The 114,936-nt window shown below is 41.7% G+C and carries 121 protein-coding genes and 1 riboswitch (2 of these 122 only partly in view); of the genes, 34 read left to right on the forward strand and 87 right to left on the reverse strand.

Features of this window, described 5'->3' with window-relative positions; all coding sequences use genetic code 11:
• The 18 genes from fliP to flgB form a co-directional block, all read right to left on the reverse strand.
• A protein-coding gene (gene fliP, locus AC0VYH_RS21215; protein WP_226615792.1) for a flagellar type III secretion system pore protein FliP crosses the window boundary here: on the reverse strand, positions 1-681 show its 5' portion. The gene continues 3 nt to the left of window position 1, outside the view; 681 of the gene's 684 nt are visible here — the first part of the coding sequence; it begins with the start codon at positions 679-681; its stop codon lies off the left edge, out of view.
• A complete protein-coding gene (locus AC0VYH_RS21220; RefSeq protein WP_475373093.1) occupies positions 681-1,259 on the reverse strand; it encodes a flagellar biosynthetic protein FliO in 579 nt (192 codons plus the stop codon). Before AC0VYH_RS21220 ends, fliP begins: the two co-directional genes overlap by 1 nt.
• Before the next feature lie 15 nt (positions 1,260-1,274).
• Positions 1,275-2,405 (reverse strand): flagellar motor switch phosphatase FliY, encoded by a 1,131-nt coding sequence (gene fliY / locus AC0VYH_RS21225; protein WP_475373094.1) that lies wholly within the window; start codon positions 2,403-2,405, stop codon positions 1,275-1,277.
• Positions 2,395-3,378 (reverse strand): flagellar motor switch protein FliM, encoded by a 984-nt coding sequence (gene fliM, locus AC0VYH_RS21230; protein ID WP_475373095.1) that lies wholly within the window; start codon positions 3,376-3,378, stop codon positions 2,395-2,397. The genes fliY and fliM overlap by 11 nt, the downstream gene beginning before the upstream one ends.
• Before the next feature lie 22 nt (positions 3,379-3,400).
• Entirely contained in the window at positions 3,401-3,592 is a 192-nt protein-coding gene (locus tag AC0VYH_RS21235; RefSeq protein ID WP_303532536.1) for a flagellar FlbD family protein, read from the reverse strand.
• A 41-nt stretch (positions 3,593-3,633) separates the two neighbouring features.
• Positions 3,634-4,386, reverse strand: coding sequence for a flagellar hook-basal body complex protein (locus AC0VYH_RS21240; protein WP_226615797.1), 753 nt, complete (start codon positions 4,384-4,386; stop codon positions 3,634-3,636).
• 73 nt (positions 4,387-4,459) lie between these two features.
• Positions 4,460-4,822: a TIGR02530 family flagellar biosynthesis protein gene (locus AC0VYH_RS21245; RefSeq protein ID WP_303532542.1), complete on the reverse strand. Its 363-nt coding sequence runs from the start codon at positions 4,820-4,822 to the stop codon at positions 4,460-4,462.
• Position 4,823: 1 nt separating this feature from the next.
• On the reverse strand, positions 4,824-5,240 hold the full coding sequence (flgD, locus tag AC0VYH_RS21250) for a flagellar hook assembly protein FlgD (protein ID WP_475373096.1): 417 nt from the start codon (positions 5,238-5,240) through the stop codon (positions 4,824-4,826).
• Positions 5,241-5,250: 10 nt separating this feature from the next.
• Positions 5,251-6,525 carry a flagellar hook-length control protein FliK gene (locus AC0VYH_RS21255; RefSeq protein WP_475373097.1) on the reverse strand — a complete coding sequence of 425 codons (1,275 nt, stop codon included), beginning with the start codon at positions 6,523-6,525 and terminating at the stop codon, positions 5,251-5,253.
• A gap of 14 nt (positions 6,526-6,539) precedes the next feature.
• Complete coding sequence (locus tag AC0VYH_RS21260; protein ID WP_475373098.1) at positions 6,540-7,385, reverse strand: MotE family protein; 846 nt, start codon at positions 7,383-7,385, stop codon at positions 6,540-6,542.
• 12 nt (positions 7,386-7,397) lie between these two features.
• A complete protein-coding gene (fliJ, locus tag AC0VYH_RS21265) occupies positions 7,398-7,850 on the reverse strand; it encodes a flagellar export protein FliJ (protein WP_475373810.1) in 453 nt (150 codons plus the stop codon).
• Positions 7,851-7,852: 2 nt separating this feature from the next.
• Positions 7,853-9,172 carry a flagellar protein export ATPase FliI gene (fliI, locus tag AC0VYH_RS21270; RefSeq protein WP_303532550.1) on the reverse strand — a complete coding sequence of 440 codons (1,320 nt, stop codon included), beginning with the start codon at positions 9,170-9,172 and terminating at the stop codon, positions 7,853-7,855.
• Complete coding sequence (locus AC0VYH_RS21275) at positions 9,162-9,959, reverse strand: FliH/SctL family protein (RefSeq protein ID WP_475373099.1); 798 nt, start codon at positions 9,957-9,959, stop codon at positions 9,162-9,164. Before AC0VYH_RS21275 ends, fliI begins: the two co-directional genes overlap by 11 nt.
• A complete protein-coding gene (gene fliG, locus AC0VYH_RS21280) occupies positions 9,952-10,965 on the reverse strand; it encodes a flagellar motor switch protein FliG (RefSeq protein ID WP_475373100.1) in 1,014 nt (337 codons plus the stop codon). Before fliG ends, AC0VYH_RS21275 begins: the two co-directional genes overlap by 8 nt.
• Before the next feature lie 9 nt (positions 10,966-10,974).
• Positions 10,975-12,615, reverse strand: a complete 1,641-nt coding sequence (fliF, locus tag AC0VYH_RS21285; protein ID WP_475373101.1) for a flagellar basal-body MS-ring/collar protein FliF — start codon at positions 12,613-12,615, stop codon at positions 10,975-10,977.
• 21 nt (positions 12,616-12,636) lie between these two features.
• A complete protein-coding gene (gene fliE, locus AC0VYH_RS21290; RefSeq protein ID WP_303532558.1) occupies positions 12,637-12,927 on the reverse strand; it encodes a flagellar hook-basal body complex protein FliE in 291 nt (96 codons plus the stop codon).
• Positions 12,928-12,949: 22 nt separating this feature from the next.
• Entirely contained in the window at positions 12,950-13,393 is a 444-nt protein-coding gene (gene flgC / locus AC0VYH_RS21295; protein WP_475373102.1) for a flagellar basal body rod protein FlgC, read from the reverse strand.
• Positions 13,394-13,398: 5 nt separating this feature from the next.
• On the reverse strand, positions 13,399-13,788 hold the full coding sequence (gene flgB / locus AC0VYH_RS21300) for a flagellar basal body rod protein FlgB (RefSeq protein WP_430245157.1): 390 nt from the start codon (positions 13,786-13,788) through the stop codon (positions 13,399-13,401).
• A gap of 243 nt (positions 13,789-14,031) precedes the next feature.
• Between flgB and AC0VYH_RS21305 the strand changes: the two genes are divergently transcribed.
• Together AC0VYH_RS21305 and AC0VYH_RS21310 are read left to right on the forward strand one after the other, a co-directional pair.
• On the forward strand, positions 14,032-14,853 hold the full coding sequence (locus tag AC0VYH_RS21305; RefSeq protein ID WP_303532564.1) for a flagellar hook-basal body protein: 822 nt from the start codon (positions 14,032-14,034) through the stop codon (positions 14,851-14,853).
• 11 nt (positions 14,854-14,864) lie between these two features.
• On the forward strand, positions 14,865-15,662 hold the full coding sequence (locus AC0VYH_RS21310) for a flagellar hook-basal body protein (protein WP_475373103.1): 798 nt from the start codon (positions 14,865-14,867) through the stop codon (positions 15,660-15,662).
• Between the two features lie 49 nt (positions 15,663-15,711).
• Here the strand turns inward: AC0VYH_RS21310 and flgL are convergent, their stop codons facing one another.
• From flgL to fliW, 15 genes are all read right to left on the reverse strand, one after another.
• Complete coding sequence (gene flgL / locus AC0VYH_RS21315) at positions 15,712-16,590, reverse strand: flagellar hook-associated protein FlgL (RefSeq protein ID WP_475373104.1); 879 nt, start codon at positions 16,588-16,590, stop codon at positions 15,712-15,714.
• 19 nt (positions 16,591-16,609) lie between these two features.
• A complete protein-coding gene (gene flgK, locus AC0VYH_RS21320) occupies positions 16,610-17,989 on the reverse strand; it encodes a flagellar hook-associated protein FlgK (protein WP_475373105.1) in 1,380 nt (459 codons plus the stop codon).
• A 30-nt stretch (positions 17,990-18,019) separates the two neighbouring features.
• Positions 18,020-18,493, reverse strand: a complete 474-nt coding sequence (locus AC0VYH_RS21325) for a flagellar protein FlgN (protein ID WP_475373106.1) — start codon at positions 18,491-18,493, stop codon at positions 18,020-18,022.
• 14 nt (positions 18,494-18,507) lie between these two features.
• Positions 18,508-18,768, reverse strand: a complete 261-nt coding sequence (gene flgM, locus AC0VYH_RS21330) for a flagellar biosynthesis anti-sigma factor FlgM (protein ID WP_226615814.1) — start codon at positions 18,766-18,768, stop codon at positions 18,508-18,510.
• Between the two features lie 111 nt (positions 18,769-18,879).
• Positions 18,880-19,311, reverse strand: a complete 432-nt coding sequence (locus tag AC0VYH_RS21335; protein WP_226615815.1) for a flagellar basal body-associated FliL family protein — start codon at positions 19,309-19,311, stop codon at positions 18,880-18,882.
• Between the two features lie 18 nt (positions 19,312-19,329).
• The gene (gene motB / locus AC0VYH_RS21340) at positions 19,330-20,130 is read right to left on the reverse strand and encodes a flagellar motor protein MotB (RefSeq protein ID WP_475373811.1); all 801 of its coding nucleotides are present in this window, start codon (positions 20,128-20,130) and stop codon (positions 19,330-19,332) included.
• Entirely contained in the window at positions 20,120-20,938 is an 819-nt protein-coding gene (motA, locus tag AC0VYH_RS21345) for a flagellar motor stator protein MotA (RefSeq protein WP_226615816.1), read from the reverse strand. The genes motB and motA overlap by 11 nt, the downstream gene beginning before the upstream one ends.
• A gap of 24 nt (positions 20,939-20,962) precedes the next feature.
• Positions 20,963-21,334 carry a flagellar export chaperone FliS gene (gene fliS, locus AC0VYH_RS21350; protein WP_475373107.1) on the reverse strand — a complete coding sequence of 124 codons (372 nt, stop codon included), beginning with the start codon at positions 21,332-21,334 and terminating at the stop codon, positions 20,963-20,965.
• Positions 21,335-21,345: 11 nt separating this feature from the next.
• A complete protein-coding gene (locus AC0VYH_RS21355) occupies positions 21,346-21,726 on the reverse strand; it encodes a hypothetical protein (RefSeq protein ID WP_303532584.1) in 381 nt (126 codons plus the stop codon).
• 3 nt (positions 21,727-21,729) lie between these two features.
• On the reverse strand, positions 21,730-23,199 hold the full coding sequence (gene fliD / locus AC0VYH_RS21360) for a flagellar filament capping protein FliD (RefSeq protein ID WP_475373108.1): 1,470 nt from the start codon (positions 23,197-23,199) through the stop codon (positions 21,730-21,732).
• A 112-nt stretch (positions 23,200-23,311) separates the two neighbouring features.
• Complete coding sequence (gene flaG / locus AC0VYH_RS21365) at positions 23,312-23,641, reverse strand: flagellar protein FlaG (RefSeq protein ID WP_371017867.1); 330 nt, start codon at positions 23,639-23,641, stop codon at positions 23,312-23,314.
• A 32-nt stretch (positions 23,642-23,673) separates the two neighbouring features.
• Positions 23,674-23,850 carry a YjfB family protein gene (locus AC0VYH_RS21370; protein ID WP_475373109.1) on the reverse strand — a complete coding sequence of 59 codons (177 nt, stop codon included), beginning with the start codon at positions 23,848-23,850 and terminating at the stop codon, positions 23,674-23,676.
• A 70-nt stretch (positions 23,851-23,920) separates the two neighbouring features.
• Positions 23,921-25,165, reverse strand: a complete 1,245-nt coding sequence (locus AC0VYH_RS21375) for a flagellin N-terminal helical domain-containing protein (RefSeq protein ID WP_475373812.1) — start codon at positions 25,163-25,165, stop codon at positions 23,921-23,923.
• A gap of 227 nt (positions 25,166-25,392) precedes the next feature.
• Entirely contained in the window at positions 25,393-25,641 is a 249-nt protein-coding gene (csrA, locus tag AC0VYH_RS21380) for a carbon storage regulator CsrA (protein ID WP_194218289.1), read from the reverse strand.
• The gene (gene fliW / locus AC0VYH_RS21385; RefSeq protein WP_226615821.1) at positions 25,642-26,091 is read right to left on the reverse strand and encodes a flagellar assembly protein FliW; all 450 of its coding nucleotides are present in this window, start codon (positions 26,089-26,091) and stop codon (positions 25,642-25,644) included. It abuts the gene before it with no gap.
• Between the two features lie 197 nt (positions 26,092-26,288).
• Here fliW and pxpB point away from each other — a divergent pair, with 197 nt between their 5' ends.
• The 3 genes from pxpB to AC0VYH_RS21400 are packed head-to-tail and all read left to right on the forward strand — an operon-like array spanning position 26,289 to position 28,698.
• Positions 26,289-27,014 carry a 5-oxoprolinase subunit PxpB gene (pxpB, locus tag AC0VYH_RS21390; RefSeq protein WP_475373110.1) on the forward strand — a complete coding sequence of 242 codons (726 nt, stop codon included), beginning with the start codon at positions 26,289-26,291 and terminating at the stop codon, positions 27,012-27,014.
• On the forward strand, positions 27,011-27,778 hold the full coding sequence (locus AC0VYH_RS21395; RefSeq protein ID WP_430245586.1) for a LamB/YcsF family protein: 768 nt from the start codon (positions 27,011-27,013) through the stop codon (positions 27,776-27,778). The genes pxpB and AC0VYH_RS21395 overlap by 4 nt, the downstream gene beginning before the upstream one ends.
• Positions 27,775-28,698, forward strand: coding sequence for a 5-oxoprolinase subunit C family protein (locus AC0VYH_RS21400; protein WP_475373111.1), 924 nt, complete (start codon positions 27,775-27,777; stop codon positions 28,696-28,698). Before AC0VYH_RS21395 ends, AC0VYH_RS21400 begins: the two co-directional genes overlap by 4 nt.
• On the opposite strand, the gene AC0VYH_RS21405 is transcribed toward AC0VYH_RS21400, so the two are convergent.
• Positions 28,695-28,973, reverse strand: coding sequence for a hypothetical protein (locus tag AC0VYH_RS21405; RefSeq protein ID WP_194218284.1), 279 nt, complete (start codon positions 28,971-28,973; stop codon positions 28,695-28,697). The genes AC0VYH_RS21400 and AC0VYH_RS21405 overlap by 4 nt on opposite strands.
• A 146-nt stretch (positions 28,974-29,119) precedes the next feature.
• On the opposite strand from AC0VYH_RS21405, the gene AC0VYH_RS21410 reads away from it, so the two are divergent.
• Both AC0VYH_RS21410 and AC0VYH_RS21415 read left to right on the forward strand, forming a co-directional pair.
• Positions 29,120-30,577, forward strand: coding sequence for an aldehyde dehydrogenase family protein (locus tag AC0VYH_RS21410; protein ID WP_475373112.1), 1,458 nt, complete (start codon positions 29,120-29,122; stop codon positions 30,575-30,577).
• Between the two features lie 167 nt (positions 30,578-30,744).
• Positions 30,745-31,257, forward strand: coding sequence for a GNAT family N-acetyltransferase (locus AC0VYH_RS21415; protein ID WP_475373113.1), 513 nt, complete (start codon positions 30,745-30,747; stop codon positions 31,255-31,257).
• A 38-nt stretch (positions 31,258-31,295) separates the two neighbouring features.
• Here AC0VYH_RS21415 and AC0VYH_RS21420 read toward each other — a convergent pair whose 3' ends face one another.
• The gene (locus AC0VYH_RS21420; RefSeq protein ID WP_475366200.1) at positions 31,296-31,592 is read right to left on the reverse strand and encodes a DUF5327 family protein; all 297 of its coding nucleotides are present in this window, start codon (positions 31,590-31,592) and stop codon (positions 31,296-31,298) included.
• Positions 31,593-31,685: 93 nt separating this feature from the next.
• Between AC0VYH_RS21420 and AC0VYH_RS21425 the strand changes: the two genes are divergently transcribed.
• Entirely contained in the window at positions 31,686-32,234 is a 549-nt protein-coding gene (locus AC0VYH_RS21425) for a beta-class carbonic anhydrase (RefSeq protein WP_194218277.1), read from the forward strand.
• 44 nt (positions 32,235-32,278) lie between these two features.
• Here the strand turns inward: AC0VYH_RS21425 and AC0VYH_RS21430 are convergent, their stop codons facing one another.
• Positions 32,279-32,800 (reverse strand): type 1 glutamine amidotransferase domain-containing protein, encoded by a 522-nt coding sequence (locus tag AC0VYH_RS21430; protein ID WP_194218276.1) that lies wholly within the window; start codon positions 32,798-32,800, stop codon positions 32,279-32,281.
• Positions 32,801-32,979: 179 nt separating this feature from the next.
• On the opposite strand from AC0VYH_RS21430, the gene AC0VYH_RS21435 reads away from it, so the two are divergent.
• Positions 32,980-33,804: a TerC family protein gene (locus AC0VYH_RS21435; protein ID WP_475373114.1), complete on the forward strand. Its 825-nt coding sequence runs from the start codon at positions 32,980-32,982 to the stop codon at positions 33,802-33,804.
• Positions 33,805-33,841: 37 nt separating this feature from the next.
• Here AC0VYH_RS21435 and AC0VYH_RS21440 read toward each other — a convergent pair whose 3' ends face one another.
• Positions 33,842-34,222 carry a DUF1499 domain-containing protein gene (locus tag AC0VYH_RS21440; RefSeq protein WP_475373115.1) on the reverse strand — a complete coding sequence of 127 codons (381 nt, stop codon included), beginning with the start codon at positions 34,220-34,222 and terminating at the stop codon, positions 33,842-33,844.
• A 195-nt stretch (positions 34,223-34,417) separates the two neighbouring features.
• On the opposite strand from AC0VYH_RS21440, the gene AC0VYH_RS21445 reads away from it, so the two are divergent.
• Positions 34,418-34,765 (forward strand): YflT domain-containing protein, encoded by a 348-nt coding sequence (locus AC0VYH_RS21445; protein ID WP_194218273.1) that lies wholly within the window; start codon positions 34,418-34,420, stop codon positions 34,763-34,765.
• 100 nt (positions 34,766-34,865) lie between these two features.
• Here the strand turns inward: AC0VYH_RS21445 and AC0VYH_RS21450 are convergent, their stop codons facing one another.
• Entirely contained in the window at positions 34,866-35,852 is a 987-nt protein-coding gene (locus AC0VYH_RS21450) for a C45 family autoproteolytic acyltransferase/hydolase (protein WP_475373116.1), read from the reverse strand.
• Entirely contained in the window at positions 35,845-36,840 is a 996-nt protein-coding gene (locus tag AC0VYH_RS21455; protein ID WP_475373117.1) for a sigma-70 family RNA polymerase sigma factor, read from the reverse strand. Before AC0VYH_RS21455 ends, AC0VYH_RS21450 begins: the two co-directional genes overlap by 8 nt.
• A gap of 220 nt (positions 36,841-37,060) precedes the next feature.
• Between AC0VYH_RS21455 and AC0VYH_RS21460 the strand changes: the two genes are divergently transcribed.
• The gene (locus AC0VYH_RS21460) at positions 37,061-37,252 is read left to right on the forward strand and encodes a hypothetical protein (RefSeq protein ID WP_098445502.1); all 192 of its coding nucleotides are present in this window, start codon (positions 37,061-37,063) and stop codon (positions 37,250-37,252) included.
• 413 nt (positions 37,253-37,665) lie between these two features.
• On the opposite strand, the gene fumC is transcribed toward AC0VYH_RS21460, so the two are convergent.
• The 6 genes from fumC to AC0VYH_RS21490 form a co-directional block, all read right to left on the reverse strand.
• Entirely contained in the window at positions 37,666-39,054 is a 1,389-nt protein-coding gene (gene fumC, locus AC0VYH_RS21465) for a class II fumarate hydratase (protein WP_475373118.1), read from the reverse strand.
• 191 nt (positions 39,055-39,245) lie between these two features.
• The gene (locus tag AC0VYH_RS21470; RefSeq protein ID WP_475373813.1) at positions 39,246-41,198 is read right to left on the reverse strand and encodes a TRAP transporter permease; all 1,953 of its coding nucleotides are present in this window, start codon (positions 41,196-41,198) and stop codon (positions 39,246-39,248) included.
• A 40-nt stretch (positions 41,199-41,238) separates the two neighbouring features.
• Positions 41,239-41,793 carry a DUF1850 domain-containing protein gene (locus AC0VYH_RS21475; RefSeq protein ID WP_475373119.1) on the reverse strand — a complete coding sequence of 185 codons (555 nt, stop codon included), beginning with the start codon at positions 41,791-41,793 and terminating at the stop codon, positions 41,239-41,241.
• A gap of 37 nt (positions 41,794-41,830) precedes the next feature.
• Positions 41,831-42,805, reverse strand: coding sequence for a TAXI family TRAP transporter solute-binding subunit (locus tag AC0VYH_RS21480; protein ID WP_226615837.1), 975 nt, complete (start codon positions 42,803-42,805; stop codon positions 41,831-41,833).
• Positions 42,806-43,041: 236 nt separating this feature from the next.
• A complete protein-coding gene (locus AC0VYH_RS21485; RefSeq protein WP_475373120.1) occupies positions 43,042-43,401 on the reverse strand; it encodes an SLAP domain-containing protein in 360 nt (119 codons plus the stop codon).
• Positions 43,385-44,446, reverse strand: coding sequence for an FUSC family protein (locus AC0VYH_RS21490; RefSeq protein WP_283153281.1), 1,062 nt, complete (start codon positions 44,444-44,446; stop codon positions 43,385-43,387). Before AC0VYH_RS21490 ends, AC0VYH_RS21485 begins: the two co-directional genes overlap by 17 nt.
• Before the next feature lie 100 nt (positions 44,447-44,546).
• Here AC0VYH_RS21490 and AC0VYH_RS21495 point away from each other — a divergent pair, with 100 nt between their 5' ends.
• Positions 44,547-45,173 carry a DUF429 domain-containing protein gene (locus tag AC0VYH_RS21495; RefSeq protein WP_475373121.1) on the forward strand — a complete coding sequence of 209 codons (627 nt, stop codon included), beginning with the start codon at positions 44,547-44,549 and terminating at the stop codon, positions 45,171-45,173.
• Between the two features lie 24 nt (positions 45,174-45,197).
• On the opposite strand, the gene AC0VYH_RS21500 is transcribed toward AC0VYH_RS21495, so the two are convergent.
• From AC0VYH_RS21500 to AC0VYH_RS21510, 3 genes are all read right to left on the reverse strand, one after another.
• The gene (locus AC0VYH_RS21500) at positions 45,198-45,392 is read right to left on the reverse strand and encodes a hypothetical protein (protein ID WP_194218264.1); all 195 of its coding nucleotides are present in this window, start codon (positions 45,390-45,392) and stop codon (positions 45,198-45,200) included.
• A gap of 55 nt (positions 45,393-45,447) precedes the next feature.
• Complete coding sequence (locus tag AC0VYH_RS21505; RefSeq protein ID WP_430245560.1) at positions 45,448-45,921, reverse strand: glutathione peroxidase; 474 nt, start codon at positions 45,919-45,921, stop codon at positions 45,448-45,450.
• A gap of 63 nt (positions 45,922-45,984) precedes the next feature.
• Positions 45,985-47,031: a class I SAM-dependent methyltransferase gene (locus AC0VYH_RS21510; RefSeq protein WP_475373122.1), complete on the reverse strand. Its 1,047-nt coding sequence runs from the start codon at positions 47,029-47,031 to the stop codon at positions 45,985-45,987.
• Between the two features lie 157 nt (positions 47,032-47,188).
• Here AC0VYH_RS21510 and AC0VYH_RS21515 point away from each other — a divergent pair, with 157 nt between their 5' ends.
• The 3 genes from AC0VYH_RS21515 (at position 47,189) to AC0VYH_RS21525 (ending at position 51,445) form a co-directional block, all read left to right on the forward strand.
• A complete protein-coding gene (locus tag AC0VYH_RS21515; RefSeq protein WP_475373123.1) occupies positions 47,189-48,934 on the forward strand; it encodes a B12-binding domain-containing radical SAM protein in 1,746 nt (581 codons plus the stop codon).
• A 144-nt stretch (positions 48,935-49,078) separates the two neighbouring features.
• Positions 49,079-50,527, forward strand: coding sequence for an amidase (locus AC0VYH_RS21520; protein ID WP_475373124.1), 1,449 nt, complete (start codon positions 49,079-49,081; stop codon positions 50,525-50,527).
• A gap of 24 nt (positions 50,528-50,551) precedes the next feature.
• The gene (locus AC0VYH_RS21525; protein WP_475373125.1) at positions 50,552-51,445 is read left to right on the forward strand and encodes a DMT family transporter; all 894 of its coding nucleotides are present in this window, start codon (positions 50,552-50,554) and stop codon (positions 51,443-51,445) included.
• A 78-nt stretch (positions 51,446-51,523) separates the two neighbouring features.
• Here the strand turns inward: AC0VYH_RS21525 and AC0VYH_RS21530 are convergent, their stop codons facing one another.
• From AC0VYH_RS21530 to AC0VYH_RS21545, 4 genes are read right to left on the reverse strand one after another with little or no spacing between them, the layout of a single operon-like run.
• Entirely contained in the window at positions 51,524-52,270 is a 747-nt protein-coding gene (locus AC0VYH_RS21530; RefSeq protein WP_475373126.1) for an IucA/IucC family C-terminal-domain containing protein, read from the reverse strand.
• The gene (locus AC0VYH_RS21535) at positions 52,260-53,060 is read right to left on the reverse strand and encodes an ABC transporter ATP-binding protein (RefSeq protein ID WP_226615848.1); all 801 of its coding nucleotides are present in this window, start codon (positions 53,058-53,060) and stop codon (positions 52,260-52,262) included. The genes AC0VYH_RS21530 and AC0VYH_RS21535 overlap by 11 nt, the downstream gene beginning before the upstream one ends.
• A gap of 15 nt (positions 53,061-53,075) precedes the next feature.
• Positions 53,076-54,125 (reverse strand): FecCD family ABC transporter permease, encoded by a 1,050-nt coding sequence (locus tag AC0VYH_RS21540; RefSeq protein WP_475373127.1) that lies wholly within the window; start codon positions 54,123-54,125, stop codon positions 53,076-53,078.
• On the reverse strand, positions 54,122-55,132 hold the full coding sequence (locus AC0VYH_RS21545) for a FecCD family ABC transporter permease (protein WP_475373128.1): 1,011 nt from the start codon (positions 55,130-55,132) through the stop codon (positions 54,122-54,124). Before AC0VYH_RS21545 ends, AC0VYH_RS21540 begins: the two co-directional genes overlap by 4 nt.
• Positions 55,133-55,298: 166 nt before the next feature.
• On the opposite strand from AC0VYH_RS21545, the gene AC0VYH_RS21550 reads away from it, so the two are divergent.
• A complete protein-coding gene (locus AC0VYH_RS21550) occupies positions 55,299-56,255 on the forward strand; it encodes an ABC transporter substrate-binding protein (protein ID WP_194218257.1) in 957 nt (318 codons plus the stop codon).
• Between the two features lie 158 nt (positions 56,256-56,413).
• Complete coding sequence (locus AC0VYH_RS21555; RefSeq protein ID WP_194218256.1) at positions 56,414-57,331, forward strand: zinc dependent phospholipase C family protein; 918 nt, start codon at positions 56,414-56,416, stop codon at positions 57,329-57,331.
• Between the two features lie 195 nt (positions 57,332-57,526).
• Here the strand turns inward: AC0VYH_RS21555 and AC0VYH_RS21560 are convergent, their stop codons facing one another.
• Complete coding sequence (locus AC0VYH_RS21560; protein ID WP_194218255.1) at positions 57,527-58,813, reverse strand: MFS transporter; 1,287 nt, start codon at positions 58,811-58,813, stop codon at positions 57,527-57,529.
• Positions 58,814-58,975: 162 nt separating this feature from the next.
• Between AC0VYH_RS21560 and AC0VYH_RS21565 the strand changes: the two genes are divergently transcribed.
• On the forward strand, positions 58,976-59,284 hold the full coding sequence (locus AC0VYH_RS21565) for a hypothetical protein (RefSeq protein WP_475373129.1): 309 nt from the start codon (positions 58,976-58,978) through the stop codon (positions 59,282-59,284).
• Positions 59,285-59,377: 93 nt separating this feature from the next.
• Here the strand turns inward: AC0VYH_RS21565 and AC0VYH_RS21570 are convergent, their stop codons facing one another.
• The gene (locus AC0VYH_RS21570) at positions 59,378-60,253 is read right to left on the reverse strand and encodes an NAD(P)-dependent oxidoreductase (protein WP_475373814.1); all 876 of its coding nucleotides are present in this window, start codon (positions 60,251-60,253) and stop codon (positions 59,378-59,380) included.
• A 77-nt stretch (positions 60,254-60,330) separates the two neighbouring features.
• Between AC0VYH_RS21570 and AC0VYH_RS21575 the strand changes: the two genes are divergently transcribed.
• Positions 60,331-61,287 carry a YndJ family protein gene (locus AC0VYH_RS21575; protein ID WP_194218253.1) on the forward strand — a complete coding sequence of 319 codons (957 nt, stop codon included), beginning with the start codon at positions 60,331-60,333 and terminating at the stop codon, positions 61,285-61,287.
• Between the two features lie 46 nt (positions 61,288-61,333).
• On the opposite strand, the gene AC0VYH_RS21580 is transcribed toward AC0VYH_RS21575, so the two are convergent.
• Positions 61,334-61,783 carry a MarR family winged helix-turn-helix transcriptional regulator gene (locus AC0VYH_RS21580; protein ID WP_276511785.1) on the reverse strand — a complete coding sequence of 150 codons (450 nt, stop codon included), beginning with the start codon at positions 61,781-61,783 and terminating at the stop codon, positions 61,334-61,336.
• An 81-nt stretch (positions 61,784-61,864) separates the two neighbouring features.
• Positions 61,865-62,311, reverse strand: coding sequence for a MarR family winged helix-turn-helix transcriptional regulator (locus AC0VYH_RS21585; protein WP_194218251.1), 447 nt, complete (start codon positions 62,309-62,311; stop codon positions 61,865-61,867).
• Between the two features lie 162 nt (positions 62,312-62,473).
• Between AC0VYH_RS21585 and AC0VYH_RS21590 the strand changes: the two genes are divergently transcribed.
• Together AC0VYH_RS21590 and AC0VYH_RS21595 are read left to right on the forward strand one after the other, a co-directional pair.
• Positions 62,474-62,896, forward strand: a complete 423-nt coding sequence (locus AC0VYH_RS21590; protein ID WP_475366216.1) for an organic hydroperoxide resistance protein — start codon at positions 62,474-62,476, stop codon at positions 62,894-62,896.
• Positions 62,897-63,220: 324 nt separating this feature from the next.
• The gene (locus AC0VYH_RS21595; protein WP_475368231.1) at positions 63,221-63,949 is read left to right on the forward strand and encodes an MBL fold metallo-hydrolase; all 729 of its coding nucleotides are present in this window, start codon (positions 63,221-63,223) and stop codon (positions 63,947-63,949) included.
• Here AC0VYH_RS21595 and AC0VYH_RS21600 read toward each other — a convergent pair.
• The 3 genes from AC0VYH_RS21600 to msrB form a co-directional block, all read right to left on the reverse strand.
• Positions 63,946-64,995, reverse strand: a complete 1,050-nt coding sequence (locus AC0VYH_RS21600; protein ID WP_475366218.1) for a GGDEF domain-containing protein — start codon at positions 64,993-64,995, stop codon at positions 63,946-63,948. The two genes, AC0VYH_RS21595 and AC0VYH_RS21600, sit on opposite strands and share 4 nt — an antisense overlap.
• 135 nt (positions 64,996-65,130) lie before the next feature.
• On the reverse strand, positions 65,131-66,129 hold the full coding sequence (locus tag AC0VYH_RS21605) for an NAD(P)/FAD-dependent oxidoreductase (RefSeq protein ID WP_475366219.1): 999 nt from the start codon (positions 66,127-66,129) through the stop codon (positions 65,131-65,133).
• Positions 66,126-67,076, reverse strand: a complete 951-nt coding sequence (msrB, locus tag AC0VYH_RS21610; RefSeq protein ID WP_475367540.1) for a peptide-methionine (R)-S-oxide reductase MsrB — start codon at positions 67,074-67,076, stop codon at positions 66,126-66,128. The genes AC0VYH_RS21605 and msrB overlap by 4 nt, the downstream gene beginning before the upstream one ends.
• 265 nt (positions 67,077-67,341) lie before the next feature.
• On the opposite strand from msrB, the gene AC0VYH_RS21615 reads away from it, so the two are divergent.
• Positions 67,342-68,574: an aminopeptidase gene (locus AC0VYH_RS21615; RefSeq protein WP_475373130.1), complete on the forward strand. Its 1,233-nt coding sequence runs from the start codon at positions 67,342-67,344 to the stop codon at positions 68,572-68,574.
• 139 nt (positions 68,575-68,713) lie between these two features.
• On the forward strand, positions 68,714-69,658 hold the full coding sequence (locus AC0VYH_RS21620; protein WP_475366221.1) for an ATP-grasp domain-containing protein: 945 nt from the start codon (positions 68,714-68,716) through the stop codon (positions 69,656-69,658).
• Between the two features lie 31 nt (positions 69,659-69,689).
• Here AC0VYH_RS21620 and AC0VYH_RS21625 read toward each other — a convergent pair whose 3' ends face one another.
• On the reverse strand, positions 69,690-70,811 hold the full coding sequence (locus AC0VYH_RS21625) for an HD domain-containing phosphohydrolase (protein WP_475366222.1): 1,122 nt from the start codon (positions 70,809-70,811) through the stop codon (positions 69,690-69,692).
• A 301-nt stretch (positions 70,812-71,112) separates the two neighbouring features.
• On the opposite strand from AC0VYH_RS21625, the gene AC0VYH_RS21630 reads away from it, so the two are divergent.
• Positions 71,113-72,222, forward strand: a complete 1,110-nt coding sequence (locus tag AC0VYH_RS21630; protein WP_475366223.1) for a DUF2515 family protein — start codon at positions 71,113-71,115, stop codon at positions 72,220-72,222.
• A gap of 52 nt (positions 72,223-72,274) precedes the next feature.
• Here AC0VYH_RS21630 and AC0VYH_RS21635 read toward each other — a convergent pair whose 3' ends face one another.
• The 3 genes from AC0VYH_RS21635 to AC0VYH_RS21645 all read right to left on the reverse strand — a co-directional run bounded on the left by AC0VYH_RS21635 (position 72,275) and on the right by AC0VYH_RS21645 (position 74,991).
• A complete protein-coding gene (locus AC0VYH_RS21635) occupies positions 72,275-72,730 on the reverse strand; it encodes a hypothetical protein (RefSeq protein ID WP_475373131.1) in 456 nt (151 codons plus the stop codon).
• 1 nt (position 72,731) lies between these two features.
• Positions 72,732-73,544, reverse strand: a complete 813-nt coding sequence (locus AC0VYH_RS21640; protein WP_475366224.1) for a DUF3100 domain-containing protein — start codon at positions 73,542-73,544, stop codon at positions 72,732-72,734.
• 214 nt (positions 73,545-73,758) lie between these two features.
• Positions 73,759-74,991 (reverse strand): dicarboxylate/amino acid:cation symporter, encoded by a 1,233-nt coding sequence (locus tag AC0VYH_RS21645; RefSeq protein ID WP_475366225.1) that lies wholly within the window; start codon positions 74,989-74,991, stop codon positions 73,759-73,761.
• 225 nt (positions 74,992-75,216) lie between these two features.
• Here AC0VYH_RS21645 and AC0VYH_RS21650 point away from each other — a divergent pair, with 225 nt between their 5' ends.
• Positions 75,217-75,504 carry a hypothetical protein gene (locus AC0VYH_RS21650; protein ID WP_194218238.1) on the forward strand — a complete coding sequence of 96 codons (288 nt, stop codon included), beginning with the start codon at positions 75,217-75,219 and terminating at the stop codon, positions 75,502-75,504.
• A gap of 62 nt (positions 75,505-75,566) precedes the next feature.
• On the opposite strand, the gene AC0VYH_RS21655 is transcribed toward AC0VYH_RS21650, so the two are convergent.
• The 3 genes from AC0VYH_RS21655 to AC0VYH_RS21665 form a co-directional block, all read right to left on the reverse strand.
• On the reverse strand, positions 75,567-76,199 hold the full coding sequence (locus AC0VYH_RS21655) for a class D sortase (RefSeq protein ID WP_194218237.1): 633 nt from the start codon (positions 76,197-76,199) through the stop codon (positions 75,567-75,569).
• 72 nt (positions 76,200-76,271) lie between these two features.
• Complete coding sequence (locus AC0VYH_RS21660; RefSeq protein ID WP_475373132.1) at positions 76,272-77,180, reverse strand: DUF6612 family protein; 909 nt, start codon at positions 77,178-77,180, stop codon at positions 76,272-76,274.
• Between the two features lie 310 nt (positions 77,181-77,490).
• Entirely contained in the window at positions 77,491-78,528 is a 1,038-nt protein-coding gene (locus tag AC0VYH_RS21665; protein ID WP_475368238.1) for an aldose epimerase family protein, read from the reverse strand.
• 365 nt (positions 78,529-78,893) lie between these two features.
• Here AC0VYH_RS21665 and AC0VYH_RS21670 point away from each other — a divergent pair, with 365 nt between their 5' ends.
• From AC0VYH_RS21670 to AC0VYH_RS21680, 3 genes are read left to right on the forward strand one after another with little or no spacing between them, the layout of a single operon-like run.
• Positions 78,894-80,999, forward strand: coding sequence for a BglG family transcription antiterminator (locus AC0VYH_RS21670; RefSeq protein ID WP_475373133.1), 2,106 nt, complete (start codon positions 78,894-78,896; stop codon positions 80,997-80,999).
• Between the two features lie 14 nt (positions 81,000-81,013).
• A complete protein-coding gene (locus AC0VYH_RS21675) occupies positions 81,014-81,289 on the forward strand; it encodes a PTS sugar transporter subunit IIB (protein ID WP_160918338.1) in 276 nt (91 codons plus the stop codon).
• Positions 81,290-81,293: 4 nt separating this feature from the next.
• The gene (locus tag AC0VYH_RS21680; protein WP_475366230.1) at positions 81,294-82,673 is read left to right on the forward strand and encodes a PTS ascorbate transporter subunit IIC; all 1,380 of its coding nucleotides are present in this window, start codon (positions 81,294-81,296) and stop codon (positions 82,671-82,673) included.
• Positions 82,674-82,715: 42 nt separating this feature from the next.
• Here AC0VYH_RS21680 and AC0VYH_RS21685 read toward each other — a convergent pair whose 3' ends face one another.
• The 4 genes from AC0VYH_RS21685 to AC0VYH_RS21700 all read right to left on the reverse strand — a co-directional run bounded on the left by AC0VYH_RS21685 (position 82,716) and on the right by AC0VYH_RS21700 (position 86,103).
• Complete coding sequence (locus AC0VYH_RS21685) at positions 82,716-82,853, reverse strand: hypothetical protein (protein WP_475366231.1); 138 nt, start codon at positions 82,851-82,853, stop codon at positions 82,716-82,718.
• A gap of 73 nt (positions 82,854-82,926) precedes the next feature.
• Positions 82,927-83,094 carry a hypothetical protein gene (locus AC0VYH_RS21690; RefSeq protein WP_194218232.1) on the reverse strand — a complete coding sequence of 56 codons (168 nt, stop codon included), beginning with the start codon at positions 83,092-83,094 and terminating at the stop codon, positions 82,927-82,929.
• 192 nt (positions 83,095-83,286) lie between these two features.
• Positions 83,287-84,510 carry an ISL3 family transposase gene (locus tag AC0VYH_RS21695; RefSeq protein ID WP_475367286.1) on the reverse strand — a complete coding sequence of 408 codons (1,224 nt, stop codon included), beginning with the start codon at positions 84,508-84,510 and terminating at the stop codon, positions 83,287-83,289.
• A 168-nt stretch (positions 84,511-84,678) separates the two neighbouring features.
• Complete coding sequence (locus tag AC0VYH_RS21700; protein WP_283153259.1) at positions 84,679-86,103, reverse strand: aldehyde dehydrogenase family protein; 1,425 nt, start codon at positions 86,101-86,103, stop codon at positions 84,679-84,681.
• Positions 86,104-86,303: 200 nt separating this feature from the next.
• On the opposite strand from AC0VYH_RS21700, the gene AC0VYH_RS21705 reads away from it, so the two are divergent.
• The gene (locus tag AC0VYH_RS21705) at positions 86,304-87,026 is read left to right on the forward strand and encodes a 3-ketoacyl-ACP reductase (RefSeq protein WP_194218230.1); all 723 of its coding nucleotides are present in this window, start codon (positions 86,304-86,306) and stop codon (positions 87,024-87,026) included.
• A gap of 103 nt (positions 87,027-87,129) precedes the next feature.
• On the opposite strand, the gene AC0VYH_RS21710 is transcribed toward AC0VYH_RS21705, so the two are convergent.
• The 3 genes from AC0VYH_RS21710 to AC0VYH_RS21720 form a co-directional block, all read right to left on the reverse strand.
• Positions 87,130-88,362, reverse strand: a complete 1,233-nt coding sequence (locus AC0VYH_RS21710; RefSeq protein ID WP_475373134.1) for an SGNH/GDSL hydrolase family protein — start codon at positions 88,360-88,362, stop codon at positions 87,130-87,132.
• A gap of 414 nt (positions 88,363-88,776) precedes the next feature.
• Complete coding sequence (locus AC0VYH_RS21715) at positions 88,777-89,952, reverse strand: GNAT family N-acetyltransferase (RefSeq protein ID WP_475373135.1); 1,176 nt, start codon at positions 89,950-89,952, stop codon at positions 88,777-88,779.
• Positions 89,953-89,967: 15 nt separating this feature from the next.
• Complete coding sequence (locus AC0VYH_RS21720; protein WP_475373136.1) at positions 89,968-90,549, reverse strand: hypothetical protein; 582 nt, start codon at positions 90,547-90,549, stop codon at positions 89,968-89,970.
• A 180-nt stretch (positions 90,550-90,729) separates the two neighbouring features.
• On the opposite strand from AC0VYH_RS21720, the gene AC0VYH_RS21725 reads away from it, so the two are divergent.
• Positions 90,730-91,014 (forward strand): spore morphogenesis/germination protein YwcE, encoded by a 285-nt coding sequence (locus AC0VYH_RS21725; protein ID WP_194218224.1) that lies wholly within the window; start codon positions 90,730-90,732, stop codon positions 91,012-91,014.
• A gap of 93 nt (positions 91,015-91,107) precedes the next feature.
• Here the strand turns inward: AC0VYH_RS21725 and qoxD are convergent, their stop codons facing one another.
• From qoxD to qoxA, 4 genes are read right to left on the reverse strand one after another with little or no spacing between them, the layout of a single operon-like run.
• Complete coding sequence (gene qoxD, locus AC0VYH_RS21730; RefSeq protein ID WP_194218223.1) at positions 91,108-91,434, reverse strand: cytochrome aa3 quinol oxidase subunit IV; 327 nt, start codon at positions 91,432-91,434, stop codon at positions 91,108-91,110.
• A gap of 1 nt (position 91,435) precedes the next feature.
• Positions 91,436-92,044 (reverse strand): cytochrome aa3 quinol oxidase subunit III, encoded by a 609-nt coding sequence (gene qoxC / locus AC0VYH_RS21735; RefSeq protein ID WP_194218222.1) that lies wholly within the window; start codon positions 92,042-92,044, stop codon positions 91,436-91,438.
• A gap of 14 nt (positions 92,045-92,058) precedes the next feature.
• The gene (gene qoxB, locus AC0VYH_RS21740; protein ID WP_194218221.1) at positions 92,059-94,002 is read right to left on the reverse strand and encodes a cytochrome aa3 quinol oxidase subunit I; all 1,944 of its coding nucleotides are present in this window, start codon (positions 94,000-94,002) and stop codon (positions 92,059-92,061) included.
• 17 nt (positions 94,003-94,019) lie between these two features.
• Complete coding sequence (qoxA, locus tag AC0VYH_RS21745) at positions 94,020-94,955, reverse strand: cytochrome aa3 quinol oxidase subunit II (protein WP_194218220.1); 936 nt, start codon at positions 94,953-94,955, stop codon at positions 94,020-94,022.
• 331 nt (positions 94,956-95,286) lie between these two features.
• Here qoxA and AC0VYH_RS21750 point away from each other — a divergent pair, with 331 nt between their 5' ends.
• A complete protein-coding gene (locus tag AC0VYH_RS21750; protein WP_475368243.1) occupies positions 95,287-96,078 on the forward strand; it encodes an SDR family NAD(P)-dependent oxidoreductase in 792 nt (263 codons plus the stop codon).
• Positions 96,079-96,129: 51 nt separating this feature from the next.
• On the opposite strand, the gene AC0VYH_RS21755 is transcribed toward AC0VYH_RS21750, so the two are convergent.
• The 3 genes from AC0VYH_RS21755 to AC0VYH_RS21765 all read right to left on the reverse strand — a co-directional run bounded on the left by AC0VYH_RS21755 (position 96,130) and on the right by AC0VYH_RS21765 (position 100,202).
• Positions 96,130-97,575 carry a glycoside hydrolase family 32 protein gene (locus AC0VYH_RS21755; RefSeq protein ID WP_475373137.1) on the reverse strand — a complete coding sequence of 482 codons (1,446 nt, stop codon included), beginning with the start codon at positions 97,573-97,575 and terminating at the stop codon, positions 96,130-96,132.
• Positions 97,576-97,641: 66 nt separating this feature from the next.
• Positions 97,642-99,036: a sucrose-specific PTS transporter subunit IIBC gene (locus AC0VYH_RS21760; protein ID WP_475373138.1), complete on the reverse strand. Its 1,395-nt coding sequence runs from the start codon at positions 99,034-99,036 to the stop codon at positions 97,642-97,644.
• Positions 99,037-99,212: 176 nt separating this feature from the next.
• The gene (locus AC0VYH_RS21765; protein WP_475368245.1) at positions 99,213-100,202 is read right to left on the reverse strand and encodes a LacI family DNA-binding transcriptional regulator; all 990 of its coding nucleotides are present in this window, start codon (positions 100,200-100,202) and stop codon (positions 99,213-99,215) included.
• A gap of 229 nt (positions 100,203-100,431) precedes the next feature.
• Between AC0VYH_RS21765 and AC0VYH_RS21770 the strand changes: the two genes are divergently transcribed.
• Complete coding sequence (locus tag AC0VYH_RS21770; RefSeq protein WP_475373139.1) at positions 100,432-101,829, forward strand: MFS transporter; 1,398 nt, start codon at positions 100,432-100,434, stop codon at positions 101,827-101,829.
• Between the two features lie 39 nt (positions 101,830-101,868).
• Here AC0VYH_RS21770 and AC0VYH_RS21775 read toward each other — a convergent pair whose 3' ends face one another.
• Positions 101,869-103,200, reverse strand: coding sequence for an NAD(P)/FAD-dependent oxidoreductase (locus tag AC0VYH_RS21775; protein WP_475373140.1), 1,332 nt, complete (start codon positions 103,198-103,200; stop codon positions 101,869-101,871).
• Between the two features lie 87 nt (positions 103,201-103,287).
• On the reverse strand, positions 103,288-103,644 hold the full coding sequence (locus AC0VYH_RS21780) for a hypothetical protein (protein ID WP_475373141.1): 357 nt from the start codon (positions 103,642-103,644) through the stop codon (positions 103,288-103,290).
• A 232-nt stretch (positions 103,645-103,876) separates the two neighbouring features.
• Here AC0VYH_RS21780 and AC0VYH_RS21785 point away from each other — a divergent pair, with 232 nt between their 5' ends.
• Entirely contained in the window at positions 103,877-104,953 is a 1,077-nt protein-coding gene (locus AC0VYH_RS21785) for a CotH kinase family protein (RefSeq protein ID WP_475373142.1), read from the forward strand.
• 81 nt (positions 104,954-105,034) lie between these two features.
• On the opposite strand, the gene AC0VYH_RS21790 is transcribed toward AC0VYH_RS21785, so the two are convergent.
• From AC0VYH_RS21790 to AC0VYH_RS21810, 5 genes are all read right to left on the reverse strand, one after another.
• Positions 105,035-106,927, reverse strand: a complete 1,893-nt coding sequence (locus AC0VYH_RS21790; RefSeq protein WP_194218211.1) for a cation:proton antiporter — start codon at positions 106,925-106,927, stop codon at positions 105,035-105,037.
• Positions 106,928-107,278: 351 nt separating this feature from the next.
• Positions 107,279-109,441, reverse strand: coding sequence for a DNA topoisomerase III (locus AC0VYH_RS21795; protein ID WP_475373143.1), 2,163 nt, complete (start codon positions 109,439-109,441; stop codon positions 107,279-107,281).
• A 164-nt stretch (positions 109,442-109,605) separates the two neighbouring features.
• Entirely contained in the window at positions 109,606-110,514 is a 909-nt protein-coding gene (locus AC0VYH_RS21800) for an HD-GYP domain-containing protein (RefSeq protein WP_475373144.1), read from the reverse strand.
• 113 nt (positions 110,515-110,627) lie between these two features.
• Positions 110,628-111,110 carry a hypothetical protein gene (locus AC0VYH_RS21805; RefSeq protein WP_194218208.1) on the reverse strand — a complete coding sequence of 161 codons (483 nt, stop codon included), beginning with the start codon at positions 111,108-111,110 and terminating at the stop codon, positions 110,628-110,630.
• A 216-nt stretch (positions 111,111-111,326) separates the two neighbouring features.
• Positions 111,327-112,988 (reverse strand): glycoside hydrolase family 13 protein, encoded by a 1,662-nt coding sequence (locus AC0VYH_RS21810; protein WP_475373145.1) that lies wholly within the window; start codon positions 112,986-112,988, stop codon positions 111,327-111,329.
• A gap of 208 nt (positions 112,989-113,196) precedes the next feature.
• Positions 113,197-113,298: riboswitch (purine riboswitch) on the forward strand.
• 40 nt (positions 113,299-113,338) lie between these two features.
• On the opposite strand from AC0VYH_RS21810, the gene ade reads away from it, so the two are divergent.
• Positions 113,339-114,936: the 5' portion of an adenine deaminase gene (ade, locus tag AC0VYH_RS21815; RefSeq protein WP_194218206.1), read on the forward strand. The gene runs 118 nt beyond the window's last position; only the first 1,598 of its 1,716 coding nucleotides appear in the window; the start codon lies at positions 113,339-113,341; its stop codon lies beyond the right edge, outside the window.

The following is a 114,936-nucleotide window of genomic DNA, read 5'->3' on the forward strand; positions in this document are numbered from 1 at the left end:
GAAGCTTAATAGAAGTGATTCGACGACCAAATACCAGCCATCGACAAGCACAAATAGTAGAATTTTAAATGGTAGTGAAATCATGACAGGCGGCAGCATCATCATTCCCATCGCCATAAGCGTTGAGGCCACAACCATGTCAATAATAAGAAATGGAATGAAGATAATAAATCCAATCTGAAACGCCGTTTTCAGTTCTGAAATCGCAAAAGCTGGAACGAGTGCGGTTAACCGAATATCTTCGATCGACTCGGGCTTTTCAAGCTCAGCGTATTTATAAAAAAGGGCAAGGTCTTTCTCTCGTGTATGTCCTGCCATAAACTCTTTAATCGGAAGCTCTGCGGCATCGAGCGCTTCCTCCTGTCCAATCTCTTCGTTTATATAAGGCTGTAACGCCTCGCTATTAATCTCTGAAAGAACAGGGGACATCACGAAAAAAGTTAGAAAGAGTGCTAGTCCGACCAACACTTGATTCGGCGGCATAGATTGTGTTGCGAGCGCCGAGCGTACGAAGGAGAGGACAACAACAATTCGTGTAAAACACGTCATCAATACAAGAATGGCAGGAGCTAGCGATAGCACAGTTAGAAGCAGGACAAGCTGAATCGTAACGGAAACATCTTCTGTTGCGTTTGAACCGAAATCTAGTCCTGGGATCGTTAAGTTTATGAGTAAATCCATCACTTATCGTCCCTTCCGCTTCCGTCATCCCAATAATCCTTACGTTTGTTTCTTTGCTTCTTCAAACTTGCCTGAATCATCTCTTGAATTCCTGCTTGCTTTTGATTCATAAACGAAAAGCCCGACCGCTGTTCTTCAGCTTGATCTAAAATACGCTTCACTTCTTCACCCTGAATTTCCTTAAGAAGGTTCACGTTATCTCCGACCCCAAGCATGTAGAGGGAATCCCCGACCTTGACCATTTGAACGGATTTATTGTTACCAAGCGGTGTTCCGCCAATTTGAGTGAAAACGGAATGGTGCTGAAGCTTTTGTTGGCGTTTGGACAGAAAGCGAATCAGCAAATAAATGAGGCCAACCACGACGATCGTATAGAAAACGAGCTTGATTAGTAGAAAGAAAATATTTGTGTTTGCTCCTTCTACTTCAGCAGGCTGCTCTTCTATATCAGCAGGGTCATCCCCGTTTTCCGTGAGCCAGTCTTTCACACTTCCATTATCTGCCGCTGCGATGGCGTTAAGCGGCATTACTAAGACAAGGCTGAGGAGTGTCATGATGCCAATCACAAGGTGTCTCACTTTTAAGCACTCCTTCTAACGCAGCTTTGATAAACGCTCTGCTGCACTTAATATATCCGTTACTCTCACACCAAAGTTTTCATCGATGACGACAACTTCGCCTTTGGCAATGAGTTTACTATTGATCAAAATATCAACTGGCTCTCCCGCAAGCTTATCAAGCTCAAGAATCGATCCGTGTGAGAGCTCAAGAATGTCTTTTACAATACGCTTTGTTCGCCCTAACTCCACCGTTACTTGAAGGGGAATATCTAGGAGCATGTTCAAATTTCTTTGTTCCCCGTACGGATGATCTTGCTGGCTAAAATTTGTGAACTGCACGTTTTGGATATTCGGTTCAGGTTCTTTCACGCGCGTCGCAAATGAATCCATCGATTCTCTTTCTTCTTCCTCATGATTCTTTTGTTGATGTGACGATGGGTGCTGTTGCTGCAATTCAGCTTCATGCTCCTTTACCTGCTGTGTCTCTTGTTCCTGCACGGCTTCCCGAAGATCTTCTTCACTTATTAGTAATTCACTCACTTGCTTTGCTACAGATGCAGGAAGGACATGGTGTACAACCGTTTGAACAATCGATCCTATGGAAAGTTCAAACGAAACGTTCATATACACTGATTCAGCGGCTTTTTCCAATAACATAGAATTAGTAGGTTCTGAAACAACTTGAAGATTCGTAAATGTTCCTGTAAATGAAGAACCTGATGCCATGCTCAGTCCTTTATGTATGCTCTCCATCATTCCTGTCATAACAGCAGTTAAACTCTTATCAACACTCTCGTCACCTTCCTCACCCTTTGCCACAAGCCAGATGTCAGCCATATCTTGGGCATCAGGTGGATTGAGCATAATGATCGATTCGCCGGAAGATGCCCCTTCATAGCGAATCGCGGCCTCAACATAAGGAAGGGCTAATTCTTGTTTAAAGCGATCGTCAGGAAGGATGTTCATCTGAACATTTGATACAAAAACGTCCTGCATGAAAACGGAAGATAATGTTGTTGTAAGGCTTCCGATCGCAACGCTAAAAAGTTCATTTAATGCTTCTTCTTCAATTGAATGAAAATACACGTTAGGTTCCTCCCTTCCTGCTGCTGTCTCTTGAAATAATGCGTTGATTTCATCTTTTGAAAGGCGATTATCCGTCATGGCCTACTTCCTCCTCTTCCTTCACTTCTGTAATTTGTACGGCCATCCGACCTTTCGAAGTCCCTGGCTGTCCATGGAACTTCACCCGGTTATCGACCCTCACAATCAATGGATCTGAGACGGTTTGATCCAACCGAATCACATCTCCATCTTCTAGATTTAAAAATTCTTCAATCGTGATTTCAGAGTGGCCTAGCTCAGCGATAATGCCTAAATTAGTTTTCTTCAGTCTCTTCTCAAGTTCCTTACTTTCCTGAGGCTCCCGATCCTTTTTCTGATTCGAAAGCCAGTGATGAGCTGAAAGCCTTGGCATAATCGGCTCAAGTACAACATGTGGAAGACAAAGACGAATATTACCTGTTACTTCGCCTACTTTTACATTCAGTGTCACGGTGACGACTGTTTCATTTGGAGATACGATTTGAAGAAAGTGTGGATTAACTTCAAGCTCTTTAAGCTCAGTTTTTAGCTTCAGTACCGATGTCCAGGCATCTTGAAAGCTTTCTAAGATTTTACCGAAAATCCGCTCAATAACAACCGTTTCAATTTCCGTTAAGTGTGTCAGTTTTTCAGGCTGATTCCCTTGACCTCCAAGCATTCGATCCAGCATTGCATAGGCAAGCTCCGGTGCTACTTCAAGCACCATTTGTCCTTGCAATGGTGAAGCAACAAAGAGACTAAGAATTGAATTCTCTGTAATCGACTGCACAAATTCTTCAAATGGCATCTGATCAACAGAATGAACGGAGGCTTGAATGATCGTCCGAAGCTGAGCCGATGAATACGTCGTCATGAGACGTGCGTAGTTCTCATGGATACGAGTTAAAATTCTGATGTGATCTTGAGAAAAGCGAAGCGCTCTTTTAAAGTCATATGTTTGCACTTTTCTATCCTTCATTGACTTCTTTTGCCCTTTATCGTCGATGGCAGAAAGAAGTGCATCAACTGTTGCTGGCGATAGCATATCAGACAACATGGTCACCCCCGTTCTTCTATTATTTCTCTAATACGTGAATATCACGATAGAATTCCGTAACAAGCTGTTTTACTTCCTCGACTGTCTCCATCACAACGTAGCGTTTTCCATTCGTTAATAGAATCATCGTATCCGGCGTTGACTCAATCGTTTCAATGTAAATGGCATTCAACATCATCGCTTCACGGTTTAATTTAGTTAACGGTATCATATGAACAGAGCAGGCCGAGGAAACTCCTCAGCCCTTACCCCCTATCGTTTTAAATTGACGATTTCTTGAAGGATCTCATCTGAAGTTGTAATCACTCTTGAGTTCGCCTGGAAGCCACGCTGAGCTACAATCATTTCCGTGAACTCTTCGGTTAGGTCAACGTTGGACATTTCGAGTTGACCAGCGACGACGCGTGAGTCTTGAGGAAGCCCTGGTACTGCATCCCCAGATTTTTCTGTTTCACGAAAAAGTGAGTTACCTACTTTATTAAGCCCACCTGGATTTGGCACTGTGCTTATCCCTAGATTCAAAGTTTGTTGTTCATTTCCTTGAGTATCTGTATAAGTGATAACCCCATTACGATCAATACTTTTGATTTCACCGATCTGCTGAATAGGGTTACCTTGATCATCTAACACTGCGTAGCCTTGTGTTGTCACAAGATTTCCTGTCGCATCAACCTGAAAAGACCCAGAACGAGCAAGGTAATCAGTTCCGTCACTTCTTACTGTAAAATACCCATCCCCCTGAATACTCAAATCCGTCTGTACCCCTGTCGTCATAGGTGATCCGGGACTATCTACCATATTAATCGCCGATACGGATGAACCAAGACCTACCTGTTTCGAATTTACGGAGTTTCCTGCCACGCTCTGACTGAGTAGATCTTCAAACAGCACTCTACTTTTCTGGTAACCTACTGTATTTACGTTCGCAATATTATTCCCGATAACATCTAGCTTTGTTTGAAAGCCTCTCATTCCTGAAACGCCTGAGTACATTGAATTTAACAAGTTGTTTCCCCCTCTAATTGTTTCGCTGCTTCAATCGGTCCACAGCGAATCGGCCTCCTGCTCGGTCCGGCCATTATAAAATAAGTGCTGAGTCAATGTTTGTGACGATTTGATTCTCCATACTATCCTGCTTCATAGCAGTAATGACTTTATTGTTTTTGACGCTAACAACAAAGGCGAGATCTTTCATTAACATAAGCGACTCGTTTGATCCTTTTTCTCTCGCTTTTTCTACTCCATCATTTAGCTTTTGGAGCTGATTGTCCGAAAGGGAAATCCCATTTTGCTTAAGTCGAACCTGTGCGTGGTGACTAAATGAAATCTGTGAATCGATCGAATGCTTTAGTTGATCAGCAAAAGAATTTTTTAAATTCTCCTGTTTTGTAGTTAGTTGAATCGGTTGCTTTGGATAATAAACTTGATTGATTTGAACCATACTATTCCCCCGTTTCGATACGCTCTAATAGGGAGATATCTACCTGTTTGCCACTATCAAGTTCTGCGAGTACTTTGCCTTCTTTGTATAAAACAGCTTCTACCTTACCTGCGTTCGCTTCGTTATTCTCCTGCCACTGAACGCTTTTACCAATTAAATGTGCGTAATCCTTCATCGAGCTTTGTAACTGACTATCGAAAAATTTATTCATCGACTTATTCATGTTTGTCATTTGCTCGAGTGAACTAAATTGCGCCATCTGCCCAATAAATTCAGTATCTTGCATCGGCTGCATCGGGTCCTGGTTTGAGAGCTGAGCAACGAGAATTTTCAAGAAATCATCTTTTCCTAACTGACCAGGTGCCTCTGTTTTTGGTGTTTGAACAGCTGATGTTGCTGTGACAGAACCTGTATTCATGTCACCCCTCCTAAATAGCGTAATTAATCCCACTAGATGCGCCTTCTTCTTGCTCATTCGTTACGAGTGGATTCTCTTCTAATTCATATTCACCTTTTCGCCCTTGTCGGTGCTTTCCTTGTTGAAACGCCTGACCCTGCTCCTGGCGACCATCCTGCATGAACGATTGTTGTGAGCCCTGCGGCTGTTGAACGACTTCCACTTTATCAAGTTGGATGCCCTGTTGAATGAGCGTATGACGTAGCTGGTGAAGCTGTGATTCAATCATGTCCTTTGCCCCTGAAGTCGCTGTTATAATGTGCGCTGTCACTTTCCCATCAGAAGTTGTTAGCCGAATATCAAGTTGACCGAGATTTTCTGGAGAAAGCTTAATTCTTATGTTTGTTTCATCTCCATTTTTCGATAGTTGCATGCGCTCGGTAATCATTTCACTTAGCTCCGATGCAACATAACGAGCCGGAACTGGTGTAGTCGATTCCTTGATGGTTGTTTGAGATTCATTACCTTTTGCTAGCGGAAGCGCTTCTGGCTTCTCGTCTATCTGAATTTCATCTCCAGACATTTGATCTGTCACAAGCTTCTCTTGATTATCAGCTACTTCTCCAGATACGCTCTTTTCGACGAGTGCCTTAGTTTCTTTTCCTTCAGGAACACTATGTTTTGGAGTCTCTACTTGAACTTCAATAGCTTCTCCATCTAACTGGACGTTTTGATCGGAGTCCATAACAAGTTTCTGATCTTGTTTCGGTTCAGTCGCCATTCTCTCCATCATTGAAAGGAGCTCTTTCGGCTCTTTCATCTTCAACTCTTGCATAAGTTTCATAACATTAGATGGAAGTTTCGTCTCTACCGCAAACGTTTCAGAAAGAACTTGTTCTTCATTTTGTAAGACTTGCTCGATTTCTACAAACTCACTTTTTGTAAAACCGGGTAGACTTACTTCCTCCTGTATACGATTAGCATTCACTTGTAGTGGTTCACCACTCATGTCAGTTCCTTGTTGGGCAAGCGATTTCGATAAAGAGTTTTGATCATGTTGAACTGGCGGAACATTGACAGCACCCATCATGAGAAGGTGCACGGGGGCTTCACCACTACTATTTGTTGGCTTATTGTCTCCCTCTTCTAACTCGCTTTCGTTATGTGTCTCTGAATACTCACTTTCACTCACATTAAGCTTTTTTCCTAAAGCACTTAATAACGTTGAAAATCCAGTTGGACTATTTTCAGTTCGAACCTTAGGCTGAACGATTATGTTTTTTCCAAGTGACTGGATAGCGTTCACTATTTCACCTCCTTTTAATTGGCTAAATCAGCTATGTAACTAGAAGAAATCGATTCTTCCATTTCTCCAAGTAACCCTGTACGCTTCTCTTTATCAAATTCTTTCAGAATGGAAAGCCCTACTTCTTTCTCCTCTTTAGACTGAGCCATCTCCGATAGGATTTGGGCCGCTTCTTCGTCAGTCATTTCTGACAAATTATCAGCTACGTCTGAAACAGAAAGCGAACTATCTTCGCGATCAATCGCATTCATCAGGAGCGTTACTCTCTCTTGCATTGCAGCAATCTCAGGATCGTCTGCTTTTTCAATATCTCTTAACGCGATCGTTAAATCTGCTGCTACAGCTGCATTCATTTTCCCTAGTACAGCTGCTTGCTCGGTGCTTCCCATTGCATCAAGCAGGAGAGCTGCCTCGTTTAACGTAAGGTTTTCCATAATCGTCGCGGATTTTGATGCTGACATTCCTTCATACGTTTTTGCTAACTCTTGGAGCTTCTTCTGTCGCTCTTCCTTGTCAGCTAATTCGCTCTTCATTTCTTCAGCTAACGATTCCAGCTCAGACTGTTTTTTCTTCAGCTCGATTTCTTGCTCATCTAACTGCTTTTTCAAGTCTGAGATTTCGCCATCCTTTTGATTGATTTCTTGTTCTAGCACTTCATCTTGATTTTGATCAGTAGCCTCAGCTGTAAAATTATCTTCTACATATGCGATCGGCTTCTTACTAAGTGAAGTGGCCATTGCGAACAGATCGTATCCAAGAAACGGAAGAACAACAAGCATAACCGTAGCGATAAACGCGAGCGGCAAGAGAAAACCGTGGATGATGCGTTCTTTCCATGAACTCTTCTGTCGCTTTCGCATTCCCCTCACCCCTTAGCCGTTTCTTGCAAGCATATACGCACGTACGGTATTTAAATCATCTAGCTCATTTTGTTCAATCATTTTCATATCGTGATAAAACTCTTCTTTTCTCGTCTCTTTGATTGACTGCCACGTTTTCTCTTCTCTTACTTTAGAAGCAAGCGTGTCCTGCTGCTCACTCACTTGATGTTCAACTTGAATCAGCTGATTTCTTTTCTGGTGGAGCTGCCCCTCAAGATAGGTAATATGCTCTTCTTCCTTAAGAAGATCTATAATGGAAACCCCTTCTTGTTGACGCTCTTCCAGTCTCTGACGCATGGAAAGAACCGCTTGCTCAAGATCACGCATGGAACGTTCGATATCCACTTGTGCTTTGAGTGATTCAGCCATGTCTAGCTGTGCCTGTGATTTTTCATTTTCTTTTACATCCAAAATCCGTTGAAATGGGAATTGAAAAGCTGCGATGGTTAGTCATCCTTTCCAAATCGGGATAAAAGCCAGTCCTGACTTTCTTCAAATGAAGCCTGATCATCAATGCCCTGCTTAATATATTTCTCAATCTCCGGATGAATCGAGATCGCTTTATCAATATTGCTGTTCGTTCCAGCTTTATAAGCGCCAATATTAATAAGGTCTTCAGAAGAAACATACACAGCAAGAAGTCGCTTAAATTCTTCTGCAGACTTCATATGCTTTGGAGTCACAATTTCTTTCATCACACGGCTAACACTCTCTGAAACGTTAATCGCTGGATATTGGCCTTTTTGAGCGAGCTTCCGATCCAAAACAATATGCCCATCTAGAATCCCTCGCACCGCATCTGCAATCGGTTCGTTCATATCGTCACCATCAACAAGAACAGTGTAAAAAGCTGTAATCGATCCCTGCTCAGCTGTGCCAGATCGTTCTAACAATTTGGGTAAAAGAGCAAATACGCTTGGCGTATATCCCTTACTAGTTGGTGGCTCTCCAATTGCCAGTCCAACTTCCCGCTGTGCCATGGCAAAACGTGTCACAGAATCCATCATTAGCATGACGTTCTTTCCTTGATCACGAAAGAACTCTGCGATCGACGTTGCCGTAAGCGCTCCTTTGATCCGCTGTAGTGGAGGTTGATCAGATGTTGCCACAACGACAACCGATTTTTTAAGACCCTCTTCACCAAGATCACGCTCAATAAAATCCCTTACTTCCCGTCCTCGTTCACCGATCAAGGCGATCACATTCACATCGGCTTCTGAATTTCGAGCCGCCATTCCCATTAACGTACTTTTTCCAACGCCACTTCCGGCAAAAATACCGATCCGCTGTCCTTGACCGACTGTTAACAGCCCATCAATAGCGCGAACACCAAGCTGAAAGGGGGTCGTAATGCGCGGACGCGTCATTGGATTTGGTGGCTTTCGATTTGTGGATACAGCCTTCAGTCCACCAGGGAGATCCGAGTAATCAAGAGGTCTGCCGCGCCCATCGAGAATCGTTCCAAGTAGTGAATAGCCCACTTTCACTTCAAGTGGCTGTCCTGTCGCCACTACAAGGCAACCTGGACCAATTTCTGATAGGTCATGCATCGGCATGAGCAGAACACGATTTTCGCGAAAGCCAACTACTTCTGCTTCAATTGGTTCCTTTGATGGTCCTGGATAAAGGTAGCAAAGCTCACCAATTTTAACCTCTGGACCAAGTGATTCGATCGTTAGCCCAATAACCTGTGTCACCTTGCCATACTTCTGGACCGTTTCCATCGAATGAAGCTGCGAAAGATATGGCTCAACATTAATGCTCATCGACAGTTCGCTCCTCAAACATAGCAAGCAGCTGTTTCTTCATCTCAGAAAGCTGGCTGTTAATCGAAATATCGTACGACCCGCTCGGCGTATGAACAAGTCCTGAACCGACTTCCAAGTCATTCATCGGCACAAGCTTTAAGCTCGCATTCACATCAAGTTGTTTTTCAAGCTCGTCAACCATTGGTATCACATGCTGATAATCTTCTGTTGAAACTTGAACAATGACTTCTCCACGATCCTTTACTTTCTTTAGCGTATCTTTCACCATGCCAAGCAGCGTCTCTGGATTTTGTTCCATTTCTTTTAAAATGATTTTCTTCGCAATGGCTGTGCTTAGCGATAGAAGAAACGGTTCAGCATCCTGAATTAATTCTTCCTTCTTGTCATAAGCGCCCTTTACCATGTGTTCCATTTCCTTCTTCTTTTCATCGAGCTCGAAATGAATTTGCTGCATGCCTGCTTCATAACCCGCTGCATATCCGCTTTCTTCTGCTTCTCGATACGTTTTCTTCGTGATTTCCTGCCACTCAAGCTCTTTTTGTTCCTGCTTGTTCTCAAGATTTTGATGAACGTTCGCTTCTTCATCTCCAAGTCTTGTTCGAATTGTATGATAAAGATCTTCTAGCCGGATCATCATCTCAAGAAGCTGCGATTTCTTTTCTTCAATTGTCGTAGTACGAGAAGGCAATATGCGATTTCGCTTTGGCTCTGCGACCGTTCGCTGCTCAATTACTTTCGGAACGGCTCGCTTCTCTCCAGAGGTTTTTCTGATGATATTAGACAATCAGATCATCTCCTCCACCGCGTGCAATCATGACATCACCTGTTTCTTCAAGGTAACGGATGACAGAAACGATGCGTGATTGCGCTTCTTCCACTTCACGAAGCCTAAGTGGCCCCATCAATTCGATCTCTTCTTTCACCGTATCTACCCGGCGGTTAGACATGTTTCGGAAAATTGTATCCTTCACATCGTCACTCGCTACCTTAAGCGCTATAGAAAGATCTTCATCTTTCACTTCACTAATGACGAGGCGAATGGATCGGTCATCAAGCGTAACAATGTCTTCAAAGACAAACATCCGCTTCTTAATTTCTTCTGCTAGGCTTGGATCATCTTTCTCAAGCGAGCTAAGAATTGTTCTTTCCGTACTTCGATCAACACTGCTTAGAACTTGAACTATTGATTCCACACCACCAGTAAACGCATAGTCCTGCGAACCGCTAGCGTTAAGCTTACCTTCAATGATCTTTTCAAGCTGACTAATCACTTCTGGTGAGGTACTATCCATCAGCGCAATTCTTCTTGCTACATCTGCCTGACTTTCTTGAGGTAGCGAGGATAAAATTTTGGAAGATTGCTTCGCATCAAGATAAGATAAGACAAGAGCGATCGTTTGGGGATGCTCCTGCTGTAAAATGTTTAGAATTTGATCAGGATCTGCTTTTTTTGCGAATGCAAATGGCTTTACCTTTAAATTGATGCTTAAGCGAGACAAAATTTCTTCTGCCCTTTTCGGTCCTAGCGCTTGCTCAAGGATATGTCTTGCGTATTCAATTCCTCCGACGGCAATGTAATCCTTTGCTTTTACCATCTGGATAAACTCATCCACGACGGCTTCTCGCTCATCGGGCTCAACTTTGCGAAGCTCTGAAATGCCAAGCGCAAGCTGATCAATTTCCTTCTCAGATAAGTGTTTAAATGTTTGAATCGAAAGGTCAGCACCTAACGAAGTGAGAAGGATCGCTGCTTTCTGAGTTCCTGTTAATTCTTCTAAACTACTCACCATCCAATCCCCCTACTCTTCGTTCATCCATAGTCTTAGTAGTTTCACAAACTCTTCCGGATCATTTTTTGCGAGAGTTTCAATTTCATCTTTTCCAATTAGTGCATCAGGTGTCATATCCACTTCACGTTCTTCTTTTTCCCTCGGCAAGTAGTGATCCTCTGGTACACTGTACGCCTGTTCAAATTCCATGAAGTCGTCCTCATCCTTATTTCCTTTTCGGCGGAAGAGAAGAATGATTCCACCAATTAGAAGAATACCAACGCCACCAGCTACCGCATAAATCACCCAGCTTGGAACACTGTCTAGAACAGAAGAAAAGATGTCTGGCTTTGGCTCTTCATAGTCCGCACGCCCTCTAAATTCATTCGCAAATACAGAGATACGTTCTTCAAGAGCAGTATCCTCAAGCGGTACATCACTTTCACTCAAAGACGTACGGACAACATTTTTGAGCACAGTGCGAATATCTTCTATATGAGCTGCTGTTAAACTAGTCATATCGTCAGCGACAGGTGGCTCTACACCAACGTTAATTGTAATATCATCAATCATATAAGGGCTTTCTTCGATTTCTTTATGAATACGATTCACTTCACGATTGATGCGATCTTCTACTTTTTCATAAGAGCCGTCGCCCTTGGCATCTGGGTCATCTGCATTATAGTTTGGAATCTCGCCTTCATCTGTACCCGTTCCATCCTGGGCAGCAGCTTGATCACCGGAATAGGATTCCATGATTTTCTCAACGCTAATATCAATGCCTTCACCTGTTTCTTCATCAACAGGTTCGACAAGGTCTTCCGTGCGCTTTTCTTTTGTGAAATCCACGCTAGCCATTACAGAAACAACCACTTTATCTTGTCCGAGAATCATGCCAAGCATTTGCTGTAATTCTTGCTGCATGTCTTTTTCGATGCCGTTACGAATGTCCTCTTGCTGCTGGTAAGCGGATAAAGTTGTATCAACGCCGCCACTTTCGCCGTAATCAAAAGCAGTTCCGTTCTGGTCCATGATGACAATGTTTTCAACAGGGAGATTCGGAACACTTTTACTTATAAGATGATAAAGGCCTGTGATTTGGCCCTGGTCAAGCTGAGCACCAGGATCCCTCGTAAGGACGATCGAGGCAGAAGCTGTCTCACCTGTTTCATCAAGCCAAACACTTTCAGCCGGTAGGGTAATCATCACTTTTGATTCCTGAATACCGCCAATTTGTTCAATTAAATAACTCAGTTCATTTTGCATCGCATCTCGCTCTACAACATCGAATTGGCGATCTGTCATCCCCATGCCCATGTTTTCACTAAAGATGCTGTAGTTAACGTTACCACTTTTTGGAATACCCTCAGCCGCTAGACTTACTTTTAAATCAGACGCCTGATCCTTTGGCACGCTGATCGTTGTTCCATCCGCTGAAACTTCTACCGGAATTCCCTTCTGCTCAATGGCCCCTTTGATCTCACCAGCTTCTGTCGGCGTTAAATTAGAATAAATCGGCGTTAAATTAGGTTTAGACATCCAAAAAACAAGGAATAGAAGCAGAAGAAGAGTGACCAGAAAAGTCCCTCCGATGAGCCATTTGGTTTTCGTTGAATAGCTACCCCATGTTTCTTTCCAGCGACTTGTAAAATTTAGTAGTTGTTGGTTCATCTCTTATCCATCCCTGACATACTACATTTGCATACGCATGATTTCTTGGTATGACTCAATAACCTTATTTCTCACTTCTACCGTTAAATTTAGAGATAGTGAGGCTTTTTGTGCTGCAAGCATAACCTCGTGAACATCCTGAACTTCTCCAGTCACAAGCTTATTCGTCATCTGTTCAGATGCCACTTGATTGTTGTTCACCTGTTTGATCGCATCCTGAAGCATCTGACCAAAATCAGCCGTTGCTTCACCCGAAGTAACCTGAGACTTCGCTTGTGTTGGAAGCTGCTGAAGTGCACTAATTGTGTTCATAAGATCCTCCTATGCCCGACCGTTATTTACCAAGTTCGAGCGCTTTCATATACATACTTTTGGTTGCGTTTAACGCTGTTACGTTCGCTTCATAGGAACGAGATGCTGACATCATATCAACCATTTCTTTCACCATATCCACGTTTGGCATTTCCACATAACCTTCTTCATTCGCATCGGGATGAGCGGGATTATAAACAAGTTTATTAGGAGCATTATCTTCTTTAATGTTCGACACTTTCACTCCTGTTGGCGCTTCGCCATTTCCCATTGCGGCTTGAAGCTTACTCTCGAACGAATTTTCCTTAAACTCTACCACTTTTCGCTTGTATGGCTGCCATTCCCCATCGACGAGCTCAGAGCGAGTCGTTTCAGCGTTTGCGATATTGGACGAAACAACATCCATTCTAAGACGGTTTGCAGTTAAAGCTGAAGCACTCGTATTGAACCCATTAAATAAATTCATATGATTTAGCTCCCTCTAATTGCTTTCTGTAAATCACGGAACTGGCTGTTGGTCTTTTCAATCATCGCATTGTACCAGAGTTGATTTTTGGCAAGTTCGGCCATTTCAACATCCGTGTCGACGTTATTGCCATTTGATTGATTAAGTGTATTTTGATCCGTTTTGACAACGGTCTTTGATGCATTATTTTCGTTACTAAAAGGGACGTGTTTGGGGTTGGATTTGTAGCTCTGCAGATTCTTTGTTGCATCCTGCAGGGTGTCTTGAAATGAAACGGTTTGACGTTTGTAATTAGGGGTGTCAACATTTGATATATTTGATGTGATAGTACGCTGCTGCACCATCGACGCATTCAATGCTTGTTCAAGCGGTCTAATCGATTGAAAAACGTTCACGAAGCTTTTCACACTCCTTGTATAAAACTGTTTTTAAAGTTAAAAAATGGATACAAAACCATAGTTATACTCATTCGACAATTTTTTCGTTAGTGATAGCATAGCATTGTCAAAAATAATAGTAAATGAGTGTTTTAACCTAAAAAACGACTTTTTTCACTTAATTTTCCCATATTTAAACGGTATAATAGAGTTACAAAATTCAATGTACGCGTTCGATAGTACTACGATGGGAGCGAAATAATGTTTAAAGGCATGTATACGGCAACATCCGGTATGATGGCAAGTGAGCGAAAGCAACAATTCTTAACGAATAATTTATCAAATGCCGAAACACCGGGCTTCAAACAGGATGAAGCAACCTTCCGTTCCTTCCCTGAATATCTACTAAAAGAAAGAAATACGAACACACCTACCCCTAACTCTTCCATTGGCACTCTTCAACAAGGCGTCTATACACAAGAAGGCATTCCTAATTTCTCAAACGGTTCCCTTAAAGAAACAAGCAAACAAACAGACATGGCTCTCAACGATGAGAACCTTCCAATTGATGCAGAAACCGGTAAAAAAGGCCTACTTTTATTCGGTGTTCGCCTTGAAGATAATGACATTCGCTATACACGAAATGGAAATTTCTCAGTAAATGAAGATGGATTTCTAACTACGAGCGAAGGATACCAAGTTCTTGGGGAAGATCTTCAGCCAATTCAACTCAATGATGATTCTTTTACAATGACCGACGATGGCACAATTCGTGAAAGAAACGGAAATGAGCAACAAATATGGATTGGCTATACGGGCGATCCATCCAAGCTAGCACAGCAAGGAAATGGTGTCTTCGAATGGGAAGGTAATGAAAATGATGCACCGAGAAATATCCAGACGACAGACATCAACCAGTACGCCGTGAAGCAAGGATTTCTCGAAGGATCGAACGTTGATATGACGACCACGATGACCGATATGCTGAATACTTATCGTTTATATGAAGCAAACCAAAAAGTACTACAAACTTATGATCAAAGCATCGACAAGTCAGTCAATGATGTTGGTCGCGTTTACTAGGAGGGTTACGATTGAATATCCAGATGGCCACAGCCTCTTCTTCACTTAGTCAGACACAAAAGAAAATAGATACAATCGCAAATAATATTGCGAACGTGAATACAGCAGGGTACAAAAGCCGTGAAGCGACGTTTCAAAATCTATTAACTCAAACGTATGCGAACCAAACAGGTGAGGCGACGGAGCCTGGAAGAGAAACACCAGAAAATCTTCGCGTTGGTTTCGGCTCAAAAATCGGCTTAACAACCCTTCGTAATGAACAAGGATCAGCACAAGAAACTGGCAGAGATCTTGACGTCATGCTTGAAGGAGAGAACGTCTATTTCCGAACTCAAAATGGTGATAGTATTCACTACACAAGGGACGGATCATTCGAACTACAAAATCAGAATGGGACTTTGTCACTCGTAAATAGTAGCGGTAACCCGATTCTAGACACGAACGGAAATGCGATTACATTTAACAGCGATCCGGCTAAACTTGCCATCTCTGATACTGGAGAAATTGTGGCGACGGATGCAACTGGAAATGTACAAACCTATCAACTTAGCATCGTCAAGATTAATCGGCCCGAGGCTCTCACCAATGTGGGAGGAAATGAATTCTCTCTTCAAGATAATGAGCAGCTTGAGCTTGTCGCTCCTGGGGAAGAATTTAAAACGAGACAGGGATTTCTCGAAATGTCGAACGTTGATCTAGCGAACGAAACGACCGAGATGATCTCAACCCAGCGGTTACTTCAATTCCAGAGCCAGGCGATAAAGATGGCCGATGAAATGATGGGACTGGCGAATACGATTAAGAGATAAATGAACTAGATAACCAAAACCCCTCTCACAAATGTGAGAGGGGTTTTGGTTATCTAAGAAAGTCTAATAGAGAAGGCTGAATGATCTTGGCACTTGCCGCAAGGGATGCCTGATAGACGCTTTCTTCTGTTTTAAGTTTCATGATGGATTCCGCAAGATCCACATCTTCATTTTTAGAAAGGAATGATTGAACGGCTAGATTCTCATCCTTCAGACGCTGGTTCATACTTTCCACTCGAGATTGACGAGCGCCCATACCGGTCCAGCTTGTCAGAACCTGTTCTGCGCCTTCTTCTATTTTTCCAAGGACGGTATTCATGCCTTCTTTATCTCCACTTGATAATGCCGTAGAAAATTCATCAAGTACTTTGAATAAATTTACCTGACCATCAAATACTTCCCCCGCATCAACGTTAATCTTCACATCGCTAAATGGAGAAATTCGCTGATTGATGGACTGATTATCAAAAGATACATTCCCATCCTGGTCAATTCCGACGGGTTGATCCGTTTTCTGTCCATTAAAGATGTATTTTCCATCAAGCTTCGTATTGGCTAAACCTTTGAGTTCTTTCCTTAACTGCTTAAATTCTTTTGCCATTGTTTCCAGCTCTTGAGCTGAATTTGTGCCATTCGAAGCCTGTACGCCAAGCTCACTAGCTCGCTGCATCAAGTTCGAAATACTACTAAGCGATTGTTCCGTCATCTCCATCCATGACATCGCATAATCGGTATTCCTCTCATACTGTTCATTATCAGCCAGCTGCGACGATAGCTTCAGTGATTTTTCCGTACCCATTGGGTCATCAGATGGCTTGTTGATACGGGTACCAGTCGAAACCTGCTGATTGGCTTTTTCGAGATTGGTAAGGTTTCGATTCATTTGTGTCACCATGTTACTTGATAACATTTGTTGAGTAATTCGCATTCGATAACTCCTTCTCCGGCTAGACGCCCATCCGGTTAATAATCACATCTAGAAGTTCATCAGTCGTACTAACATATCGTGCTGCAGCGTTATAAGCATGTTGGAACTGAACGAGGTTGGCCATTTCTTCATCAAGTGAAACACCGCTGATTGACATTCGGTTGTTATTGATGGACTGAAGAACGGACTCATGATTATTCACCGTACGCTCAGAAGACTGCGCATTTGAGCCAAGACGTGAAACAAGCGTGCTATAAAAATCGTTGACATTCGTATGTACCTTATCGTTAGATCCAGAGATATCAAACGTAAAGCTCTGATCTTTCAAATTGCTGATCGCCATTGCAATGTCACCATTGCTCGGAGCATCATTTCTTGAAGAGGCGCCAAGCGTAGCAGGATTCGCTTTCACGTCTTTCGTGATGGTCGTTTGTTCAAGAAACGTGTTTCCAGTCCCATTCGTGTCAAAGAGGGGCTTACCTTGTTGCATTGTTCCATCTGCATTTCTAACCAACGAAAACCCTGAAGATAACAATTCATTCATTCCTGAAGTATGAACGGTTTTCCCACTTGCATCGACCGTATCCTGTCCTTTAACAAGCTGCTCAAACATTCCGTTCAGGTCATTTTTAAGCTGATTTGTTGTCGTAAGGGAATCTTGAATTCCCTTCAATTTCCCGCCTCTAGGATTAGTTTGATCAAACGTAACCGACACTTCTCCATTCGGTTGTTTTTGAACATTAACGTTGATAAGGCCGGATAATTCATCAATAAGCTGATCGCGATGGTCCATTAAGTCGTTCGCGTTTCCGTTCTTCACGATCTCTTTATTTAAACTATCAATCTGAGAATTAATTGAGCTGATTTGGTCTTTTACAGCAGCTTGTTGTTTACTTAAACTATCTGCTACGTTTGTTAGTCCTGATTGAAATGATTTTGCTTGATCAAGAAGCTCTTCAGCTCGACTCACAACAACGGATCTGGCTGCGTTACTATCTGGATTCGAAGCGAGATCTTTCCACCCTGACCAAAATCGATCCAATGAAGCGCTTAGTCCATTTTCTCCTGGCTCACCCGATAACGCCTCGATCTGCTGCAGCGTATCTAGCTTCATAAATTCAGAACCTAGCATGGCGTTCCGCTCGCGGTATTGACCATCGAGGTACTCGGAACGAATTCTTTCAATCGATTGAACACTTACACCAGTACCAAGCTGAGAGGAAACACTTCCTGTTTGATAGGAATAAGGGAGGGCAGAAGTTGACTGCATATCAACACGCTGTCTTGAATACCCAGGTGTATTTGCATTCGATATGTTATGACCTGCCGTTGTTAAAGCAGCCTGCTGCGTATATAAACTTCTTTTCCCAATTTCTAAACCATGAAATGTTGATGTCATGCTTTCACGTCCCTTTCCTCACCTGATCTGTCAGGCCTTTGTATCAAAGTAACCTCTTGGTGCTGCTGTCTTCTTTTGATTGGGCCTGCCGTAAGTGATCGATTGTTCTCTCGGAGTCGTCAAATGACCGATCATATGGTGAATAAAAGCCATTGCGTCTTTCAAAAGCTCCTCATTCTGTTCATTTAATCCTTTTAGCTTCTCCGCTTGCTGCTTTAACTCGTTTGCTCTACTTTCGACCATTCGTTTGACAGCTGGGCTAAGCTTACCCAATACTTCTTTGAGCGTTTGCTTCTGATCTCCTGCAAGTTCAGAGGTTAGCTGCTGGCGTTGTTCTTCTAATAAATTCAACTGGAGAAGAAGATCTTTTTCACTCTTCATAATATCTGTTAAGCTCTCCATGTCCCGTTCAATAATCGCTTCATGCTTCCGTTCAGATAGCGGTATTAATGTCTCATGCAATTGAATCATTTCGCTCAAAACCGTAATTAATTTTTGCCCCATCGTGCCGCCTCCTGTTAGAACCACTGATCAAACAGCTTTTCCGCTGTTTTCTGACTGTCGACACGATACGTACCGTCTTCTATCTGCTTCTTTATTGCGGTTACTTTGGCTTCACGCTCTTGTTCCGTTTTCATGTCGTATAGTTCTCTCGCTTTGTTTGAGATTTGAAGCTCATCTTCTCGAGGAGCCTTTTTGACCTGCTCCACTTTCGTAACAGGATTATGCTTCTGGTAAGGGTTTACAATAGGTGGTGCTGACGGTTTATTTACATTCATATCCGGTCACCTCTTTCCGACAATTTATAATACTACTCCTATTCTATTATTCGTACCCTAATTTGAGGATTATACCGTTATTATCGGAAAATTTCTTAAAAAGTTAACCGCTTACTGAATTTTAAAGTCCGTTACAAGAACACGCTCTACTTTTCCATCTTGTAGAACAGTATTAATCTCTGCTTGAACTGCTAAGGTAAACTGCTTCAGACCCTCTGAACCCTTGAGATCTTCTTTCGATAAACCAGCCAGTATCGAAATAACGATAGCTTTTAATTCAGGGTTACGTACTTCTAACTCCTTGTAACTTTTTTCGTTATCCGCAAGTAAATTTAATTGAACAACCGCATAGTTTTCTGAAGATAAATTTGTTGTTAATGGTTCCATACTGTAACTTCTTTCTGCCAGTTCTTCCGCAGTTGGTTCCTTCTCCTGCTGTGCAATCACTTCTTTTAAATTGATATCAAGAAAAAGCACGGCTGCTATCGCTCCTGCACCAACGATTCCTAGTGCCGCTAGGAGGATAATTACGACTCGTTTCACCTTATCCACCCCATTATGTTAATTCTGAACATTATATGGAAGAATCAAAACCTCAACGCGACGGTTCTTCGCTCTTCCTTCTTGTGTTTGATTGGTCGTCACCGGCCGATACTCTCCATAACCTGTAAAACTAAATAGCTTTGGGTTTAACTTATTATTTTCTAATAGCTCTGTCATAAAATTCAGCGCTCGTTCAGAGCTCAAATGCCAGTTTGATTCATATTGAGACGTTTTAATGGGCCGATCATCCGTATGACCTGTAACAGTAATACGACGAGGTGGGTCTGTCACAAGAAGAGAAGAGATTTCCTTCGCAAGCTCCTTCGCATTTCCGGTTAAATCAGCTTTCCCACTTTTAAATAATGCAGCTTCTTTAATCGTAATCAATAGGCCCTCTTCGGTTAATTTCGTTTGAAGGAACGAGTCGAGTTCTTGATCTGCGATATACTCATCAATTCGCCCTTTAAGCGCTTCAAGCTTATTCAGATCCTGCTCTAGCTTTTCTTCCTCCCGCTTTTCTTCCTCCCGCTCTTCTTCCTTCTCGTCATTCTCATCCGGGTCTTCGTCTTCTGTTAACCCGACGAACGATCCATCCTGTGGCTGCATTGTAGAAGGCTCGCTTTCCATGATTCCAGTTCCGCCATTCAACACTTCTTCAAAAGATTGAGTAATCGCTTCATATTTCTTCACATCAACCGTACTTGCCGCAAAAAGAACGATAAAGAGCGCTAGAAGAAGAGTGAGCATATCTGCGTAAGGAATGAGCCAGCTTTCGTCAACATGTTCTTCATGCTCCTCATGCCGTTTCTTACGCATCAGCGCCTACCCCTTCTCCCACTCCGGCCTCATTCCCTTTCTTCGGTTCTTCCAGGTTACGATCTTTACTTGGTAAATAGACAAGTAGTTTATCCTCAACCATTGTAGGGGATGCGCCAGATTGCACAGCTAGCAATCCTTCTAACATAATCATCTTAATGTGCGCTTCTGCGCTTGATTTACGCTTCAACTTATTCGCAAACGGATGCCAGAGCACATACCCTGTGAAAATCCCAAACAACGTTGCAATAAAAGCTGCCGCAATCGACTTACCAAGAAGCTCCATATCTCCAAGATGACTAAGCGCAGCAACAAGCCCAACAACAGCCCCGAGTACTCCGAGCGTAGGAGCGTATGTACCCGCTTGTGTAAAAATACCCGCTCCCATTTTGTGGCGGTCTTTCATCGCTTCAATGTCTTCTACTAGAATTTCCTCAATCGCTTCATGAGAATGCCCGTCGATCACCATTTGAAAGCCACGTTTCAAAAAAGGATCCTCGATTTTCTCAAGACTATTTTCAAGTGAAAGCAGTCCTTCACGTCGAGCAACCGTTGCCCATTCACGAAACATTGGAATCAGCTCTTTTTCGGTTACAAGCTTTTGATTTGAGAAAATAATTTTTAATAGCGTTGGAAACTTCTTAATTTCATAGAATGGAAAAGCGATTAATAAGGCCGCTGCTGTCCCAACAAAAATGATGACGAGGGCAGCGGGGTTTAATAGAGCTGCTGGATTCGCACCTTTTAGAATAAGTCCTCCTATCAGAACGAAAAAGCCAAGCAGTACTCCAAACAGAGATGTTTTTTCCATTGCATTCACCCTCTTTGTTTCTCGTTATTTCATTTGTTCCATTGCTTCTTTCCACGTGTTGCGGAAATCTTCAGCTAACCCCTCTATTTCTTTTAACTTATCTAGATCATTTGCTATATTAGCTGAAACGAGCTCCGAAATCATATACTCATAGAGTGGATCGAGCGACAATGATAGTTCAATTTCCATATTCAACGAACTTCGAAGCTCCTGAAGAATGTTTTGCGCTTTAATGATGTTCGTATTCTTCGCTTCGATGTTCTTCTTTTCCATCGCCATCGCCGCAAGACGAATAAACTTAATGCATCCGTTGTACAGCATTAATGTTAATTCCTGTGGAGATGACGTTGTCACTGCATTCTGCTGGTACGTTTGATAAGGATTTTTCATTGCCATATCCGTTCCTCCTATTTACGCTGATCGAAAAATGCGCCGTCGCTATAAGCCTGTCCGCTCTTATACTTACTCGTAGCTGATTTGCTCTGCTGAAATCGTCTCATCTGATCTGAAAAAGCAGCATAGAGCTCAGAAAGCTTTGGTTGAATGGTTTCTTCAAGACCACTTAGTTGCTCAAGTAAATGCTTCTCATCCTCTGACCACTGATCTCCTTCATTTTTCATAGCTAAATCAAGCAATTTAATCGTCTCTTCTCGACGGTTAATCATATGATTAATCCCCTCAAGTTGATTTAGTTCATTATCATCCATCGAAGGATTCAATTCTTCAAGCGATTTTGCAATTTGATTTGTCACAACGTGCATCTGATTTAGTGCATCAATTCTTCTCATCTTCTACATCCCACCAAATAAGTTTTGTTGTACCCACATACTTTGTTGATTCATTTTATCCATTGCCGTTTCCATTGCCGTAAACTGTTTCCAGTAACGACTTTCAATTGTCGCAAGCTTATCTTCCCATGTATTCATTTGCTCATCTAAGTTTTTTAATCTCGTTGTTAGAAAACTACTATCAATGAGTGTTCCCGGCGTTCCAGCCTTCTTCCCAAGCTGATCGATGCCTTTGTTGACGCTATCGTAAAGCCGGTCACCAATGCCATCAGTCCCACTCGTAAACAAATTCATTACTTCTTCAGGCTTCTGTTCAAGTGCGCTCTTTAGCTTCGCCTCATCAATAAATAGCTTCCCGCCATCTTGATAAGCGCCGGTGTTAATTCCGATTTGCGAAAGCATATTTAGCTCACCGGAAGGAACACCGCTTACAGGAGACATCCAGGCATTACGCAAATCACTTACAATGCCTCGAACGGTCGAATCGCTTTGAAGTAACCCGCTTTTCGCTTTTTCTTCCCAAAGCTCAATTTCTTTATCCGTTAAATCTTCTCGCTGCGCATCCGTTAGTGGTGGAAAATCTCGATACTTCTTTTCCGTTAATAGGGTCTGCGTTTTATCAACGAACTCGTTGTATTTCTCAACGAACGATTTAATCATATCGAATGGCGCCTGCGTGTCACTTTGAACGGATACAGTTGCTGTTCCTTTCTGAACGAGATCGAGCTTCAGGTTATTAATCGTTGTCGCATTTGTCTTCAGGTTATCGACAGTAATTCCATCAAACGTAACAGAACCGTACTTTCCCTGAGCTGTATTCGCTACACCACCGAGGATACGATTTTCTATAGTGGTATCGCTAAACCCGCTTAGCGTAAACGATTCATCTCCACCCATTGCTTTAGAAGAAATGAAAAAGCGCGACGTTGTATTATCGAAGCTCGCTCTCATACCGAGCGATTCACCTGTGCCATCATCTACAGCCCCAGCAATTTTTTCAGCAAGACTTTTGAACGTATCAGAAGCGGTAATGTTGATCGATGCCGTTTGACCTTTGCTGTTCGTTATCTGAAACGATGCTGTCTCAGTTGATTTCAATACTTTATCTGTTCCTTTTGCTGATGTGCCTGCTTCATTCGTAATCGCCTGTCCAGAAGTTAGCTTCGCACTTTGCGCTAGCTCATTCACCGTTACGTCATAGGAACCTGCTAGCGAGGCCGATGTTGCCGTTGCTTTTACAGCTGAACTAGATGAAGTCGATTTATACGCATTGTAGCCAGACTGCAAACGCATCGATGAAGCTGCAGTTCGCATATCAGACATCATTGTATTTAGCTCACGGTACGAATCCTTTTGCCACTCGTACGTTTGTTTTTGTTGAGATAGCTTATCGAGCGGAACCCGCTCCGCCGTCATCAGATCTTTCACCATCTGATCGATATCCATTCCCGTCGCTAAGCCGGAAATCCTCATGAACATCTCCTCCGTTCATTCCTCTTATTCATACTATCGGCAGGGGAACCTAAGAGTTTAAGGTGTAATTAGACCTAAATAAAGAACTCTCAACTTGAGAGTTCCAGAGAAGTTATATTTTTTGATCGACTAGAAAACCGAGTAGTTCAGCAGTGGCTGCATAGCGATCAAGAAATTTTTTAGAAGGAATTTCTTTTAACACCTCGTCCGTGTTCGTGTCGATGATTTGGACGTAGTATTCATTTAATTTATCGTGAAGCTGGAATTTGAGGTTTGTTTTTGCAGGTTCTATAAAGTCATTGAGTTCTTTTAATCGAGTAACCAAAGCTTCTTTTGTAAATAAAATTTCTTCACTATCAGTGTTTTGGGGCTCAGTTGGAATTTCCGGTTTTTTTACGTTTAGTATCAACCCCGAAGTAGGTGGGATTTTGGATACTTCCATCGTGTTCTCTCCCTATCTTAGGAGGCGAGGTTCTACCCTTTGATGTTCACGTTACTCCCAAGATGCGGCTGAACCGATTGCTCCAGCATTTTAATAAGATCATTTGATTGATTTTCAGCCTGATTCATAGCGGTTTTCGTCAGGGATGTTTGTACTTGCTGTTGTACCTTGGCTTGGTTTAAGACGATTGAAAGGGCTGCGATATCCATGTGGCGTCACTCCTTTTTATAGAAAAAGACCTTAGAAGAAGATCTAAGGTCTATCGGTGTGTTTAGTTAATTAACGAAGAAGTTGAAGTACTTGTTGTGGAGCCTGGTTGGCTTGCGCCATCATTGCCTGTGCTGCTTGAGCCTTGATGTTTTCCTTCGTCATTGTCATCATTTCTTTTGCCATGTCTACGTCACGGATGCGAGATTCCGCAGCTGTTAGGTTTTCGGAAGATGTGTTTAGGTTGTTGATTGTGTGTTCAAGTCTATTTTGTTGAGAACCTAAGTTAGAACGCTCAGAAGAGACTTTTTGGAGTGCATTATCAATGACCTTAATTGCTACGTTTGCTTGACCTTGGTTCCCTACTTTAAGGTCACTTACACCCAATGCTGTTGCACTCATGTCGCCAACAGACAATTGAATATTCTGCCCAGTATTAGCCCCAATTTGTAATGTCGCTTGTCCATCAGCTCTTACATTTGCAGCTGAAGTTGTTTCTGAAAAGCTAGAAAGTGCATTGGTCGCGGCACCTCTATTTAATCCATTCGAGTCTTTAACGGTAATCGTTAAACCATTAACCGCTCCAGAAAAACCATCTATATCTGCATCAATATCTAGACCTGAGGCACCATTGTAAGAGGCAGTTCCGTCTGATACTAAATCCATAACGGCTTGAAGAGTTTGAGTAGTAGCACCACCATTGTCAGTAGTTGTTAAGGAACTAGTTTTCGTTTCGCCATTAACTACATAAGAAACTTCAATTGTATCTCCAACAGCTATTCCTAAACTATTTCCATTTGAATCCGTTAAACTACTAAGTACTGTTGTACCATCAACTGATGAATTCAATGCCGTATTTGTATTAATATTAGCAACTGCTGTATCTATGCCCTTACCCATAGACCCATCAAGCAATGTTTTTTTGTTAAATTCTGTTGTAGATGCAATTCGATCAATTTCTTTTGACAATTGATCAATTTCGTCCTGAACGCTTTTTCTGTCATCTGCAGTGTTTGTATCATTAGCGGATTGCACAGATAATTCGCGCATACGCTGAAGAATATCTTGAGTTTCGCTTAAGGCCCCTTCTGTTGTTTGAATTAAAGAAATTCCGTCTTGTGCATTACGACTAGCCTGATCTAAACCACGAATTTGCCCACGCATTTTCTCTGAAATGGAAAGACCTGCCGCATCGTCACCAGCTTTATTAATACGAAGCCCTGAAGACAATTTTTCCATAGACCCTGTAGCTTCATTCTGGTTAACACCCATTTGTCGATACGTATTCAATGCTGAAATATTGTGATTAATAATCATCCCTAAATCTACCTCCATGTAATTGGTTTTATCAAGAAAATCCACATCCGTTTGGACTTCCTAACACCACTATTATCGGCAGGGGTTTTTAGATGTTTAATAGTTTTCTGAAAAATAATTAGAAAAACTTGGATTGGTGTCAAATTCTAGCGATAGCCATCGTTTTGCTAATCATTTAGTCCTAAAATGGAGAATCATTCTTAGGAAATAAAAAAAGAACCGCCGCCTTATGACTTCGGTCCCTTTGAACTGTTACTCTTCTGAAACTCCTTCAAATCCTCTAAGCTAAACTCCTGCATCGCCGCTAACTTATTCTCCGATTGAATCGCTTCATACACTTCTTTTCGGTGGATGGCGATATTCTTTGGCGCTTCCACCCCAAGTTTCACCGTATCTCCTTCAATACTAATAATCTTGAGTTCAATCTCATCGTTAATGACAATCGATTCGCCCTTTTTACGTCCGAGTACGAGCATTTACTCCCCCTCCTCTGTCGTTACTTGCTTTAAAAGAGGTTCTTTGATGCCATACTCCTGCTTCAGTACGAGCTGCTTTCCTGTGTGTTCCGCTGTATTAAAGATGAGCGGAGCTTTTAGATTCATCGTTGCGTCTTTTAATGATCCTTGAACGGTAAGGATCGAGAGTACGAGCGCATGGGATGGATCGGTGAGGTTGAGCTGAGCGAGCGTGCTGTCATCAAGGTTTACTTCATAATTTGGATAAAAGGAAAACGGATCTGCGAGAAAGAAGCAAAGACCGCTTTCTTCAGTTGATTGTAAAAAGTAAAAAGGAGACTCATCTTTGTCGTCGGCGGGTAAAAGACAGTAAGTTCTAAAGTGCTCAAGGCCGGGAATGCCACTTTCAAATGTGATCAGACGATCATCCGTGACGTCCATTTCTCCAAAGCGTGCAGTATGTAATTTCATAGCGATCTCCTTTGCTGATCAGTGTCTACCCTCATTATAAGGCTTATGGCGCTTTTTTCCATGGATAATTTGTTGTCTTTTTGAAATTTCGGTAAACTTAAAGGGACAGAAATTCGATCAACTGGTATAAAAAATGGAATCCCTTCGAAGTTCTATTCTTAACTTATAAAAAGATATTAACGAAAGGAGCACTAGTCATGGAGATCACCTTTCATCCACTCGGTGAAGCGGCTGTGAAATGCTGTTTTCAGGAGGATATATCGCCTGCTCTTACTGATCAAATTCAAGCGTTTTGTCGGAAGCTACGTTCACAAAAAGGTACTGGTCTTATAGAATGGGTTCCTGCTTATGATTCTGTCGCTGTTTACTACGATCCATGGGATACTTCTTATGAGAAGATCACTGCATTGCTTCAAAACATAGCGGTTGGAATGGACACAAAGAGCCATCAAGTAAAAAATGTGATCACCATTCCTACCTTTTATGGTGGCGACTATGGACCTGATCTCGAAAATCTCGCCAACACCAACAGCCTAAGTCTTACCGACGTCATTAACCTACATACAGGTGCAAGCTACCTTATTAACATGATTGGTTTTTTACCAGGCTTCCCCTATTTAAGCGGGCTTGATGAACAGATCGCCATGCCTCGTCTTGAGAGTCCAAGGAAGTCTGTTCCTGCCGGATCTGTTGGCATCGCAGGGAGTCAAACGGGCATTTATCCGCTTGACTCCCCAGGAGGATGGAACTTAATTGGCCGCACACCGCTTCGATTGTTCGATCCTGAAGAAGACGAGCCATTTCTTTTTGAACAGGGAGATTATTTACGTTTTAAATCGATTAATGAAGAAGAGTACAAGCGGATTCAGCGGGAGGTTGAAGATGGCACTTACGAACTTGAACGCAGGGAGGGGTTCGAATGACGTTTCGCATTGATTTAAACAGCGATCTTGGAGAAAGCTTTGGCACCTATGTGGTCGGTCAGGATGAACAGGTTCTTGAGCTCGTATCGTCAGCGAATGTGGCGTGCGGCTATCATGCCGGCGACCCGCATATTATGAATAAAACAGTGGAGTGGGCGAAAGAGCACCACGTTGGGATTGGCGCGCACCCTGGATTTCCAGACTTAGTTGGGTTTGGACGCCGAAACATGAACATCACGCCAGAGGATGCTTACTCCCTTGTTCTTTACCAGATCGGGGCACTGCACGGGTTCTGCAGGGCGCATCAAGTGCCGCTTCAGCACGTGAAACCGCATGGGGCGCTTTACAATATGGCTTCAAAGGATCCTGAGCTTGCGAATGCTATCGCGCAAGCCGTAAAGGATTTTGATTCAGAGCTCATTCTATTTGGGCTCGCGAATTCAGAATTGATTCGCGCTGCACAGGACGCTGCACTTCCTTATGCTTCTGAAGTTTTTGCGGATCGAACGTATCAGCCTGACGGGTCGCTTACTCCTCGCGTTGAAAAGAATTCGATGATCCGAGACGAGCAAGCAGCGATTGAACAAGTGATTCAAATGGTGAAAGAAGGAACGGTAACGGCTGTGGATGGTTCGATCATTCCGATCGAAGCCGATACCGTTTGTGTTCACGGTGATGAACCGTCGGCACTTGCGTTTATTAAAGCGCTACGGAAACGATTTAGTGAAGAAAACATCGTGATGGAAAGGATCGGAAACCGGTGAAGTTATTTTCAGTAGAAAAACCAGGATTGTATACAACGTATCAGGATTTAGGACGCATTGGATTTTTGAAGTACGGAGTGCCAGCGTCGGGAGCACTCGATCGCTTTGCTCTTCAGGTTGGCAATATTCTAGTCGGGAATAAGCGCGATGCGGCAGGACTTGAGGTTACGATGCAAGGACCTGAGCTGATTGCAGAAGAGTCTTTTGTGGTCGCTGTAACGGGAGGGGATTTGTCTCCCATGGTGAACGGGAAACGCATTCCGCTCTGGAAATCTGTGCATATAAAAAAAGGACAGGTACTAGAATTTGGTCAGCCGCGACAAGGGGTTCGTGCCTACCTGACCGTTTCAGGTGGATTCCATTCAGAAAAATATATGGGAAGTCGCTCCGTTTATGAGCCAGCTGGACTCGGACGTCCCCTTCAAAAGGGAGATGAACTCGTTGGTAAACCTGTGAAACAAAAAGCAGGAACCGGGCTTTTTTTCACCGAGATTCCTGATTATGATCGTGATATTGAAGTGCGCGTCGTGAAAGGACCACACCATGAACAGATTTCAGCTCAAGTTATGGAACAATTTTTCTCTTCCACTCATGAAGTTTCACCTCAATCCAACCGAATGGGTTATCGACTTCATTCTGATTTGGAAACAAATCATGAAGCGAACGTCATTTCTGATGGAGTTCCGGTTGGCGGCATCCAGCTGCCTGGGAACGGTCAGCCGATTATCTTGCTTGCGGATCGACAGACGACAGGTGGGTACACACGGATTGGAACGGTGATTGGTCCTGATTTGCCACTTATTGCTCAGCTGCCACCTGGTGGGAAGATCCGTTTTACAGAAGTAACGGTGGAAGAAGCACAGGAAGCGGCAAGACAGACTGAGCGAAAGCTTCGGATTTGGGAGCGAATCCATCGCTAGTGCAGTCGGAGGTAGCTGTGGAGCTCATCCTTCACAAGCTCCCCCTGATCCTGCTCGTTCATTTGCAGGTGGTAATGATCTCCTTCAACCTCCGCTTGGAAATTATAGAAGCCTTTTTGATTCAAATATTCGCTTAGATCTTCAATTTTCTCACAGTGAGAGAACAAAATTTTATCGCCCACATAATCGTCGTTTACATATACGTTATAAGCATCATGTGCATTTTTTATAGCATCAGCCTCTGCTGGATAAAAAAACGGGATTGGTTCCGGCATTCTGTCTCCCTCCTTTCTTTAGGGATTACTATCAATTTGTCCCTTCACGCCTTTTTTATGTTGGAAAAACATTCTTATACGCTAGTATGTTTAATCCTTTAAGCATTCGGGAACCTTCTCTAACGTACACTAAAGGAGGATGACTCATGGCTAACACATATACAAAGCAATATATTAACGGTGAATGGGTTAAGGGTTCTAGTGACAAAACTGTAACAAATTATAATCCATTTTCAGGCGAGGAAATTTTTACATTAAATTCAGCATCTGAAGAAGATCTAGATAAAGCTTATAAAACGGCAAAAGAAGCACAAAAATCATGGGCACAAACAACACCAGGCAAGCGCCAGCAAATTCTTGATAAAGTAGCGGCGCTCATGACAGAACGAAAAGAAGAAATCGTTGACTGGCTAGTGAAAGAATCTGGCAGTACAAAAATCAAAGCAAATGTTGAATGGGCAGCAGCTACTCGCGTTGTAAAAGAGTCTGCATCGTTCCCATACCGTATGAAGGGACAAATCGCACCTTCTGATACACCAGGTAAAGAAAACCGCATATATAAAAGCGCAAAAGGCGTCATCGGTGTCATCGGACCGTGGAACTTCCCGCTTCACCTTTCTATGCGTTCTGTTGCACCAGCGATCGCAACAGGTAACACGGTTGTTCTAAAACCAGCATCTGAAACGCCAGTAACTGCTGGGTTCTTAATTGCTGAACTATTTGAAGAAGCAGGACTTCCGAAAGGCGTACTAAACGTCGTAGCTGGACGAGGTTCTGAAATCGGCGATGCGTTCGTCACACACCCGATTCCGAAGTTGATTTCCTTCACAGGTTCAACTGAAGTTGGTCAACATATCGGTGAGCTTGCAGGTAAGAACATTAAAGAAACGGCGCTAGAGCTCGGCGGTAACAACGTGTTTATCGTTCTTGATGATGCGGATATCGATCAGGCAGCTGAATCAGCGGCGTTCGGTAAATTCTTGCACCAGGGTCAAATTTGTATGGCGATCAACCGCATTATCGTGCATGAAAGCATTCACGACAAATTTGTTGAAGCCTTCAAAGAAAAAGTAGCTTCTCTTCAAGTAGGCGACCCTTCTGACGCGAAAACAGCTGTTGGCCCACTCATCAACAATGACGCAGTTGAACGCATTCAAGAGTCACTAAACGCTTCTCTTGAACAGGGCGCTGAGAAGATTCTTGGTGGCGAAGTAGAAGGTAACGTGATGCATCCGGTTATTTTAACAAACGTAACGAATGACATGCCGATCGCAAAAGATGAAATTTTCGGTGCTGTTGCGCCAATCCTTAAATTTAGCACAGTAGACGAAGCGATCGAAATTGCAAATGGCTCTCCATACGGCCTTAGTGGCTCTGTTCACTCTCGCGACTTAAACCGCGGTGTTCAGGTTGCTCAGCAAATCGAAACGGGCATGGTCCACATTAACGACCAGCCGGTGAACGATGAAGCACATATGGCATTCGGTGGTGAAAAAGAGTCAGGCCTTGGCCGCTTCGGTGGTGAATGGGCACTCGATAAATTCACAACTGTTAAATGGATTTCCGTTCAACAAGAACGCCGTCAATATCCATTTTTCCAATAAGCACATGAAAGCCCTCGATTCGTTCGAGGGCTTTTTTTCGCTAGCGTAAATTTGTTTGAATTTGAATTGGTTCCCCGGGAAATAGTGGTAAGAAGATATGTACGGCAATATTGTTGCTTTTTATTTTCATTTTTGAAAAAATAAGATAGAGAAAAGGAGATGGAAACATGATTGAAGTTCGTGAAGAAAAGTTACAAGATCATGAGGACATCTCAACCATTTTACAAAAAGCATTTGGTGGAGAAGATGAGATTAAGCTAGTCAGTAGGATTCGGGAGTCTGCGCACTTTGTTCCTGAGCTTTCGCTTGTCGCGCTACATAATCGACGGGATGCAGTTGGTTACATCCTTTTTAGTGAAATCACCATTTCAACAGAAAAAGAAAAGCTCACGTCCCTAGCCCTTGCTCCTGTCGCAGTCGTTCCCGAATTACAGGGAGAAGGAGTTGGGAGCATGTTGATCAAAGATGGCATGATGAGAGCTACTTCGCTTGGATATCGTCACGTACTCGTGCTTGGCCACCAAGACTATTATCCACGATTCGGCTTTGTCCCTGCTTCTGAACAGAACATTTCTGGTCCATTTGATGCAGGAGATGCGTTCATGGTAAAAGAACTTAAGAAAGACGCGCTAAAAGATGTTAGCGGAGAAGTTATTTATCCGAATGCGTTCGGCGTTTAAAAACGGCAAACAAAAAAGCCGCTCTTTGGCGGCTTCGCTTAAAAATCAAAAATCGAGTCCTCGTTCGCATCATCGTCCTTCATCGGCTTTGATGAAAGCGACTGTTGAACTGGTGCGGCAGCTTGCTGCTGAAGCGGTTTAACTCCAGCGTTGGCGGCAGGCTTAGGCCTATGACTTCCCGATGCTTGTAGCAGCATGTCACAGTAAGTTTTAATGGCAATCAGCTCTTCTCGAATGCCATCGACATCTGCATCATTTTCTTCCACATTGTATGTGAGCTGTTTCATTCGTGCATTCATTTGTTGAACCAGCTGATCAATTGGTATATCTTTCATATCGATAAACTCCTTTAAGTGAAGGATCTTTATCACTAGTGTACCAAACTGCATGCCAAATGAAAAAAATTAAAAGGACAAGGAGATAATATTATGGATACCCTTCATGAAGTATTAAAATTTAATGAGGAATTTGTCGCTAATAAAGAGTATGTCCCTTATGAAACAACAGGTCTTCCCGATAAAAAAATCGTGATCCTCTCTTGCATGGACACGCGTCTTGTAGAGCTTCTTCCACGTGCGATGAATCTAAAAAACGGTGATGTGAAAATCGTTAAAAATGCCGGTGCTGTAGTGAGTCACCCATTTGGCAGTATTATGCGCAGTATTCTTGTAGCCGTATATGAACTTCAGGCGGAAGAAGTTTGGGTTATTGGGCATCATGACTGTGGAATGGGCAAAGTAGATCCTGATGCGTTGCTACACAAAATGGAAGACAGTGTAACAAAAGAAGTTGTTTCTTCTATGAAGCACGTAGGGATTGACCTTCACTCATGGCTACAAGGATTTACAACGGTTCAAGATGGCGTGCGCGGTAGCGTATCAATGATTGAGAATCATCCGCTTCTTCCAAAGGATCTTCCTGTTCACGGGCTTGTGATTGACCCTGCAACTGGAAAACTGGATCGCGTAACAGAATAATATAAAAAGCTCACTCCTATTTTATGAGGAGTGAGTTTTTTATATTATTTCGCTAAAATATCAGCAAAGGCTTTTCCGTACTGTGGAAGATCTGGCGGGCGACGCGCAGATACAAGATGTCCGTCAACAACAACGGGCTCATCAATCCAAGTCGCACCGGCATTTTCCATATCATCACGAATGCCTGGCGTACTTGTCACTTTCTTTCCTTCTAGTACTTTTGCGGAAATTAATACCCAACCAGCATGACAAATCTGGCCGATTGGCTTCTTATTTTCTTCCATATGCTGAACCATTTTCAACACTTCAGGGAAACGGCGAATCTTATCAGGCGCCCATCCACCAGGAACAAGGATCGCGTCGTAATCGGCAGGATTAATATCTTCATAAGCATAATCGGCAACCACGGGAACACCATATTTACCAATATACTTCTCTCCTGCTTTCTCACCAACGTAATGTACCGTTGCCCCTTCTTCAATTAAACGATAGTACGGGTAAGTAAGCTCCAAATCTTCAAATTCATGATGAACAAGACTGATTACTTTTTTATTTTCTAAACGCATGTTTCCACCTCCACTCTTTACCTTATACCATTTTGGCATCATTTCAAAACGATAAAAGATTTCAAAGGATTTTCCGAGTGAAATCGTATATAGGATAGATCTACCTTTTAAAGCATGTATTTTCTAGTATGGGACTGTCCAACTGGGAATACTAATGAGAAGGTAAAGGAGAGATAACCATGGATGTTGGTCTTTTACTGGAATACGGGTGGGTGCTCATTGTTCTAATCGGTCTTGAAGGTGTGCTGGCAGCAGATAACGCCCTTGTCATGGCCATAATGGTGAAGCATCTTGACCCACAAAAACGTAAAAAAGCATTGTTTTATGGCCTTGGAGGAGCATTTGTTTTCCGCTTCGGTTCTCTCTTCATCATTTCCTTTCTCGTTGATATTTGGCAAGTTCAAGCCATTGGAGCGATTTATCTTTTGTTTCTCAGTTTAAATCACATCGTGAAAAAATTTTTACTCAGCGATCGAAAAGAGAAGAACAAGGAAAATCAAAAGTCCGAGGAGGGACCTGGTTTTTGGACGACGGTTTTAAAAGTGGAGCTTGCTGATATCGCATTTGCCGTGGACTCCATTCTAGCTGCTGTAGCGTTAGCTCTAACGCTACCTCATACAACGCTACCGAAAATTGGAGGTATGGATGGTGGACAATTTCTCGTTATTCTAACCGGTGGAATTGTCGGGCTAATCATTATGCGTTTCGCTGCTAATTACTTTGTGAAGCTTTTGCACCGTAAGCCAGGTTTAGAAACCGCTGCTTTCGTGATTGTTGGATGGGTAGGGGGAAAGCTTGCGATTTATACGCTCGCTCATCCAAACCTCGGCATTCTTGCTGAGGATTTCCCGAAAGAACCCGCATGGAAAATCACATTCTGGGGCGTTCTTGTTGCGATTGCACTAGGAGGCTGGTTCCTTTCTTCAGAACGAGAAGAAGATGACCGAGAAGATGAGAATGAAGATACGCTAGAAGAAGAAAATGAGGAAGCGAATGACTTCTGATAAATCAACAACAGGTGCCGCATAGGCACCTGTTGTTTTATGCTTTCTGAAATTCTTCTTTAATTTCATTCATTCGCTTCTTATTAACTCCCATATCTGAATATCCAGTCCGTGAAGCAGAACGAAAGTGAATGCTCTCATTTGCTGTATCAATGTAAAACTCAATATCATCGACAAATTTAAACAGCTTTGATTTCTCCTCCGCTCTTATGTAGTCTGTCCCCTCTTCTACAATTTCTGTTCGCTTTCGATTGATTAGGATTGTTTTTAATTTTGCAATTGCTTCCTCTGCCGTCCCATTGTATGGCATCGGCTTCATCCCATGCTTCTCATCCGTACTTTGACTCGACACACAATTTGGTTTATCTGGACACGGAGCAAGCTTCCCTTCTTTTACGCCTAATTGTTCTGAACTCATTTCGATCGCCTCCTGTTTTGGATTGTTCTAATCTTTCTATACCCTATCTCACTACCTTTTGAACTTATTATGCCTTACATTGCTACAATCACGCAGCACATTGATGTGCAAATTTCCCGTTTAGAACTTTTTCTGAGCGTGTATAGTACATGTGAGATCAAAAAAAGCAGAACAGTCTTTGAAGGAGGCAATATTGTGAGTAGACCAGTAGTACGCGAATACCAGAATGATGAGAAATTAAAAAGCGACATTGAAGAGCTAGAAAATATCGGTGTAGCTAACGATGATATTTACGTGCTTTCCCATGACGATGACCGCACAGAGCGCGTGGCAGATAGCGTTGATGCGAACACAATCGGCAAAAAGGAAATGGGTCTCAGCAGCTTGAAAAATGTCTTTAGTAAAAAAGGCGACGAACTGCGCACCAAAATGCAGGAAATCGGCTTTTCCAAAGATGAATCTGAACGCTATGAAGAAGAAATGGACAAAGGTAAGATTTTCTTATTTGTAACAGACACTGATAAAGTGAAAGAGTGGAAGTAAGAAGTAATGATTGATATAGAAAGAGCCGTTGATCTCAGTTGAGATCAACGGCTCTTTTACGCAGTAAAGCAGCGGGTCGCTCGGGTCTGACCCCCGCTGCTTAAAGGTCTGCAATTAGCTCACGTTTGCTTACTGCACTTCCATTAACCCAATCCTTAAAGTAAATCGTCATTACTTCATCACTTCCCGCTATCACCGTTTTGAATAAGCATTCCTTCGGATTCATCATTACGGTGTGAAGCGTACCAAATAGATTTTCATATTCTCTAAAAAATAATAGAGATGCTGGATTTCTAAATTCATCAAACCATTCACTAACCTCTACGTTAGGATGTTTTTCTAAATACGCTAACCTTTGAAGGGAATTTTCAGTGGTCTGTGGTTTGTTAGACACTTGAAAATGGTTTGTGCAATAAAGCGTTTCTCCACATCTTACCTCGCTACCAAACGGCCCAATTTCGACAATGGCTGATTTACCAGATGCATCTGTTAGAGAATAATTATACTCGTCCGCATGAGGCAAAACTTTTAATAACGAAATGGCATCTTCAATCGTTCGACAGGTATCCAACACCATTCTTACAACGATCCCCGCCATTAGTCCTTTTTGATGAAAACGAGTAGATACAAAATGGAGCCCAGCCGTAAGCCCATGTTCATTCATCCCATCATGCAGACCAATGCCGAATAAGCTGTGACCACATGTAGCATAGCTCTCTTCTGGCTGTCTTAAAATCAACCTTCCATCATAAAAAGCGGGACCAAAATCATAATTTCTTACATAACCGTGATTCGTCATCACAGCCGTACAGCCCAACCCTTCTAGTATAGGAAGATCATATCCACTAAAAAGCGAGAGCGCCTTATGAGGAGAGATCATTAACGCTTCACTTATCCCCATTATCTCATCTAGCAGATGCGGAGCGAAGCGTTGATAAACCTGTTGGGTTTCTTCTAAATTTGTCGGTTGAACAAAATTCTCACACCGCTCCTGTACTACTTCCATTTGTTCATGTGATCCAACCCTATATCCGATCTCAACTGAGGGTCCGCGATATTGCTCAATCGACACACTAAGCTCACTCACTCTTCTTCTCCTTATAAACCTTCAACAGCTCTTCCACCGAAATCCCATCAATTGTCATACCTTCTACCTCAGATTTCTCGATCTTCACATTTTTTAAGTTACAATCTGTTATCGTACTCCCATGCAGATCACAGTTTTCGAAAAGAATTGGCATGTGCTCCTCTCTTCTTCCTGCCGCAAAGTGATCTTCAGGGGGTAATCCGATATTACGAAAAACAGCCCCTCCCATTTGTGCATCTTCGATTTTAAGATCGCTAAGGTCAATATCTCGGAAAGAAATACCGCTCATATTCATATTTGTAAAGGTCGCTTCTACCATATAAGCGTCAGAAAAGATTGATTGTGCTAAGTTCGAATTCATGAAGTTTGCGTTCGTTAATTCAACTTGATCGAAAAGCGCCTTACGGAGACGTATTTCCTTAAACACTTTTCGCTCAAATTCTTCCCCAACGTTTTGCTCGCTCATATTCTTTTCAACCATTTCAAACAGCTCCTTTTTCATTTTTGATCTAGCTCTTCGAATACAACTTTCAATTGCAGAGGTGGAGCGTTCTAACATCGAAGCAATTTCCCCCATCGAATAGCCACCCATATAGTAAAGAACGACAGGGATGCGAATATCTTCATTTAATTCATTCAGCGCATGCCAAACCAAATCGCTTGTCTCTGTCTCTTTCTTTTCAAGCATATTTGCAAGTGTCTTCTCATGAAATGAATGCTCCAGTAGTTGAACCATTCGTTTTCGTTTCCTCTTCATATCCAGACTCAAATTTCGAGCGATACTTGTTAGCCAGCTCCCCACCTTCTCAGGACTTTCCAACGTGTTTCGCTTCAAATAGGCCTTAATAAACGCTTCCTGCGCAACATCCTGTGCAAGATGATAGTCCCCAAGAACACTATAAGCGACCGCATAAAGTCCATTCGCATAGTTGCTTACCACATCACGAAATCCTTCTTCCGTCTGCCATTCTACAAGCTTTTGCTTCACTACTCTCACCTCGCTGCTTTCACTTATATAGACGTCTCGCACTCTTTCATTCCGTCAACAAAATGAAAAGAATTTTACTCTTTGTCTGTTGGAAGAGAATAAATGTACGTAAAGGGGGACAGAGAGGGGGCAGACCCCAAAATAAAATAGTTCTTCGCTCGTCTCACACTGCATATATTTGTAGGGCACTAAAAATATTTCTTTCAAAGGGAGTGCTGATATGTTGGATCGAACATTGCTTTTCGTAGCCGCTATGATTGCTGGGTTTGCATTACTTCGTTTGTCTGAGGCAGATTCATTCCTCGAGAGTCTTAATCCGGTCTTCGAAGTTGTTGGCTTTCTAGCAGCGCTGCTATTTGCACTTGTCTTGATCTACAAAGGCATCATGGCCATTTTACCTCGGAAAGTGTAAACGTTTTCCACTCCTGAAAGAAAAGCGAAAGTGGCCCGCTTAAAACCGTAGGATGTTGGAGGCTTTTAGAATGAGACGCTTTTTGTCTCAATCTAAAAGGTGAAACAGCCGGAGGTTTTGGGCCACTGTAGCTAGACATGAAAAGCGAAAGCAGCCCGTTAAAATCCGTAGGATGTTGGAACCTTTTAGAATGAGACGCTTTTTGTCTCAATCTAAAAGGTGAAACAGCCAGAGGATTTGGGCTGCTGTAGCTAGACATGAAAAGCGAAAGCAGCCCGCTTAAAACCGTAGGATGTTGGAAGCCTTTAGAATGAGACGCTTTTTGTCTCAATCTAAAAGGTGAAACAGCCGGAGGTTTTGGGCTGCTTTCGCCGTACAAAAAAGCGGGATCAAAGAGATCCCGCTTTTTCCTATTATTCTTTTGGTGCAATCATATCTTCAGGACGTACGATATCATCGAACTGCTCCGCTGTGAGCAAACCGCTCTCAAGGGCAGATTCACGTAGCGTTGTTCCATTTTCATGGGCTTTCTTCGCAATTTTCGCTGCGTTCTCATAACCGATATGTGGGTTCAAAGCTGTCACAAGCATAAGTGAATTCTTCAAATAATCTTGGATCACTTCTTCATTTGGCTCAATGCCAACTGCACAGTTATCATTAAACGACTTCATGCCGTCCGCTAGCAGGCGAGAAGACTGTAGGAAGTTATAAATAATGACTGGCTTGAAGACGTTCAGCTCAAAGTTCCCCTGACTTGCTGCAAAACCAATTGTTGCGTCATTCCCCATCACTTGGGACGCTACCATTGTGAGCGCCTCGCTCTGCGTAGGGTTCACTTTCCCTGGCATGATCGAGCTTCCTGGCTCGTTAGCTGGAATTGTAATTTCTCCAATACCACAGCGCGGTCCACTTGCAAGCCAGCGCACATCGTTTGCGATTTTCATAAGATCAGCCGCTAGAGCTTTCAACGTGCCATGGACATGCACTACTTCATCATGACTTGTAAGCGCATGGAATTTATTCTCAGCAGATGCGAACGTCTTGTCCGTCATTTTGCTAATTTCCTCGGCCACCATATCACCGAACTTCGGATGTGCGTTCAATCCTGTTCCAACCGCCGTACCGCCGATCGCAAGCTCTTTCATATACTTAACGCTCTCAAGCAGCATGTTTTCACATTTTACCAGCATGCGATGCCAGCCGCTAATTTCCTGTCCAAGCGTGAGTGGCGTAGCATCCTGAAGATGAGTACGTCCGATTTTAATAATATGTTCATTATCCTTCATTTTTTGATAAAGCGTTTCTTTTAATTCAATAAGGGTTGGATAAAGATGATCTTCAACAGAAAGAACTGCCGCAACGTGCAGTGCTGTTGGAAATGTATCATTGGAAGATTGAGACTTATTCACGTCATCATTTGGATGAACACGTGCTTCGCTTCCTTGTTCTTGTAGAAGTTCATTTGCACGGAATGCAAGTACTTCATTCATATTCATGTTGGACTGCGTACCGCTTCCTGTCTGCCACACAACAAGTGGGAAATGTTCATTATGATCGCCGTTGATCACTTCGTCCGCTGCTTTCACAATGGCTTCAGCTTTCTCATCTTCAAGCTTGCCAAGACGCTGGTTTGCAAGTGCTGCGCTCTTCTTCAAAATCGCAAATGCCTTCACAACCTCAAGCGGCATTTGTTCGTTACCGATCTTAAAGTTCTGCTTGCTTCGTTGAGTTTGAGCACCCCACTTTTTATCTGCTGGTACTTTGATTTCTCCAATTGTGTCTCGTTCAATTCGATAATCCATTGTGATCCTCCTTCAGAGTATAAGCTAACAGGTTCCACTTCGATAAAAAGAAGGGAAGTCCTTTCTCTTCAAACGAATTTGTTTTATGACGACGCTTTCATCATATCACACTCTTCTTCTACCGGGAATCAGCAGATCTTAGCGTTTTTACATAGAAAAAGTCGCCCTCTTAGTAGGAGCGACTTTTCGATTTATGCATTCGCAACTTCTTTCTTTCCACCGTCCTGCTTAATCAAAAACTGAAGAGCTAACAGAGTGATAAATAGCCCGAGTCCAATGAGATCTGTAGAACCTTCTGGATAAATAAGCATTACGCCTGCCGCTACAGCAGCGATCCGTTCAACTAAAACAGTTCGACGGTACCAATAACCAATCATTCCTGCGCCGATGCTAATCATTCCCGTTAATGACGTGAAAAGTACCCAAAGAAGACTTTGCCACGTTGTATCAATCATCATGAGCTCGGGTGAGAGCACAAAAATGTATGGAATGATAAACGCCGCAATCGCCAGCTTAGCTGATTGAACCCCCGTCCGAAGCGGCTCACCCCCTGATACACCTGCAGCCGCAAAAGCAGCGAGTGCAACCGGAGGTGTAATATCTGCGACAATACCAAAATAGAACACAAACATATGCGCCGATAGCTCAGGGACAGATAATACAATCAAGGCCGGAGCAGCAATTGTTGACGTGATAACATAGTTTGCGGTCGTTGGAGATCCCATCCCAAGAATAAGGGAGGCAATCATCGTAAAGAAAAGGGTGAGCAACAAATTTTCACCAGAAAGCGAAACAAGACTATTCGCAAGCTTTAACCCAAGTCCTGTTAGAGTTACTACACCTACAATCATCCCCGCTGCAGCGGTTGCAGCCGCCACTCCGAGTGCGGTTCTTGCCCCATTCGCGAGGGCATCAATGAAATCACCGATTCCCATACGAGTTTCCTTATTAATTGCTCCAACGATAATCGCTGACAAAATCGCATAAAGAGCTGCACGCGTAACGGACGTGCCTGACACTAAGAAGAAGATAACAGCGACGATTGGAAAAAGAAGATAAATCCGCGCAAGTACAGCTTTTCGGTTTGGCATTTCATCTTCCGTCAAACCTCTTAATCCAATGCGCTTTGCTTCAAAGTGAGTCATGATCCAAATACCCGTAAAATATAGGAGTGCAGGAATCGCAGCCGCTTTGGCAATTTCCCAGTAGGTGATGCCACCACCAATAAATTCGACCATTAGAAACGCCGCTGCGCCCATAATTGGCGGCATAAGCTGACCACCTGTAGATGCTGCTGCCTCTACTCCACCAGCAAATTCCTTCCGATACCCAAGTCGCTTCATCATTGGAATCGTAAATGAACCTGAGGTCACAACATTCGCAACTGAGCTTCCGCTAATGGTTCCTTGAAGCGCACTTGAGAAAATGGCTACCTTTGCCGGTCCTCCAACCCGTTTTCCTGCAATAACGAGAGCAAGATCATTGAAGTACTGACCAACCCCTGTTTTGACGAGAAAAGCTCCGAAGAGGAGGAAAAGGAAAATAAATGTGGAAGAGACCCCAAGCGGCGTTCCAAGAATTCCTTCTGTCGTGTAGTACATCGAGCGAATAATGCGATCAATACTTAATCCACGATGCTGCAAAAACCCCGGCATATAAGGTCCGAAATAAGAGTAAAGCAAGAAAATAGACGTAATCACGGTAATCGGAAGCCCTACCACTCGTCGCGTTGCTTCAAGAACAAGCAGGATAGCTAAAAGCCCTACAATTAAATCAAGCGTTGTAAGGCGTCCAATCCGATACACAAGTTCATCGAAATTTAAAGGCCAATACATCCCAACGTAAACACCAATAATGGCTAGTAAACCATCATACCAGGCAACCTGAAACTTCCCTTTTGTCTTATTACGCAGCTTCTTTTTGGAAGCAGGAAATAATAGAAAAATTAGTCCGAGCGCGAACGCTAAATGAATGGATCGCTGAAGCTGTGCTGTAAAAACGCCGAAAATAGCTGTGTATAATTGGAAAACGGAGAAGCCTACGAGACCAGCAAGTGAGATCCATCCGATTATACCTGTCAGCCTACGATGACCTGCTTCGGGATCGAATTTCGCCATTAATTCCTGCGTTTGTTCATCTGTCATCTGCTCTTTGTCTTGCTTCGTTTTCGGAGGCTGATCTTTCTCACTCAAGCACGTTCACTCCTTTCATCCACTGCCATAAACTGATTGTTTCTGATTCAAGGTGAAGCCATGAACCAGGCTCAATGATCCGACTTAATTCAATCTCTTTATCTTGGACAAGAAGGACGTGATTTGCGACGACCTGACCCGTTCTCATATCAATAAACGGAAATTTCCTGTTCATATCTTTAATCTTGTATCCATCCTTATCCTGGACAAATCGTTCCCCTGCATCCGCATTTGAAGGCATTCCGATGGCAAAATTCTCGTATGAGAGTTCGTATTGCACAATCTCACCAGATTCAGATACATAATAAGACTCCTGAACAGGTGTTTTGTGCACAGAATGCGTATAGCGAATGTCGAAGTTAGCCGGATCATCCTCAAAAGGAACATATGCCAGAACTTTGCCTGAGTCTCCTTTTTCGAGCGCCATCACAGGAAAAAATGGGTAAAGAAATACGACTAAAATAAGGGCAACTGCAATTGTCGTTTGGTACATGAATTGTTTCGTTGAATCGGAAGGTTTCATAGTAAGAAGACGCAGGCTTTTCACCTGCGTCTATCACATCCTTTTTTGTAGATTCGCTACTTTACTCGACACCTTTTTCATCAAAGTATTTCTTAGCACCAGGATGAAGGTCAATGCCAACACCCTCTAGCGCTGTATCAGCTGTAATAAACTCACCTTTAGCGTGCGTAATTTTATCAGAGTTATCAAAGATCGCTTTCGTTACTTGATACACATAATCTTCATCAAGGTCTGAACGAGCTACAAGCATCGCAAGAACTGCGACAGTTTTCACATCACTTTCAAGACCGTACGTTCCGCTTTTCACCGTATCTTCTGCATAATACGGGTGCTCTTCAATCAGCTTATCAATTTTATCCTGCTCGATTGGAAGAATGTTCACTGGCTTCACTGCAGACAAGCCTTCTACTGCACCAGTCGGTGTACCAGAAGTAATAAAAGCAGCGTCGATTGTGCCATCCTGGATGCCTTCAGTAGACTCATCAAATGCAAGATGCTGAGCATCGATGTCTTCCATCGTAATATCATGAGCAGCTAGCACTTGCTCCGCATTCGCATATGTTCCACTACCTGGTGCTCCAACGGAAACTTTCTTTCCTTTCAATTCATCCACAGAAGCAATTCCGCTCTCCTGAAGGGTTACGATTTGAATCGTTTCAGGATATAGTGTTCCAATCGCCTGGATATTGTCCACTTTTCCATCTTCAAACATTAACTCACCATTTGTTGCATATGCCGCGATATCTGTTTGAGTAAATGCAATATCCGCATCTCCATCTTGGAGAATTTGCATATTTTCAACAGAAGCACCTGATGACTGAGCATTGGCGCTTTCAATATCAGTTCCATCTTGAATTATATTTGCTAGTTCACCGCCAAGTGGGAAATACGTTCCTCCCGTTCCTCCCGTTAATAAACTAAGCTCTGAAGGAGATCCGTTTGCTTCTCCGTCTGAATCAGAACCTCCACAAGCTCCAAGCACCATCGCTATAGATAGTACAATAACGAATAAACTAAGTCTTCTTTTCTTTCCCATGCAACTTCTCCCCCTTTAATAGTTAGAAAATTTCAAATTTACTATATCATATTGTTCCTTTAATTGGTACAGGTTATTAGAACACCCTCCAAAAAGGAAAACTGTTATAAAACAAAAAAAGCCACATTTCTACTCGTTTCGTTTGCATTCGACTTTACCGATTCAAATCAATAACGTCGAATGAAAACGAAATATAGTAAAATGTGGCCTAAAATTTGTTTTCGTTTGTAAAATAATCAGGAAATACTCCAGTTCTTGAGAGAAGCTTGTCGAATCATCGTCTCTGGCGGAAAAATAAACGTCCATGGTACAGCTGAATGAGATGGAACGGTTAACTTATGGGTAAACCGTTCTGTTGCCACTAAGTGGTTATTTTCAAAATAAGAGAGCAGGCGATCATCTAATTTCCAATCACCCATACCATTTAGAATACAAACAGAAGCCAGCAGTTCATTTCGATGATTAAAAGCCACTCGAATTGGAACAAACTGAAGCTTGCCTTCTTGGATCGGGTTCTCTTCATAAATTTCCTGGATTCGTTTACGATCTTTGTCAGCTATCGTACGGTCCCACTTTTCTTCAAAGATCAGCGTCACGTTTTTCACCTCTGTTCATGTACCGACTCTCTTTTTCTTCTAGAATCGACAAATCATCAATCACATCATTCAAGGAAAGCAACTCAAATATCACAATCATTTTTCCTGTAAAATGATGGCGGGGGTCTGTCGCTTCATCTCTTGAATCATCAAGATCATGAAATAGCTGATCGAGCTTTTCAATGCTATCGATATGCTCCTGTGTCAGCTGCGTAGAAGGGTTATGAAAAGCTTTGGAGATCGAACGACCGGCTTCAATAATGATGCGATGATCTTCGGGATCAATGCCATTTTTCGTATCGGTAAATAGCATATTTCCAAGATGGTAAAGGATCTTCTGCAAGTATTCCAGTTTTTTAAGAACAACAGAAAAGGTGCGAACTTCATGAATGCTGTGCCTGCGGTATTTCCACTCTTCCCGCTGATAGGCAATTAATTTGTATGTTCGTTCAAGGTCACGACTTAAGCGCTGATATACGAGTGTTTGTCTTTTGGCATGCGGAAGATCTGCGATAATTTGATCTAGTAAATCACCAGCGTTGCGATACAGTCGCTTTACACCTTGATTGATCATAGTATGGAATTTCGGTGGCATAACAAAGTAGTTTACTGCTGTTGAAACAACAATCCCAATGAGCGTCGTACTCAATCTTCCTACAAAAGATATCATATACTCTCCTGATGTATCGGGAATCATCGCAACTGCTGTTAGCGTTGCAACAAGCATACCGTCATCAAGTCCAAGCTTATGACAGGCAATAAGTGTGAAGGTTGCGGCTAGCGCATAAGTGAAGGGTGATTGATGGAGCATAGATTCAAATAGCATTGCAAATCCAGCCCCGATTGCAGCGGCTGGAAAACGCACGATACCCTTTTTAATGGAATCCGATGCGGTGGGTTCAACCGTTACGATTGCCGTAATCACAGCAAAGAGAACAGGAAGGCCGAGCGCATCACAAATCCACGCCGTCAGAAATGCAGCCAGTCCCGTCTTAAGAATTCGTCCACCAACAAATTTAAATACTTTGTGCTTGATATCTATCATACGAATCAGTCCGTTTCTATTCCTCCATTATAACGTACACTACTCGTTTACATGAACCCATTTTCCACTTATTGTTTAATTAAGCGAAAGGAGAGATGTTATGAAACGCTTTATCGGAATTGATTTATCAGGACCATCTAATACAAAGGATACCTCTCTAGCGATCTTCCATGGAGATGATTCCGAGCTTTCCTTTCATCAGCTCATCGAAGGGGCAACAGATGAGGACATTTATCAGCAAGGAAAGCTCACACATAAAACAATCATTGGAATCGATGCCCCACTTTCTTACCAACCAGGTGGTGGCGATCGACCTGCAGACAGAGCACTTAGAAAAGCGGTCGTTAAAATCGGGATGCGAAGCGGATCGATTATGACGCCAACGATGACGCGAATGGTTTATTTAACGCTTAGAGGAATCTCACTCTCGAGGACGCTTTCACCACATGCTACTATTGTGGAAGTGCATCCTGGAGCCGCGATCGGTTTGCGAGCACCCAATATCGAATCTATTCTCGCTTATAAATCAGAAATGGAACATCGCTATCAGCTAAAGTACTTTCTCGAGCAAGATGGGGTAACAGGAATTCCAGAAAAAGCACTCGAATCATCGCATTCTTTTGATGCGTGTCTTGCTGCTTATGCTGCGTGGAGATGGGATCATGGTCGATCGGAATTTCTATACGAAGCCAAACCACCTTTCCATCCATTCGACATGAGCTGTTAATAGGTAATTAAAAAACCCTGCGCACTAATTGCGTAGGGTCTCATCAAAGACTTTTGGAACGACGTCGCGAACGACAATATATAAAGTGCTTAAGAAAAATGCTGTAATTGCCATCGCAAATGAAGGAAACACATCCCATTCACGGTCCATGCTCCATCCACTGAGCATCGCTCCTGAAAACGTGCCAATCATATAGCAAAACGGAATCCACCATTTCATTTTGATTTATCACCTCAGAAATGATATACCCCGTTTCGACAAATTCCGAACCTTTTTAGAGCATTTCCTCAATATCTTTCTTAATAGCGGCTGGTTCTGTCTTTGGCTCATAGCGTTTCACGACATGACCATCTTGATTTACGAGGAACTTCGTAAAATTCCAGGGAATGTCGCCGTGTTCAACATCTGGCGCTTCGTGCGTTAAATAGCGATAAAGAGGATGAGCATCGCTACCGTTTACATCGATTTTCGCAAACATTGGGAAACTCACGCCATAATTAATGGAGCAAAATTCCTCAATATCATCCTTCGATCCAGGCTCTTGCTCTCCAAATTGGTTACAAGGAAAGCCTAGAATTTCAAACGGCTTGTCCTCAAGCGACGTATACAGCCCCTGAAGTCCTTCATACTGTGGTGTTAACCCGCATTTACTAGCTGTGTTGACGATTAAAAGAACCTTTCCGCTATATTCTGATAGCGGCATGTCTTTCCCTTGAAGCGTTTCTGCAGTGAATGAATGCACACTCATTTTATCCCTCCTATTCGTTGTCTCACCTCACTTTTATCATAGTTAAGCAAGAATCGCTAGTAATCAGCGCGCTCTTGCAATAATGCCGTTATGCACTTTAATATAGCCGTGCCTTACAATATCCATGCCGTTTTCATACGCATAGAGTCCCATTTGACGGATATCCATTAGCTCACGATACGTATGATTCATCATATCAGCCATCACATGATAATAAAGACGCGATTTCATCTGATTTCGAGGTGTTGTCATAATAACGTATCCATCATCTTTTACAAATTTGCGATGCCAATCTAAAATAGCTGGTTTATGTTCATCCGGCACATGTTCAAGCAAGCCTACACTTAGAACGATATCAAACTCTTTATGAAAATCGAGATCACGAATGTCTTTTACAAGATAGCTAATGTTCATTTGATCTTTGTACCAAACTTTTGGTCCGCCCGTTTGTAGATTTGTTCCAAGAAAGGGATACGTATTCGGAAAATGAGCAAAACGATCTGTTTTACAGAAGGCATCGTAATCTACCATGACAACTTCTCCACCCGGATACATCGCATGAAGCTGCATCGCTTCATACCCTTCGGCAGCACCAAGAAAGAGAATACGAGGATTTTTTACATCAAGTCCTTCAAAAAGCGCTCGCTTTCCACGCGGATCCCAAATCCCATCCTCGATGCGGTGCACATAATTCCAGAGAGATAAGCGTACCATCTCCCCCAGGCCATTCTTGACATCACGAAGATGAAAGCCTTTGAAGCTATCTTTTAGAGAAGACTTCAAGCGCTGCTGTTCGGCAGGTACATCTTGCATAAATAGATTGTGAAATGAGCGATTAAAAAACTCCCACGAGGTTTTCACAGGCATATCCTGCTTATGTTCAGATTCCCAATCTAGACGCTCTTTCGCGAGCTTCTTCACTTCAAACGGCCTTCCTACCTGTTTCCAAGACATTTGCGACCAGTCGCTTACCATATTTGCATTCACAAAGCGATCGAGCTGTTCATTCCTCGGATTCCTTAAATCGACACGATAACTCGGCAGTAAAGCTGTGTATTCAAAGTCTTGTTCCGAAAAAGGGTGTTCAGGCGTTAATGAAGCAAGTTCCAATTAGCTCACTCCTTATTTTTTCATTTATTTTCTCACGGAAACGCTTTCATTACAAATATTTTCCGAATATGCTGACAAATGATCACACTAACCTATCTAAATTATTTGTGATGAAGGTGATATAATAGAGAAATTAACGATCAGGAGTTGGAAAAGAATGAAGATTGTAGTAAGTACGTTAAATGCGAAGTTCATCCATACGTGTCTCGCATTACGGTATTTGAAGGCCTCTGCTGCCCCAGATTATGATGTACAAATGGCAGAATATACGATTAAAGATCCGATTATGAATATCTTAAGTGACCTCCACAGTATGAAGGCTGATGTCATTGGATTTAGCTGCTATATCTGGAACATTGAAGAGACGATTCCTGTCATTGAAATGTTAAAGAAAGTAAATCCATCGCTCACGATCGTACTTGGCGGTCCTGAAGTCTCATATGATGTGTATGAGTGGCTCGATCGTATTCCTCAGGCTGATTATATTGTTATGGGAGAAGGAGAAGTGACGTTTAAAGAACTGCTTCAATCAATTGAAACAGGAGAATCAGTTGAAAACGTAAAAGGGATTGTTTACAGAAAAGATGGAAGTAATCATATTAATCCACCAGCACCAAAACTAAGCTTAAGTGAGATTCCATCGCCTTTTCGATTCGAAGAAGACCTTGCTGATCTCGGTCGCCGCGTCACTTACGTTGAAACGAGTCGGGGATGTCCTTATTCCTGTCAATTCTGTTTATCCTCTATTGAAGTTGGCGTAAGGTATTTTCCTGTAGATCGAATGAAGGAAGAGCTGCGTTTCTTAATGGATAATGGGGCAAAAACGATTAAGTTCGTTGATCGAACATTTAACATTAGACGAAACTACGCGATTGATATGTTTCAATTCCTTATTGATGAACACCGCCCTGGCTGTGTGTTTCAGTTCGAGATCACGGCTGATATTATGCGACCTGAAGTACTAGAATTTCTCAATCGCGAAGCTCCGCCCGGACTCTTCCGATTCGAGATCGGTATTCAATCAACCAACGATGCAACAAATGAACTCGTGATGCGAAAGCAAAACTTCGAGAAGTTGGCACGAACGGTGACAATGGTGAAAGACGGCGGCAAAATTGATCAGCACCTTGATTTAATCGCTGGACTTCCTGAAGAAGACTACGCTTCTTTCCGAAAAACGTTTAACGACGTTTTCTCCTTCCGTCCGGAAGAGCTGCAGCTTGGCTTTTTGAAAATGCTACGCGGCACAGGTGTCCGTCTAAGCGCTGAGAAACATGGCTATCTTTACATGGATCATGCACCTTATGAAATTCTTGGAAATAACGTTCTTTCCTTTGATGACGTTATTCGCATTAAGCAGGTAGAAGACGTGCTAGAAAAATACTGGAATGATCATCGTATGGACGCAACAATTGAGTATCTTGTTACAGAAGTTTTCCAATCTCCATTTGATTTCTTCCAAGGTTTCGGCAGCCATTGGGAAGGAAAAGGCTGGTCACGAATTGGGCATCAGCTAGAAGATTTATTCCGACGCCTGGCTGACTTTATTGAGAAGCATGCTCCAGCTCATCATGAGCGTGTCACATCGCTTATGAAAATCGATTACTTATCAAAGTCCAAAAAGAAGCCTCGTACGGTGTGGTGGCATGATCGCCTTGAGAAAGAAGAAGAAAACGCCCTGTTGAAGCTTGTAAATGAACAACCTGCTGTGCTTGGAGAAGACTATCAAGCGTTAAACCTATCAGAACGAGACCTATATAAGCATACAGTAATCGATCTGTTACCGAGCTCAGAAGACGGGCAAATTCAGAAAACCATTTTACTCGTTTACTATCATCCGAAAACAAATGAGCGTAACGTGTTTTATGGTGTTCTTCCTTCAGAATCTTCCGTTGCGTTGTAAGGCTGAAGGGAAAAGGCATTTCGACATAGATGAAATGCCTTTTCTATTGAGTGACGTCTCGATTTAAAGGATTTTGTACGTTCAAGACGAATACAGTAATGTACTGATGCCGGAGGGTAGGCCGGTAAAATATGGAGGGATAGCATGAAACTATTAGAAATGGATGCCTTGTCCCTATCGAAGAAGATTTCCAACAGAGAAATTTCATCGTACCATGCCGTTAGAACGTATATTGATCACCTGAATGCCATTAACCCAGCCTTAAATTGCCTTGTAGAAGATCGCTTTGATCAAGCTATAGAAGAAGCTAGAAAAGCAGATTATACCCTCACTACAGGAGATGCTAAAGGGCTACTGTTTGGCGTTCCAATTAGTGTAAAAGAGTGCTTTCATGTAGCGAACATGACGACAACAGGTGGCCTCGGGTATCGTGCAGGATCTCGCGAGAAGAAAGATGCTGAGGTTGTCAGACGCCTTCGCGAAGAAGGTGCCATTATACTCGGAAAAACGAATACACCTTCCCTTTGTTTTTGTCAGGAAACGGATAATAAGCATTACGGCAGAACGAATAACCCGTGGGACACCTTAAGAACAGCAGGTGGATCCAGCGGTGGGGAAGGTGCTTTGATCGCTGCAGGCGGTGCCGCAGTTGGTCTCGGTGCTGACATCGGCGGCTCGATTCGATTCCCCTCACATTTTAATGGCATTATTGGCTTTAAATCCGGCAATCGTCAGGTATCTCAAGAAGGAAATTTTCCTTTTGTTGATAAGCCAGAGCAAGAACGCATGCTAGGAATTGGTGCGATGAGCAAGTCTGTTCAAGATGCGAGATTGATTAACCAGATTATCGCTCACAAACAGCCACTTGAACGTAACCTTGAAGATTTTAAACTCGTCTACCCAGTTCCTCACCATCGCTATCCGATTAATCGTGAAACGTTTCAATTGATCACAACCATAAAGGATGCGTTTGATGGCGAGCTTTCTGAAGAGCAGGCAAATCCCCCATTTTTTGAAGAAGCCGCTCTTATGTGGCAACAAATGATGTCGATCGACGGGGGAGCCGATATGGCTAAGCTTATGTTAGAAAACGATAAAGCAAGTCCAATCGGTGAATACATGAAGGAAAAGCTTTTCCGTAGTTCAGATGTACATCCCTACTTATCGTGGGCGCTTATTGGAACGAAGCTTTTCAAGCCTAACCAAAAACAAATTAAACAAATCCATGCTTCGCTAAAGCGTGGAGATGAAATTTTAGAAGATTATTTGGACGACCGAATCTTAATTATGCCAGTCTATCATTCACCGGCACCGCTTCACGGAGAATTGTATCAAGAACTTTTCTCCATTCGTAAAACTTTCTTGAACTATATGCCTTACATTGCGTATGCGAATGTGTGGGGGCTCCCTTCTCTTACAATTCCAATCGGAACTAGTAAAGAAGGCCTTCCAATCGGTGTACAGCTAGTAAGCCGCGTTGGTCATGAAGAAGCGCTTTTTCAGCTAGGGGAGCAAATTGAACAGCGCATCGGCGGGTATAACCGCTGTGTGCAGCATGATCAAAAAGCCGAGGCTGAAGCAGAACTCGTTTAAGTCGTAATGGAGGATTGAATCCCATTGTTTAAAAACCAACATACGAAGCCATACATCGCCATTATTATCGCAATCCTATTTATCTCCACTTCCGCCGTCATCGTCAAGCTAGCAACTGCTCAAGCTTCGATTATTGCGATGTACCGTCTCGTTTTTGCCATACTTATTATGCTACCGATTATCCTACGAAGCTATCGAAACGCCTTTCGTCATATTAAAGCTTCTGATTGGGGATTCGGAAGTCTTGCAGGCGTTAGTCTCGCCTTTCACTTTATTCTCTGGTTTGAGTCGCTCAACTACACGTCCGTTGCAAGCTCTGTTGTTCTTGTCACATTACAGCCGCTGTTTGCCTTTATCGGTACGTATCTTTTCTTCAAAGAAAAACTCACCCTTCTAGCTATTGCTGGAGGGGTGACCGCTGTGACCGGCTCTATTGTGATCAGCTGGGGGGATTTCAAGATTAGTGGAATGGCTCTGTGGGGAGATCTTTTAGCCCTGACGGCATGTGCCATGGTAACTGGATACCTCTTGTTCGGTCAGAACATTCGAAAGCGTCTGGATCTGATGCCATACACCTTTATCGTTTACGGGATCGCTGCTCTTACGCTTATCATTTATAACGTTGTATTACGCTACCCGTTCTTTTCTTATCCAGCTACAGACTGGGGATATTTCATCTTGCTCGCGATATTCCCAACGCTTCTCGGTCATTCTCTATTAAATTGGGCAGTGAAGTGGGTGAGCGTGAATGTCATTTCAATGAGCATCCTATTTGAACCGATCGGCGCTAGTATTCTCGCCTATTTTATCCTTGGCGAAACATTGCATACGATGCAATGGATTGGTGGCGGAATAATCATTGCCGGTCTTTATCTCTTTATAAGAAGCTACACCTACAAAAGAAAACCGAAAAAATAGCTTGGCGACCCCCGTTCGGGGGACGCCAAGCTATTTCGACAGTATTCGAGCTAAACCGGGTGGTGCCTGTCACCACTCCTAGCGCGCTTTAGGACACGTCTTACAGCACGCGCCACCTTCCGATACTTGATCGTACAAACAGCAAGTACGGCGGAAGCGGATCTCTCCTTCTTCACGCTTCACTTTCTCTGCATAATACGGCATGAACGGGTTTGCGCCGCAGGTGAAACTTGTGCAGTTAAACTTCTTGAGAAGGAAATGAAAGTCTTCTTTAGCTCGACGCACTTGTACCTCATTTCCCTCAGATGGCATCAGAGTTTCATAGAGCCAGAACAAGTAAATGGACACATTCTCCCATAGAATCGCCGCTGATAATTTCGTCGCTTTCACCATTGCTTCAACAAACGGAGCAAGGTTCTCGTTAATCAGTTTATTGGCAAGTGCTGCTCTTATTTCAACACGATCTTTCTGAATAATGGTGACGTCTACGTCGTTATCAATCATAAGCTTCATCATCCAGAGCTCCGCATCTGTATCAACTTCATAGCAAAGCTCATCAGTTCCAGCCAGAATCGCTTTATCCCACATCGTAAAAGCATACAGTATCGGCACAACCGTCATAAACCCATATCTTTTCATAAACTGTGATCCCGCCACAATTATAGATGGAAAATGGCCATCCTCCACGAGCTTTTCAAGAAGACCTTTTAAGTGATGCTCATCGTGTAGCTGCACTAAACTTGCACTGCTTTCACCTACAGTCAGGCGAAACTGTTTCAGCCTTTCTTTCTCGTCTCTCGTAAACACCGGGTGCTCAGCGACCATTTACCTTCCTCCCTTTGCCATGTGGTACACAAAGCGGTGTACCGAATAGCGGATCCTCGATAATGTCACATTGAAGCCCAAACACATGCTTCACAAGCTCTTCATTCACGATCTCTTCAGGTTTCCCCTGATCATAAATGCCCTTATCCTTCACAGCAATAATATGGTCGGCATAGCGACAAGCGAGGTTTAAGTCGTGAAGAACCATTAGAATGGTCCGGTTATCCTCTTTATTCAATTCAAATAGTAAATCGAGTACCTCCACTTGGTGAGCGAGGTCCAAGTACGTTGTTGGTTCATCAAGTAATATAATATCCGTATCCTGAGCAAGGGTAAGCGCAATCCAGGCACGTTGCCGCTGTCCTCCAGAAAGGGAATCAACATTACGCTCAGCAAACTCTTCCATGTGCGTTGCTTTTAGCGCGTTTTGAACGGCATCTTCGTCCGCTTCAGACCATTGACTAAACCACGTTTGATAAGGATACCGTCCTTGCTTAACGAGCTGCAGAACTGTGAGGCCTTCAGGTGCGACTGGTGACTGTGGAAGGATAGCCATTTTCCGAGCGATTTCCTTTGTTGGCTTATTCGAAATAGCCTCTCCATCAAGAACTATTCCTCCAGAATGCGGCTTTAGAAGTCGAGCTAGACTTCGTAATAGCGTTGATTTGCCACATCCATTTCCACCAATGAGAACGCTCATCTCTCCTTTAGGAATCAATAAGTTCAGCTGATCGATAACGGTTTGTTCTCCATATCCAAGCGTTAAATCTTTCGTTTGCAGTGCGTACACGTCGCCACCTCCTCATCATTTGTTTCTCGATCGAATCAATAAATAGATAAAATACGGTGCTCCAATCGCCGCTGTGAATACACCAGCCGGAACCTCCAAAGGTGAAAAAAGCGTGCGGCCAATTAAGTCAGCAATCATCACAAGTATACTACCAACAAGCGCAGCCACCGGCACAACTACACCGAAAGACGATCCGACGAGCTTTCTCGCAATATGCGGTGCCATTAAACCTACGAATCCGACTCCACCAGCAAATGCAACAGCCCCTCCTGCAAGCGCCGTGCTAATTAACAGTAACGCAATGCGGTCTTTTAAAAGCATCGCTCCTGCACTTCTTGCTACATCATCCCCAAGCTCTTGCAAATTCACCCGTCTTGAGTAAACCATTAAAATAATCATCAGAACGACTACCCACGGCAGCAGCGTCATAACATCCTGGCCGTTCGTTCCGTGGACACTGCCCGTAATCCAGATGTTTGCATCAGACGCTCTGTAAATAGGACCGATAATCATCAATAATGTCGTTAGCGCCTGCAACAATGCCGTTAACCCTATCCCAATCAGCACTAATCGAATCGGTGAAATACCATTTTTCCATGATAATCCAAACACAAGAAATCCTGCTAAAATAGCGCCGATAAAGGAAGCGAGCGGCAACCATTGAATGCTTACCGTAAGGGCATTCGCTTTATCACTAAAGATCGTAAGAAAACCAATCGTCGCAAGTGCACCGCCCCAAGTGATGCCAAGAATATCAGGTGACGCAAGTGGGTTTCGAATCATTCCTTGAAGAATAGCGCCAGATACTGCAAGGGCCGCGCCAGCCAATATGGACATGGCGATCCTAGGAAAGCGGAACTGCTTCACAACAAGCTCATTCATCTCATTCCCATAACCAAATAGCGCCTTCACCACTTCATCCGGGGTCATAAATATCTCCCCAAGGCCAATACTAAGTAATGCGATGATGATAACAGCGCCAGTCAGTCCTGCTATTACCCAAAGCGAGCGGCGATCTAGTAGAAAAGAAACAGCTTTCATTCGAAAGGAAGTGTATCTCATCATAGCTGTTTAAACTCCCTTCGAGCAATATAAATGAAAAATGGCGTTCCGATGACAGCCGTTAGTACACCAACCGGCGCTTCAAGTGGCATAATTACGTACCGGGCGGCAATATCAGCTGATAACAAAAGAATCGCCCCAATGATTGCGCTATACGGAATGACCCAACGATAATCCGGTCCTGTAAAAAAACGAGCAACGTGTGGTACGACGATGCCAATAAAACCAATCGGTCCGGCTACGGCTACTGATCCTCCGGCAAGAAAAACGATAAAAAGTGCTGCGAAAGCTTTGACAAGCAGGGTACGTTGTCCAAGTCCTTTTGCGACATCTTCTCCAATCACCAGAGTGTTAATTTTCGGACTGATCAAAAGCGCACCGACTAAGCCAAGTCCAATATAAGGAATAACCGAGTAAAGCATATTTAGACTGCGCCCTTCAATCGAGCCAGCCAGCCAGAAGAGAACATCTTCAAGCGCTTTCTCATTCAACACAAGCATTCCTTGCGTTAATGAGGAAAACATCGCCGCAATGGCCGCACCGGCAAGGGTCAGCTTCATCGGTGTAAGCCCTTCTCTACCAAATGAGCCAAGCACGTACACGACGATGGAGGCGAACGCAGCTCCAAGAAACGCTAACCAGCTAAATGCTGCAAGTGACGTAACAGAGAAAAAGGTGACCGCAATCACTATCACAAAACTCGCCCCCGCATTTACGCCTAATATGGACGGTGAAGCAAGAGGATTTCGAGTAATCGCCTGCATCAAAGCACCAGCGACAGCAAGACTTGCGCCTACGGCAGCCCCGATCAGTGCTCTCGGAACGCGATTTTCGATAATGATAATATGTTCATTGCTTCCATTAAACTGCGTAAAGGCTTGCCAGGCCGTTGTCCATGTAATACTTGTTAAGCCATAGACCACGCTCGCAAGCATGAGTATTATGACAAGCAACGAGCCAACTGCTAATCCGAACCATTTTTTATTCATCGAGTGTAATTTATGCGTCATAAAGGTTAATCCCCTTCTTTATCATCCTTTTTAAGTTTAAGAAAAGAATGAAAACGTGTCAATGAATATGAGAATCACTCTCATTTACCTGTTGACTAATTTGTGACAATTCAGTATGATTACATCGTAAATGAAAACGATTATCAATGACAAGGAGGATATACATATGTTAAAAAAAGGATGGCTCATCGTTAGTCTAAGTGTACTTATGATCCTTGCTGCATGCGGCACAGGTGGTAATAATGAGAACGCTACTAACTCTAGTGGGCAAGAAGAAGAGTCTACTCGAACGGTTTCACATGCAATGGGTGAAACAGAAGTGCCAGAGAAGCCAGAAAAAGTTGTTATTTTAACTAATGAAGGAACAGAAGCACTACTTGCTATGGGAGTAACACCAGTTGGGGCAGTACAATCATGGCTCGGCGACCCGTGGTATGAGCATATTTCGGACGATATGAAAGATGTTGAAGTCGTTGGAACAGAAAGTGAAGTGAATCTTGAAGCTGTCGCTGCACTTAAACCTGATCTCATAATCGGAAATAAATTACGTCAAGAAGACATCTATGATCAGCTTAGCGCGATCGCTCCAACCGTTTACTCAGAAACGTTGAAAGGCGACTGGCAGGAGAATTTCAAATTCTACGCTAAAGCACTAAATATGGAAGACAAAGGCGAAGAAGTGATGAGTGCTTACACCGACCGCATTGACTCCATGAGTGAAGAACTTGGCGATCAGCTTGATCAAAAAGTGTCGGTTGTTCGTTTTCTAGCTGGACAAACAAGAATTTATTACAAAGACTCGTTCTCTGGCGTTATCCTTGAGCAGCTAGGCTTTGATCGTCCAAAATCACAGCAAAAAGAAGATTTTGCTGAAGAAGTAACGAAAGAACGTATTCCAGAAATGGATGGCGACGTGCTCTTCTACTTCACGTATGAAGCGGGAGATGGCGAAGCGAATTCCACTGCGGAAGAATGGACAAATGATCCATTATGGAACAATCTTCAAGTTGTCAAAGACGGTAACGTTCATGAGGTGAGTGATGCGATCTGGAATACGTCTGGTGGCGTCATTTCGGCTAACTTGATGCTTGATGATATTGAAGACGTTTTTCTAAGTAAATAAAGAAATAAGTGTAGCCCGGCCTGCGCCGGGCTTTTAATATGCTTGAATTTATGAATTTAAGGGAAAAAGAAAGAGAAATGTTTTCTGAAGATTATGGCAAGAAGACAGGTTCTCTTCAGGTATACTAATAGAAAGACATATAAGGAGGGGATAAATCGATGCCAAATGTCTGGACACATATTTTATTCGGAGAAGAAGCTGCGATGGAAGCCGGCATATGGAATACGATCAAAGGTGACCTGCCTTTCTTTCGACTTGGTGCACAGGGACCTGACCCTTTCTTTTATCATAATTTCTGGCCCTGGAAAAAGAATAAGCCTGTTCAGGAAGCGGGATCTGTTCTTCATCAAGATCATTGCGGTTCATTCCTCATGGAGATGATTGAATACGGAAAGCAGGACGATCCGATGCTTCGCGCATATATTCTTGGCTTTGTGACGCATCATATTCTTGATCGAAACACGCATCCTTATATCCACTATCGTGCCGGTCTTGAAGGCAACCGACATCAACAGCTTGAAATTATTATAGATACCATTTTGATGAAAGAATACAAAGATGTAGAAACGTGGAAAACACCCGTTTACCAAGAGATTCACATTGGCAAATCACTCTATCCTCCTATTGAACTCATGCTGTATGAATTGATCCAAACCTTTTATCCAGAAACAGCTGAACGTATGCCAGACGACTATATTACTCAATCTTATCGGGATATGGTACTTGCGCTAAAAATATTATTCGATCCACACGGATGGAAAAATCAACTTTTAAAGAAACAAGTCTCTTCCTTTTCCTATCGAAAACAAATTGGCAATGAAGATTATTTAAATCGTGAAGGCACCACTTGGATCCATCCAGCTATTAAAGACGAGGAATCCACCGCGACCTTTGAAGAGCTGCTTGAGCAAGCGGAAGAAGAAGCAACAAGTATCCTGCCTCTTATTCATGATTACTGGCACAACGAAGAAAACTGCCTAACTGAATTAAAAACACAAATCGGCAACCGCTCGTATGACACAGGAAAAGATTGCACGCTTTCACTTGAGTTAAAGCACTTCGACCCCATTTTGTAAGGGGTTTCATATCATAGGATGGCTCTGAGCAGTGTTTCTGCCCAGAGCCTTATTTGTGGTCTGTTACCTGGTGCGAACTGTAGAGAAAACCACTTAATTCCGCGATTTTCTCGATAATTCCGCGATATCTCACTTTTTTCCGCGAAAACCATCATTAATTCCGGGAATATAAGTTTAATTCCGCGATTCTGCTAATTACATATCCACCCCTTCATTCACCATCACAACCTTCGCCTGCTCTTTCCCTTTTTCGATATTCACTTTACTAAGTAAATAGATGCCTGCTAGAAAAAAGACAACTAGCGATACGATCCCAAGTCGACTTGAGCCTGTTACCTGACCAACGAAGGCAAAGAGAAACGGACCGAATATCGCTGAAAATTTAGCTGAAATCCCATAGAAACCGTAAAATTCCGCATGACGATGATCCGGAACCATACTTCCAAAAATCGAACGACTTAATGCTTGGGCACCCCCCTGAACGAAGCCAACCATGATCGCAAGTAGATAGAAATGCGTAGCAGTTGTCATAAAGTATCCTAGTAAAACGATGCCCACATATATCCATAGTGCTAGCATAAGCGCTCGTTTCGGGCGAATTTTCTTCGCTAAGTAGCCAAACAAGAAGGCGAACGGTATGCCTACAAACTGCGTAATGAGGAGCGCTGCAATCAAATCATTCGCTCCTATTCCGATATCTCTTCCATAGATCGTCGCCATTTTAATAATAGTGGAAATGCCATCATTAAATAACCAAAAAGCGACTAGAAAAAGAAGCAGCTGTTTATAGTGGTTCAATTCCCTAAAGGTTGTGCGAAGTCTTTTAAAACCGATTGTCATGTAGGAGCCGCTTAATTTAGGCTGACTATGCTCAACTTCATGCACGTTTTTGAACATTGGGATCGAGAAAACAAACCACCAGACCCCAACACTTGCGAATGAAAGCTGCGTCGCGACAAGCGTATTCGGAAGAAAAAACCAGGATGGATTTAAGATCATCATCAGGTTAACGAGAAGCAGAAGCCCGCCGCCAATATAGCCAAAAGCGTAGCCTCTTGCTGAGATGCGGTCCATCTCCTCCCCTTTTGCGATCTCGGGTAAGAATGCATCGTAAAAGACGTTGCTACCTGAGAAACCGATTGTTCCAAAGATTAGTAGAATAGAAGCAAATAAATATCCGCCCTCACCAACGAAAGCCATTAAAACACTCGCAATCATTCCCATATAAGCAAAAAAGCGCAAAAATGTTTTCTTTGAATTAGAATAGTCAGCAATAGCACCAAGGATCGGGGCAAGAAAAGCTACGATTAGAACGGCAATGGATTGCGAATAGCCCCAATATGATGTGGCAAGGCTTTGGTCAATATTCTTGGCAGCGACATCGTAATAAAAGACAGGGAGTACTGCTGCCATCATCGTCGTTGCAAAAGCAGAATTAGCGAAATCATACATCATCCAGCTACGAATCTCTTTTTTTCTCATCTTTTTGCCTCCATGATGTTCAATTCCTTTCAGCATAGCAGGTCGTGACACCTCTTTCTTCAGGCTGGAACATTCTTCATGATCATTTTACAAATGACAGACTTGCTACATATTCTAGCTGCGAGTACACTAGCGGTAGAGTAATGAAACGGAGGTCGTCCTATGGACCAAAAAGAAATTCAAGACAAAGTTATTGAAAACTATCAGCGCGATGAAAACATGATGATTCTTGTTTTTGCTCAGTGGTGTGTAAACAATGACTTAAATCCAGAAACGCTTTACGCAAAAGCTTATCCAGATCAGGTGAATAACCCTCCTCTTAAACAAAGCATTGAACTCGTTGTACCAAAAGAAGAATCAGAGCATATCCCAGATCAAACGGTGATTGGCGTCCTTTCTCTTTTCGGAAATGATGATCTTGCATTTGTTGTAACAGAAGAAATCGACAAACGCCAAAAAGAAGATAAATAAGCGTTTACCACAGTTTATTCGATAGCAGAGGGAAACTTCCCTTTATAATCAACGAAAGACCCGGTGCATATGCTCCGGGTCTTTCGTTTTCAATTAGGCATCGCGAAATAGTTTCACAAGTGCCTGTGTACCACTATCTTCTTCTCCACGCTCAGCAAGATCTTCGTAGAGCTTTTTTGAAAGCTCAAGGCCAGGTGTCAGCATGCCCATTTGCTTGGCAGATTCAAGAGCAATCGTCATGTCTTTAATAAAATGCTTCACGTAAAAGCCAGGCTCAAATCGATTTGAAACCATTCTTGGCGCAAGGTTGCTTAGCGACCAGCTGCCAGCTGCGCCAGATTCAATACTTTCAAGAACTGTTGTCGGATTCAACCCTGCCTTTTCCGCATAAACTATCGCTTCAGTAACGCCAATCATGTTACTTGCGATGACAATTTGATTACACATTTTTGTGTGTTGTCCCGCTCCTGCTGGGCCTTGAAGAACAATATTTTGTCCCATTACTTCGAGAATCGGTCGAGCTTTTTCAAACACTTCTAACTCTCCACCGACCATAATGGATAGTCGCCCTTCCTTCGCTCCAACGTCTCCTCCTGATACAGGAGCATCAAGCGCGTAGAGCTGTTTTGATAGAGCATGCTGATAGATTTCTTCAGCAAGAGCCGGGCTAGAAGTTGTCATATCAATTAGAATCGAATGCGGCTTAGCATGTTCTAGTATCCCTTTCTCACCTATGTAGACCTCTTCCACATCTTTAGGATAGCCGACCATAGTGATAATCACGTCAGCATTCGCTGCCACGTCCTTCACTTCATCGTGCCATTCTGACCCTTCTTGAATAAGCGCTTCTGCCTTACTTTTTGTTCGCGTTGAGATAAGCGTGTGGTATCCCGCTTTGATTAAGTTCCGAACCATGCTTTCTCCCATTACACCAATCCCAACAAAACCTAGTACTGGCTTTCGATCCATTTCAATCGCCTCTCTTCCCAGAATTTCCTTTTCTATCACTTCTCTTCATCGTACACTAAAAGAGAGGTGAAATCATAATGAAAACAAGCAGTTTTGCCGGTCTATTTCTGTGGGTAGCCTTCGTTGTCACGAAATTACTCACAACTCCAATCGACACACTTCAATATGTCATGATGTTATTAATGTTCGCTTATCTCGTACTTGTGCCGTTAACCTTAAATCTCGTCTCACAGAGAAAGAACTCCTTTTATCGTTATACCACCTGGACTCAGCTTCCATCAGCTGTTCTTGCTGGTGTTTCCTTCTTTATTGAACAGGGAACGCTCGCTGTACTTCTAGCCGTTCCGTGGTTTCTTACGACGATTTTAATTGCGCTCTACGGATTTTCTCGTCTCCTCCAAACATGGAAGAGAAGCACGATTTTTGAAGTTCTCATTCAACTGGGGTTGATGTACATAAGCATTGGGGGACTCTGGCTCATTCTACATCGGTCAGGCATCCAGATTCTCCATTTTAGTGATGTAATCGTCCTGCTCACATCTATTCATTTCCACTATGCCGCTTTCATTACACCTATTACGATGGCGTTCATCGGGAAAATGCTTCTAAAAAAAGCACCTTCCATTCAGCCGTGGTTTAAAACGATTGCGATCTTTGTTCTACTCGGACCACCTTTCATTGCGGTTGGTATTACACTATCGGATTCGTTGCCCGTTCTTGAGTTTATTTCAGTCATTGAATTCGTAACACCGCTCATCGTTTTTTCGATTCTTTGTCTCGTCTATTTAGTGCCAACATTGGATTATTCCGTTCAAATGTTGCTATCAATTTCATTCGCTTCTCTGCTATTCTCGATGAGCTCCGCTATGATTTATGGGTTTGCTCATGTGAATGAAACCGTTATTCTCGGTATCCCTTTAATGGTCTTTTTCCATGGGTTCGTGAACACATTTGGCTTCTCTTTATTTGGCCTGCTTGGCGTGACAGCGATGCAGGAAACAAAAGCACTCAAAAAAACCAGCCTCTCTACATAATGTGAGAAGCTGGTTTTTTGGACCATATTAAGAAATAAAGAGGAAATTATAGCTCCTCTGCATAGTGACCGAGTTTTTTCAGTAGTGTAATGGCCGTTTCTTTCTCAGACTCATCCAAACCGGCAAAGATTGACTGGACTTGTTTCTCATGGTTAGGAAAAATACGATCCATTAACTTTTTACCTTCATCAGTTATAACGGCATGTGTGATCCGACGATCATTCGGACATGGATTACGCTTCAAATACCCTTTTCCTTCAAGCTTGTCGACAACGTAGGTGATGCTTCCACTCGCAAGTAGAATTTTCTCACCGATTTGCTGTAGCGGCTGATTTCCTTTGTGATAAAGCAACTCAAGCACGGCAAATTCCGTTGGATTTAATCCATAGCTTTGAATATCCGTTTTAATATGATCGGTAACAGAGCGATTCGATCTAGCCAGGACAATGAATAGCTTTAGTGAAAGCTCACGATCTTTATCATTCATAACGTTCACCCTTAACTTCTAATATCTTGAATTCGAGATAATTATACTTAATTCCAATAACTTATGTCAACTTAATCTGGAAAATTGCTACTATTTTTCATTCACGGAATGAATATGGTCCAACAGCTGTTGAAAGCCAGATAATGCCTTCGTGAATTCCTCTTTTGATAAACCACTGTTTGCCGCCATAGCGTCTGGAATGATCGAAGCTTCCTCTCTCAACCCTTCCCCTTTTGATGTTAAACGAACCATCACTCTGCGCTCATCTTCTTTCGAACGCTCTCTCATCACAAGACCCGCTTCTTCCATTCTTTTTAGCAGGGGAGTTAACGTGCCTGAGTCCAAATAAAGCTCCGCGCCAAGCGCCTTAACGGTTGTTTCATGTTTTTCCCAAAGAACAAGGAGAACGAGATATTGAGGATACGTAATATCAAGCTGGTTCAAATAAGGACGATACATCTTCGTAATTTCCCTTGAACAAGCATATACAGAAAAACAGAGCTGATTCTCTAGTTTTAATTGTTCGTTATGGTTCATGATAACCCCTTCTTTACAATAAGTTGTGCACAATCAACTTATCCCGATTTGGCTGTTATGTCAACATGATCGCTTTCTGTTGACAGATAAATAACGATGAGATATATTTAATCTTGTAAAATTAAATTGTGCACAACTTAAATTATTGGGAGGAATTTTATTATGGAATCGTTATATACTGCAAAAGCATCAGCACACGGCGGCAGACAGGGTAAAGTAGAATCATCGGACGGCGTCATCAACATGGACCTTCGTATGCCAAAAGAACTTGGCGGTCAGGGAGGAGAAGCAACGAATCCTGAACAATTGTTTGCAGCAGGTTATGCAGCTTGTTTCGATAGCGCCTTAAATATGGTCGCACGCATGAAGCGAATTAAAATCAAAGATACGGTAGTAGAAGCGCACGTATCAATCGGAAAAGAAGAAGACGGCGCATTCGGACTTAGTGCGAAGCTACACGTTACAATTCCAGGTGTCGATCAAGAAACAGCAAACGAACTTGTTGAATCGGCACACCAAACTTGCCCTTATTCAAGAGCAACGCGCGGAAATATGGAAGTGGAGCTAGAAGCAATCGCGAAGTAAGCTTCAATCACTGGAAAGAGCTGCCGAGTGTCGGCAGCTCTTTTTACTGTTTGAGCGTTTTGGCCAATAAAAATGGAATTTGGCTAATAAAATCTATATTTGGCCAATAAATTTCGATTTCGGACAATAAAATCAAATTTTAGCCAATATCCACACCACTCCACCAGAAACACACCACTCCAACTAGGAGAGAAGGTTTTTTTCTCCTCAAAAATCGCTATACTAGAAGTAGATTAGCGGAAGGTGTGATGGATTGTGCTCACCGTTTCAGAATTCGAGGGGGTTAAGGCTGTAAAAGGGACTTTTCAGCTTGGGGGCGTTCGGATGAACGTATATATGTACCTTGTAGATGAGCTCTTGATCGACTGCGGACCTAGCCGCCTTCAAAAAGAAATAATGGATTTTCTCTCTAAGGAGAACTATACCCAAATAATCTTAACGCATCACCATGAGGACCATACAGGCAATGCTTCGATGCTTTCTTCAGGAATACCGATGTATATTCATCCTGAAGGCATTCCTTTGTGTCGTGCGAGACCTCACCTCCCACTCTATAGGCGCGTTTTCTGGGGCTCCCGAAAACCATTCGAAGCTAGGGGAATCGAGCACCGAGTCGTAACAAAGCATCATACATTTGATTTACTTCACACGCCTGGTCACGCGCCAGATCACTTGGCTCTTCTTGAGAAGGAACGAGGGTGGCTGTTTACAGGTGATCTCTACGTCATGAGTCAACCAAAAAGTATTTTCGCGTTTGAATCAATTCCAGACGTCATTCAATCACTCCAAAAAGTACTATCACAAGACTTTAAGACTGTTTTTTGTTCGCATGCTGGTATATTACCAAACGGGCGCAGACGATTAGAGGAAAAGCTTTACTATCTTCTTTCCATTCAAGACCAGGTTCTTGCAAAACATAAGGATGGCAAGCCGGCATCCGTCATTCAGAAAGAATTGTTTCCAAGTCGCCATGTGCTGAACTACTTCTCACTTTTCGAAAATTCATCTAAACATATCGTTACCTCGATCATAAATAAAGAAGGATCACGCTAGTAGACGTGATCCTTTTCAGTATATTGATCATACCAATAAATTCGATTTCTCCCCTGTTTTTTTGCGAGATATAACCGCTCATCTGCGAGTTTCATGCATGGAATAATGCCATTTTCTAAAGGATAAAGTGCTGTTCCAAAGCTCATTGTCACACTGAAATATTCGCCCTTTGCAGTGAAGGTCATGTTTCTGATGAGTACCTGAATATGTAGCAAACATTCTCTCGCTTCTTCTACATCCTCAGCATCCAACAAAAGCGCTAATTCCTCTCCGCCATATCGATATGCTCTGCCTTTTGTTCCAATTTGTTTCTTTAATACTTCGCCTATTTTACGGAGCACATTATCGCCAACTAGATGCCCAAATTGATCATTCACCGATTTAAAATAGTCTAAATCGGCAAGAACAACAAGAATTGGCTTCTCCTGCTCAGCACAGTAACGTAAATCTTCTTGAAAGGAGCGATGATTGTATAGATCTGTTAAAAAATCTTTCCGCGCAATGTCTTCTAATTGAGTATTCTTGGAGCGCATCTTCCGTTCTCTTGAAACGATAATCCCGCCAAGAATCCCCATAAATATAAGGAACATAAAATCTAGAAGATATGAAATCAGGTCCTCACCCGTAAACGAATAACCGCTAAAAATAAGAACTCCTGTATAACCAACACCTAGAAAAAGCGCTGCAATCATACCTCCGCTAAATTTCCAATACACTGCAACATGGAGGATAATTAAATATCCGATGGGAAAGAGTGGACTCCCTCCGCCTCCAGTTAACACAATAAGCCATAGAAAAGCGACGTAATCAAAAGCGACACTCACTTTCGTCATATAGTGGTATCGTTTTGAATTTAAAGGCGTTCGATGAAGCGCATATTCAGCGACTGCCATATAAACAAAACCAAATATAAGCAAACTCAAAAAAGCGATGCTATTTCCCTGTAATAAAATATAATAATATGCCCCTGCAATGAGGAGAAAAACCCATCGAAAAAGCGATAAAATCTTTTCAATTATATGGTCGTTTTCTGTTATCACATTCATTATTTCACCCTTTTCACCTTGATTTATTTCAAGTATGAAAATTTTTCCACTACATTTATTATAACGCAAAAGTTACGAAACAATAGGCTGTTTTCAAAACTTTCGAACAAGATGAATACAGAAAAAAGGAAGACTTCACGTGGAAGTCTTCCTGTTCATCAACTGCTTTATTTCTTCTGCTACAGCTAATCCTGATAATACAGCACTTTCGATTCGCGTTCGTCCGGTTTGATCATTTTCATGTAAGAATGCATCCCCTGCTACAAAGATAGCCTCTTTATCAGAAACGTTTAGAAACGGATGATTATGAACGTGAACTGCTTGAGCATATCGCCATCTTTTTAATTGTTGAGACACCAACGACTCAAGGGGAAGCAAGTGCTCTATCTTTTTCAGGATATCAGCTAAAACAGCTTCATCCTCATAATGATAAAAACTCTTTGAGAAATCAGGAGTTGCATAGACCGTTATAATACGTTCATCCGAAATACCTTTTACACGATTATCAACCATACGCTCGATGCCATCAGGCAAATCTGAATCCTTATGCCCTTCAGGAGGTAGCCTGGTTTCGTCTTCTTTTTTAAAAGTCAGAAGGCCAACTACCGCAGGATCGAATGTTATTTGGTTGAGCGATTGAAGCGATTGATCCGATACTTGAACATCACTCGCTTCAAGAAGCTGAAGCGTCTGGGGAGCTGGTGGAGTAAGTAGTACAAGGCTTGCCTGGACTCGCTCACCTTTCTCCGAAATAACGACGTACTCTTCTTCAGCCCGCTCAATTTGCTCAACTTTACTATTTAATTGATGCGGTACTCCACTAGCAAGATTCTTTACTAATTGATTCATACCGTTTGTTGCTTTGTATCTTGCATGTTTGTCTCCAAACCACCTTGATATCCATTGGTTCTGTTCCCATTCATCGACAAATTGCTGGAACTGATCTGTTCGAACGGTGAAAAATTGTGCCCCATGATCAGCTCGACCATCTCCTATTTTTCTCGTTGCGAGCCGGCCACCGACACTTTTGCTTTTATCAAGTACTAAGACATTAATCCCGTCTTCGGTTAATTTCCTTGCTGCAAGAATTCCAGCAACACCGCCGCCTACAATCGCAACATCAACTTTTCTCATTCAAATAGAACTCGGTATTCGCCGTATCCTTCTTCTTCAAGACTTTCTTTTGGAACGAATTTCATTGCTGCTGAATTAATGCAATAGCGAAGACCATTCTCTAAAGGACCATCATTAAATACGTGACCGAGATGAGAATCGGCTTCCTTGCTTCGCACCTCTGTTCGAATCATAAAGTGACTGAAATCCTTCTTTTCTTTCACAAAATGATTGTTGATCGGCTGCGTAAAACTCGGCCAGCCACAGCCAGCATCATATTGATCCGTTGAGCTAAACAGTGGTTCACCAGAAACAACGTCAACATAGATACCTGGTTTGGCATTATCGTAATACTCATTCTGGAACGGACGCTCTGTTCCATTTTTTTGTGTCACTTCGTATTGAATATCTGTTAAACGACTGCGAAGTTCGTCATCGTTTTTCTCATACGCCCAGTTTTTCTCTATGAAATCAGCGCGACCTGATCCTTTTTTGTAGCGATTGTAGTGGGCAGGATTTTTCTTATGGTAATCCTGATGATAATCTTCAGCCGGGTAAAATGGCTTGGCTGGGAGGATTTTTGTCACGATCGGTTTTGAGAAGCGTCCACTTTCTTCTAGCTCTTTTCGAGACTCTTCAGCCAGTTTCTCTTGCTCTTCGTTATGATAATAAATCGCTGTGATGTACGTGTCACCGCGGTCAAAGAACTGCCCGCCTGAATCTGTTGGATCAATTTGACGCCAAAATAGATCAAGTAGTTTAGTGTATGGAAAGACGTTAGGATCAAATGTAATTTGAACGGCCTCAACATGACCGGTAGTTTTCGAAATGACTTCTTCGTATGTTGGATAAGGCTTCTCTCCGCCTGTATAGCCAGATACGATGCTTTGAATGCCTGGCATTTCTTCAAATGGCTCAACCATACACCAGAAACATCCTCCAGCAAATGTTGCAAGCTCATAATTCATACTCATTCTCTACCACTCCAATATAGAAGATTTATTCTACCCTTAAGTGCTACTAAAGGTTCGATTGGTTCGTCTAACCATCAGAAGGAAATGAACCACCTCCTCCTGATGGAAGTATTCACTTTACATATAACATATCCGAAATGGACGGTTTATTGCCAGAAACTTGCTTTATGAGTAGGTAATCAGGGAATAATTTACTAAAAATCAAGAAATCTGCTACAATTTAGAAGTATAACTACGTGAAAAAAGGAGATCTTCGACTATGGCTACGTTTCAAGAGAATCTACAGAAATACGCAGATCTAGCGGTTAAAGTAGGAGTAAATATTCAACAAGGACAAACTCTTGTTGTAAACGCTCCTCTGACATCAGCCGAATTTGTTCGAAACATTGCTGAAAGCGCTTATGAAGCTGGAGCTAAAAATGTCCATGTTGAATGGAACGATGAAACCTTAACTCGTATTAAGTTTGACAAAGCACCTGACGAAGCATTCAAAGAATTTCCGACCTGGAAAGCGAAGGGCTTTGAAGAGATGGCAGAAAACGGAGCGGCTTTTCTCTCAATCACCTCTTCTAATCCAGACCTTTTAAAAGGTGTAGATCCTGAACGCATTTCGAATGCAAGCAAAACAGCAGGCAAGGCGATGGAAGGGTACCGCAACTATATGATGTCTGATCATAGTAGCTGGTCAGTTGTTGCCGTTCCTTCTAAAGGATGGGCTCAGAAAGTGTTCCCTGACGCACCAGAGGAAGAACAGGAAGCCAAGTTATGGGAAGCTATTTTCCAGGCCACTCGTGTTTCAACTGGCGATCCGGTTCAGGCATGGAAAGAGCACAGTGCTAACCTTGAACAAAAGGTAGATTACCTAAACAATAAGCATTACAGCAAACTTCACTATCGTGCGCCGGGAACAGACCTCTCTATTGAACTTCCAAAGGCTCACCAGTGGGTTGGCGGAATCAGTGAGAATGTGAAAGGCGATCATTTTGTTGCGAACATGCCAACAGAAGAAGTGTTTACAATTCCGAATAAAACTGGTGTGAACGGTGTTGTGTCCTCAACAAAGCCCCTTAGCTACGGCGGAACAGTCATTGAGGACTTCACGCTTACATTTGAAAAAGGACGCATTGTAAAAGCAGAAGCGAAGAACGGCAATGAAACACTACAGCATCTAATCGAAACGGATGAAGGCGCTCACTATCTCGGTGAAGTAGCGCTCGTTCCTCATGATTCACCGATCTCGAATGCAGAAATCATTTTCTTCAACACGCTTTTCGATGAAAATGCTTCGAATCACCTTGCGATTGGGAATGCTTATTCCTTCTGTCTTGAAGGTGGAAAAAACATGTCTAAAGAAGAGCTTAAAGCGGCAGGAGCTAACGAAAGTGTAACGCATGTCGACTTTATGATCGGTTCAGAAGAAATGGATATTGATGGAATTAAAGAAGACGGGACAAGTGAACCAGTGTTCCGCAAAGGAAACTGGGCAATTTAGTTTTTAAAGCAGAGCAAACGAGCTCTGCTTTTTATTTTGGGACAGGTGATAGAACGTTTTCACTGGGATTATGATGAAAACTCCTTTATACTTGAGTAAAATGATAGGTTTTAACGGTTATAAAAAAGGAGGTTATTACATGAGCGCAAAAATATATATCATTCATGAGAACGAGGAATGGACAAAGCCCCTTAAGCATGAACTTGAACAGCTTAACGTCCCATATGAAGATTGGTTTCTGAGCGAAGGAAATTTCGACTTAAGTGACGTACCACCAGATGGTGTTTTCTATAATCGGATGAGTGCATCCTCCCACACTCGTGATCATCGCTATGCACCCGAATATACTGCAGCAGTACTATCATGGCTTGAGAGTCATGGGCGAAGAGTATTAAACGATAGCCGCGCACTAGCCCTTGAAGTCAGTAAAGTTGCCCAATACGCAGCCCTTAGAAAACATGGGGTCGTTACACCAAAAACGATTGCCGCTGTCGGAAAGGATCATCTTGTGAACGCAGCTGATGCATTTTCTGAGCCATTTATTACGAAGCATAACCGAGCTGGAAAAGGACTCGGCGTTCAGCTATTTAACAATCCAGAGACGTTGAAGGGCTATGTGATGAGTGATGCGTTTGAAGATTCGATTGATGGGATCACATTGCTTCAGCAGTACATTCAGGCTCCTGACGCTTCGATTACTCGCTGTGAGTTTGTAGGCGGAAAATTCCTCTATGCCGTTCGTGTCGATACATCTGAAGGTTTTGAGTTATGTCCAGCTGATGCTTGTCAGGTTGGGGATTCTTTTTGTCCGACAACAGAAGAACCCGCTCCTAAATTTGAAATCATTGAAAACTTCGATCATCCTGTTTTGAACAATTATGAAGCATTCTTAAAAGCGAACGGCATCGCCTTTGCAGGAATTGAATGCATTCAAAATGAGCGTGGCGATTTGTTTACTTATGATGTGAACACAAATACGAACTACAATGCCGATGCAGAGAAAAAAGCAGGTATTTCTGGGATGAAAGCCATCGCTGAAACGCTTGCACAGGAACTTTCTAACCTTCATTCTCTACAAAAATAAAGAAGAGCGCCGTGGGCGCTCTTCTTGCTTCTTAATCTTTGTATTGCTCTTTTATCTGGAGAAAATCGTCTATATTTGCTAAAAAAACGTCAATAAGATTGGGATCAAACTGGCCTCCTCGCTCCTTTTTAAAATGAGCGAGAATTTTTTCTGAGTTCCACGCTTTTTTGTAAGGACGATCCGTAGCAAGCGCATCAAAAACATCAGCAACAGAAACAATCCGGCCATAGATGTGGATGTCGTCGCCACTTAGTCCCTCTGGATAACCTTTGCCGTCCCAACGCTCATGGTGCTCCTTGGCAATAACGGCCGCTGCCTTTAGTATACTGCGATTAGAATTTTTCAAAAGGTTATAGCCGATATTAGCATGTTCCCTTACCGCATTGAACTCCTCTTCCGATAGTTTACCAGGCTTATTTAAAATCGCATCGGCAATGGCTACCTTCCCGATGTCATGCATCGGTGAAGCTACTTTAATGAGATCTGCTTCTTCTTCACTCAATCCGGATTTCATCGCCAGAAACTTTGCATACTCCGCTACTCGTTTAACATGAGCTCCTGTTTCCTGTGAACGAACTTCCCCAATTTCGCCCATTTTGAAAATGATCTCTCGTTGAGCCTCTTCCATCTCTATGTTCATTAACACAGCTTCGAGCGCTTGAGCTGTATAAGAAGCTGCAAGGCTCAAATACTTTACGTCCTGAGCTGTAAATACTTCATCAGCGGTTAATTTGTTGATGACCTGATAGACTCCAAGTCTTTGATTCTTCTTATTCGTAAGAGGAATGATCATGACTGACTTCGTTCGGTAGCCTGTCTTCACATCCAACTCTGCACAAAACCGCTTGTCCTCATAAGCATCATCGATTACGAGTGACTTTGTTGTTTGATAGACGTAGCCTACAAGTCCGCTCGTAGCAGGAACACGAATTTTTTCCATACCATGAGGAACTCTTGCCAACAATTCATCTGTTTTCTCATCATATAGCCAGAGCGTACATCTGTCAGCAACCGTCATATCCCTCCCCATATCAGCCATAAGCATCAGAAGTCGGTCCAGATTGTTCTCAATCGTGATACGAGACGCATAATCAAAGATAATTTCGAGAAGCTCTTCAGAATGAAGCTCTCTTTTTAATCGGCCATGAGACATGTAGCAATTAGGCCTCCTTCAACGTGCTCATTTCTACTCGTGTGAATGAGCCAAATAGTAAAATATGAACGTGCAATTGTTATGAATACTTCTATCATACACTTATCCAAAGTTTAGTGGTAGATAAAGGAAGATAGAAAACCCACAATCACACCCAGTTTTTGTGTTGCAAATAGGTACAATTTGATCTCACTCACCCAAGTAGGCATCCCTTGTTAACAAAACCATTCGAAAGACTTTCTTCTTTCCTGATTCTACATTCATACGTATATAGAAAGGCAAACAAGGGAGTGGAAAAGTTGTGAAGTCCTTAATATCATTCTTTCTACCACAAAAGAAAAAGAGTCTATCTGCTCCTCTCATATACGAGTTAAAAAACGCGATCAAAACTCATTCAACTCCCACCTCATTTTCGGCGGAGGATCAGCAGCTCGTTCAATTCATTCTTGAAAAAACAGAGCGTGCAAATGCAAATAACGTCACTCGAACCAAAGCTTATCTGAGTTTCTTTTTCCAACATCCAGAAATTCATTGGGCTTTCCTTGCCCATCTCGTATCTCGGAATGCAGGATGGACAATGACTGATCTACAAGGTGAATATCTCCCCCACCTATTATCAGTAGATCAGCAGATATCCTTCTTCTCTTTTTTGGAACGAGGAAACTGGCTTATTTTTCAGGATGCCTATCCTCAGCTTCTTGTTTATCAAGAAAGTATTAAAAGAAGGAAACCACTTTTTCACCTACTATCTGCTTTTCACGTCTCTTCTTTTATGAGTGTTGTATGGAGAAGGTTCTGGATTGAAAAAGACCGTGATATCCTTTCAACAGCCCTGATTATCAATGAACAACACTACATCGATTCACGCATAATAAAGGATGATGTCTTCCATAAATCAGTTTTTAAAACATTGCCTTTTCAACTACAAAATGTTTTCAATATGAACGTGATATTATTTCCGAGGAATGATAATACCTCTATTCAGCTAATTGGTGAAACTGCCAATCATTTTCTTTATGTTAAGGAACGAATCCATCTTGGAAAGCGTCTCTACCAGATTCTATTTTCTAAGCAAGAAATCCTCAACGACATTTTAGATTGGGCATCACATCATCCGCATACTGGTTCACGTAAAGACTTTTGGCCACATTTTTTCCATCCGGTAAAGGAAGGAATACCAGGAGAAAAGCGCACCATCGAAAAGTGCAAGGTAACAGAAGGCCCGCGTATTTATAGCCCTCTTTTATCTGTTTGGAAGGAAGTCAGTCACGAGCCCCCCAATCGAGAGGATTGGTTTACAAATGATTCAGCCCTGTCTCTATTTTCGTTACCCGCTCCCGATTTGACAGGAAACGTCGCGAAAACCTACTGTCACTCAATTGAATGCCTCGAAAAACTCTGTCGCATATAAAAGACCCGTTCTTTTCCAATAAAAAAACTTCCGCACGGGAAGCTTTTTCTGATTAGATAATGTTTTGCATTCTCAAAACTACTTCAGCAATGAGGGCAGAACCTAGAAACGTTCCTACCATGACAAACATAGCGACCACTACGCTTCGCCAGCCTAGCTTAACAAAATCTGTCCAGGAGCGTCCGATTGCTATACCAGCATAAGCTAATATAGGAGTCGCAAGGGCAAGGATATTAAGATTTTCCGTCCACTTTACGACATATTCAGAACCTGGCATGATTGGCATCGAAAGAAGAATTCCAATAATACCAATGTAAGCAACACTTGGAATATTCACAGGAAGAACGTGCTGAAGAATAAGCCCAGCTAAACAAATGACAATTAAAACGAGCATACCAGGTAATGCTGAAACCGGAAACACACTATACCCAATCCAGTTTCCCACAGCTGCAATCAAGCCGAAAATCACTAATAATAACGTCCACTCTTGTACATTTTTTAATAGCATCTTATGCTCCTTTCCTCATGCTCGCCTTAGGTGACTTTTCTTTTGTTAGCAGCTGATACATTTTTTCTGTTAAAGGAAGACCTATGAAAATGCTCATGTATAAGCCTGTTGAGAGCGACAGCAAATTGCTCGCACCTGCAAATGCAATAATGTCGTCTGAAAATGCAGGAAAAGCAGCAACGAGCGAACCACTTGCCGCGGCCATCATACTTCCACTTCCAATACCAGAAGCCATTGCGAACGATAATGGATGGAGCGGTGTAATTGTCGCAAGGAACCCAGATATCACTCCCATAAATACAGCTCCAAAGACTGTACCAAATATATAAATGGCCATAACGCCTCGTCCTTCAGGTGAATTAAAGCCGTATTTATCAACAATCAGCCCAACGTTTGGCTCTCTTGCTACAGAATGCGCCATGCCAATGCTTTCTCTCTTCAGTCCAAGAAAAACAGCAATTGGCAAAGCAATGAATATCGTACCTAAATTTCCGAATTCCTGCAGAAGCAAAGCGGGACCTGCTTCGATTAATTTCGGTAAGGACGGTCCAATAATCACGCCGATTTTTGCGATAAGTAACGTTACCCCAAGCACAATTAACGGTTCAGCATGAAGCGCCTGCGTTTTTTTAACAACTGGTGTAAAAAACAGACCGAGTCCAATAAGCATGGCGTACAGCATTGGCAATAATAGAATAACGCCTGGCCCTACTGTAAATTGAAAAACGCCAATCCATTCTGTTAACGCAACAATTCCAAACACAAGTAAATGCAATCTCCAATCTTTCCAAATCCCCTTAAGTTGATCTGACACCCATATCCCCCATTTCCTTTTCTGCATGAAAGCTCTAAAGTTATTGTTATCTTAATATTTAGATTCTTAAAAGTAAATGGATTATTCTTACACACGGGGTGAGATTTAGCCTGAATTTTTTTAGGAAGCGGATACAAATACATGCACTATCGTCTTTATCCTTTTTAAGATAAAATTTAGCAGAAAAAAAAGCCAGGCATCGCCCGACTTTTTATTACTCAGCTGTCTTCCCTTTTGCCAATCTTTCTTTTCGATTAATAATCGAAGCACCAACAAGATCTCCCGTTACATTAAGACCAGTGGCACCCATTCCAACTAAGGCATCCACGGCTGTTAATAAAGCAACGGTTTCCATCGGTAACCCAACCTGAGCAAACACGGTGGCGATCATGACGATTCCTGCACCAGGGACACCTGCTGTACCAATTGAGGCAAGTGTTCCAACGATGACGACCATCAACATGTCTGTAAAGCTTAGCGGTGAGCCAACGACATTTGCAGCGAACACCGCAGATATCGCAATTCGGATTGCCGCTCCATCCATATTAATCGTGGCGCCTAGTGGCAAACTAAAACTATATAAACTTTTCGAAACCCCTAGCCCTTTCGCCGCGTTCATCGTAAGTGGCAATGTGCCAGAGCTACTTTGCGTAACAAAAGCGGTGATCATCGGCTTACTTGCATTACTAAAAAATTCTTTCGGACTTACTTTGAAGAATAGCAAGAACAGTACATATATTCCGATCTGTACAATTAAAGCAATATAAAGGACAGCTATCATGTTTCCGAGTGAGAGAATCGTATCCAACCCCTGGTTTCCAATTGTTTTCGCAATGATTGCAAAAATTCCGATTGGAACGTACTGCAGAATCACATTCATAATTTTAAAAGTCGCTTCATTCAAGCCTTCAACTACTTTATATAGATGCTCACCGAGCTGACCGTGTTCTTCTGAGTTTCGCAGCGCAGAAATCGCGATACCAAAAGCAAAAGCAGTAAAAATAATTCCAAGTAGGTTCATCTCGTTAAACGCTGTAACGATGTTTGATGGTACGATATTTAAAAGAACACTTACAATCCCAGGATTATCCGGAACGTCAAATGATTGGTTAGGATCGATTGATAATCCTGCACCTGGATTAAATAATGTCGCTACTGTTAGTCCAACGATGATAGCTAAAGCAGATGTTAAAACATAGTATAGAAACACCTTACCTCCCATACGGCCGAGATTATTCAATTTCGTTTGATTGACACCAACAATCAATGTAAATAGAATTAATGGGATAATAAGAAACGATAGCAATTTAATTAATAAATCTCCAAGCGGAGCGAGAATGGCCGCATCCTTGCCAAAAACAAGACCAACTATAATACCGAGAACTAGCGCAACGGTGATTTTTACTATTAACGAAGCATTCAAATAGCCTCTCATTACATTCTTCATAATTTCCCTCCTAATAAAGGAATGTTAATTATTCATATATAATTACTAGGGAATAAGATACAGCACTATAAGCTATAAGTCAAAATCTTAGCTTTAACCTCCAAATATCTGAGCATAACCCACTCTACAAAACTTTCATTCTTTAAATCTCTTTTTCATGTATAGAGAAGGATAAACTCGGATAGACTGCTTACTAAAATCTATTAAAATAGCTGGAGGATGAACATGAGTAAATTAGAAGTATTCCCCGTCACCCCTTTCGAAACGTATCTTGAGATGACCCAATACGGAACAGAGGTCCATTTTGAATACGATAAGTATGAGCTCTTATCCGGAACAGTTGAAGATGGAAAGATGTATTTTCTAATTGATTACAACACAGGGCTAACGTATGAAGTAGAAGAAAACATTGCGCATACTTTATTACAATTAAATGAATTAGGAAAAGGCGATCATCTTGTCCAAGAGATCAGACCGCGTTTACGACCATCTACATCCCTTTCCCGCATATAAAAAAGTCCTGCTAGACGGCAGGACTTTTTTATATGCTTCATTCGTTTATCTGGCGGAGTTACCTACATATCCATCACGTTCACTAGTTCAGATTGAATCACATATCGTTCAGGGGCGTGCCCAATGAATTCAAAAGGATAGCACGTCGTTAACGTTAATGTCGCCTCTTCTTTGTCGACAATAACCGTCCTGTCGTCCTCATCAACAACCTTTATTCCGACAACGATGTACTCATATCGTTTTCCATCGAATTCAAAAAAGATTGGATCATCTTTCTGAACATTATTCAAACCAGTGAAAACGGTGTCCCGATGTCCACTTAATACGGTATGGCGGCCCTGATCAGGTGTCGTTGTATACTGACTTACGTACATCCCAACACCTTGACTTAACGTTTCTTCATCTGTTCCCCAATAAGTAGTAAATCCTTTTTCAATTGCAGGGATAATTAATCGACCAACTTCCTCGCCCTTCTCATAAGCATTTATTTCATTACTCATTACCACCGCTTGCTCTTTTGAATGACTACTAGCCGTTTCTATTTCCTGAACTTCGCTTGCTTCTTCGGTATTCCACCTCTCAGTCTCTTCAGCATCTACTTGCTCAACTGCTTGCGTGGACTGCCACCACTCATAGCCATAGAAGGCTGCTATAAATAGACCTGCACACATCAAAACAACATAAACTTTGTTCATTTCTCCACCTCAATTGCTCGTCCTATAGAAAGGGAAAAAACCGCATCATGCTTTGCGGTTCTTCACAATAGATTATTGAGTACGTGTTTTCCTTCTGAAAACCAATAGGCCACCTGCTATTACAGCTAGAGACGCTCCACCTAAGGCAAGCATAGGATTGGCAGTAGCCGTTTCAGGCATTTGTCCGCCCTCCAATGGCTTCGCCGAATCAATCACATTAGCTGGAACGGTAATTTCATCAACACCGTTATAGTTGTCTACCGACATTTCCATCGATTGAGTCATATTCATGCTTTCTCCCTCGATTTCCATATCCATATCAATGTCCATTGATAATTGCTTCATGTAATAAGTCTCTTTATCGATCGTCACTTCATAGTTAAAATCATTAATCGTCATCTGCTCCATAAGTCCTTTCATTGACCCGGAGTCTTCACCTGACATACTCTCTTCAAACATTTTCATAGATGCTTCCATTAACGTCTTGCCGTCGCCCTCATATGTTAAAACGAATCCTTCGCCAGTTTCTTCAACGCTCATCTCTTCACCAAGTTCTTCGGCTTGCGACATCTGGCCTTCCACCATCGTCATGCTTTGAAGCTCTTCTAAACCTTGCGTCAGTTCTTGAGGCATCTTAATCCAGCCCTTTTCAGGATCTTCCTGGTAGAAACCTTCCTCTGTCCAATAAGACTCTAGTGAGACTTCACCTTCCTCAGGCGATTGTGTTGTCACAACCTGATGCATTGCGAAAGGCTTCAGCGTTATGTCCGCTTCAGATTCGCTAGAAATGGACATCGTTTCACCTTTAAGAGGAATCGATTGTTCCATATTTGTTTTTGTAGAATAGCTCTCGATTTCAGTCATTGCTTCATTCGACTGCTTTAGAATGTCCGTCGCACTCATTTCCTTTGCAGAGGTGTGAAACGGGGCACCTACAAAAACAACTGCTGCTAACGATAGTGGGGCTAATTTCTTTAACATCCAAACACTCCAATTCATTTTTTTGGCAAGAGAAGGCTAGGGATCTGACGTTACATTATGTATGGAACTACCTGATGGTTTTCGTAATCACCAGTTTCTTTCACCTATACCTTAATTTCCCAGTTTATATAAATCGAAACATTTTTATATAAAAAACCAAGGAGCCTCCGAATAAAAGGCTTCTTGGTTTTGAGAGACAAACTATAACGAATCAGAAAAGATTCCAATAACATCAAGATAGATCCTATATGAGATACAAATAGTACTTTTAACACCATTGTATATAAAAGGACTTGATGAGGATTTACGGTTACCTCGTTTGAAATTTATAGCGTGTTTTTGATTCATATGGTGTGTTTTCACTTAGCACAACAGACGGAAATTCTGGTTGATTAATAGCATTGGGATGTTTTTGCGTCTCGAGACATACACCTAAATATTTTTTTGAAGGAACCTCTCTTATTTTGAAACCTTCACTTATGCTGTTGCCTGTATATAGCACAACACAAGGCTCGCTCGTAGCAACGGTCAGCTTCCGTCCTGCAGAACTTAATACAATTTCTTGATGATCTTCAAGGATAAAAGGATGGTCATACCCTTCACCTACTAATAAATTCTGCTCATGAGGATTATTCACACCCTCACTCAATTTTTTCCCGTCTCGAAAATCAAAAGACGTTCCCTGTACATTTAATAGCTTTCCAGTAGGTATCATGTCACGGTTTAACTCTAAATAGTAATTGCTTTTCAACTTTAAAGAATGACTCAACACATCTTCCTTCAAATCCCCACTTAAATTAAAATAAGTATGGTTTGTCAAATTCATGATCGTATCTTTGTCAGAAGTAGCACTGTAATGAATCGTTAATTCATCTTGATTGTTTAATGTATAACGTACAACAACTTCTACATTGCCCGGATAACCTTCTTCTCCGTCAGCACTATGATATTTAAATTCAATAGTCCCCTCATCCTGATGATTTTGAATCACTTTGGCATCCCAAATTACGCTATTAAACCCCCTACTGCCTCCATGAATATGGTTGTTAGCATCGTTTTTATGTAATTGAAATTCTTTTCCACCTAATTCAAAGGAACCGCCTTCAATTCTTCCAGCTACTCTCCCAATAACGGCCCCAAAATAATTGGAACAAGTTAGATACTCTTCCAGGGTGTCATAACCCAGTACTATATTTTCAAGTTGTCCATTCTTATTTGGGCTGAGAATGCGAGTAATAATGCAACCATAATCAATACAAGAAATTTCAAAACCACTTTTCGTTTGCAACTTAAATAATGTTACATCCTGACCATTTAACGTTCCAAAGTTTTCTTGGGATATGTTCATAAGTATTCCATCTCCTTATAAAGCGAAGTTATAAGACTATTATCTAAAAAGGTTCTAGGAAAATTGGGGGTGGAAAAACCAAAGAGTGAATCGATTCTTTTAATTCTTTGGTTAGTATATCACCTACCTATTTGTTAATCTACTGACTCCATACATATACGGTTCTTTCTAGAATTTGATTCGAATTTCTCTCTTCAAACACGTTCCAATTTCACATCTGTTCACTTTTGCAAATTGACGAAATACAAAAACAACACATTGCAAACCCTTTCATATTAACCCTATCGCCTATATACTTAGCAATATCAAATCATGATTTGTTTCATCCGTATCATTTTGCAATTGTAAGGGAGTTGGAGATCTCCATGTCACTTGATGAAAGAAGCACATTTTTACTAACAAAGCTCGTGAATGCAACAGAGTTAGTTACGGTTGATCATGTCATTGACCAATTAGGAATATCAAAACGAACTGTTCATTATGACCTACAAAAAATTAACGATTGGCTAGATGAGAACAAGCTACCCATTATCCAAACAAAACAAGGAATGGGGTACTATCTCTCTGAAGAGACCAAACAGACCGTTCCTAAATTGATGAAGGAGCTAAAAGAATGGCAGTACCACTATTCTCAACCGGAACGCATCACCTTAATTGGCGTTGAACTCTTAACAAACGATAAGCCAGTCTTTATGCAGAACTTTATGGAACGTACTCAAGTAAGTCGCGGCACAGTCGCTAAAGATTTAAAGCTTGTTAAAAAAGTTCTGGCCGAGGAAACATTAACTTTACAATTTGAAAGAACAACCGGCTATGTAGTGGAAGGTAAAGAGGAAAACAAGAGGAGAATATTGAGTCGTTTTCTGTCCGAGGTTCTCACCAATGGACAATTAACCGAAATGACGAATTTTCTTTATCCTCTCTTAAAGAACGGTGATGAACACACCTATTCACACCTCATTCCGATGAAGCAAATCATCATGAATGCTGAGCCGATTCTAAAAGTAGAGCTAACGGACGATACGATCCATGTTCTAGCCATTCAGCTTGTCGTTCTTCTTCAACGTTTGAAAGGCGAGCATCGCATCCAGCTCGATCCAGATGAAAAACACGCTGTTTGTTCAACGAGAGAATTTGAAGCAGCAAAGAGCATTGCAAAAGAATTAGAAGTTCAATTCAAACTCTCACTATCAATGGATGAGATAGGTTTTATCACGATGCACCTTCTTGGCTCAAGGGTCAATTATTCTGAAGTAGGCACTGTTGGTAGTCTTGAAAGTAACAAGCTTAGAAAAGTTGTTAGAGAGATCGTTAATGAATTTCAAGTTTACGCTTGTGTCTTATTCGAACAGCGCAATGAACTAGAGGAAGCTCTTTTTCTTCACCTTAAACCAACGTACTATCGATTGAAATATCATGTTCCAATTACAAACGAACTAACAGAGTCGGTACAACAGGAATATCCAGATGTCTTTTCCATTACGAAACGTGCCGTTTGGCCGATCGAATTGATGATGTCTCAAAAGCTACCAGATGATGAGCTCGCTTATCTAGCGATGCACTTTGGAGCATGGATGCAGAAGGAAGAGCTTCCGGAAGTGACGTTCGGAAAAGCGATTATCGTTTGTGAAAAAGGAATTGGTACATCAAATATTTTAAGAGGACAGCTTGAAAAGCTTCTCACAAATGTGGAAGTCATCGGGACAGTATCAAGAAGACAATTCATACAAAACCACTACGACGTGGATTATGTCTTCTCAACATCACCATTGGAACATGACACGTTACCTGTCTTAACGGTGAATCCCATTTTGACACAGCAGGGAAAAGAGAAAATCCTTCATTGGATGGAGGAAGTACAAACAACTTCTCATGAAGAAACTGACTTGAACCCAGATGTGATCGTTGAAATCATGAAGAAACATGGCACGATTACGAATGAGAAAGAACTAAGAAATGAATTACATCAGTTATTTGCTCCATCACCAACCAGCTTATCAATAGAAAGGTTTGAACGACCTATGTTAAATGACTTACTACATGAAGAAACCATTCAATTTGCTACGCAGACAGCAGATTGGAAAGAAGCGATCAAGACAGCAGCTCTGCCGCTCCTTGCGACAGAGCAAATCACCTCTTCTTATATCGATGCCATGATCAAAAATGTAGAAGATTTGGGGCCTTATGTAGTCATCGCTCCAGGAATCGCTATTCCTCATGCCCGTCCAGAAGAAGGTGTGAATACGGTTGGTATGAGCTTGCTTCGATTAGATCAAGAGGTTCCCTTTTCATCTAAAGAAAAGCATCAGGTAAAGTTGTTAATCGTACTCGCTGCAGTAGATAACGAAACGCACCTAAAAGCTCTTGCTCAACTTTCGGAGCTGCTGTCAGAAGAAGAAAACCTAGAAATGATTTATGGTGCAGAGGAAAAAGAAGAAATTATTAAACTCGTATCAAAATACTCAAACTAAGGGAGAGAATAAAAATGAAAAAAATTCTTGTTGTATGTGGTAATGGACTAGGAAGCAGCTTTATCGTAGAAATGAACGTGAAAAGTATTCTAAACGAGCTTGGAATTGAAGCTGAGGTTGATCATACAGATCTTACAACTAGTAAATCTGAAAACGCCGATTACTTCTTAGGCTCAACAGAGATTGTTGAAAATCTAGAAGACGGCAAGCGAAATGTCATTAAGCTAAATAATTTGATGGATAAAAAGGAACTAAGGACGGCGATTGAAGCAAATTTGAAAGGGGCATAACATCATGGTCGATCTTATAATGAAAGATATTCTAGGAACACCGGCGATTCTTGTAGGGTTATTTGCCCTTATTGGTCTCCTTCTTCAAAAGAAAGATGTCGCAAATGTTATATCAGGTACATTAAAAACGATCATGGGATTTGTCATTCTAGGGGCAGGCGCTGGCGTGCTTGTCGCCTCCCTTGATAACTTTAGTAGTATGTTTGATCACGCTTTTGAAATTCAAGGAATCATTCCGAATAATGAAGCGATTGTAGCATTAGCACAGGATGCGTTCGGCGCAGAAACAGCGATGATTATGCTTTTCGGAATGGTAGCAAACATTCTTCTAGCACGCATTACCCCTTTTAAATATATCTTCTTAACTGGTCATCACACCATGTTCATGGCATGTCTGATTGCTGTTATTCTTTCAACTGGTGGCTTTAGCGGCGTAACAATGATCGTCACTGGTTCAATTATTCTTGGTTCTCTGATGGTCCTCTTACCTGCCTTACTGCAACCTTACACAAGAAAAATTACAGGTAGCGATGATTTCGCGATCGGCCACTTTGGCTCATTCGGTTATCTAATCGCAGCTGCTGTCGGAAAAGCAGTTGGTAAAAACTCTAAATCTACTGAGGAAATTAAAGTACCTAAGTCTTTTAATTTCTTGCGAGACACATCTGTATCCGTTTCTCTTACGATGGCGATTCTCTTCTTCGTAGTCGCTCTTTTCACAGGGCCTGCGTTCATCGAATCCGAGCTAAGCGGTGGAACAAACTTCTTAGTCTTCTCATTTATGCAAGCGTTAACGTTTGCAGCTGGAGTGTACATCATTTTAGCGGGTGTAAGAATGCTCCTATCTGAGATTGTGCCAGCCTTTAAAGGAATTGCAGATAAAATCGTACCAAATGCGATTCCAGCACTTGATGCTCCATCTGTGTTCCCATTCGCAAACAATGCGGTCATCATCGGTTTCTTCTTTAGCTTTGTCGCAGGACTTCTCAGCATGTTCCTTCTACCGATCTTAGGTCTAAAAGTGATTGTCCCAGGTCTTGTGCCTCACTTCTTTACCGGTGCCGCAGCTGGCGTATTCGGTAATGCGACTGGCGGGCGTAAAGGAGCAGTATTTGGCTCGATGGCTAATGGTGTAATCATCAGTTTCTTACCAGCACTACTTCTGCCAGTGCTTGGTTCACTTGGATTTCAAGGAACGACGTTCGGAGATTCAGATTTCGGTGTAGTTGGACTCCTTCTCGGTGGCTTGATTGAACTGCTATCTTCTAACGTTCTATTCCTTGTGATCGTTGCTGCGATACTAATTGCTGTATTTGTAGGGACTGGCTTAATTAAACGTTCTTCAGCGAAGAATAATTTAGAAGAAAAACATGAAGCTATGTAGATGATTGAAAGAGACCATCCCTAATTAAAGGGATGGTCTCTTTCATACTACGCCAAATACTTTTCCGCAGTTACCATATAAACTAGCTGATCCTAGCCATTGGAAATACATTCTCTCTAACGTTGAAAAATCAGCCATTCCAATTTGCGTGCCAAAGATTAAACTCTTTCTAATGGACATCTCTAACTCTTGGATTAATAAAAACTTAGCACCTTTATAGTCGATTCCATTTAAAAGAATAGTTTACAGACTATTACATCTTTTCCCGATCAAGCTTACGATTAATTTCATGAAGCAAATAAAGCCCTCGGAGCAAGCAACCTACGATAATACCAAATCCAATGATGAGTCCGATCTCATTCAATGGCAACAATATAAGTCCAACTACGCTGCTCGCTACGATAAGAAAAAAGAGAAACATCTCGCACCTCCTAAATTCATACAAAACTAATTTATCATTTCTTACGTCTAACATGGAGTTGTGAGCAAAATTAAAAGGTTTTGTTGTTTCTTTACAGACCTTAATAAGTGATTTCCGCTACTTTTAACTACAACCCTACTAAAAAAAGGGTTCTAAATCAAATGTTGGGGTAGGAGATTCATCTCCTACTCCTTATCCTAGTTGAAAATGACGAATTTTTTTGTACTGATGATGTAAAAGGATCTTTCTTCGTAAGCGGTCATATCGCTTAAAACCAAAGGCATTTCGCTTAATGACCTTCGTTTGATTGTTTAAACCCTCGATAAAACCATTATTATAGTTCAAGGCAAAACTATTCAGGACTTCTGGTTGCCAGTTCTTAAGTGTTTGAACGGCTTGTCTGAACTCCTTCATATTCGCTGCTTCAACCGTTTTGTAGTAATTATACAGAGACTGTTTAACTTGGTTAGGATTCTCTTGACCGATTCGTTTCGCTTCCTCAAACCAGCTTCGAAACGCTTCTTTTAACTCGTAAGCCTTTCGTAATTCCTCGGATAATCCAAGGTAACGGTCCAGATACCACTTTTGTTTCTCACTCAACTGCTCATATCGCTTGTAAAAAACATGCTTCATTCGCTTGCACTTTTTACGGTCATAATCATGGAAATTCTGTTGAACTCTTCTTCGTACACGCTCTAATGCCCAATAGATGTAGCGACAAAAATGAAAGCGATCAGCCACGATGATCGGCTTTCCTAGTGCCTTTTGAACAGCTGACTTGAAGGCATAGCTCATGTCCATGATCACCACTTCAACTCGCGACCCCTTCTTGCGAAGATAGTCCTTTACGGTCTCAATGGAGCGATTAGGAAGGATATCCAAAGGCTGCTTTGTATCTCCATCCGCAATGACAACTTGATATTTTCCTTCATCGGTATCTCCTTTATATTCATCAATAGCGATGACACGAGGAAGATCACTCACTTCTTGAAGCGTTGGTGCGGCGACTTCATCAAACCGCCTTATCGCAGTTGAATGCGACGTACGAAATTGGGCTGCGGTATCCTTGAAATTCTTCCCCTGTACCACGCGTAATCCCAGGGCCTGATTCCATTCCTTTGAGTGACGCTGATAGCGATTGACGATCGAATTCCTTTCAGCGAATCGTTTCCCACAAGCACACACATAACGGCGCTTGCGATAAAACAAAAAAGCCGTTCGCTCAAATACTTTAAGGTGTTGTACTTTCTGAGTCCGATAATCATGAACACGTACAGTCCATTCTTCACATTGGGGGCACTGGTGCGCCTTCTTTGGCACTTCAATATGAACATGATACTGGCCATTAATGGCTTCCATTTTCGATACCATCACTTCTTCTAATCCGGGTAAATTCATGTTAAAATGCACGTACACGCAACTCCAATCTTTTTCTTGTTTCTCGTCAATTCAAGTTTAAAAGATATAGGAGCTTGCGTGTATTTTTGTGCTTCATTTTCTTAAACCCCAACAAATATTATAGAGCCAAAAAAAGAGCAGCTGCCATTATGGCAACTGCTCTCTTTCATAATTTATCAAATTCACTTAAGAAGGGAATCCTAGTACGGCTTTCGTTTCAAGGTACTCTTCAATTCCGAAGTCTCCCCACTCGCGTCCGATACCGGATTGCTTGTAACCACCAAATGGTGCTGCAAAGTCCATATCTGCATTGTTCACTTTAATTCGTCCAGCACGGATGCTTGTTGCAACTTTGCGAAGCGTTTCTTTATCTTCACCAAAGACATAACCTGCCAGGCCATATACAACGTCATTTGCAATTTCGATCGCTTCATCAATTGTTTCATATGTGATGATCGACATAACTGGTCCAAAGATCTCTTCTTGCGCAATGACCATGTCATTCTTCACGTCTGTAAAGATAGTTGGTTGTGCGTAATAGCCCTTTTCAAGACCTTCTGGCTTACCAGTTCCACCTGCGATGAGTGTCGCGCCTTCGTCAATTCCTTTTTGAATATAAGACTGCACGGTATTCCACTGCTTTTCAGAAACAAGTGGTCCTACATAGTTATTTCCATTCGGATCGCCAACTGGGAATTCAGGAAGAACATTTTTTACCGCTTCTTCAAATTCTTCTTTTCTAGAAGCAGGAACAATCATTCTAGTCCCAGCTGAACATACTTGACCAGAGTTTGTTGCAATGTGGCTTACAGCAGCTTTAGCAGCTTTTGTAATGTCTGCATCTTCAAGCATGACAAATGGAGATTTACCTCCAAGTTCAAGTGCCACTGTCTTGATTGTTTCTGCTGCGTTTTTCATTACTTTTTCACCAACGCCTGCTGATCCTGTAAACGAAACAAAATCGATATCAGGATGTGAGCTAATGCCGTCACCGATCGTTTCGCCTGTACCGTTCACAAGGTTAAATACGCCTTTAGGTACACCAACTTTATCAAAGATTTCTGTTAAGATAATTGCTGCAAATGGTGTGATTTCAGCTGGTTTTAAGACAACTGGACTACCTGCTGCAAATGCACTCGCAATCTTAGTAGACGATTGGTTTGTCGGGAAGTTCCAAGGTGTAATAAGGCCACTTACACCAACTGCTTCTTTAAAGATCGTATGATCGCCACGATCTTCTGAGAAAGAATACTCTTTCAGTGCTTTCGCTGCTTCAGAGAAGTGTTGATAGCCCATGTTGTAATGAACTTTCTCTGAAATGGATCGAGGAGAACCAAGTTCTTGTGTAATCACGTCAATGATTTCTTCTTTACGGTTCGCGTATTCTGCCGCAATATCTTCGAGCATTTTCACACGTTCTTCTCGACTTGTTTGAGAGAAAGAAGGGAATGCCGCACGAGCTGCTTTAACTGCTTTATCCAAATCTTCTTTCGTTCCCAAACTAATCTTGCCGATGACTTCTTCTGTCGCTGGATTGATTACGTCATGTGTTTCTGAACCTGTAGATTCAACCCATTCGCCGTTAATGTAATGTTTTAATTGGTTACGCATGATGTAAAAACTCCTTTTTATGTTTAATCGATTTATATCATTTAGCTTATCTTTGCTTCCACAGTAACTGTAACCGTTAAGGACTATAGTTAAACATACGAATGCTTTTATGAAGTTTAGTAAGCGATTGCTTATTTTTGAATTCTGGGTATGCTAGCTTTAGACTATTAGATAGAGACGTGAAGAAAGGATGATCAATAATGGGACAATCCATTAAAGGTAAAATCGCTTATATTACTGGGGCAAGTAGCGGTATCGGACGTGCGACGGCTCTTCAGCTTGCAAGTGAAGGGGTTCATGTTGGCTTGATTGCCAGAACAGAAAGCAAGCTAAAAGAAGTCGCTGCGGAAGCAGAATCTTACGGTATTAAAGCCGTTGTTGCTCCTGCTAACATTGCAGAGATTGAGGAAGTTAATAAAGCCGTTGATCACTTAAAAAACGACCTCGGCTCGGCAGATATTTTGATCAATAATGCTGGTATGGGGCGATATGGCTCATTCTTAGAAATGGCGCCCGATGACTGGAAGGAAACTCTCGAAGTAAATGTTTACGGGACGTATCATGTAACGCGGGCTGTTCTTCCACAAATGATCGATAAAGATAGCGGTGATATTATCACAATCTCGTCAAGTAGCGGCCTAAAAGGAACAGCTGGTTCAACATCTTATAGTGCTTCTAAGTTTGCCATCCAGGGCATGACCGAAGCCCTCATGCAAGAAGTTCGCCGAAATAATATTCGCGTCTTCACACTAAATCCAAGCCTTGTTGCTACTGAACTCGTCTTCGGCGACAAGCTCGACGAACAGGATAAGGAAAAGTATATGCAACCTGAAGATCTCGCTGAATATATGGTTGGCCAGTTGAAATTGCACCCTCGCATTTTCATCAAGCAGTCATTGCAGTGGGCGACAAATCCGTTTTAAATCATAAAAAACAAATACACAAACAAACCAGGGGCCTCATTGCAATGAGGCCCCTGGTTTGTTTAAATCGCTTTCCTACATAATAATTAAACGTTGCCTTCCCTCATTCAAGCATCGATAAATCAACCGTATCTGCCATCTTCTCGTACCCTTCATCATTTGGGTGCAAATGATCTCCAGAATCGTACTTCGAGAGATATTTCGCAGGATCGTTAGGATCTCTCAATGCTTTATCAAAATCAATTACATCATCGAAGGCTCCGCTTGTCCGGATCCATTCGTTAACTTCCTGACGTGTTTTCTCCCCTTCTTCTGTATACATATCGGAATCTTTATATGGTGTTAACGTCCCTCCATAAATATCAAGACCCTTTTCATGAGTTGCTTTAATAATTGCTTTCATTCGATCAATGATTTTCTCTGAATCATATTCAGGATAGTGTCTTAAATCATTTATACCTTCGTGCAATAGAACCGCTTTTATCCCTTCCTGGCTTAAAACATCTCGATCTAATCTAGCTAATGCGTTCTCGCCTTTTCCTTCTTCGCTATTAATTAAATGATTCGCAGATACCCCTGCATTCAAGACAGACATGTTCACTTGAGCTTCTTCTTCATTCATTCGATTGGCAAGATAGTCTGGCCATCTGTTATTCGCATTCATAGTTGAATAATTGCCATTCGCTATTGAACTCCCCATTATGACGAGTGCACCATCTACTGAATTATTTGAAACCACCTCTAATCGATCTAGCCAGAACCAGGCTTCTTCTTTTGAAGTGTATGATGTACCTTCCGCATCCCCAGCATGATTCCCTTCCTCCGACATGTACACCGTTTGGTTTGAACGCTGATGCCATGTTGTAGGTCCAGTCTCACCATCTACTGATAAACTGACAGCAAGATTCTGATCCGCACCAACAGGGAATTCAATCGAATCGCTATACTGCTTTTCACCTGGAGGAATTGTAACGGATTTCTCTCCGTTAAACGTGATAACTTGATCTGTCTCGCCGTCTACGCTCGCACCTTCTTTTGAGACAGCAACCCTTACTTCTTTCATAGATAAAGGTAATGAACCAAATTCATTAGACAGTCGAATACGCATTTGATCTCCATCCATATGGGGACGAAGTATTAAGCGGATTGTTTGATCCTTAAAACCTTCATGCGAGTTTCCATCCTGAGCAGGCGCCTGCATGCTTGCTGTCCAAGATCCGATCCATTCACTCTCTTCTGATGCACCATTATTTGATGAAGGCCATCCTTTAGCACTTACCAAACTGATTGATCCAATGAGTGCAATGATGATAAAGCCAATTCCTATTCGCGTCATTGTTTTCTCGCCTCTCATGTTGTTTTCTATTGAACTTGTGACTTCCAAAGCGCTTCCGTTAAAAAAGCCTTCGCATATTTCCAATAATCTCAGTTGGTCGACCACTCTTTGTTTCCTATTCTTAATTAAGAAGCATACCCTTATTCCTATAGAATGAAGCCGCTTGAGCTTTAACGTAAAAAACATGCAAACAAACTGATATATAGATTACGAACAGTTAAAACGGAAAGAAGATGATAAGATTCGCACATTATAAATTTAAAAATCCGGTCCATAGGAAGATCAACAAAAAAATCCCCTCTTTCATTATTTGAAAGAGGGGATTTTTTAATGAAAAACGGTTCAATTAAACAAAAGCGATTATTAATTCATTTACCTCAACAATTGAGAAAGCAGCAGGCCAAGGTGGACTTATTAGAAGAAATCCATAAAATTCGTTTCTCTATTCGGTATTGTTTTTTGCAGAATGGCTACTTCCTTCTCTGGTCCTTGCAGTAAACCTGCTTCATAAAGCAATTCCGGCATCTGATAGCCAGTTAGAAGGGCTGTCAACGTATTAATATTACATCGTAGTCCACGTTTAGGTGGATGCGTACAAGCGGCATTTTCTTTATCTCCCTTGTACACATTAACTCCCTCCGCGCTAATATGATAGCTCCCATTATTCCATTGTGCATGTTCATCTGTAATATGTAGAAAGAATGATTCATTCTTATCTAACTTGAATGGATACTGTTTTAGAAAGTTCTCTACGTCTACGATTCGTTCCATGAAATAGGCTTCAACTATTGTTTTCACTTTAGGATTATTTAGCAAGAAAGGAAGTTGATCGGCTACATTCGTCAGAAGTGTTCCATCATCAATCATGGAATCATGCTGACAGATATAATTCCAAAGCCCTCGTCTCGCCTCACCATCCAAATAAACCAATTCCTCTATCTCAATCGAACGATCTTTTACTTGATAGTACACATATCCTGTTAATCTGCCTTCTTCGTTTCGATATCCCGCAAACTGAAATCCTTCTGAATATACCCGTTCCCGCCACCAGCTTTCCGTTCGAACAAGCATGCCATTAAATCGATTAGCAAATTCTTCATATACTGGATTAAGCGTTTCGTAAACGTGTTCTAGTGCAATTCGTCGAACTTTACCATTTACACGTGGTAACAGTTTGAAATCTTCCTTCTTAAAATTTAACTTTTTCCAGTCATTCAGAACTTCAAAACCAAACTTACGGTAAAAGGAAATTTGGAAAGGATGGAGAAAAGAGATTGTTTGTCCTCTATTCTTCATTTCCAATAGGGCGTTTTGTAGTAAACGTGCTACTCTCCCACCTCTTCTATGCTCAGGGTATGTTGCAACCGACGCAATACCGCCCATAGCGAACTTTTTCCCAGCAATCCATGTTTCAAAATCAATTAAATGAAGCTTAGCGGCAAGCTCGTCGCCTTCAAAATCTCCCCATATTTCATGTTGACTATAGCCCCTAATTTTTTCTTCTAAATCTTTATCAGGAACTTTATATTGAAAAGCATATTCTGAAAGTCGTACGGCATCAATTACTTCGCTTTTTTCTAATCTTCGCATGTTAAGCCTCCTATTTTAATGTTTTCCTTTTATTACAATCATGAGTGGACCAATAATCGGTAGAACACCATGTATTCCTGACACATGGTCGCGTTCACGTAAAGCCAGAATAGAGAGTCCTGTTAAAACTAGAAAATCGATCGTCATCACATGAACAAAATTCGATTCTAGAAAAGCTTTTTGATAAATAGAAGCATCTCCAGCAACTAGTCCGTAAATCATTAAACCAAGAGCTATCATAATAAGGACAAGGGAAAGACCACGAGATTGAAGTAATATCCTCAACTTATCTGGCGTTCGATTCGGGGCATCCTTCTTCTTATTTAAAATAAAATATAGCATTAAGCTAAATGCCCCAGCTACAAATGAACCAAGTACAAATGGCCATGCTGGTATTGAACCACGGTCGCTCCGTAACAGCAATACAGCAAAAACAGCAGGAAATACTCCGAGTAGTGAAAACATGGCAAGTAAACTGGGATCGGGTTGATTCATCGTTAATAATTCAGAAAGATAAGGACCATTTCCTTCTGGCGCTAGAAAAACTGAATACAGTATAAACCCAAGCCATATGATAAGTAAGATGAATCTCTTCATCATGCACCTTCTTTCCTCTTTATCTTTCTAAATCATAAAGTTATCCTGAAAAAATCTCAAATATGTGTAGAATTTTCGAACAATTGTGGTATACTAATTGTAACAAAACATTCACAAATTATTCTTTATTTCGACATAAGCTTAGTTTGTAAGCGGTATCATAAAAAGGAGTTGTTAACTATGGATGTCTATATGGTCTATCTTTTCGTTATCACGGCTACACCGTTGTTTCTGTGGCAGGATTATAAGAAGCTTGCTTTCTTACACACACCGTTTATTGTGGCAATCTGGGCGCTACTTATTTTCTACATTGGTGGCGGTATGACTCCAGTAGCACATACACTCTTTATTACTCTTTTCGCGATTAATGTTCTTTTCGCTCATTTAGCGGCTTATCTCATCTTTGCTCGCCCATTCCTTAAGGAACGTTCACTTGCAAAGAAAATGTCACAAATAGAAGACTAAATTTTCAACAGTACTGTGGAGATTCATAAATCTCTACAAAATTTCAATTTAAAAAAAGCTGTTCACCTCAAGAGGTGAACAGCTTTTTTTGAATCACATATTCATATTGTGCATGCCGAATGACATAACCCAGATTGTACCGGCAACGACTGCAACCGCAATGAAAACTGCGTAAAGAATCGTTCCGACCTGAATTCGGCTACTATCACTCTCAGTAATATGCATAAACATTAAGAGCTGAATCGCTGCCTGAATCAATGCCAGGATGACAACAATAATCATAATCGTTCTAAAACTAAAGTCTGAAGCGAATCCGACCCATAAAGCAAGTAGTGTTAAAACGATCGATAGACCGAAACCAACTAAGTGGCTCCATGGGAAGTGGCTATGACTATTTGTCTGCTCGTTGTTTGAGGCCATCTTACATCACCATCCCATACAAGTAGACTGCTGTGAAGATAAAGATCCACACAACGTCAAGGAAGTGCCAGTATAAACTTGAAATAAAGACCTTCCTTGTTGTGTCAGGTGTTAATCCGCGTTGCTTCAATTGAATCAAAATAAGTGAAATCCATGCAATACCCATTGTTACGTGGGCACCGTGCGTTCCGACTAATACAAAGAAGCCAGACCAATAGGCACTAGTTGTTAGTGCAGCACCTTCATGAATGTAATGAACAAATTCATAAATTTCAAACCCTAGGAATCCTAAACCTAATGCGAGTGTAATACCTAACCAGAGAAACAATCCTTTAAGAGAATGATTTCTCATATAGTGAATAGCAAGTCCACATGTGAAACTACTTGTTAGTAGCAAAAATGTTTCAATTAACACACCACTAATTTCAAAAAGCTCTTCTGGTCCTGGACCGCCAGCTGTACGACCAACTAATACTAGATAAGTGGCAAACAGCGTTGAGAACAAAGCGATTTCGGCACCGAGGAAAATCCAGAAGCCTAGAATATTCAGTCGGCCAGTTTCCGACTGATATTCTAAAGGCGTGTTAGGAGAATATTCGACTGATTCCATGCTTCACGCCTCCTTTATAAAGTAGTTTTTTTCTCATCTTCTTCTATTTCTTCTACGCTAACGTAGAAACCTTTATCATAATCAAATGAACGGATCACCATTGTTGCAAGGACACCAATTAGCCCAAGAATAGACATCCAAGTCCAAGAGAATACCATACCAAATCCTGCAATAAAGAAGAATACACTCATCACAATCGGCACGCCAGAGTAACTAGGCATATGAATTGGTTTATAAGGTTTCTTCTCAGGTGTTTTCCCTTGTTTCTTCTCTTCTTTCATAATCCAGAATGCATCATGTCCTTTCGCTTCAGGAAGATGAGCGAAGTTATAATGCGGTACTGGAGCTGGTGTTGACCATTCAAGTGTTCTAGCATCCCAAGGGTCACCAGTTGTTTCACGTGGAGAGTAACGGAAGCTATAGTAGATGTTATAAACAAGAATCAAGAATCCGATTCCCATTAGCATACCACCGAACGTAGCAAGTACGTTCAAGCTCATCCATCCGTCTCCAATTCCATAAGTGTAAATACGACGAGGCATTCCTGCAAGACCTAGGAAATACATCGGGAAGAAACATAAGTTAAATCCTGCAACGAAAATCCAGAAACTCCATTTACCAAGACGCTCGTTCAAACGGTGATTGAACATTTTTGGATACCAGAAGTATAGACCTGCGAAACAAGCATACACAGTACCCGAGATGAGCACGTAGTGGAAGTGAGCAACTAGGAAGTACGTATTGTGGTACTGATAGTCAGCGGCTGCCATCGCTAGCATAACACCTGTTACCCCACCGATAACGAAGTTCGGGATAAAGGCAAGCGACCAAAGCATCGCTGTCGTAAATCGTATTCGCCCTTTGTACAGAGTGAATAGCCAGTTAAAGATCTTCACACCTGTCGGAACGGCGATTAACATCGTAGTGATGGAGAAGAATGAGTTAACTGCTCCACCTGCTCCCATCGTAAAGAAGTGGTGAACCCATACTAGGAAGCTTAGTCCGGCAATAACGACCATGGAATAAACCATTGCTTTATAACCGAAAAGTGTCTTACGTGCAAATGTACTAATAATTTCTGAGAACATACCAAACGCCGGAAGAATAACAATGTACACTTCAGGGTGGCCCCAAATCCAGAAGAGGTTTGCCCAAAGCATTGGCATACCGCCATCCATCATTGTAAAGAAGTGACTTCCAAACAGACGATCAAACGTCATAAGTGCAAGTGCCACGGTAAGAACCGGGAATGCAAAGATGATGATAACCATCGTAATTAATGAAGACCATGTAAACATAGGCATTTGCATAAGCTTCATAGATGGTACTCTCATTTTCAAAATCGTAACGAGGAAGTTAATACCCGTTAATAATGTACCGATACCTGCAATTTGTAAGCCGAGTAAGTAATAGTTCTGCCCTACTCCTGGGCTTAGTTCGAGACCAGCTAATGGAACATAACTTGTCCAACCAGCAGATGGAGATCCACCAATAACAAATGAAATGTTAAAGAGCATAGCCCCCATGAAGAAAGTCCAGAAACTTACTGCGTTTAAAAACGGATAAGCAACGTCTCGTGCACCAATTTGTAATGGTACAACAACGTTTATTAAACCAATTAAGAACGGCATAGCCATGAAAATAATCATGATTGTTCCGTGCGTTGTAAATATTTCATTATAGTGGTTCGCATCCAAAAAGCTTGAATCTGGAACCGTTAATTGCGCCCTCATGAGCATGGCATCTACACCACCGCGGAAAAGCATAAGAACTGCTGCGATGATATACATGATACCGAGTTTTTTATGGTCAACAGTGGTTAGCCATTCCGTCCATAACCATTTCCACTTTTTGAAATACGTTAAGGCGAAGATTGCGCCAATCAATGTTAGTGCAATTGATACATCCGCCCCATAGATCAGCGGATCCCCGGTGACAAAAAATTCATCCAATTTCATGGTGTCTTCCTCCTCTCTTAATGCGAGTGTTCCTCGGAATCTTTTTCAGAGTCTTCATGGTTCATTTCTGAATGATCCATTTCTGAGGACTCATCTTCATCAGTTGATTCGCCATTACGGACCTTTGTTGCGTATTCAGCGTCCATTCCATGATCAACCCACTGAAGGTGAGTTTCTGAGAATGTCTGCTCTTCTGTATGACCTTTAAGCATCAACTCATTGTATTTCTCTTGAGTAAGTTCAGGTGCGTCTTGCGCCTCTTCTACCCACTCATCGTAATCTTCTTGAGATTCAGCTGTTACAGTAAATACCTGCTCAGTAAATCCTTCACCAGTGAAGTTGGCATTACGTCCGCGATACTCACCAATTTCATCAGCTTGCAAATAAAGTTCTGTCATCATGCCAGACATTGTGTATTCCTGCCCACCAAGTGACGGAATCCAAAATGATCCCATTGAATCTGCCGATGCTAATTTAAATAGAATTGGGTGATCTTCAGGGATATGAAGATAGTTCACCGTTTCAATATTTTCTTCTGGATAGCTAAACACCCATTTCCAATCGACTGATGTCGCATGAATCACGATTGGATCTTTATGAGACGTCGCTTCCGGTGCCTCTTCTAGTGCAAAAATCGTTTGTACAGTCGGCACTGCAAGGACAATAAGAATAATTACCGGAATTACAGTCCAAACAATTTCAAGGAACACATTCCCCTCGATATGTGGAGGTTCGTATTCAGGACCACTCTTACGCTCACGATATTTAACAAGGATGAGTGTAAATAGCACGAACACGACCAAAACAATAAACAGCATAAAGCCAATAGAGAAAAGAATTAAATTCGCTTGTTGTTCTGCTACAGGTCCTTTTGGATCAAGAACGGTTAAGTTACTACAGCCACTCAATACCATCACTGCAAGAAACATACTGAGCGCAAAAAATGATTTCATTCGCTTCACCGCCAGGCCACCTTCCTTTCTTCCTATATATTAGTTAAGTAGATTTTAAACAAAAAATGACAGAAACAACTGTTACCATTGGCTATTGTAGCAGGTTCCTTTCATAAATGTGACAGGTGTCACAAGATGTCAAAAGTTGCTCATGTATTTATCACTTTTTTGTCACATTTCATACATATTTTGTTCAAATTTGTGGAATGATTTAACTTTAATGGATATAACAGCGCTTGCTTCATTTGTCTCTGCTTTTCTTCAAGCACGATCGTTGTCTGTTCAATAGACTAATTGATAAAGTATGACTGTATTTTGAAAGGAGCTTATCATGAACTTACAATTAACTGACAAACTAGCACTTGTTACAGGGTCAACATCCGGAATAGGTAAAGGAATTGCGGAAGTACTATTAAAAGAAGGTGCAGAAGTTATTATCAACGGACGTACGTATGAGCGTGTACAGGATGTGGTGAAGGAACTATCATCACTCGGGAATGTACACGGCGTTGTTGGAGATCTTTCAAAGCAAGGCGAAAGCAAGCAACTCATTGAAGAAGTAAACAAGATTGGTCAGCTCGACATCTTAATTAATAATATGGGGGCATTTGAAGTTAAGCCGTTCACAGACGTATCAGATGAAGAGTGGATGAGTTATTTCCAAACAAACGTCATTAGTGCCGTGAGACTGAGTCGCGAATTTCTCCCTGCTATGCTATCAAGGGATACAGGACGAATCCTGAATATCGCGAGTGAAGCAGGCGTTAAACCACTATCCCAAATGCTTCCATACTCGGTAACGAAAAGTTCTTTAATTAGCTTATCACGCGGACTTGCTGAAATAACAAAAGGCTCAAATGTTACTGTTAACTCTGTACTACCGGGTCCAACATGGACAGATGGCGTAGCAAGCTTCATGGAAGGCGCAGCTGCCGAAGAAAAGAAAGATCTTGATAACTTTACACGAGACTACTTTAAAGACAACGAACCAACATCGTTAATTCAACGTTTTGCACGAGTCGAAGAAGTGGCAAACACAGTAGCCTTTCTCGCGTCACCATTATCATCAGCGATAAATGGATCAGCTCAGCGTGTAGAGGGCGGAATTATTCGCTCCGTTTAATAGCACCACCCAATATGAAAACCCCTCTGACTTGGTCAGAGGGGTTTTCTGCTATTTTGCTTCAAGTAGCCACTTTGTCGCTTGCACATCTACATAGCCGTTACTTTTAAAGGTAAGACTTACATCATGTTCTTCAGGGAAAAACCTTGATGTGAACACTTCCTCACCATCATTTACAAACACTTCAATCGAGGATGAATCGACATAGAATCGAAGGTTATAAACTTCATCGATGGAGCAGCTTCGCGACTCATCCTTTCCATCAACAAAACTCTTTCGTTTAAACGTTAATATTCCTTTATCAGCATCATAAATCATTTCGGCATTGTTTCGGAAGTTAACAGCAAACGAGTTTTCCACTTTCTGCACATGAAGAAGTAATTCATATGTGGTTCCGTGAAACTCCTCCCATTCCTTTTCTTCATTAGAAAGCGTGATTTCTTTTTTCACTTCATTCTGTCGCATCGCTTCTAATTCCTTCACAGGACGTTGGATAAGTTTATCCCCTTCGTAATAAAGCTCTCGTGGAATGGTTAGCATGTGTATCCATTTGTGTTCGATTGTTGGATGATGCTCTTCTCCCTGCTCAGGCACACCCATCCAACCAATCATCAGCCTTCTTCCGTTCTCATCAAGTGTCGTTTGTGGTGCATAAAATTCAAAACCTCGATCAAGCTCTGTAAACGATCCGTGATTCATCTTTCCACTCACATAATTCATTTCTCCAGAAAGGTACCCTGTTTGATAGACATTTTGGTACAAGTATCCTGTAGGCTTTAGCCCTTGTGGGGAAAAGAGAAGAATATCCTTCCCATCTAACTCAAATAAGTCAGGGCATTCCCACATGAATCCTAAATCACCAATCGGTTCTTCCCCAGAAGCTGTGACGTCCCCTTTCAACATCCAGTCCTTTAAATTGGTTGATTCAAATAAGGCGACTCGACCTTCTTCATTTAGGTTCTGCGTACCAACCACCATGTACCATTTCTCTAAATGCTGCCACACTTTTGGATCTCGAAAATGAGGGGTATATCCCTCAGGCAAGTTTAATACTACGCCCTTTTTATCAAAGTGAATCCCATCTTCAGATTCAGCCAGACACTGATAGGTTTCACGATTTCCCTGCTCATCTTTTACATTCCCAGTATAGAAAAGCATCAATTTATCTTCAGAGACGACCGCACTTCCCGAATAGCAGCCATTCTTGTCGTACCAGTCCCCAGGGGCTAAGGCAATTGGGGCAAGCTCCCAGTTAATGAGGTCTGTCGACGTATAATGTCCCCAGAATTTAGCGCCATGATCCGTTTTAAAAGGCATCCATTGAAAGAAAACGTGATAAACGCCCTTCCATTGTATAAAACCATTTGGATCATTTAATAACCCTGCAGGTGGCATTAAGTGAAATGCTGAGCGGCGGTAGTCACTTTCAACTGTTTCACGTTGTGCCTCTATTTCTTTCATTGCAAGATCCTTTAGCTGCTCGTTTCGATCCGTCATAAAAATCACCTAGTTCATTAAAATTTTGAAAAAGGGGATCCGCTTTATTGAGGATCCCCTTCGCTATTATTTATCTAGCATACCGTCTTTGTAGCCAAATGCCCATGTAAGACCAAAGGCAATCCCAATCGAAATAATGTTAACAAGTAGATACAATACAATCTGACTATTCAAGAATAGTAATGTACCTGGGATAACAGTAACTGCAAGGCCCGTCGCTTTTAACTTAAAGAGTGATGCGAGGAATCCCCCGACTGCACCACCGATTAATCCCATGATAAATGGCTTCATATACCGGAGATTGACACCAAAGATAGCCGGCTCTGTAATTCCAAGAAAAGCAGATAAAGAAGATGGAAGGGCTAATGCTTTCAATTTCTTAGACTTTGTTTTCAGGCCAACAGCAAGTGCTGCCCCACCCTGAGCTGCGATTGCCGCAGAAATAATTGGGTTAAATGGATTGTAGCCAAGGTTTTCAAACAACTGAATTTCAAGGAAGTTGAAAATGTGATGAACACCTGTAATAACAATAATTTGATGGAAGAATCCAATGATTAAACCACTTAGACCAAATGGAAGATCAAGAATATAAATCGTACCATCCATGATGTACTCTTCTACCGTATGGAAAATAGGTCCGATCGCAAATAGCGACAAAGTAATCATAATTAACAATACTAGGAACGGAGTTAAAATAAGATCTAGTGCTTCTGGTACTATTTTACGAATTCGTTTTTCTAACTTTGCTCCGAGTAAACCTGCAACAAAAGCGGGAATAACCGAACCTTGATAGCCTACTACTGGAATAAACCCTAGAAACTTAAGTGGCTCTGCATTTCCTGCCGCTACTTCCCATGCGTTCGGAAGAGCAGGCGTAACAAGCATCAATCCGAGTACGAGACCGATCGTCGGATTTCCTCCAAACACTCGGAAGGTTGACCATGCTACAAGCGCTGGTAGGAAGATAAATGCTGTATCCGTTAGAACTTGTGTAAATAGAATAAAGTTATCTGAGATATCCCCTGGTGTTAAGCCGAATAGAGCAAGTATCTCTTCTTGAAGCACAAGACCGCGTAGTCCCATAAATAACCCTGTTGCTACAAGCGCTGGAATGATTGGAACGAACACATCACCAAATGAGCGGATCGCACGTTGAAACGCATTTCCTTGCTTTGCTGATTCTTCTTTAATTTCGGACTTAGTAGAACCAGTTGCTCCTAGCGCTGTCACCTCATCATAAATTCGGTTAACAGTCCCTGTTCCAAAAATAACCTGATATTGTCCAGAATTATAGAAGGCACCCTTTACTTTCTCTACCCCTTCTACTCTTTCTTGATCAATTTTTTCTTTGTCGTGTACCATAATTCTTAGTCTTGTTGCACAATGGGCAACAGATTGAATATTCTCCTGTCCACCAATAGCATCAATGACTTCCTGAGCAATCTCACGGTTTGTAGCCATATCATTAACTCCCTTCACATTATATCTTGCGCATGGTATCGATTCCATATTTGGCGAAATAAGAGCGTTTTCATTTCCTCGCTCTTTTTAGTCTATCGTTAAGTAATTAAATAATGAGTGATATGTGAACGATTCCACATTGGTTAAAAAGAAATTGACATCGCTTTCACTAGTTACTATACACTATCCCTTTCAATAAGTCTATAGTTAAGTTTAAGCTTTTTCTTTTCCAAAACTTTCCCTGATAGCTGCTCTAAAATAAGCTGAGCCGTTTTCTGTCCAGCATCTTCATTAAAATAGTCCACAGTTGATAATGCCGGCGTCACGTGGCGGGATAAGTCAGAAGCACCGATACCGAATAATGCCATATCTTCTGGAATGCGAATCCCCTGCTCTTTCAACAAGCCAAGCGCTCCAATCGCCATGCGATCCGTTACGGCAAAAATAGCGGTTGGTTTTAATTTAGATTGCTCCACTAATTGTTTGGCAGCTTCATATCCGGACTCAAATGTAAAGTTCCCATATTGAATCCAACCTTTTTCCACTGTTAAACCGTGCTTTTTCATTGCATCAAGGTAACCCTGTTTCCTCACGATCCCAACAGCATGGTCTGTTTCTGGTACACCTATAAAACCAATGTGGCGGTGACCTTTTTCTATAAGTGACTCTGTCACACTATATGAAGAATGATAGTCATCGTATACGACAGACATGACGCCATTTAATTCCTGTCCAATTGCAACAAAAGGAATAGAAGCATCTGAAATGGTATCAAGTAATTCTTGGTTCCGATTTGTGGCAAGCAAAATAATACCGTCCACCTGACGACTTTTTAATAGCTTTATATTTTGTATTTCTTTCTCAGGCTGTAATTGGGTATTGGTTAGAAGAATCTGATAACCGTTGGCCGCAAGCTCATTCTCGATCCCATTAACAACACGACTGGCTGTTTCAGTACTGATTCTTGGCAGAATAACGCCTATAACGCCCGAACGCTTCGTACGCATTGTTTTCGCATGTGCACTCGGAATATATCCCATCTCTTCCACTGCTTCAACGACGCGCTGCCTTGCTTCATGACTAACATAACCATTGTCATTCAGCACTCGCGAGACTGTTGTTCTTGAAACACCTGCTCGTTTTGCTACATCCTTAATTGTTGGCATAACCGTTCCTCCATCATGACAGTCTTTCCTTAATTCATCATAATCGATCTCACTGCTGTTGTCTATAACTGGAAATATGTGTAGGGAGGACCGATTTTGTAAGTCTCCTCAGTTTACTTCTAATGTAATGCCCTCTATGATGTAGAAGAGTGTGTGTTATTTCGTGATACTAAATAAATAGCGTTAATAGATACTCCAAAAAAATAACTTTATTTAAAGGAGGGCTGCTATGACAGACCACTATGAACATGAAAATTTAGATGCATCAGCGCGGAAAAAGCTAATTATTCTTGTCTGTACGATTCTAGCTTTTGCCGTTATGAATGGAACGATGTTCAACGTTGCCATTCCTGATATTGCTGCATCTTTTAATCTCAGTCCATCAGAAGTAAGCTGGGTGTTAACTGGATATATTCTTGTATTTGCCATTGGCTCTCTTATGTACGGTAAGCTAGCGGATATCTATCCAATCAAAACTCTTTTTACTATAGGGATTAGTATTTTTGCTACAGGGGCCTTTATTGGTTTTCTTTCTCCCAACTATACTACTCTTCTAGCAGCACGAATACTTCAAGCAATTGGTGGCGCAACAATTCCAGCGCTTGCCTTTATTGTTCCAATTCGGTTTCTCCCTAAAGAAAAAGGAAGAGTGTTTGGATTGATCTCTTCCACCGTTGCCTTTGCTTCAGGTGTCGGTCCTATAATCGGTGGTGTTGTAGGAGGTACGCTGAATTGGCGCTTCCTTTTCCTTTTCTCTGTTGCGACTGTATTTGCCATTCCGCTCTTTAGAAAATGGCTACCAAATGAAGAAAAGCGTTCAGGATCCATTGATTTACCAGGTGCTGCGCTTATGGCCGTATCGGTAGCATCATTGTTGTTCTATATTACAACGTTCCTTTGGTATTTACTCGTCCTCTTTACCGTCTTTTTCATTCTATTCTTATGGCGAACGTTTACGATTACACACCCATTTATCGATCCCGTTATATTGAAAAATACCAAATACACGATCACCGTGTTAACTAGTTTCCTTGGAACTTCCGCGCTCTTTGGATTGATCTTCGTCATCCCGATTATGTTGCGAGAGCTTAACGGGCTATCAACCTTAAATATCGGTCTTGTCTTATTTCCCGGGGCAATGGCTGCTGGGTTAATCGGCCAAATCGGTGGTAGAATCATCGAACAGCGTGGCGCAATACTTGTTGTAAAAATAGCGCTTCTTCTGATCGCAAGTGGAACATTTTTCATCTCAACGTTTTCAGGTTACAACGCATGGGTTATTGCACCGTGTCTATTAATAGCTTACCTTGGGTTTCCACTCATCCAGAGTTCAACAGCTGATCTCCTGTCTTCCATTCTACCTGATAACCAAAATGGTGTAGGTATGGGGGTTTTCAATTTATTGAACTTCCTTGCTGGCGCTTTTAGTTCAGCTATTTTCGGAAGGCTTCTTGAAATGAAAAACGTTACTTTTTCGATGAATCCACTTACACGATCAGGAAGTAATCTCATTTTTAGTAACTTGTACCTTGGGTTAACCTGTATTGCTCTGCTCGCATTTGCCATCTTCACGTTGAAATTTCTATCAAAACGTGAAAAAGCACTATCCGAATCATCTGCGTCATAATAAGCAATCAAAAGATCGGCCATAGAGCCGATCTTTTTCTTACATCAAATTTGCAACATATAAACCGCTTGCTGCTGCCTGTGATAGAGAATGCGTTTCACCAGAGCAATCTCCGATCAAAAAAAACCCTTCTATCTCTGTTTCAAATTGATCATTTGTCTGGATCTTAGCTTCATAAAACTTCCCATCCATACCATATAGTAACGTCTCTTCATCAATTGGCTCAGCGATCAACTTTTCGAGGCAATCAAGAAACTCCTGAAGCGCACGAAGATAGATGTTGGGCACTTCGTCTATCAAGTTCCCAGCTTCTCCATCAAGGGAAGGAACAATTGAATTCGAACTTAGGATTGTCGAAGTTGTAGCCTTATGTTTTTTTAAATCCCGCAGACGCTGGACAACAATTCGATCCCTTTCTCTATTAATCCCCCTAATAATTTGCTGTGCAGTGTGATCCGCTTCCTCTTTCGAAGAATAAAAAGAAGGAACAAATAAAGTGAAGTTCAAGTTGTTTCCTGGAGCATTCTTTTCCCTTTTATTCTGTCCATCGGGCATAACAAGTCCGTGTTGATATTTCCTTATGATTCTCCCATTTGGGTTCATACAGTACGTCGTTCCTTCAAATGCCTCTCGTTGGATATGAAGCTTCGTTTCGAACGTATCCTTCAAAATGGATGTGAGCTGATCACCTCGCATTTCTACTCGGATACCCAAATCAAGGCGAGCAGGACCAGGCACGAGACCAAACTGTTCACATTGGGCATACATCCACTCACTTCCGCTATTGCCTGTCGAGATAACAACATTTTTTGTTTTCATGATTCCTTTTGATGTATCTATGTCAAAGTATTCTGCTTTTTCAATCGAGTAAACGTCCGTTTCAAATCTTAAATCGATTCTTTCTAACAAATACTCATACAAATTTTGAAACACTTCAAAAGAAAGGTTTGTTCCAAGGTGTCTAACTGATGTCGTGAACACATCTAATCCTACGTTTTTGGCTTTCTCCTCTAACTCCGAACTGTATGTATGATAGAGCTCAGCCTTGTCCCCGCCAAAAGAACAAAGAATGCGGTCGACTTCCCACATCAATTTTTCCGACTGAGCAGTACCTATTTTTCTACCGAGACTACCACCAAAATCATTCGTATAATTAAATTTACCTTCTGATTTACCTAGCCCAGCAAACCCTATGTATTGGTCACAAACGTCACAAGAACATTCTTGTTGTGAACGAGCCCTACAATTTCGATCGGTAAGCTTCTTTCCTTTATCGATTAACATAATTTTATATTCTGGATGTAGCTCTGTTAACTGATATGCCATAAAAATACCACTAACTCCAGCTCCAATGATCGTGACATCGTACATGGCACTACCTCCACTCTTTTTATTTAAAAGCATACCACATCAAAAGGACTGATCTCTAAAAATCAGTCCTTTAAATGAAAGCAAATATTATCTAACGACGTCCTCTTGAACGTCTGCCACTTGATCGTCTTCCTGAGCTACATCTGCCGCTCGAACGCCTACCTGAGCGTCGGCTGCGACGGTTGCTACGTCTCCCTGTCGAGAAAAGTCCAGAGCGCACGCCGCACGAGCGTTTGCCTGAGCTACGTCTGCCGCTTGAACGCCTACCTGAACGTCTTCCTGAGCTACGACGTCCTGAACGTGAACGCTTCCCTGAGCTACGTTTTCCACTTGAGCGACGACTACGACAACCGCTTGAACCTTTACCTGAACGACGACCAGATTTCTTCCCTGACTTACGCTTGCCACCTCTAGCTTCGATCGGGTTTTGAATAAGAAACTCATCAAGACCTGCTTCCTGAGCTTGTTGTAATAGCACCTCTACATTCATTGAAACATTCTTCAACACTGTTTGCTCCCTTCCCTTATCTTCTGCTTTAGCATTACTATATGATATGAAGAAATGAAGAGCTTGTTCAGTTCCTACGGAAAATTCCACTCTCTCCCATTTAAGTGGCATGATCTCATATGACCTCATATCTTGTTATGAGTAGGAAAAGGATAAAGGAAGTGACGTATGAGCATTCCACACTATCATTTATCGATCGATAAAAAAGGTATGAAAAAGCTAAAGAAAGATAAATGGAGCGATCAACTTGTACCAGCTGTTTTACAAGTAGACCAAACGAATTATGAGGTGAAAACAACTTATCGTGGCGCACACACGCGAAAATTCAAAAAAAAATCCTATATGGTTGAGTTTAATGACAAGAACTTATTTCACCATCAAAAAACACTGCACTTAAATGCCGAATTCAATGATTATTCATTATTAAGAAGTAAGCTTTCTTTCAATTTATTTCATAAATTGAATGTACTAACTCCTAATGCTGAACACATTATGCTCACACACAATAACCTCTTCTCAAGCATCTATTTAAAACTGGATTCGATAGATGAATTTTACCTTAACAATCATAACCTACCAGATGGGCCCATTTACTATGCTCAAAATGATGACGCCAATTTTTCACTCCTTCGACCTGATGATTACAAACCGAAGAAATCATTGCTTGATGGATATATGAGAAAATATGGATTGGAATCAGACGATCATTCAGTTGAAATTCTTCTATATAAAATCAACACATTATCACAAGAAAAGTTTATAACTGAAATAAACAATTTAATAGACGTTGAAAAATATTTAAACTGGCTATGTGGCGTCGTTTGCACACAAAACTTTGACGCCTTTATTCAAAACTACGCCCTTTACCAAAACAGAGAAACCAATCGGTTTGAAGTTATTCCATGGGATTATGACGCTACGTGGGGGCGAGATATTAACGGAAGAATGATGGAACATGACTATATCCCCATCAGTGGCTACAATACGCTTACAGCGAGACTACTAGCCTGTCCTACTTTTAGGACTCGATACCGATTAAAGCTTGAGCAAACAATAGAAACATTCTTTACCACCAAAGAACTTGAAAAAGAGATCAATGAACTTCACCAAATTTTGAGACCTTATGCCATTAACGATACTTTTCTAAAAAATAAACTAAGCTACTTTGATTCAGAACCTGACTTTATACTTCAATACATCCGAGACCGCGTGAATTTTATAAAGAAAGAATTGACCGATTTTTAAAAGAATTTTTGGCCGGTGCCTGTCACTCGAATGAGCCTAAACACTAAATGAAAATGAGTAAAAGCCCCCAAACGGGGGCTTTTACTCATTTTCTTCCTTCTGTTTCTTCTGTTCTTTATCTTTTTCTAGTTTCTCATCGGATCGCTGCTTCTCAAGCTTTTCTCTAATCCGATTAAATTCTTTACTAGGTGGCATCAAACTAACAATAACATCACCTGCTTCAGCTCTAGTTTGAGAGTCATGGGCGAAGAACTCCAAACTTCCAGAGGGCTTTTTCACAAAGAGCATGATCGTTTCATCATCTCTTTCTTCCAGGTATTGATCATAAGCATATTGCTGAGTGATGTTTGTTTTACGGAAAACATAACCACTTTCTACCTTACGATTCAGGCTTTCCCATGTAGCTCCTTCTTTAAAGGCTACACGTCCACCGATCGTGTGAACAAGCTCCTCAAGATCATCTCCTCGATCGTTACGTAAGCTTAACTGGAAGAGGTTATTACGACCAATCTCCGGAACGAAAGTCGTACAAACGAGCGCATTATAAGAATCAAGCTCCGTAGCTGCAAGCATATACTCGTAAGGGGTGAGATCAAGGCGATACTCTGTTTGCTCAGAGAGTATTTCTCCTCTATAAAAAGGTACTCCTGCTTTTCTCGTTGTAAGCAGCCTTTGCCATGATGAGTCTGTTATTAATACAGGGATTTTAAGTTCTTTCAGCGTTTTGGATAACGCCGTAGAGAACGTACTACCCCCAACAATCAGAACACCGGGCTGGCCATCACTCGCTAGTCCAAGCTTCTCAGCAGTCCAACGAATAGAAAAGCCGTGAACTACAACAGTAGCGAATACTAATGCAAACGTAAGTGACATTAATATTTTTGCATCCTCAAATCCTGCATCAAGTAAAACACTAGCAAAATAGCTCGCTACAGTTAATGCCACAATACCTCGTGGCGCGATCCAGCCAACAAGCGTTTTTTCTTGCCATGATAAATCCGTTCCAATGGTTGATAACCAAATGGATAGTGGTCTTACTACAAATAACATCAGAATTACGAATACCAGAATTTGCCAATGGAAAATTTCAAGCAAAGTGTCAACTGATAAAGAAGCTGTTAGCATGATGAAAATCGTAGAGATCAATAGCACTGATATATTTTCTTTAAAATGCCTCATATCATCAATCGAAGAGATATGCATATTGGCAAGAGTAATACCCATTGCCGTAACAGCAAGCAGTCCAGTTTCATGCGTGATTTCATCAGCCACTGCGAAACAAAGAATCACCACTGCGAACACGACTGGAGATTTCAAGAATTCAGGTACATAACCTTTCTCGAACATCCAACCTACTCCGCGACCACATAAGAAGCCAAATAATGTCGCAAAAAGGGATCCTAAGAAAAAGACAAGAAGGACGGTTGCCGTTGCTTCTTCTACTTTTAAGAATTTAATAATTTCAAATGCAAACACAGCGAGAAGAGCTCCAAGTGGATCAACGATAATTCCTTCCCACTTTAATATTTTCGCGGGTCTTGGTTTTAGTTTGGCTTGTCTCAATAACGGCAAAATGACCGTAGGGCCAGTGACAATAAATAATCCACCAATAACAAATGCTACGCCCCAGGATAGACCTGCAACATAATGGGCTGATAACGAACCAAGGAGCCACGCTAGAAAAGCTCCTATCGTTACAATTCTTCCGACTGGTCTTCCAAGCCCTTTAATCTCACGAAAATCAAGATTTAGACTTCCTTCAAATAAAATAATGGCAACTGCAATAGATACAAACGGGTCAAATAAGTCACCAAATACATCTTCTGGATGAAGTAATCCAAAAAGCGGACCGACAAGCAATCCAATGATGGACATAACGACAATGGCAGGGAAGTGAAAACGCCAGGCAATCCACTGTGAAAAGATGCCAAGGGCACCCACAAGCATAATATTAAATAAAATCGAATCGACCATGGATAGCCTCCTTATGTTTAACAACTGCTAGTTCTTCATTTCTATTCTGTCCTTTGTATATAACTTCACTATAATCGAAGTGAACAGAAATGTTTGAAAATATGCTCAAATTTGTAGATATTAGTAAAAAAGAAGGAAACATCTATTACCTGCCGTCATTTTATACGTAATCACCGCTTCAAGGCAACTATCTACTCTTTTCTATCCAATCAATCCCCAATGACAAGGTATGTGTTGTGAATGGAGTATTACCCTTCAATCTACAAAACGAACCCATTTCCACACTTTATTATTTTCTCATTACAAGAATAACATCGGTATGAAAAAAGAAGCAGGTCCCCCTGCTTCCTGTTATTTATCTTGATCAAGTTTTAATTTCGCTAAAGCATCAGCAAGAGCGGTATTAACTGGTTCATCCTGGCCTTGGTTTTTCATATATTTTGATACGTCTTTCTTTGTTGCTTTGGTATTCTTTTCCTTTTTTCGTCGTTCATTAAACGTCGATAGCTTTTCACGATGACCGCACTTACATATAAATGTCTGTGCGTCTCCCTGTCCATGAAGCTCGAGCTTTTTCTTACACTTAGGGCATCTAGCATTCGTTACTTTACTTTTACCTTTACGGTACCCACATTCTCGGTCCTGACAAACGAGCATTTTCCCCTTCTTACTTTTCACTTCGAGCATTAAATTCCCACAGTCGGGGCATTTGGTTCCCGTCACGTTATCGTGCTTATATTTCTTCGTACTTGATTTGATCTTCTGAACAGTTTCATTTGCGTAAGCCTTCATCTCTTCAATAAATGCCTGCTTCGATAGTTCGCCTTTTCCAATCGCTTCAAGCTTTTGTTCCCATTCTGCCGTTAGAGCCGGGGATTGTAATTCGTCTGGGACAATGTCTAACAATTGCTTTCCTTTAGATGTAATTGTTAAGTCTTTGCCATTCTTTTCAATCAAAAAGCTATTAAATAATTTCTCAATAATATCTGCACGCGTTGCAACGGTTCCTAGCCCGCCTGTCTCACCAAGTGTTTGGGCTAGCTTCTTATCCTGATTACCAAGAAATTGAGCTGGCTTCTCCATTGCAGTTAAAAGAGTTCCTTCGTTAAAACGAGACGGCGGATTTGTTTTCCCTTCTGTTCTTGTAAGAGAAAGAACGCGAAGTTCCTGTTTTTCTTTTAGCTCTGGAAGAATGACATCCTCTTCTTCAGTATCGTAAACTTCTTTCCAACCGGCTGAAAGAACACGTTTGCCTTTCGCATCAAAACGCTCTTGGCCAATCTTCGCAACAATCGTGACTTGTTCGTATTCAAATGGAGAGTATAGTGCTGCAACAAATCGCTTTACTATGAGATCATAAACCTTACGATCCTTATCGCTAAGCTCGCGAATAATGGGTGTTTGCTCCGTAGGAATAATGGCATGATGATCAGAAACTTTTCGATCGTCAACAATGTGCTTTCCAGTTTGAATTGGGTTCCCAAGTACTTTTCGAGCCGTTTTCTCATAAGGTGCCACTGCTTCTAGTCGTTCTTTTAACGTATCCTTCATATCAGAAGACAAAAAGCGAGAATCTGTTCGAGGATATGTGACGAGCTTATGCTGCTCGTACAGTCGTTGTGTAGCTGAAAGAGTTTCCTTTGCAGAGAAACCATAGCGTTTATGAGCGTCTCTCTGTAGCTCCGTTAAATCATATAAACCTGGAGCGAACGTATTTTTCTTTGCTTTTTTCACTTCTTCAATCTGAGCTGGTTTGCCCGATAAATTCTTTAGGTAAGTATCTATTCTGTCTCGATCAAATACCCGCGAATCATTCGATTTCGCATCGCGATAAGTTAATGTAAAACCATCCACAACAGCAGAAATCCCATAATAGCGTTCAGGTTCAAAGGCTTTTATTTCTTCCTCTCGCTTTGCAATAATCGAAAGCGTTGGTGTTTGTACTCTGCCACTAGAAAGCTGTGCATTGTATTTTGTCGTAAGCGCTCGAGTCGCATTAAGACCTACATACCAATCCGCTTCAGACCTAGCTGCAGCTGCCTGGTATAGGTTCTTGTACTGATTTGCCTCTTTCAAATTCTTAAAACCATCACGAATCGCTTTATCCGTTACAGAAGAAATCCAAAGTCTTTTTAACGGTTTTTGGACACGTGCTTTTTCAATAATCCATCGTGCCACAAGCTCCCCTTCTCGTCCCGCATCAGTGGCAATGACAATTTCGCTAACATCTTTCCGATTCATTTGCGTTTTTACAACGCTAAATTGCTTCCCACTTCTTTTAATAACAACTAGCTTCAGTGGGGCAGGAAGCATCGGTAAGTCCTCTAGCTTCCACGTCTTGTATGCTTCATCATAAACTTCTGGATCAGCTAGTGTCACAAGATGACCAAGCGCCCATGTGACGATATAACGGTCTCCTTCAAGAAAACCATTTCCACCTTTTGTACAATTCAATACCCTCGCAATATCACGTCCAACAGAGGGTTTTTCTGCAAGAATAAGCTGTTTACCCACAATACCAATCTCCTCAAATATCGATTCTTTTCTATTTACTATCATACCAGCTTCGATGTTACACGTGAAACAATGGAAATATCATACTGTTTCTTTCACTATAAAATTTGTAGAAGATAGATGAACATACAAAAAAAGAAGATGTTATCCCATCTCCCCTTTTGTTAAACCTTATTAAGTATGCCATCTTCAATTAAAACCTCTTCAAGAGCATCAACGACTTCTGCGTCATATAAGACACCTGAAAGACGCTTTAATTCATTCATGGCATATTCTGGCGTATACGCTTTTCGATAAGAACGATCGTCTGTCATCGCGTCATAGGAATCGCAGACTCCAATAATTTTTGCGCCAATCGTTATCTCATCACCTTTAAGGCCATCAGGGTAACCAGATCCGTTAATTCGCTCATGATGCTGTCTAATGATCGTGCTAATATCAGCATAATACGTATCTTGTACCATTTCTGCACCATCGGTAGGATGCTTTTTTATAATGTCATACTCCTCGTCTGTAAGACCGCCCGGTTTATTAAGAATTTCTTCAGGTACGTTAATTTTACCAACGTCATGGAGGATTGATGCAACTATCAGATTATCAGTGTCTTCTGGCGTTAAATGCATTTTTTTACTTACTTTAATACTCATACTCTGAACTCTTTCACTGTGTTCCTTTGTATATCTATCTTTTTCACCAACACTTTTAACATTCGATATGAGTTTTACTATCTTTTCACTTAGGAATCGGAATGTAGCTTCATTTATTACCCATAAAAAAGTAACTTCTTTGATTACATCAAAAAAGACAAGTTCATACAAACCTCTAACTGTAAAATAATCTCCTCGAGTTAATCTGATGTTTAAATCTTCACTGAATATCTCCCCATCAATTATATAAAAAAATTCAAAGGTTTCATATGTTTTGGCAGGGTATAGATAAAATGCTGTCTTGGCTTTAATTTTATGTTCCATTATTTCCAAGCCAGCACCTTTAGCTAAAAGACTTAAAGATGCAGACTCTTGCTCAGCTTTATCTAAAGATTCATTTTTACGGCGAAACTCCAATCCTTCCAAATCTTATCTCCCCTTTGAATAAAAAGCCAAATAATACACGTAAATCTATTATATAATACCTAAAAATCAAATAAAAGGTACACTTCAGGTTCAAGTGTACCAACCTTTTTATATCATGGACCCACTACTTGAATCGGATCAACCCATACCCAGCGGTCTCCAATTTGTACGTACACCCATGAACATTCAGCCTGAATGCCCTCTTTAGCAGCTTCTGCAATCATGTCTGCAGTCATTTTGTTTGTTTTATCAATTAGATTGTCAATTAGTTTATCAAGTTCTTGATTGTATTTAGAAGTAAGTTCAGCTTTCTTAGTCTTTACTTCTTTCTCAATCTTAGCAATTTCAGCGTCTGATTTCCCATCCTGACGAGCGGTAGCGAGTGTTGCATCAAGCTTAGTTGTTTCAAGAGAAAGCGTTGACAATAGTTTGTTACCTTTAACCTGTGCTGTTTGAATCTCTTCTTCAATCTTAACATTTGTTTCTTCAATTTTCTGTAAAATATCACTGTGATCATTTTCTGCTGCAAAAGTTCCAGTACCCATGAACATAAATAGTGCAACTACTGAGAATAAAGCTACGATTAACTTTTTCATTTTAATCCTCCCCTAGTAAACTCGTATTCTGTGAAAAGATAGAATTGGGTCATACTTCCCACTAATCAACACTATACGGTAAATTTTTCAAGAAATCTATTCTTTTTTACCCTCTTTATTCGACGTTTTTGGAAATTATTAGATTACATTTATCGTTTATAAATGTAAATAATTTCTACAAAATAAATAAACAGCCGATTGAATCGGCTGTCTGTATTAGCGATTTATTCGATAAACTCTCGCTTCATAAGGCTTTAAATTGATCGAATCATTTACTTCTTGCACAACAGGATAGTTATTCAGAAGCAATTGATCTTGCTTTAGAACCAGTCTTGTTTCAAATACAGCTGGCTCTATTGATAGGTTCGTCACAACAAGAACTTGATCTTCTTCTGTTGTTCTCGTATAGGCATAAAGCTGCGGATGCTTTTCAAGAAGCAAATCATAGGTCCCGTAAGTGAAAACTAGGTTTTCTTTCTTCAGCTGAATCATTTTTTTGTAGAAAGTTAGAATAGAGTTGGCATCATTCTCTTGCTTTTGTACATTAATATCTACAAAATTCGGATTGACTTTTAGCCAAGGGGTCCCTGAAGAAAACCCAGCATTATAGTCGCTGTTCCACTGCATTGGTGTGCGACTATTATCACGAGAAGAAGCCCAAATTACTTTCATGATCGATTCGTGTGATACACCAGCTTCACGTTGGATGCGATAGCGATTTTTATCTGCAACATCGTCATAATCTTCAATAGAAGGGTATTGAACATTTGTCATGCCGATTTCCTGTCCCTGATAAATGAAAGGCGTTCCTTGCATGAGGAAGTACATCGCTCCCATTGAAGTCGCACTTTCTCGCCAGTATTCCTTGTCGTTCCCCCATGTTGATACTACACGTGGCTTATCATGGTTCTCAACAAACAATGCATTCCATCCTTTGTTTTCAAGCCCTTTCTGCCAGCGTGTCAGCACTGACTTGAGAGATACGATATCAAGTTCAGGTTTATCTACTGCATCCCATAATCCAAGATGCTCAAATTGAAAAATCATATTCATTTTCCCATTTTTTTCGTCGACCCATTGATCAGCTTCATCAATGCTTACGCCGTTGGCTTCTCCAACCGTCATCACGTCATAATTAGAATACGTTTCATCCTTAAATTCTTGAAGAAATTCTTGAATACCCTTCTGATTCATATGCATATCAAAGGAAGAGACGTATTTTTCATTTGCAGGATTGGGCATATCCGGGAATCCTGGGCGTTTTTTAATGTGACTAATGGCATCAATACGGAAACCATCAATCCCCTTATCAAGCCACCAATTCACCGCATCATAAAGCGCTCCACGAACAGCGGGATTTTCCCAATTTACATCCGGCTGCTTTGTTGAGAAAACATGGAGATAGTACTGATCTGTTTTCCTATCGTATTCCCATGCTGAGCCGCCAAAGATACTTTCCCAGTTATTCGGTTCTTTGCCATTCTTACCGTCACGCCAAATATACCAATCACGCTTCGGATCTTCCTTCGAGGACCGTGACTCGATAAACCATTGATGCTCATCACTTGTGTGATTCAATACGAGATCAATAATCAGCTTCATATCTCGCTTATGCACTTCCTCTAGAAGCGCATCAAAATCTTTCATTGTACCGAAATCTTCCATTATATCCTGATAATCAGAAATGTCGTATCCATTGTCATCGTTTGGAGATTTGTACATGGGACAAATCCAAATCACATCAATGCCAAGATTTTTTATATAATCGAGTCTTTGAATAACCCCTTGTAAATCACCTATACCATCACCATTTGAATCCTGGAAGCTACGAGGATAAATTTGATAGCCTACTGCTTCTTTCCACCAGATTCTATTCATGTCTCTACACCCTCATCTTTTAGTTAAAGTTAGTAAAGTGCAAACGTTTGCCTAATTTTCGATAAAAAAACGCTTTCTTTTGTCTATTTAGATGTTCTTACTTGTAGTTTACTTGTATTCCACCCATTTATCAATATGAATATGAAAGTATTTTTTCGAGATGATGACAGATGCTATTGACGAGAGTTCAAGAGATCTATAGAATACGCTAATAATGCGTACCAGGTTTCGTATAAATTTGGAGATAAGGTCCAAAGGTTTCTACCAAACTACCGTAAATGGTTTGACTACGATGACAATTCTGGCAATGTGAATATGTCATCCTCTGTCTAAATGAGAGGAGAATAATAATGGAGAAGTTAACCAGAAGAGTTCAAGCAGCTGCGGGGAAACGCCCTGCAGATCTTGTGATTAAAAATGGAATTGTATTAGATAGTTACAACCTAGAGCTGATTAAGACAGATGTAGCTATTGTTGATGGTGTGATTGCTGGACTTGGAGATTTCGAAGGTCATCATATTATTGATGCGGATGGGAAATACATCGTACCATCACTAATCGATGCTCATGTTCATATCGAATCCGCAATGGTCACCCCTTCCGAATTCGCCAATGCTGTTCTTCCTTGTGGAGTGACGACAATTGTCACTGACCCCCATGAGATAGCGAATGTCTGCGGATCCGAAGGTATCTCTTATATGCTTCAGGATTCTGAAAACGTTCCGATGGATATATTCTTTATGCTTCCCTCAAGTGTGCCTTCTACCTCCTTTGAGAATTCAGGCGCCACCCTTTCTGCCGAAGATCTCAAACCTTTCTATGAGCACAGCCGCGTCCTTGGCCTAGCTGAAGTGATGGATTATCCTTCAGTCGCTCATACTTCACCTTCTATGATGCAAAAGTTATTCGATGCACAAAACAAGAAAATAGACGGACATGCCGCTGGGCTCCATTCCAATGCTCTAAACATTTATAAATCGGCAGGAATTACGACGGATCATGAATGCATCACGGCTGAAGAAGCGCTCGAGCGGATAAAACGTGGGATGTATGTATTCATTCGCGAAGGGTCCGTAGCCAAAAACTTAAAACAACTCATTCCCGCTGTAACTGAACGAAATGCTAGAAGATTCATGTTTTGTACAGACGATAAACATATCGATGACCTGATCAATGAAGGAAGCGTCGATCATAATATTCGACTTGCTATTCAAGAAGGGGTAGATCCACTTCTAGCCATTCAAATGGCATCATTAAATGTGGCTGAATGTTTTGGGTTATCAACGAAAGGGGCTATTGCGCCTGGCCTTGATGCTGATTTTCTTATGCTCGATGACATTGAGTCCTTTTCTATCTCTCATGTTTATCGTGCTGGAGAACTTGTTGCAGAGTCTGGAAAGACAAAAATGGGAGCAAAGGTTACTCCTTCGAATCGGATTACAAGCTCTGTTCATCTCCCCACACTAAGAAAAGATCACCTGAAACTAGCCGTTTCGAAGGAAGAAGCGAATGTTATTGAACTCATTCCTAATCAAATAGTTACAAAGGCCAGAAAATTAACGGTTGATCATGATGAAAATGGTGGGTTTGTTTCTTGTTCTAGAAAAGACCTTATGAAGCTGGCTGTGATTGAGCGCCATCATCATACAGGCAACATTGGCCTTGGGGTTGTGAAAGGTTTTCAATTTCATGATGGGGCAATAGCAACAACCGTCGGTCATGATTCGCACAACTTAATTATGGCAGGAACGAACGATGAAGACATGATTAAGGCTGCAGAAGTCATTCAGGAAATGCAAGGTGGGTTGGCTGTTATTCGAGGAAAGAAAGTGATTGGTAAGCTACCGCTGCCAATAGCTGGACTACTTTCGGATAAAGACTATCCTACTGTCATAGAGGAACTTGAAGAAATCGAAAAAGCATTAAAGGAAATTGGTGCTCCAGATCA

Source organism: Anaerobacillus sp. QJM3NY_32 (genome assembly GCF_056173645.1).

Excerpts from the sequence above, each read along its gene's own strand:
- AC0VYH_RS21460 (WP_098445502.1), top strand. The coding sequence starts at position 37,061 with ATGTTGGATCGAACATTGCTTTTCGTAGCCGCTATGATTGCTGGGTTT.
- AC0VYH_RS21715 (WP_475373135.1), bottom strand. The coding sequence starts at position 89,952 with ATGCGAAGATTAGAAAAAAGCGAAGTAATTGATGCCGTACGACTTTCA.
- AC0VYH_RS21395 (WP_430245586.1), top strand. The coding sequence starts at position 27,011 with ATGACGTTTCGCATTGATTTAAACAGCGATCTTGGAGAAAGCTTTGGC.
- AC0VYH_RS21470 (WP_475373813.1), bottom strand. The coding sequence starts at position 41,198 with ATGACAGATGAACAAACGCAGGAATTAATGGCGAAATTCGATCCCGAA.
- AC0VYH_RS21405 (WP_194218284.1), bottom strand. The coding sequence starts at position 28,973 with ATGCCGGAACCAATCCCGTTTTTTTATCCAGCAGAGGCTGATGCTATA.
- AC0VYH_RS21785 (WP_475373142.1), top strand. The coding sequence starts at position 103,877 with ATGAGCATTCCACACTATCATTTATCGATCGATAAAAAAGGTATGAAA.
- AC0VYH_RS21655 (WP_194218237.1), bottom strand. The coding sequence starts at position 76,199 with ATGAACAAAGTTTATGTTGTTTTGATGTGTGCAGGTCTATTTATAGCA.
- AC0VYH_RS21595 (WP_475368231.1), top strand. The coding sequence starts at position 63,221 with ATGAACGTATATATGTACCTTGTAGATGAGCTCTTGATCGACTGCGGA.
- AC0VYH_RS21750 (WP_475368243.1), top strand. The coding sequence starts at position 95,287 with ATGAACTTACAATTAACTGACAAACTAGCACTTGTTACAGGGTCAACA.
- fliW (WP_226615821.1), bottom strand. The coding sequence starts at position 26,091 with ATGAAATTACATACTGCACGCTTTGGAGAAATGGACGTCACGGATGAT.
- AC0VYH_RS21515 (WP_475373123.1), top strand. The coding sequence starts at position 47,189 with ATGAAGATTGTAGTAAGTACGTTAAATGCGAAGTTCATCCATACGTGT.
- qoxD (WP_194218223.1), bottom strand. The coding sequence starts at position 91,434 with ATGGCCTCAAACAACGAGCAGACAAATAGTCATAGCCACTTCCCATGG.
- AC0VYH_RS21325 (WP_475373106.1), bottom strand. The coding sequence starts at position 18,493 with ATGGGGCAAAAATTAATTACGGTTTTGAGCGAAATGATTCAATTGCAT.
- fliI (WP_303532550.1), bottom strand. The coding sequence starts at position 9,172 with ATGAGCATTAATGTTGAGCCATATCTTTCGCAGCTTCATTCGATGGAA.
- AC0VYH_RS21430 (WP_194218276.1), bottom strand. The coding sequence starts at position 32,800 with ATGCGTTTAGAAAATAAAAAAGTAATCAGTCTTGTTCATCATGAATTT.
- AC0VYH_RS21590 (WP_475366216.1), top strand. The coding sequence starts at position 62,474 with ATGGAATCGTTATATACTGCAAAAGCATCAGCACACGGCGGCAGACAG.
- AC0VYH_RS21810 (WP_475373145.1), bottom strand. The coding sequence starts at position 112,988 with ATGAATAGAATCTGGTGGAAAGAAGCAGTAGGCTATCAAATTTATCCT.
- AC0VYH_RS21425 (WP_194218277.1), top strand. The coding sequence starts at position 31,686 with ATGGATACCCTTCATGAAGTATTAAAATTTAATGAGGAATTTGTCGCT.
- AC0VYH_RS21480 (WP_226615837.1), bottom strand. The coding sequence starts at position 42,805 with ATGGGAAAGAAAAGAAGACTTAGTTTATTCGTTATTGTACTATCTATA.
- qoxC (WP_194218222.1), bottom strand. The coding sequence starts at position 92,044 with ATGGAATCAGTCGAATATTCTCCTAACACGCCTTTAGAATATCAGTCG.
- AC0VYH_RS21435 (WP_475373114.1), top strand. The coding sequence starts at position 32,980 with ATGGATGTTGGTCTTTTACTGGAATACGGGTGGGTGCTCATTGTTCTA.
- AC0VYH_RS21625 (WP_475366222.1), bottom strand. The coding sequence starts at position 70,811 with ATGTCTCATGGCCGATTAAAAAGAGAGCTTCATTCTGAAGAGCTTCTC.
- AC0VYH_RS21650 (WP_194218238.1), top strand. The coding sequence starts at position 75,217 with ATGAGTAAATTAGAAGTATTCCCCGTCACCCCTTTCGAAACGTATCTT.
- AC0VYH_RS21505 (WP_430245560.1), bottom strand. The coding sequence starts at position 45,921 with ATGAGTGTGCATTCATTCACTGCAGAAACGCTTCAAGGGAAAGACATG.
- AC0VYH_RS21670 (WP_475373133.1), top strand. The coding sequence starts at position 78,894 with ATGTCACTTGATGAAAGAAGCACATTTTTACTAACAAAGCTCGTGAAT.
- AC0VYH_RS21415 (WP_475373113.1), top strand. The coding sequence starts at position 30,745 with ATGATTGAAGTTCGTGAAGAAAAGTTACAAGATCATGAGGACATCTCA.
- fumC (WP_475373118.1), bottom strand. The coding sequence starts at position 39,054 with ATGGATTATCGAATTGAACGAGACACAATTGGAGAAATCAAAGTACCA.
- AC0VYH_RS21660 (WP_475373132.1), bottom strand. The coding sequence starts at position 77,180 with ATGTTAAAGAAATTAGCCCCACTATCGTTAGCAGCAGTTGTTTTTGTA.
- AC0VYH_RS21645 (WP_475366225.1), bottom strand. The coding sequence starts at position 74,991 with ATGAAGAATGTAATGAGAGGCTATTTGAATGCTTCGTTAATAGTAAAA.
- AC0VYH_RS21585 (WP_194218251.1), bottom strand. The coding sequence starts at position 62,311 with ATGAACCATAACGAACAATTAAAACTAGAGAATCAGCTCTGTTTTTCT.
- AC0VYH_RS21705 (WP_194218230.1), top strand. The coding sequence starts at position 86,304 with ATGGGACAATCCATTAAAGGTAAAATCGCTTATATTACTGGGGCAAGT.
- AC0VYH_RS21760 (WP_475373138.1), bottom strand. The coding sequence starts at position 99,036 with ATGGCTACAAACCGTGAGATTGCTCAGGAAGTCATTGATGCTATTGGT.
- AC0VYH_RS21690 (WP_194218232.1), bottom strand. The coding sequence starts at position 83,094 with ATGTTTCTCTTTTTTCTTATCGTAGCGAGCAGCGTAGTTGGACTTATA.
- AC0VYH_RS21565 (WP_475373129.1), top strand. The coding sequence starts at position 58,976 with ATGGACCAAAAAGAAATTCAAGACAAAGTTATTGAAAACTATCAGCGC.
- flgK (WP_475373105.1), bottom strand. The coding sequence starts at position 17,989 with ATGACATCAACATTTCATGGTTTAGAAATTGGGAAAAGAAGTTTATAT.
- csrA (WP_194218289.1), bottom strand. The coding sequence starts at position 25,641 with ATGCTCGTACTCGGACGTAAAAAGGGCGAATCGATTGTCATTAACGAT.
- AC0VYH_RS21790 (WP_194218211.1), bottom strand. The coding sequence starts at position 106,927 with ATGGTCGATTCGATTTTATTTAATATTATGCTTGTGGGTGCCCTTGGC.
- AC0VYH_RS21420 (WP_475366200.1), bottom strand. The coding sequence starts at position 31,592 with ATGAAAGATATACCAATTGATCAGCTGGTTCAACAAATGAATGCACGA.
- AC0VYH_RS21765 (WP_475368245.1), bottom strand. The coding sequence starts at position 100,202 with ATGCCAACAATTAAGGATGTAGCAAAACGAGCAGGTGTTTCAAGAACA.
- AC0VYH_RS21555 (WP_194218256.1), top strand. The coding sequence starts at position 56,414 with ATGCCAAATGTCTGGACACATATTTTATTCGGAGAAGAAGCTGCGATG.
- AC0VYH_RS21680 (WP_475366230.1), top strand. The coding sequence starts at position 81,294 with ATGGTCGATCTTATAATGAAAGATATTCTAGGAACACCGGCGATTCTT.
- AC0VYH_RS21720 (WP_475373136.1), bottom strand. The coding sequence starts at position 90,549 with ATGAAGAGATTCATCTTACTTATCATATGGCTTGGGTTTATACTGTAT.
- AC0VYH_RS21675 (WP_160918338.1), top strand. The coding sequence starts at position 81,014 with ATGAAAAAAATTCTTGTTGTATGTGGTAATGGACTAGGAAGCAGCTTT.
- AC0VYH_RS21530 (WP_475373126.1), bottom strand. The coding sequence starts at position 52,270 with ATGGTCGCTGAGCACCCGGTGTTTACGAGAGACGAGAAAGAAAGGCTG.
- AC0VYH_RS21685 (WP_475366231.1), bottom strand. The coding sequence starts at position 82,853 with ATGTCCATTAGAAAGAGTTTAATCTTTGGCACGCAAATTGGAATGGCT.
- AC0VYH_RS21490 (WP_283153281.1), bottom strand. The coding sequence starts at position 44,446 with ATGATAGATATCAAGCACAAAGTATTTAAATTTGTTGGTGGACGAATT.
- AC0VYH_RS21725 (WP_194218224.1), top strand. The coding sequence starts at position 90,730 with ATGGATGTCTATATGGTCTATCTTTTCGTTATCACGGCTACACCGTTG.
- AC0VYH_RS21635 (WP_475373131.1), bottom strand. The coding sequence starts at position 72,730 with ATGCTATTAAAAAATGTACAAGAGTGGACGTTATTATTAGTGATTTTC.
- AC0VYH_RS21600 (WP_475366218.1), bottom strand. The coding sequence starts at position 64,995 with ATGAATGTGATAACAGAAAACGACCATATAATTGAAAAGATTTTATCG.
- flgM (WP_226615814.1), bottom strand. The coding sequence starts at position 18,768 with ATGAATGTAAATAAACCGTCAGCACCACCTATTGTAAACCCTTACCAG.
- AC0VYH_RS21355 (WP_303532584.1), bottom strand. The coding sequence starts at position 21,726 with ATGAGAAGAATTGATGCACTAAATCAGATGCACGTTGTGACAAATCAA.
- AC0VYH_RS21370 (WP_475373109.1), bottom strand. The coding sequence starts at position 23,850 with ATGGATATCGCAGCCCTTTCAATCGTCTTAAACCAAGCCAAGGTACAA.
- pxpB (WP_475373110.1), top strand. The coding sequence starts at position 26,289 with ATGGAGATCACCTTTCATCCACTCGGTGAAGCGGCTGTGAAATGCTGT.
- AC0VYH_RS21780 (WP_475373141.1), bottom strand. The coding sequence starts at position 103,644 with ATGAGTTTCTTATTCAAAACCCGATCGAAGCTAGAGGTGGCAAGCGTA.
- AC0VYH_RS21440 (WP_475373115.1), bottom strand. The coding sequence starts at position 34,222 with ATGAGTTCAGAACAATTAGGCGTAAAAGAAGGGAAGCTTGCTCCGTGT.
- AC0VYH_RS21305 (WP_303532564.1), top strand. The coding sequence starts at position 14,032 with ATGTTTAAAGGCATGTATACGGCAACATCCGGTATGATGGCAAGTGAG.
- fliE (WP_303532558.1), bottom strand. The coding sequence starts at position 12,927 with ATGAACACAATTAGTGCACTTCAGCAGCTTCCAACACAAGCGAAGTCT.
- qoxA (WP_194218220.1), bottom strand. The coding sequence starts at position 94,955 with ATGAAATCATTTTTTGCGCTCAGTATGTTTCTTGCAGTGATGGTATTG.
- AC0VYH_RS21755 (WP_475373137.1), bottom strand. The coding sequence starts at position 97,575 with ATGACGGATCGAAACGAGCAGCTAAAGGATCTTGCAATGAAAGAAATA.
- AC0VYH_RS21375 (WP_475373812.1), bottom strand. The coding sequence starts at position 25,165 with ATGATTATTAATCACAATATTTCAGCATTGAATACGTATCGACAAATG.
- AC0VYH_RS21500 (WP_194218264.1), bottom strand. The coding sequence starts at position 45,392 with ATGAAATGGTGGATTCCGTTTTGCTATATGATTGGCACGTTTTCAGGA.
- AC0VYH_RS21770 (WP_475373139.1), top strand. The coding sequence starts at position 100,432 with ATGACAGACCACTATGAACATGAAAATTTAGATGCATCAGCGCGGAAA.
- AC0VYH_RS21620 (WP_475366221.1), top strand. The coding sequence starts at position 68,714 with ATGAGCGCAAAAATATATATCATTCATGAGAACGAGGAATGGACAAAG.
- AC0VYH_RS21605 (WP_475366219.1), bottom strand. The coding sequence starts at position 66,129 with ATGAGAAAAGTTGATGTTGCGATTGTAGGCGGCGGTGTTGCTGGAATT.
- motA (WP_226615816.1), bottom strand. The coding sequence starts at position 20,938 with ATGGAAAAAACATCTCTGTTTGGAGTACTGCTTGGCTTTTTCGTTCTG.
- AC0VYH_RS21560 (WP_194218255.1), bottom strand. The coding sequence starts at position 58,813 with ATGAGAAAAAAAGAGATTCGTAGCTGGATGATGTATGATTTCGCTAAT.
- AC0VYH_RS21775 (WP_475373140.1), bottom strand. The coding sequence starts at position 103,200 with ATGTACGATGTCACGATCATTGGAGCTGGAGTTAGTGGTATTTTTATG.
- flgL (WP_475373104.1), bottom strand. The coding sequence starts at position 16,590 with ATGCGAATTACTCAACAAATGTTATCAAGTAACATGGTGACACAAATG.
- qoxB (WP_194218221.1), bottom strand. The coding sequence starts at position 94,002 with ATGAAATTGGATGAATTTTTTGTCACCGGGGATCCGCTGATCTATGGG.
- fliF (WP_475373101.1), bottom strand. The coding sequence starts at position 12,615 with ATGAACCAACAACTACTAAATTTTACAAGTCGCTGGAAAGAAACATGG.
- AC0VYH_RS21615 (WP_475373130.1), top strand. The coding sequence starts at position 67,342 with ATGGCTACGTTTCAAGAGAATCTACAGAAATACGCAGATCTAGCGGTT.
- AC0VYH_RS21805 (WP_194218208.1), bottom strand. The coding sequence starts at position 111,110 with ATGAAAAAGTTAATCGTAGCTTTATTCTCAGTAGTTGCACTATTTATG.
- fliG (WP_475373100.1), bottom strand. The coding sequence starts at position 10,965 with ATGGTGAGTAGTTTAGAAGAATTAACAGGAACTCAGAAAGCAGCGATC.
- AC0VYH_RS21575 (WP_194218253.1), top strand. The coding sequence starts at position 60,331 with ATGAAAACAAGCAGTTTTGCCGGTCTATTTCTGTGGGTAGCCTTCGTT.
- flaG (WP_371017867.1), bottom strand. The coding sequence starts at position 23,641 with ATGGAAGTATCCAAAATCCCACCTACTTCGGGGTTGATACTAAACGTA.
- AC0VYH_RS21410 (WP_475373112.1), top strand. The coding sequence starts at position 29,120 with ATGGCTAACACATATACAAAGCAATATATTAACGGTGAATGGGTTAAG.
- AC0VYH_RS21665 (WP_475368238.1), bottom strand. The coding sequence starts at position 78,528 with ATGAACATATCCCAAGAAAACTTTGGAACGTTAAATGGTCAGGATGTA.
- msrB (WP_475367540.1), bottom strand. The coding sequence starts at position 67,076 with ATGAATTATGAGCTTGCAACATTTGCTGGAGGATGTTTCTGGTGTATG.
- AC0VYH_RS21245 (WP_303532542.1), bottom strand. The coding sequence starts at position 4,822 with ATGGTTCAAATCAATCAAGTTTATTATCCAAAGCAACCGATTCAACTA.
- fliY (WP_475373094.1), bottom strand. The coding sequence starts at position 2,405 with ATGACGGATAATCGCCTTTCAAAAGATGAAATCAACGCATTATTTCAA.
- AC0VYH_RS21545 (WP_475373128.1), bottom strand. The coding sequence starts at position 55,132 with ATGACGCATAAATTACACTCGATGAATAAAAAATGGTTCGGATTAGCA.
- AC0VYH_RS21540 (WP_475373127.1), bottom strand. The coding sequence starts at position 54,125 with ATGATGAGATACACTTCCTTTCGAATGAAAGCTGTTTCTTTTCTACTA.
- AC0VYH_RS21495 (WP_475373121.1), top strand. The coding sequence starts at position 44,547 with ATGAAACGCTTTATCGGAATTGATTTATCAGGACCATCTAATACAAAG.
- AC0VYH_RS21520 (WP_475373124.1), top strand. The coding sequence starts at position 49,079 with ATGAAACTATTAGAAATGGATGCCTTGTCCCTATCGAAGAAGATTTCC.
- AC0VYH_RS21700 (WP_283153259.1), bottom strand. The coding sequence starts at position 86,103 with ATGCGTAACCAATTAAAACATTACATTAACGGCGAATGGGTTGAATCT.
- AC0VYH_RS21710 (WP_475373134.1), bottom strand. The coding sequence starts at position 88,362 with ATGACGCGAATAGGAATTGGCTTTATCATCATTGCACTCATTGGATCA.
- AC0VYH_RS21235 (WP_303532536.1), bottom strand. The coding sequence starts at position 3,592 with ATGATACCGTTAACTAAATTAAACCGTGAAGCGATGATGTTGAATGCC.
- fliD (WP_475373108.1), bottom strand. The coding sequence starts at position 23,199 with ATGAGGATTTCCGGCTTAGCGACGGGAATGGATATCGATCAGATGGTG.
- AC0VYH_RS21570 (WP_475373814.1), bottom strand. The coding sequence starts at position 60,253 with ATGGATCGAAAGCCAGTACTAGGTTTTGTTGGGATTGGTGTAATGGGA.
- AC0VYH_RS21260 (WP_475373098.1), bottom strand. The coding sequence starts at position 7,385 with ATGCGAAAGCGACAGAAGAGTTCATGGAAAGAACGCATCATCCACGGT.
- flgC (WP_475373102.1), bottom strand. The coding sequence starts at position 13,393 with ATGAATTTATTTAATGGGTTCAATACGAGTGCTTCAGCTTTAACTGCA.
- flgD (WP_475373096.1), bottom strand. The coding sequence starts at position 5,240 with ATGAATACAGGTTCTGTCACAGCAACATCAGCTGTTCAAACACCAAAA.
- fliS (WP_475373107.1), bottom strand. The coding sequence starts at position 21,334 with ATGGCAATGAAAAATCCTTATCAAACGTACCAGCAGAATGCAGTGACA.
- AC0VYH_RS21550 (WP_194218257.1), top strand. The coding sequence starts at position 55,299 with ATGTTAAAAAAAGGATGGCTCATCGTTAGTCTAAGTGTACTTATGATC.